The organism is Bradyrhizobium sp. th-b2 (assembly GCF_000426785.1).
Taxonomy (GTDB): domain Bacteria; phylum Pseudomonadota; class Alphaproteobacteria; order Rhizobiales; family Xanthobacteraceae; genus Bradyrhizobium; species Bradyrhizobium septentrionale.
Genome location: NZ_AUGA01000008.1, coordinates 1 through 114271, shown reverse-complemented (window position 1 = coordinate 114271; position 114271 = coordinate 1). Strand labels below are relative to the sequence as shown.

Below are 114271 nucleotides of genomic sequence, written 5' to 3'. Positions count from 1 at the left end.
AGGCTTTCCTTCGGCTTGCGCCCGACCAGCGTTCCGAAGTCATCGAGCTGGTCGAACGTTTGGCGGTTGAACCGCCGCGCGACCCTCCACTGTCCTGAGGTGTTCGCGTTTTCCCTGGATGTCAGTTGTTCATTGGTTTGGCCGGGGGCTGCGTCGCGATCACGTAGATCGCGCCGCCTTCGAGCGCTTCGGATTGATGTCGGGTGCCGGCAGGCAGCAGGATGGTGTCGCCGGCGCCGACGACCCGTTCGCCGCCATCCCAGATGTAGTTCAGCCGGCCGCTGATGATCATCAGGATTTCATCGACCGGATGGGTATGGAAGTGATGCACCTTGCCGGCCGCATCATGCTGCAGCTCGACGGAGCCCTGCGCCGGGAGCAGGTTCAGGATCTCCGGATCGATGGCAAATTCGGTCTTCGCGCCTGCGATGATCTGGGTCATGCTGCCTGTTCCTTGTTCGCGATCGGTGGCGTCTTGTTCTGTGCGAGCTTGGCGAAGGGGCAGCCGGCGCTCGCATTGTTGTCGTCGTCCAGGAAGTACTGCAGATACTCGCGGCCGTCGGACGCGCCGTAGCGGCCAAGCAGCGGCGAGGGGCTCGCGCTGTCGTAAGGGATCAAGCGCTTGCGCACTTCGGCGAACGCGGCGTTCGCCGCCTTCTCCGTCCCGAGAATCTTCTCGAACACCCAGCGCGGCTGGAAGGTGAGCATGAAGGCGCTGGACCGGCGGCTCTGGCGCATCACATGCGCGGGCGTTGTGCACACGACGAAGATCGGCTCGCCCGCAAACGAGAACTCCCACATCGGATGGTCGATCTGCTCCGGAATCTCTGATGGCCAGGGGTTCTTGTCCAGCCGCGCAAGCTGGTCGAGCGTCAGCCACATCTTGCGATAATAGGCGTCGAGCGTCTGCACCGGGCGGGGCCGCGTGAAAACGATCAATGAGGTGTTGGGGCCGAACGAGCGCGCCTCCGAGAGATATTGTCCGAGCTGTTCGCCAAGCACCGCCACATCATACGGATCAAGGAAGAGGTAGCGGAGCTGGTCCTGGCGATGTCCGGTCACCCCGAACACGCAAGGGAACGGCCTCGCCTCGCTGCTCATCTGCGCTTCAAACTCGGAAAACATCACGCTTTGCCAGCTGCTGACCGGAAAGTTTGACGCGACTTCGCCTTTTCTCAAAAACAAGCGCTCCATAACACCCCCTCGACTCCTAACGACACTAACGAGCTATCAACTTGCCTCTCATCAGCAGCGGCCCGGCAATGCCCGGCAGCGACATGAGAAGCAAAATGGCAATCAAGGCGCTGTAGCCGCCATCACCGATCACGGCCGTGTTGTGCACGGCGTCGGTCCCGGAGGCGCTGCTGGCCGCAAGCATCGCGAAGCCGATGATGGGCTGCGCGACGCCCGCGAAGATGCCGGCAGCCGTGGTATTCACGGAGGCGCCGACACCGATCAGGTCCGCCGTGTACAATTTCTTGACGCATTTCAGCACCAGCGGAACCGTGCCGCCGGCAACGAGGCCCAATGCCGTGAACACGACGGTGACGTAGGCAAGACCAAACGTTTGGGCGATCGGCGGCAGCAGCATCGCGATCAGGAGCATGCGCAGCGCGCAAATGCCGATCAGCGCGCGGTCGAGTACCGCGGCGGCACGGTCGGCGGCATGACCGAGGAAGATCGATCCGAGCGCATTGCCGATCATGAAGGCCAGCAGCGGCGTGCCGGCGGCCGTAGGCGAGATATGGAAGAAGTGCGCGACCATCGGAATGCCCCAGACGCCCGACAGCGTCGTCACGACCGCGAAGTGCGAGGCAAACGTCATTGCGCAACCCCAGTTCGCGACATGGGTCAGCGCTTGCCGTGCCGCGATGGCAACGCCCTTCAGCGTCTTGTTGCTGTGCGAGACCGGATCCGGCTTGAGCGCAAGCTTGGCGAAAGCGAGATTGGCAAGCCCGATGCAGGCGATGAACAGGAAGCAGGACCGCCAGCCAAAGCCCGAGACCGCGGCCGCAAGCGGCGTGGTCGCGATGACGCCGCCGACATAGCCGGACACCTGCGAAATGCCGGACATCATGCCGAACCTCTCGTCGGCGAAGCTTTGTGCGACGAGCTTCAGCAGTGCGGTGAAGACCAGCGCGTCGCCGCAGGCGACGATCAGCCGAGCGGCAAAGACGTCGAGCAAGTTCGGCGCGAGCGCGAATGCGGCGCTGCCGAGCGACGAGGCGATCATGCTGGCCAGGACGACGCGCTTGACGCCGAAACGGTCGACCAGAAGGCCGGCCGGAATCTGCATCAGGGTGTAGCCCCAGAAATAGCTCGAGGCGAGCATCGCAACACCGGCCGCGTCGGTGTCGAAGTCGTGCATGAAGCTGAGGCTCACCGATTGCGGCGACACGCGTTGCAGGAAAGCGATGGCATAGGCGATCGCCACCGCCGTCCAGGCCAGATAGGCGCGATCGGTGAAGCGCGACGTCGGGACGTATACCGCCTGTTGTCCGAGCATCGACATCAAACCCTCGCGTAACCGACAGAGAAAAGGGCATCCGCAGAATTCGGAATCTTGCGCGACATCGCGGCGTCGACCAGCGATGCGGTGCCATGGTAGGTCTGCCGATGGTGCTTAATGTGGCCGTAGGCGCCGCGCATGATCATGTCGGGAAGTTCGAGCGGCTTGCCCGGATAGAGCGAGGTGCACATCTCGACACACGCCGCCTGCAACGCGGGATCCTGTGCATCGTCGAGCAACGATGGAGACACTTTTTCGCAAATCTTAGCGTTCGCTGCCCACACGATTGGATTGCGGGTCCGCCAGCCGTAGAGGACGTTGCCGTCGGCTCTCGCAGCTGCACCCGAACATTTCAGGACTTCCGAAGTGAAGGAGCCGTACAAGCCGCGGCCCTGGTGCGCGGGCAGCACTTCCGTGCCGCTGCGGTAGATTCCAAGTCCGGCCGACATCTGCAGGATGCGGTAAACCGAGAAGGCCACGAGGCCCGAGCCGTCGTAGACCAGGATCAGGCTGTACTTCTTGTCGAAGGGCGAGGAGGTTGCGGTCCAGTGCGGCTCGCGGGCTTGCCAGTTGATGGCAATGATGCCGTTCATGGCGTCCATCAGCGGCTGACGGTCGCAGGCTTCGATCCGGGAGGCGTCGGGTAGACTGTAGATCGCGTAATCCGCCCGAGGCGATTTGATCGCCTCGTATCCGCTGCCCAGATTTCGCGACATGGCAGAACTCCAGAATTCCATCGCGACCTATACAGGGCAGCCTCGAATGGCTTAAAGGACAATATGCCCTCGAAAGCTGCCAAAGCGCCTCGGCCGGAGCCGCGCGACAAGAAAACCACGCGGCGGATCGCGATCGTCGCCTTTCCGGGCGTGACCTTGCTCGACATCTCCGGGCCCGCCCAGGTGTTCGCGGAGCTGGAGGCGATCGAACTGCCCGGGCCGGACTACTCGCTCTCCTACCTGTCGGCGTCCGGTGGGTTGGTGCCGACCGATGTCGGCATGATGATCGACACGGCGCCGATCGACAGTGTTGCACCCGCCGAGGTCGATACGCTGGTGATCCCTGGTGGGCCGGGCATCTGGAAGCTCCGCAACGACGCCAAGTTGATGAACTGGATTGCGGAGGCGCTGCCGAAGGCGCGCCGTATCGCATCGGTGTGCCTCGGCGCGTTTGCGCTGGCCTGGACCGGAATCCTGGACGGCAAGCGTGCTGCAACGCACTGGCGGTATTGCCCGCGCTTGCAGGACAGCTTCCCCAACATCCGCGTCGAGCCCAACGCGATTTTCGTCAAGGATGGGCGGGTCTGGTCATCGGCCGGCGTCAGCGCTGGTATCGACCTCGCGCTTGCCATGATCGAAGAGGATTTCGGCCACACCACCGCGCTCGATGTCGCACGCCGGCTTGTTGTGTTTCTCAAGAGGCCGGGCGGTCAGAGCCAGTTCTCGACTGTGCTCGCGGCCCAGGCGTCGGACGTCGAGGGACGCTTCAGCGCGCTGCACGCCTGGATCATCGAGAACATCACTGACGACCTCAAGGTCGAGACCCTCGCGGAAAAGGCCGGGATGACGCCTCGCACCTTTGCCAGGACCTATGTCAGCCGCACCGGCATGACGCCCGCAAGCGGCGTCGAGGCGCTGCGCGTGGAGACCGCGCGCCTGCTGCTCGAGAGCCGTCAGATCGGCGGCGTGGTCGAAGTCGCCAAGCGCGCGGGTTTCGGCGATGACGAACGAATGCGGCGGGCCTTCCTGCGCCACCTTGGCGTGTCACCGACCGAGTACCGAAACCGGTTTTCGGGCAGCTAGCTCGCCTCCGGCTGGCTCAGTCCGGACGCCGGGCGCCTGCTGTCGAAATTGATCTATCTCACGAGCGAATAGCTGGCCTTCGCTGGCCGGATTCGATGTTCAAGGTGTAGCTTTTCCGGTTTGTCTGCGGCTAATGTGCCGGCCAAAATCGGGAGAAGAAACACCATGAATGACGGGACCCCCATTCAACAGACGCGCAATGTCGAGCTCGGCGCCAGCGGCGAGGAATTCCAGAATCTGCACGAATTCGCGCAGAAGGCCCGCGCCAAGCTGAACCAGAACGCCTGGGATTATATCGTCGGCGCCTCGGAGACCGAGACCACGATGCGCCGCAACAGAATGGCCCTCGACGAGATCGCGTTCCGGCCGCGCGTCCTGCGCAACGTCATCGATGTCGATCCTTCCGTTGAGGTATTCGGACGCAAGCTCCGGCTTCCCGTGATGATCGCTCCGGTCGGCGCGCTCGAGATCTTCGATCCCGATGCGGGCGCAGCCGTTGCGCGCGGAGCTGGAACGTTCGGCGCGGCGCATATGCTGAGCTCGGTGTCGGAGCCAGGTCTGGAGAACACGGCCAAGGCCGCGCCTGACGCCTTGCGCATCTTCCAGCTCTATGTGCGTGGCGACGACGCCTTCGTCGAGGACACGGTCAGCCGTAGCATCGACAACGGTTATGCCGCGTTCTGCCTCACCGTGGACACCGCCCATTACAGCCGGCGCGAACGCGACATCGCCAAGCGCTACGTCCGTGAAAGCCGCATCCGCGCCACCGGCGGCGATTTCCAGAAGGGGCTGGAATGGCGGACCGTGAAGTTGATCAAGGACAAGTTCAAGATTCCGCTGATCCTCAAGGGCATCGCCACCGCCGAAGATGCAAGGATCGCCCTCGATCACGGGGTCGACTGGATCTACGTCTCAAATCACGGCGGACGCCAGCTCGACCACGGCCGCGGCTCCATGCATGTCCTGCCCGAGATCGTCCAGGCCGTCGCAGGGCGAGCCAAGATCATGGTCGACGGCTCGTTCTGCCGAGGCACCGACATCGTGAAGGCCATCATCTCGGGCGCCGACCTTGTCGGGATCGGCCGCTTGCAGTGCTGGGCGCTCGCCGCGGCCGGTGAGGCGGGCATTGTCCGGATGCTTGAATTGCTGGAGGACGAGGTGATCCGGTGCCTCGGGCTGCTCGGCGTCACCAGCTTTGCCGAACTGGACAAATCCTATCTTCACCCTGCGCTGCCGACCAATCTGCCGAGCGTGTTCAGCGCATTCCCGCTGCTCGATATCGATCCCTACCGCTACTGAACTGGTACGAAGCGATAGCGCGATCGGGGCCCACGGGCGCCTCGGTCGCGCCAAGTCGCCATCAATCTGTGGTGTCCATGAAGCCGCCGCGGCAAAGACAAAGTCTGATCCAAATGCCGCACTAGTCGAGGCGGATGGCAGATAATCCATTCGCTGAGTTTTCCCTTGAACGCGCGATCGGCTTGCGCTGGACCCTGCGGGATATCCAGGCCCGCCGGCTCGGACTGTCCCCGATCAGCGACGAGGATTTGCGCGTCCTGACGGAGCTTGGTCTGGTCGAACTGCATGACGACGAGCCCGTGCTGACGCCGGCGGGAGCTGCGGTGTTGAGCGACTGAACGGGGTAGCCGCCTAGAGCCTTCCGATGGAATCGGAACGGGGCTCTAGATGCTTATTTTGACGCGTTTTCTTCACGCGAACCGGTATCCACTTCGCGTGAAAACGCTTTATCGCGCGTTCAGAAAGCTTTCGCCGGAATTACAGGGCGTGCACTGATAGGTCAGCACGTCGTAGACTTGGTCGCGCGGCTCGATCAAGGTCAGCCGCATTTGCGTGCCGCACTTCATGCACGGCATCTCGATACTGGTCTTGAATCGGGTGCAGGTCGGTGTCGGACGAACGGCGCGCAGCATCGGATCCCCTTATTCCCCAAGAGACGCGGACGCGACCAACGAAGAAAGTCGAATCACTATGCCACAGTGCTGACATGATTGGAATCGGCTACGCTTGCGCTCCGGCCAGGCTAGGTAAATTTTCCTTTGGGCTGGAACGAGCGGGCCTGTCCTGGCTGGCGATCCGGCGCTGACGCCGTCACAAACTATGCTAACGTTGCCCCACGCTTATTTCAGGGGGCGCGATCATGATTGAGCCGAAGCTTGAAGTTCCCGCCGAGTTGCGCGATCTCGCGGAAAAGACCATCGACCAGGCCGAAAAGGCCTTCAGCCTGTTCTTTGATGCCGCGAGCAAGTCGATGACGGCGATGCCGGGCACCGGTACCGAGATTTCCAAACAGGCGCTGTCGTTCACCGAGCAGAACATGAAGGCCGCGTTCGAGCATGCGCGCAAGCTCGTGCACGCGACCGATCTGCAAGAGGCGATGCGGATCCAGTCGGAGTTCCTGCGCAGCCAGTTCACCAACGCCGGCGAACATATGCGGCAGATCAGCGGAAGCGTCATGTCCGCAACCAAGGACGCCACCAAAGGCAAGTTCTAGGACGGCTTTCGCAGCGCGTCGAGGCTGTTGCCTTGACGCGTTTTCTTCACGCGAACCGGTATCCACTTCGCTCGAAAACGCTCTAGCGCTGGCGCGCGACGGCAACGCCGAGCAGAAACGCGACGAACAGGCTGGCGAGCGGCGCTTCGCGCGTGACCGCGCTCACCGTGGCAAGGACTCCGCCTGACCGGCGCGAGCTTGCGATCGCGTCGCTGAGCCGATCTGCAGCCGCTCGCAATCCGTCCGACACCTCCGTGATGGTGCGCGAAACGTCCGTCGCGGTGTCGATCGCTCGCTCACCGAGCGTTGGCTGCGGCGGGGACTCGGGTGTCTCGGAGCTCATGTGCCGTACCGCGATCTCGCTAAAGGTCAGGTGGCCGCCACTTTTGGCTGTCCGTGCATGCGCGTGTTTTTGAACAGCGGGTCATGACCTCGGGCTATCCGCGACAGGCGCCGTTTTGAATTGCGGGTGGCGGCCGCACATCGTGCAAATGCCACAGCCGCGGATTGGTTCCACCGACATGCCGTCCTTTCACGTCAGGGAACCGGAAACTTACGCGCGGGTCGCGGCTTGTTTCCGGGGAGGAGACGATGATGACAATGCAAGCGTACGGCATAATGGACGGTGGTTCGCTCAGGCATCGCAATCGGCACGGCGGTATGCCGCTGGTGGTTGCAGCCGTGGTTGCGATCCTTGGCGTGTTGGGGATGCTGATCGTCGACCATGGTCCATGGAATAATCCGAAGGTGCAGCCGGCCGCCTCCGCCAACTACTCGACGACCGGCGAGGCGGCGCGTGCGGCCGGCGCAACGGTCATGCCGACCGAGCCGAAGGCGCCGATTGAGCCCGTTCCACCTGGCCCCAAACCAGCGCAACCGGCAAACCCAATCCCGCCGCAATAGATGCGGGTGTTCGTGGAGATGCGTCCGATGACGCGGAGCGCAGGAATTGACTCGTCGGGCAACTCAGCGGCACAAGATCACTGTCGGCAGTATCAAGCGATGATCAGCGAACGCTGACGAGCATGCCCCACGCCGCGGCGAACCCGGCACCGACGAGAACCAGCACCGGAGCGTCGCAAAAGAAGCCGCCGTACTGGCACATGGTCGTACCGAGCGAACCGATCTGATGATGGCCTGCGGCATAGAACAGGCCGGACAAGACCGCGAGCACGGCAGCAACGAAATACATCGACGCGTCCTCCCTGCAATCAACGTACGGCGCGGGCCGGTTCGACCGGCGCGAGCCGAAAACCGTAATTGATGTCGGTGCAAATATGAACCGCTTGTCCCACTTGACGCGTCGGGCAACTCAGCGGCACACTGACATCATCGCAACAAGCATACGGCCGATCGACGCCAACTCATGTTGCGATTCCAGATCATGTGTAAACTTTCGATCAAGGCGGTTTCCCACCGTCGAAGCCGACGCGTTGAATTTTACCGATCGCATTCAGCTCGTAAAAAGGTTTGACACGTCGGGCAACTCAGCTGCATAATTCAAACATTCCGAAATTGTTGGGCCCGCGCGGAGCAATCCGCGGCGGGCTTTTTGTTTGCCGTTTCACCAATCGGACGGCGGCCGCAACGTCACGACGCCACATCCTCCCCGCCCATCGCCTGAGCGTCGTCAGCGCGCCGCCGTCCGAACCATTTGGAACGAGCACGAAATTGGCCGGCGCGCGCGAACGCGCCGGTCCTGCGGCGCGGCGCAAGCCGGCGCTGCCCGCGGCCCCACTCGTCAGGGATAAGGTTCGCGCCCCAAACGGTCGCAGCATTTTGCGCGACCTGCCGCACATTCATTCCATGGTCTCGCGCTGCGCGCGGTGGACCAATTCAACGAGGTTCGTATGACCGCCTAGTTATACTTTCAAAGCGGTGATCACCGTGATCGCTACTGGTTTTCTCGGTGCCGTTTGGTTGGGCATCAAGGCCACGCTCGGAAAGTGACTGGCGTTGTAACTGAGGCTGGGCGGCTTGATGTCCACGTCAGACGTCTGGGCATCCTGGCAGACAATAGAATCTCGAGGGGTGAAAATGTACAGGATACGCGAAGTTAATCCGCAGGACGATGAGGTCGCGGACTCGCTCGCCGAGCTTCATCAGCTGATATTTTGCGATGGGACACATGTGCCTGACTTCGAGCAGGGATATTAGTGGTTTGCGTTCCGCGGAACGCGGCCGATAGCGTTCGCGGGCGTCGTTCCCTCAACCCATGTTGCCAATACCGGATATCTGTGCCGCGTCGGCGTCGCGATACCGCACCGCGGCCGCGGCCTGCAGGTGCGGCTTACTCGTGCGTTGGAAGCGCGAGCGCAGCGCGCCGGCTGGATGGCGATCGTTTCGGATACGACCGACAATTGTTTCTCTGCCAATAACTTTATCCGGCAGGGATATCGGCTCTTCGAACCTGTCTCGCCCTGGGCATGGCAGCACACGCTGTATTGGCGAAAGGGGCTCGTCTAGATCCCGCGAGGCGGTTTGGGCTGTTGCCAACAATTCGACGACCTAGAGCGCCGCCCGGTGGCCGAATGACCACCGGGCTTTTTTGCGTTTCCGCACCGTTGGTGGTGCCTTCGGTAAGCAGCGGTCGTTAGCCGGGAACTGGACCACGTCTCGAATCTTGGCGGGAAAATGCTAGAGTGGCCTGGCCCGAGCGGACGGGGCATTGCTGGAAGCGTTCCTTCAATAGGGACCCCGCCGCAGTCGTTAATCCTGGGCGTTGAATTCGCGGGACGTAGGCTTGCGCGGCTTGATCTCTGGTGATCGATCGATAAACTGAGTCGTACGGCTCGATCGCACGCGCAGATGTCTTGGAGATCGAACGAAGGAAGAGACCATGGTTGAGGTTGACCGCGGGCTCGACGCGAAGGTGCCGCCAGGCCCAGATATAGACCGCTATTCGGTCATGGTCGCACGAGCCAGGGCGCTTGTGCCGGCCTTGCGTGAGCGGGCTCAACGGACCGAAGAGCTGCGCCGATTGCCGCCGGAGACCGAACGGGATCTGCACGATCATGGGCTTTTCCGGATCCTGCAGCCCAAGCGCGTCGGGGGAAGCGAACTCGACTATGTTGCACTGGTCGATTGCGCCGATGCCCTGGGGCAGGGCGACGCCTCGGTCTCCTGGAATTTTGCCAATCTTGCCAGTCACCACTGGATGCTCGGCATGTTCGCGCCTGAGGCGCAGAACGCGGTGTGGGGCAAGGATCCGGATACGCTGATCGCGTCTTCCTTTGTTTTCCCGGCAGGCCGTGCAAGGAAGACAAGTGGCGGATATGTGCTGAATGGTCATTGGCCGTTCTCGTCCGGGGTGGAAGCGTGCGGATGGAACATGCTCGCGAGCGTGGTTGCCTCTGACGATGAAGCCGATGGCGTCGAATATCGGTTGTTCCTGCTGAACAGGCGGGACTACAGCATCGACGATACCTGGAATGCGGCTGGTTTGCGCGGAACGGGATCAAACGACGTTCGGGTAACTGACGCGTTCGTCCCCGAGCATATGACCGTTGCCGTCAGCGATCTTGCGGGTGGTGCGACGCCCGGCAGTGTTGTCAATCCGAATGCGCTCTACGCGCTTCCGGTCTTCTCGTTGTTTCCTTATGTATTGTCAGGGGTCGGCCTGGGGAATGCCCAGGCTTGCCTTGATGATTATGTCGAGATCGCGCGACACCGCGCCTCGACATACAACCGGGCCAAGATCGGAGACCTGCAGAGCACACAAATCAAGATCGCTGAGGCGTCGGCAAAGATAGATGCCGCGCGGCTGATCATGCGTACGAACTGCGTCGAGGTGTTAGCGGAAGTTCGGCGCGGCGACATCCCGAGCATTGCCGCGAAGACGAAGCTCCGACGTGACGGCGCGTTTGCGGTCAATCTTTGCACCGAAGCGGTGTCTCTTCTGTTCGCGGCGAGCGGGGCGCGCAGCCTGTTCACCTCGGGCGCGCTGCAGCGTCAATTCCGCGATGCGCATGCGGTGAACTCGCACCTCGCCTTCAATTTCGACGCGGCCGGTACCAATTACGGGCGGGTGGCCCTCGGGCTTCCGTCTGAAAACCTGACGCTTTGAGGCCGATTGGATGTCTGACTTACCCAAACATCCGCCGGATCCGGCCAGTGAGTTCGCAAGCGACAGTTCGACGATCGACCCTCGTGACTTCCGCAACGCGCTCGGCACGTTTGCGACCGGCGTGACGATCGTGACCGCGATGTCTGCCGAAGGGCGGCCGTACGGAATTACCTGCAATTCCTTCGCGTCGGTGTCGCTCAATCCGCCGCTGGTGCTGTGGAGCCTGGGCATGTTTTCGCAGGGGCTGCCGATCTTCCAGAATGCAAGCCATTTCACGGTCAACGTTCTTGATGCGTCGCAGCAGACGCTGGCGATGCAGTTTGCCAGATCGTCGGGCGACAAGTTCGCAGGTGTGGGCTGGACGCCGGGCCTCGGTCAAGCTCCTGTGCTTGCTGACGTGGTTGCAAATTTTCAATGCCGTGCCGCCAACCGCTACTACGGCGGAGATCACGTCATTTTTCTAGGGGCGGTGGAAGCCTACGCTTATAACCGGAGCAATCCGTTGTTGTTCGCGCGGGGAGGTTTTGGCCGATTCCTGCCTGACGATGGTGACAAGACATCATGAATCGAAAGACGCCCGTCAAGCGAGCTCGTACCAAGCAGAGGCGACTATCAGCTGACGACCGACGCAGCGAATTCGTCACCAAGGCGACTGAGCTTTTTGCGGAAGAGGGATTCGGCGGCGGTACACGTACCCTTGCGCGAAAGCTCGGCGTAACCCAGCCGCTGCTTTACCGCTACTTTCCGAGCAAGGATGATCTCATCAAGGAGGTCTACCGCAAGGTATATCTCGAACCCCTGGAAATCGGCTGGGAGAAGTTGCTCTCGGATCGGTCGCGTCCGCTTCGCGTGCGCCTGCAGGAGTTTTACGAAGTTTATACGGATGCGATCTTCAACCGCAAATGGCTGAGGATCTATCTTTACTCCGGCCTGAAGGGCCTCGATATCAATCGCTGGTATGTCGGCATGGTCAAGGACAAGATACTGACCCGCATTCTCAGGGAATGCCGGCACGATGCCGGCCTCGCGACGCAAAGCAGGCCCAGCGCCGCCGAACTGGAATTGGCCTGGGTGTTTCACGGCGGCATCTTCTACTATGGTGTACGGAAGTACATCTACGAAGCGCCGGTCCTAGAGGACAAGGCACAAATGATCAGCGATGCGCTGGATATCTTTCTCGCAGGATTCGAGAGGATGGCGGAGAGCGCGACCGATCGTCGACGGGCGCCGATCAAGGTTGTGGGCTGAACCGTACTACTTTGTCGCCATCTGACCTCGATACCAATCTCCGATCTCACTCGCCGTCATCAAGGCCACGCCGTCATGACCAATGACGTAATCGAGCAGGGCCTCAAGGTACTTGATTCGGTGTGGCACCCCAGTGATGTAGGGATGCACCGAGATCGCCATGATCCGTGCATTCTCTGCGCCTTCGAGATAAAGCCGATCGAACTGGTCGGTGCAGCGCGTCAGGAACTGTTCTGACGGAAGGTGCTGCAGCGCGTGGATAACGATGTCGTTGGTCTCGACGGAATAGGGAATTGTCGTCACCGTTCCGTGCGGCGTGGCGATGTCCAGCGGGAGATCGTCGATCACCCAGTCGGCCACGTATTCGATGCCGTTGAGGCGCAGGAGATCGAGCGTCTCTTCGGTCTCGGTCAGGCCTGGGCTTTCCCACGATCGCGGCGGCTTGCCGGTAAATCCAGCAATGGTGTCGACCGCGCGCTTGATTGCGTCAGCCTGGTTCTCGACCTTGTGCATCGGGCCCTGGACAAATCCGTGTCCCATGAATTCGAAGCCCGCCTCAAGCGCTGCCGACGCCACCCGCGGATAGCTGTTGCAGACGTTGGCATTCACGGCCAGCGTCACTGGGATATTTCGGTCGGTGAGGGCCTTGAATTGCCGCCAGAAGCCGTCTCGCATGCCGTATTCATGCCACGACCAGTTCGGCACGTCGGGCAGCAGGGGCTGACCCATCGGCGGGCTCAGCACGGTACGCGGCATCGCGTTCCCGATGCGCCATTCCTCGACATTGAGGATGACCCACACGGCAAGTTTCTTGCCGCCCGGCAATGTCAGCTTCGGGCGATCGACCTGGGCCTGGTACGGAATGCGATCAGTGAAGGCCATGTCGAAACTCCTTGATCACGCCGATGATCCGGCAGCGGTGGCATTGATCCGCGGCAAGACCTTCTCGGCCATCAGGATCATCGATTGCCGGCCAAGCTCGCGATCCTTCCAGTCCTTGCCGGCGTACAGCAAGGTTCCGAAGGTGCCGATCTCTTCCTGGAACGCCAGCAGTTGATCGGCCACGCTTTCGGGCGTGCCGTAGATGATGAGCTTGTCGCAGATCTCTTCCAATGTGACTTCGGCGTCAGGTTGGTCCCGCCGCGTCTTGAACAATTCGAGCCGGCCGCTGCGCTTCAGCTTCGTGAACAGCTGGTGATAGTAGTACACGTAGGGACTGTCGGGGGACGTGGCATAGGCTTTCGCGGTTGCTGCGTCCCTTGCCACGAACACGCTCTTGGCGACACGCCAATTGGCGCTGTCGACCGGCCGGTTTGCGCGCTCGCAGCCCTCGACATATTTGGGCCAATGGCTCTTCACCCAGGCTGGCATCAGGAAGTTTGCCGAGATCGGATCCCAGCCGCGTGCCGCGGCCTCCGTGACCCCTTTTGAGAACGGCGCGACCGCGGTCACCACGATCGGCGGATGAGGGGTCTGCAAGGGGCGGGCGACGGTGCCTTGGCCAATATCCTCAATCAGAGTTCGTTTGACCGAGACATTCCAATATTTGCCCTGTAGATCATAGGGCGGCTTGCCGGCCCAGATGTCGAGAACCTGATTGATCGCTTCCAGGAACATCGCATTGCGGTCGGCATCGAGATTACCGAAGACTTCCGCATCGGACAGCAACCCGCCCGGGCTGATCCCGAATATGAAGCGGCCATCAAGCATGTGGTCGAGCATGGCGACAGATGCCGCGACTGCAGCCGGATGGGTGTTCGGCATGTTGATGGTGCCGGTTCCAAGCCTGATCTGCTTGGTCGCGGCCGCGAGCCAGGCAATGAACGCGATGCTGGAAGTGATGTTCTCGGCCTTGTCGGTGACATGCTCGCCGACATAAGCCTCAGCGAACCCGAGCTCGTCCGCGAGCAGGAAGGCCTCCCGATCCTCCCGGAGCGATTGCCGCCAATCCTTGTCGAGAGGATGGATCGGCATCGTAAAGAATCCGAGCTTCATGATCCGCCTCCCTTGCGAGTAGAACTTTAGTTGGCGAGGAACCTGCGGCCTTCCTGCGACGAAGACAAGTCCCGCCGCGCAAATAATCACTCGATAAACAAGCTTGACCTTTGAAGAGGGCGGCCCTCTAATCGGGCAAACCAAAATTGGGCCCGGGAGGCCACGCCCACATGAAAGCTGCGGCTTTCGCCTATGCCCGCGCGACCAGCGTCGTGAATGCGCTGGAATTGCTCGCTGCGCATGGCGACAAGGCGAAGGTTTTGTCGGGTGGTCAAAGCCTGATGCCGGCGATGAACCTGCGGCTCCTATCTCCGGACATTGTGGTCGATATCGGCGGCCTCGCCGAGTTGCGCGGCATCGCGGTGAAGGGAGATGTGCTGGTCATTGGTGCGTTGACCCGGCATGTCGACCTGCTCCATTCGCCGGAGGTTGCTCTGCATGCGCCGTTGTTGCGCGATGCCGTTGCCCATGTTGCTCATCCCGCAATTCGCAACCGCGGAACGATTGGCGGTAGCCTCGCCCATGCCGATCCTGCGTCTGAACTGCCCGCCTGCGTCGTAGCACTTGACGCCACGATTATCGTTCGCGGCCCGGCCGGCGAGCGCCGGATTGCTGCGACCGGGTTTTTCAAGGGAATCTACGAGACGGCACTGTCTCCGGAGGAGTTGCTTGTCGCAGTCGAGGTACCTGTCGCAGGCCAAGGCTCGACGTTCTTCTTTCAGGAGTACGCCCGGCGGCATGGCGACTATGCCATCGTTGGTCTCGCCGCTCGCGCTCTCGTCGCGGGTGGCAGGTTCTCCGATCTTCGGCTCGGCTTCTTTGCGGTTGGCGACCGGCCTTTGCTCGCGACCGTCGCCGACATGCTGATCAATGCGTCGGTTACTCCCGACTTGCTCGCAGAGGCTGCGACCGCGCTGGCCAATGAACTCGATCCACATGAGGATCAGCAGGCTAGCCCAGCCATGCGCCGACATCTCGCCACTGTCTTGCTCCGGCGTTGCGTGGCCGCATTACTCGCGCGACCTGACCTGGAAACGAGAGCAACCAAGTGAGCGCTCCGGTATCGATCTCGCTTCTGGTCAACGGCGAACCTATCGATGCCTTTGTCTTGCCGCGGCTCAACCTCGCTGATTTCCTCCGGGAGAACCTGAAGCTGACCGGCACTCACGTCGGTTGTGAGCACGGCGTCTGTGGCGCCTGTACTGTCCGGGTCGATGGCGAGATCGTTCGCTCCTGCCTGATGTTGACGGTCCAGGCGCAGGGGGCGTCGGTCGAGACAATCGAGGGGCTGTCCGACGGCGGAGAAGTCGCCGATCTTCAGGCTGCGTTTCGCGAGCGCAATGCATTGCAGTGCGGCTATTGCATGCCTGGCATGCTGATGACGGCGCAGGACTTGCTGAAGCAAGTGTCCGTGCCTGATCGTCAAGCGATCCGCGAGCATCTTTCCGGCAACTATTGCCGCTGCACTGGCTATCAGGCCATCGTGGACGCCGTGGAAGCGACGGCCAAAACGCGCGCGGGGCGGCGCGCATGACGGTGACCCGCGCGGCAACAAACACGCTTTCGGTGCTCGATCGCCCGAATTCCTACATCGGCAAGTCGGTGCCGCGTCCGAATCTCGACAGGCTACTGCAAGGGCGCGGACAATATGTCAGCGATCTGGAATTGCCGCGCATGGCGCACGTGGTCTTTCTGCGGTCGCCATATGCCCACGCCAAGATCGTGGCGATCGATGCCGCCGCGGCAAGGCGCATGTCGGGCGTCATTTCCATCGTCACCGGCCGTGAGCTTAAGGCTGTGATTACGCCCTGGGTCGGTGTGCTCTCGCATCTGAAGGGATTGAAGTCGGCGCCGCAGCACGCGATCGCGGTCGACCGGGTCTGCTGGCAGGGTGAGGCGGTGGCGGCGGTTGTGGCAACCAGTCGTGCGGCCGCTGAAGATGCCATGGAGCACATTACCGTCGACTACGAGGAGCTCGACGCGGTCACGGACATGCGCGCGGCACTCGATCCGGCCACTCCCGTCATTCACGCCTCGCTCGGTGACAATCTCGCCTTCGAACGGACCCTCAACGCCGGCGATGTCGACCTCGCATTGTCGGAGTCCGAGGTGGTCGAAGCCGACTTCGTGTTCGGGCGCCACACCGGCGTGACGCTTGAACCGCGGGCCGTCGTTGCCGACTGGAACGCAGCCGAGGCGCGGCTTACGATCTATCAGGGCACGCAGGCGCCCCACATGGTGCAGAACATCGCGGCCCTCCATCTCGGGTTGAGGGAAGCGCAGGTCCGGGTGGTTTGCAAGGATGTCGGCGGCTCGTTCGGCATCAAGGTCCATATCTACGCCGACGAAATGGCGACCTATGCGCTGTCCAAGCTGCTGCGCCGGCCGGTCAAGTTCGTGGCTGACCGCGTCGAGAGCTTCAACACGGACATCCACGCCCGCGATCATCGATGCAGGGGACGGATCGGCGTCAGACCGGACGGCACGATTACGGCTTTCGAGATCGACGATCTGACGGGGATCGGCCCCTATTCGATGTATCCGCGGACCAGCGCCATCGAGGCAAATCAGGTGGTCAATCTGGTCGGTGGACCATATGTCACCCCGAACTATCGGGCGCGGGCGCGGGTCGTTTTCCAGAACAAGAATGTGATGTGCCAGTACCGGGCGGTCGGACACCCGATCGCCTGTTCGGTGACCGAAGGCCTGGTCGATCTGGCCGCGGCAAAGATCGGCATGGACCCCGTCGAAATTCGCCGACGCAATCTGATCGCCGACGACGCCTATCCCTGCGCATCACCCTCGGGCATGAAGTTCGAGCAGCTCTCGCATCACGCCTCGCTGGCCAAGCTGCTCCAGATGATGGACTACGACGCGTTGCGTGCCGAACAAGCGGCCTTGCGTACCAGAAACGTTCACCGTGGCATCGGAATCGCCAGTTTCATTGAGGTTACCAATCCCAGCGCCGCCTTCTACGGCGTCGGCGGCGCGCGGATCTCGTCGCAGGACGGCGTCGCGGTTCGGCTCGACGCCCAGGGATCGGTGATCTGCCAGACCAGCATCACGGAGCAGGGGCAAGGGTCGGAATCGCTGACTGCCCAGATCGTCGGCAGCGTGCTTGGCGTTTCGATGGAGCGGGTCCGCGTGATCCTGGGCGACACCGACAACACGCCCTATGGCGGCGGTACGTGGGCCTCGCGCGGCGCCGGCATCGGCGGCGAAGCCGCGTTGCAGGCCGCCAAGGCTCTGCGCAAGAATATTCTCGACGTTGCTGCGGCCATCCTGCAATCGACGCCGGCCGGGCTCGATATCGTCAACAACAGCATCGTCAATGCCGACGACGGTGCGCCGCGCATCGAGCTGAATGAGCTGGCGCGGATCGTCTATTTTCGACCAGACACGCTCCCGCCAGGCATCCAGCCCGAGTTGATGGCGACCCGGCATTTCGTTCCACGCCAGTACCCCTTTGCGTTCACCAACGGCGTTCAGGCCTCGTGGCTCGAGGTCGATACCGAGACCGGGTTCGTTACGCTGCTCAAGCATTGGGTTGTCGAAGATTGCGGCACCATCATCAACCCGCAACTGGTCGACGAGCAGATCCGGGGCGGCGTCGTGCAGGGGCTCGGCTCGGCACTGTTCGAGAAGTGCATCTATGATGAACGCGGTCAGCTGACCAACGCCAATATGGCGGACTACCTGGTCCCGATGTCCGGTGAGATGCCCGATATCGAGATCGGCCACGTGGTCTCTCCGACGCTGGAATCGGAGCTGGGCGCCAAGGGGGCGGGCGAGGCGGGGACAGCCGGCGCGGCAGCTTGCGTGGCCAACGCGGTCAATGACGCGCTCCGGCCGTTCGGCGCAATAATTACCGAGATTCCGCTGACGCCTCAGGTTATCCTGACGGCCCTGGGACGAATCTGAGGTGGAGACGTTTCGGGCAAAGACAATACGATAAGCAAAACACAGACAGTTCTTGGGGAGGAATGGTCATGACGAACAAGGTCACCAAAGCTGGATCGATATCGCGGCGTCGTCTGCTGACGACGGCAAGTGCCGGCGCCGCTCTCGCCGTCTCGCCCTTTCGCATCAATCTACTGCAGGCCCAGGAAGCGCCGATCAAGATCGGTTTCCCGGTTCCCTTGACCGGCCCCTATGGCGCCGAGGCCCAGGACCAGGTCCGGGCGGGTCAGTTGGCCGTCGCGCAATTCAATGATGCCGGCGGTCTCAACGGCCGCAAGGCCGAGCTCGTCGTGCGCGATGACAAGCTCAATCCCGGTGAGGCGGCGACGCGGACATTGGAGCTGGTCGAGAAGGAGAAGGTGAATTTTGTCGTCGGAAGTCTCTCGGCGGCGGTTCAGCTTGCGATCAACAACGTCACCAAGGAGCGGGGCGTCATCTTCAATTCGATCAGCCAGTCCGACGCCATCAACGAGGTGGCCGACTTCAGCAAATACACATTCCACGAAGCGCTGAACCCGCACATGACGTCAGGTGCGGTCGGCCGCTACGCCTTCACCAAATTCGGCAAGAAGGTTGCGTTTCTCACGGCGGATTATGCCTACGGTCACGAGATGGTTCGCGGCTTCCTTGAGGTCGGCAAGGAGTTCAACATCGAGAACCTCGGTGACATCCGCCATCCGCTGGGAACGACCGATTTCTCGACCTTGTTGCCCCGTCTCCAGGCGCTGAAGCCCGATATCTTGTGCATCAGCAATTTCGGTCGGGACCAGCAAATCGCACTGAAGCAGGCAACCGATTTTGGCATCAAGAAATCGATCCAGATCATCGCGCCGCTGCTCTCGCATGCCAGTCGCGTTGCGGCGGGTCCGCAGGCATTCGAAGGCGTCGTCGGTGGCTGCTCGTTCTACTGGGGCATCGATGACAAGTTCGCCTCGACCAAGGCGTTCAACGATGCGTTCCGCAAGATGTATGACGGCAAGCTGCCCACCGATTACGGTGCGCTCGGCTATGGCGGGGTTCGGACCGTGCTCGAGGCGGTCAAGGGCGCCGGCAGCGTGGAGACCGACAAGGTCGTCGCTGCATTGGAGGCTCTGAAGTACGACTACTACAAGGGGCCGCAATACTATCGCAAATGCGATCACCAATCGGTGCAGTCGGTGCTCGTGATCAAGTCGAAGTCCAAGGACATGAAGAACGAATCCGATGTGTTCGAGGTTCTGTCGACCGAAGAACCCAACGAAAAGAACCTGCGTACCTGCGAGGCGCTCGGTCACAAGAGCTGAGCTCGTGCGGTGGCGCGCGCCGCGGGACGGTGCGCGCCATATTGGGGTGATGAGATGGCCGGCCTGAGCTTTGACCTGATTGCGCTGCAACTGTTTGCCGGGCTGGCGCTCGGCGCGATCTACGTGCTGTTTGCGATCGGCCTCTCGCTGATCTTCGGGATGTTGACGGTCGTCAACTTCGCCCATGGCGCCTTCTACATGGTCGGCGCCTATGTCGGCCTTTACCTGATCTCGATCGGCGGCAATTTCTGGATCTGCCTGGTGGCGGTGCCGCTCTTGGTCGGACTGTTCGGCCTTGTGGTTGAGCGCGTGCTGATCCGGCCGCTCTACGGCCGCGGCATCGACTATCCGCTGCTGCTCACCTTCGGGCTGAGTTACGTGATGGTCGAATGCGTGCGCATTGCCTTTGGCAAGACCGGTTATCCCTTTGACACGCCCGAGATCCTGCAGGGGGCGGTCAACATCGGTGTCGGCTATTTCCCGCTCTACCGCCTGTTTGTCATCGCGGCGACGGCCGTCGTCCTGCTGGCGCTCTGGTTGTTTCTGGAGAAGACCAGCTTCGGGCTCATTATCCGCGCCGGCGCGCGCGATCCACAGATCGTCCGCGTCCTTGGGGTTGATGTTTCCAGGGTCTGGCTGATCGTGTTCGGGATAGGTACCGCGATTGCGGGCTTGGCCGGGCTGTTGGCCGCCCCGCTGCAGGGCGTCATCCCGGAGATGGGCGGCACGATTCTCGCCGAAGCCTTCGTGGTGACCGTCGTCGGCGGAATGGGATCGATCGGCGGCGCCATATTGGCAGGCCTGCTGGTCGGTGTGGTGGTCAGCATGACCTCGCTGTTTGCACCAGAGATGGCCAAGGTTTCGATCTTTGCCCTGATGGCGATCGTGCTGATCGTTCGTCCCCAGGGCTTCTTCGGCCGCGCCGGATTGATGAGCTGAGCCAGGCATGACCGACGCCACCGAATCCATCAAACAGCCCGATACCACGACGGCCGGCTGGTACGAATTTGCAACGAAGCATCGCGCCAGCATCGCGGCCGTGGTGATCCTGGTTTTTCCGCTGGTGATGCCGTTCACGGCCCTGGCCGTGAACATCCTGATCTATGGGCTGTACGCCCTCGGCTTCAACCTCGTGTTTGGCTATCTGGGTCTGCTCTCGTTCGGTCATGCTGCGCTGCTTGGGACCGGTGCCTATGTCTGTGGCATCGCCATCGTGCACTTTGGCTGGCCATGGTATGCGGCCATCGCGGCGGGGGTCGCCGGCGGCCTGTTGATGGCGCTGTTGATCGGGGTACTCGCGATCAGAACCCGCGGCATCTACTTCGCCATGGTGACGATGGCGCTGTCGCAATGCGTCTACTACCTTTTCTATCAGGCGGTTGACCTGACCGGCGGCGAAAACGGCCTGCGCGGCATCAACGTCCGTACCATCGATCTGTTCGGCCTGCGGATTGATTTCATCAACCCGATGGTCCGCTACTACGTCATTGCGGCCTTCGTGATCGCTGCATTCTTCGTGATGTCGCGCATTCTCGCGTCGCCATTTGGGGCCGTCATTGAGGCCGTGCGCGAGAATGAGATGCGTGCCCGCGCGTCGGGCTATGACGTGACCCTGACCCGGTTGCTGACCTTCGTTTTGTCCGGTGGCTTCTGCGGCCTCGCGGGTGCCTTGCAGGCCCTGCATCTGTCGATCGTGCCGATCGAGATTTTGCACTACGAGACCTCGGGCCTCGTCGTGATGATCGCTCTGCTGGGCGGTATGCGGACATTCTTCGGGCCGATGATCGGCGCCGCGGTCTTCCTGGTGCTGGAGAACATCGTCTCCGTCTGGACCGTGCACTGGCAACTGATCGTTGGTGCCATCTTCATTGCATGCGTGCTGTTCTTCCCTGCCGGCATCTGGGGCACGCTGATCGCGCGGGGCAAGCGATGACCGCGGCGGCAGATCAGGCAGGGGAGATCATTCTGCGCACCAGGGGCGTCGGCAAGACGTTCGGCAAGTTTGTCGCGCTCAACAACATCTCGGCCGAATTTGCCAGAGGGGCGATCACCTCCATCATTGGTCCGAACGGGGCCGGAAAGAGCACCTATTTCAATCTGCTGTGCGGTGCCTTTCCGCCGTCGAATGGCGGCGTTGAGTTCGAGGGCAAGGATGTCACCGGTCTGCCGCAGCACCGCTTTGCTCACATGGGGATCGCAAAGTCATTCCAGATCACCAGCGTGTTTCCGCAGCTGACGACGCGTGAGAACATCCGCGTCGGTCTGCAGGCCCTGGTGTCCAGATACGACATCTGGCGCCCGCGCGCGCGGCTGACCGAACTGGTGGAGCGGGCGGACGAACTGCTTGCCCTGGTCGGGTTGTGGGAGTCCCGCGAACGCGCCGCCAAAACGCTGGCTCATGGCGAGCAGCGGGCGTTGGAAATCGGCATGGCGCTTGCCAGTCAGCCTCGCTTGCTGCTGCTGGACGAGCCGACGGCCGGCATGAGCCCGGAAGAAACCCGGACCATGATGGATCTCATCGTGAAGCTCGCAAAGGAACGTACGGTCATCCTCGTCGAGCACAAGATGAAACTCGTGCTCGGGATCAGCGATCGCATCCTCGTGTTGCACCATGGTGAACTTCTTGCCGAGGGAACTCCGCAGGAGGTCCGGCAGAACGAGGCCGTGAAGCGTGTCTATCTCGGCCAGCGGGAGCATTGAGGTGATGCTGCAGATCAGCAAGCTTAATGCCTGGTATGGCGCAAGCCACGCATTGCAGGACATCAATCTCGAGGTGGCTGGGGGCGAAATCGTCTGTCTGATCGGCCGCAACGGAGCCGGCAAGACGACGACGCTGAAATCGATCATGGGCTTGATGGGGCGGACGCGCGGCTCGGTCACCTTCAAGGGTGAAGAGCTGCTGCGCCAGCCGGCGCATGTTCGGTTCGCGCTGGGGCTTGCCTATGTTCCCGAAGAGCGGCGGATCGTGCAGGGGCTGTCCGTGCGGGAGAATTTGCGGCTCGGGCTGGTCGCATCGAAGCAGAAGAAGCGGGAGGCCGAGCTGATCGACGAGATCGCCGTGATATTCCCACGACTGGCCGAGCGCATGGATCAAGAGGCGGTCACGATGTCCGGTGGTGAGCAGCAGATGCTGGCGATCGCGCGGGCGATGATCGCCAAGCCCGACCTGATCATGCTGGATGAGCCCTCGGAGGGCATCATGCCGGTGCTGGTCGACGAGATGTTCGAGCTGTTCCGCAGCATGAAGGCACAGGGAACGACGGTGCTGCTGGTCGAGCAGAACGTCGAGCTGGCGCTGGGTATCGCGGATCGTGCCTATGTGCTGGACCAGGGATCCGTGGTGCATCAGGCATCTGCGCAGGCACTGCTGGCCGACAATGAGATCAAGGAGCGATATTGTTCGGTGTGAGCAGGCTCCCAGGCCGGCGCAGTTGCAACCGGCGCGGTCGCCATCTTACTCCGCGGCGCTTGCGATCTTTTCGGCTCTGCGATTGGTCACGACGACCTTGATCGCGTCGTCGACGCGATCCCGCGCATATCTGAGCGCCGTCGGCAGGTCAGCCAGCGGAAACGTGTGCGTGTGGATCCTGGTCGCGTCGAACCGCTTCGCTGCCATCAGTTCCATGGCGCGGTGGGTGGCGCTGCGGCCCTCGCCGCGGATGCCGTAGGCGTAGATGTTGTTTCGCACGAGATGTGCAATGTCCAGTGTTGCGGCCTCGTGCGGGAAGGCGGCCAGACAAATCCTGCCACCACGGTTGGTCATGTGAATCGCCTGGTTGAGTGTCGCTTCGGTGCCGGCACATTCGACGACATAGTCCGCACCGATCCCCCCTGTTAGTTGCCTCACAACCTCAACGGCGTCTTCGTCGTTGATGTTGATGACCCGATCGGCCCCCAATTCCCCGCCGATCGCCAACCGCTTGTTGCGTGTTCCCGTCAGGATGACCGGGCTTGCACCAAGCGCCTTGGCCACCGCCACCGCGAGCAGTCCGATCGGCCCGGGGCCGATCACCACGACGCTCTCGCCGGCAACCAATCCCCCCAATTCCGTCAAGCCATACATCGACGTACCGGCAGTCACGACCAGCGTCGCTTCCGCGTCGCTCATCGCATCAGGTACGCGCGCCAGCGTGTTGATGTGGTTCACCGCGTATTCGGCGAATCCGCCATCGGTCGTAAAGCCGTTGGCGCGGTGACCCTTCTCGGGTTTTCCATAGTTGAGACACGACGTGTACATGCCCTGGCGGCAGCGTTTGCATTGGCCGCAACCGGCGTGAATTTCCACGCTGACCCGCTCGCCGATCCTGAATTCGTCGACATCAGGGCCGAGCGCGGCGACCGTGCCCATGTATTCGTGGCCCGGCGTAAAGTTCTTGTTGAAGGGCAGGCCGCCCTGAATGCTCGCCGGCGACCCGGCATGGATGATCTCGAGATCCGTGGCGCAGATCGCAACCGCATCGATGCGGACCAGCACCTCGGCACGCGACGGGGCAGGCGTCGGCTTCTCGCTCAGGTGGAGCTGATCGGGGTCGCCAAGGACCCAAGCTTTCATGCGGTCGGGGACGGGAAGGTCGGGCGATGTCTTGACGCCGGGCGGCTGGTACATGGTCGCCTCCTCTTTTGCCTGGCAACCTAGCGCAAAACCGCCGGCGGCCGCGAGCAGCCGATGGTTGGCGTCTCGGCTCCGCCGTTTGCTGCACAGCAGCGGGCGCGTCGCAAAACCTTCATACGCGGACTATACTTGATCGCCCGGTTGATGTTGAAATCCTCATCGCATCCCGCCACACCGGAGCCTCCCATGAAAACCGTCCGCCTTGTCCTCGCGTTGCTGGCGTTGACGCTGATCGCGCCGTGGCAATCGGCCAGGGCGGCCGACGTGATCTGCTACAATTGCCCGCCGGAATGGGCAGATTGGGCCTCGATGCTGAAGGCGATCAAGGCCGACCTCAACTACGACATCCCGCACGACAACAAGAATTCCGGCCAGGCGCTGGCTCAGATCCTGGCTGAGAAGTCCAATCCGGTCGGCGATATCGGCTATTTCGGCGTCACCTTCGGCATGAAGGCCAAGGCTCAGGACGCGCTCGAGCCCTACAAGCCGGCGCATTGGGATCAGGTCCCCGCCGGCCTCAAGGATCCGGACGGCTATTGGACCACGATCCACTCCGGCACGCTCGGCCTGTTCGTCAACAAGGACGCACTTGGCGGCAAGCCGGTGCCGGCCTGCTGGAAGGACTTGTTGAAGCCCGACTACAAGGGGATGGTCGGCTACCTCGATCCGTCGTCGGCGGCCGTCGGCTATGTCGGCGCAGTCGCCGTCAATCTGGCGCTGGGCGGCTCGCCCAGCAATTTCGATCCCGCGATCGGCTTCTTCAAGGAGCTGCGCAAGAACGATCCGATCGTGCCGAAGCAGACGTCCTATGCCCGCGTCGTCTCGGGTGAGATGCCTATTCTGTTCGACTATGACTTCAACGCCTACCGCGCGAAATATTCGGAAAAGGGCAACTTCGAGTTTGTGATTCCCTGCGAGGGCTCGGTGGTGTTTCCCTATGTCGTCGGTCTCGTGAAGAACGCGCCCGACAAGGAGAAGGCCAAGAAGGTCATGGACTATCTCCTGTCCGACAAGGGCCAGGCGATCTGGACCAATGCCTATCTGCGTCCGGCCCGCCCGATCGAGCTGCCCGCTTCCGTGAAGGGCAAATTCCTCCCCGACAGCGACTACGCGCGCGCCAAGAGCGTCGACTGGGGCGAGATGGAAAACGTGCAAAAAGCCTTCGTCGACCGCTATCTCGCCGAGGTTCGCTGAGGCAATATGGTGCCCTTCGCCAGGGCACCAATCTTCCGATGTCGCAAAAGTCCTTTGTTTGGCTCTGTCTGCTGCCGCTTGCGGTGGTGACGACGGCATTCTTCCTGTTGCCGATGGCACGGCTAGTGATCGCAGGTGCAGAAGGGCCGCACGGGCTCGCCGGATATCTCGCGATCCTAGCGGAAGGCCGCTATCGCGCGACGTTGATCAACACCCTGCTTCTCGCGGCGGCAACCACAGTCGTGACGCTGATCGTGGCGACGATTGCCGGAATGTTTCTACAGCGGCACCGCTTTCCCGGGCGGGCCGTGCTGATCGCAATGCTGACCTTTCCGCTGGCGTTTCCCGGCGTGGTCGTCGGCTTCATGATCATTCTGCTGGCCGGACGACAGGGGCTGATCGGCGATCTCTCGAACAGGATCTTCGGCGAGAAGATCGTTTTCGCCTATTCGATCTACGGGCTTTTCCTGGGTTATCTCTATTTCTCGATCCCGCGCGTGATCCTCACCATCATGGCGGCCGTACAGAAGCTCGATGTCGGCCTGGAGGAAGCCGCGCGTTCGCTCGGCGCCAGCCCATGGGCGGTGCAGCGTGACGTCGTGCTGCCTGCGCTCGCGCCGGCTTTTGTCGCTTCCGGTGCGATCGCCTTTGCCACCGCGATGGGAGCCTTCGGGACCGCTTTCACGCTGGCGACGAATATCGACGTGCTGCCGATGCTGATCTACACCGAGTTCACGCTGGCCGCCAATTTCGCGACATCCGCGGCGTTGTCGGTGGGGCTTGGCCTGATCACCTGGCTCATCCTCGCGCTTGCCCGCACGTTCAGCGGCAGTGCGATCGCGGCGGCCGGGTGAACGCATGCGCGACCGCCTGATCTTCACCGGCCAGTTCATCTTCACGCTGCTCGTTGCCGCATTCCTGGTGGTGCCCGCGGGGCTTTCCATCTCTGCCGGCGTTACCGTCAATTACTTCCGAGGCATCCAATCCGGCGTGACCCTGCAATGGGTCGCGCAGGTCTGGGAGCTCTATGCCGGCACCATTCTGCTGTCCTTCGTGATTGCCTTCGCGACACTCGTGGTCACGCTGCTCGTCGGTGTTCCCGCGGCCTACGCGCTGCACGCGCGCGGCGGCCGGCTTGCCCGCATCGTCGAGGAGATCATCACGTTGCCGCTGGCGATCCCCGGACTTGCGATCGCGCTTGCACTGCTGCTCTCCTATGGGAGCTTTGGCGGCTTTCGCCGTTCCTGGCTGTTCATCCTGGTCGGCCACGTCACCTTCACCATGCCGTTCATGGTGCGGTCGGTCATGGCGGTGTTTGCCACCGTGGACATCAAGACGCTCGATGAAGGCGCCGCCTCGCTCGGCGCATCGCCGTGGCGGCGATTTTGCGATGTCATCGTGCCGAATGCCCTGCCGGGAATTCTGGCCGGCGCATTGATGGTGGTCACGCTGTCGCTCGGCGAATTCAACCTGACCTGGATGCTGCATACGCCGTTGACGAAGACGCTGCCGATCGGGCTCGCCGACAGCTACGCCTCGATGCGGCTCGAAGTGGCGTCGGCCTACACCCTGATCTTCTTCGTGATGATCATTCCGCTCCTGGTTGCGATGCAGCTGCTGGCCGACAGGGATCACAAGCGATGAGTATGGCCGGCCATGGCGCAGCGGTGCGGATTGAAAGCTGCGGCAAGACGTTTGCCGACGGCACCCGCGCCCTCGATCCCGCGACCCTCGACATTGCGCGCGGCGAGACGCTGGTGCTGCTCGGGCCATCCGGCTGCGGCAAGACCACGATGCTGCGCATCATTGCGGGCCTCGAGTTGCCCGATGCCGGCGGCAAGGTCCTGTTCGACGGCAAGGATATGACCTCGGTCCCGATCGAGCGGCGCAATGTCGGAATGGTGTTCCAGTCCTACGCCCTGTTCCCCAACATGACGGTGGCGGACAATATCGCCTACGGCCTGAAGATCCGCGGTGTCGCCAGGAGCGAGCGGGCCGCACGCGTCGCCGAGCTGGTTACGTTGACGAACATCACGGGATTGGAGAACCGCCGCATCGACCAGCTTTCGGGCGGCCAGCGTCAGCGCGTCGCATTGGCGCGTGCGGTTGCGATCCGGCCCGGCATCTTGCTGCTCGATGAGCCCTTGACCGCGCTTGACGCCGCCTTGCGGGACCGGCTGCGCAGCGAGCTCAACCGGCTGCTGCGCGCGCTCGGAATCACGACGATCTATGTCACGCATGACCAGTCCGAAGCGATGGAACTCGGTGATCGTATCGTGGTGATGCGGAAGGGCGCGATTGCCCAGATCGGAACGCCGCGCGAGGTCTACTTCGCGCCGAAGGATCGGTTTGTGGCGGAGTTCATCGGCGCGGCGAACATTGTGGAAGCTCCGATCGAGAACGGTGTATTGCTGCTGCCCGGCGGGCGATTGCCGATCGACGGTGGAGCGACGACTGCGAACTCAATTGTCATGATCCGTCCCGAAACCATCCGCGTGACGGAGACCGGCGCGGGAGCGGGGGTGCTCTCGGGCATTGTCGATTCCGTCAGCTTCATCGGCGACCGGCAGCGGATCGTCGTGAGTGGTGCATCGGGCAAGCCGCTCAATGTCGATGCGCCGAACACGATTCAAGCCAAAGTCGGCGACCGGATCGGACTTTCGATCGCGCCCGATGCTCTTCGTGTCCTGCCCTCCGAACCCTGAGCTCCATCGATGCCGTCGAAACCGGTCCTCGTCGCCCAAATATCCGACCTCCACATCAAGCCGCCCGGCGCGCTGGCCTATGGCCGGGTCGATACCGCCAAAGCGCTTGAACGCTGCGTGGCGGCGCTCGGCGCATTCGAGCCGGCGCCGGATTTCGTCGTCATCTCCGGCGACCTTGTGGATACGCCGTCCATCGAAGAATACGACTATCTCAAGCGATTGCTCGCGCCGCTCCGCCTGCCGTTAGCCGGCATTCCCGGCAATCACGACTCGCGGGAGTGGATGCGCGCAGCATTTCCCGCCGCGCCCTATGTTCACGCAACGGGACCGCTCGACCAGAAGATCGAGGTGAACGGCCTCGATCTCCTGCTGCTTGATTCAAGCGTGGCCGGGAAGCCGCATGGCCTGCTCGAAGCGTCGACGCTGCAATGGCTGGATGCGACGCTGGCGATCGCGGTCGACCGGCCGGCGCTGCTTTTCCTGCATCACCCGCCATTCAAGGGCGGGATCTGGCACATGGACCGCCAGGACCTCTTCAATGCCGAGGAACTGGCCGCAATCGTCAGGCGCCACCCGCGTGCGCAGTTGATCGCGTGCGGGCACGTCCACCGGGCCATGCTGACCACCCTTGCCGGCATTCCCGTGACAATATGTCCTGCGCCGAACCACGCGGTCGACCTGGATCTCGGACAGCTCCGAGAGCCGTCATTCAAGGTGGAACCGCCCGCGTTCCATCTGCACGCGTGGTTTCCGGGGCAGGGCTTTGGGCAGTTGGTCACGCATCAGGTCCCAATCGGTCAGTTCGACGGGCCGCATCCGTTCTTTGGGCCTGACGGCAAGCTGCTGTGAGCCGGCCGGGGTGCCGGCCGGCACTTAGGCGTTTCGCCACGCGGGATTTGCGTTGCTGGACCGGGTTTCCGGATCGGGTGGCGCTGTCGGGTACAATTGAGCGTTGCAACTAGGTGTTTATTTATTCCAAATTGTACTTTGAATCCCCTGCACGGACCTTTGTTGCTGTAGGTCCCCGGCGGGGTTATAGTCCCCTCCGCTTTCATTGATCGATGGCTTTGTCGGCGTCCGCTCTGGCGGCCGATTAAACGCAACACAATCAGTCTGGATGACAATGACCGGTGCGTCGCCCATAGAACGAATTGCCGGTGCGCCGTCGTTTCCGAACAACAAGCTTTCGGTGCTGCGCAAGCATCCCTATTTCTCCGATCTGGAGCCAGAGGCGTTCGATCAGCTCTGCCGCTACGCCAAGCACACCACGCTGAAGCGCGGGACGACGATCTTTTCCAAGGGCGATCCCGGCACGAGTTTGATCGCGGTGATTTCGGGCACGGTGAAGATCAGCATCTCATCGCCGGATGGTCGTAACGCTATCCTGAACCTGATCGAGGCAGGAGAGATATTCGGGGAGATCGCGCTGCTCGACGGCTTGTCGCGGACGGCCGATGCGACCGCCAACAGCAATTGTGAGCTGTTCGTCATCGACCGGCGCGAGTTCATTCCCTTCGTGCGCAGCCAGCCGACGCTCGCGATGAAGTTCATCGAACTGCTTTGCGAACGATTGCGCCGGACCAGTGACCAGGTCGAGCAAGTGATCCTGCAGGACTTGCCCGGTCGCCTGGCCAGCGCGCTGCTGCGCCTGAGTGACAAGCACAAGCGCGAGCCGCAGGGGCGCACCATCTCGATCACCCAGCAGGAGATCAGCGAGATGGTCGGCATGACGCGCGAGAGCATCAACAAGCAGCTCCGGGCGTGGGCGATACGCGGCTGGGTAAGGCTTGAGCATGGCGCGATCGTCGTGCTGAAGCCCGAGACGCTTCAGGCGCTGGTCGAGGCCGGAGCTGATGACGGCGAGTAGTCGCCGCGGCGGCCGACCAGTCAGCATGTCACGAAACGGTGAATTGGGCAGGCCCTGTGAAACCAATCACATCGGCCTTCCATGCATTGCGGTAAGTGACGCTTCGGGGAGCACACTATGGAGGAATCCATGCAGGGCTCTTTCGACAAGCGACGGCAGGACCCAGCGAGCAACTACCAGAGCTTCAGCATCAAGCTGATCGCTCTGCCGGTGCTCGTCATCGTTGCCTTGATCGGGATGCTGGTCAGTCGCCCGGCGGCGGTCAAATGGATATCGGACGCGGCGCAAGCCGAGTTCGCTGGAACTGATGCCATCTACGCCGATCCGGTACCCAACATCGCACAGCAGGCGCCAACGGCCCGGCCGGGCAACGAAATACGGACAGTGAAAGCTTACTGATCGTTGCTGCCGTCGTCGCGTGCCAAAGTCGCGCGCCAAGGTTCGCGTGCCAAGGCGCGATGTCGGCAATTCAGATCGTCCAACGCTCCGCTTCCATCCTCACGCGGCAACACCGAGCAGCTTTGCTGCGGTCTGGCCGAGAATATTGGCCTTGTCGTCGTCGCTCAGCGACGCGCACGCGAAGATGTGGTCGACCGGTGCCAGTTGCCAGGGATAGGGATAGTCGCTTCCCAGCACGATCTGGCCGGCGCCCACTTGGGTGGCCAGGTGCCGGATAGCTTCCGGCGTGAAGATCAAGGAGTCGAAATAGATCTGCTTGAGATATTCCGTCGGCGCTTTCTGGAGCTTGACGTCCGGGTTGCATCCCTTGGGGCCGACCAGGCAGGGATGGTCCGAGCGGTCGGCATAGGAGGGGAGGTAGCCGCCGCCATGCGCGGCGATGACCTTCAATCCCGGGAAGCGATCGAGCGTGCCCTCGAAGATCAGGTGAGAGAGCGCGATCGTGGTCTCGAGCGGATTGCCGATCGTGTTGCCGAGCCAGCCATTTCCGGAGAGCCGCTTGTTGAGCTCGGGCACGCCCTGCGGATGGATGAACAGGGGGACGCCGAGTTCCTCAGCCTTGGCCCACACCGGATGAAACCTGGAATCGGAGAATTCGACGCCGTTGACGCCGCCGCCGATCGCCGCACCCTTCAGGCCCTGCTTCCTGACCGCCGTCTCCAGCTCCTGCACGGCGAGATCAGGCGCCTGCAGCGTCAGCGAGGCGAAGGCCGCAAACCGCTCGGGCTTCGAAGCGCAGAGTTCGGCGAGCTTTTCATTCTGGATTTTCACGATCTGCCCGGCAAGCTCGCGATCGCGGTCGTACCAGTATGGATTGATCGACAGCACCTCCATATCGACCGCTTGCGCGTCCATCGCAGCCAGGCGCTTGTCGATCTCGACGAAGGCCTCAATGGCGCCGTTGACCGGCGGCAGTTGCAGTTTCCCGGCGTCAGCGCCGAGCAGGGCTCCCGCCTCGCGGAAGTGGCAATGCGAATGAATGTCGATCGTCTTGACGCGTTTGTCGCTGACGGAGACCGGCAATTTCTGGCGCGATTGCTGCGCGTTCGCGTTGTGCACGAGCCCGCAGCCGCAGAACACGATGCCGGCCGCCGCCGTTGCTCCCACCTTCAGGAAATCCCGCCTTGTAGCCATGACGATCGCCTCCCAAGTGTTGTTTTGTTATGGGGGCAGCCTAGTGATGCGCCTTGGCGGTCGCAAGACCACACGCTGTGCGTGTCGCGCAATGTTGATCTGCTCAGACCGGCTTGATCCCGGCCTTCGCGATGATGTCGCGCCATTTCGGCACTTCGTCCGCAATTCGCTTGCGCATGCCGTCGGGGCCGTTTGCCAGCACTTCGAAACCGTCATTGCGCAGCTGTTCAGCGATCTTCGGCGTCTTCAGGATCGCGATCGATTTCGCCGACAGCAGCGCGACGATGGAGGAGGGCGTATTTGTGGGCGCAAGAAACCCCTGGAAGGTGTCGGAGACGAAATCCTTGTAGCCGAGCTCGATCATGGTCGGCACGTCCTGTAAATCGAACCATCGATGGGTTCCAGTGATGGCCAGCGCTTTTAGCGCGCCCGACTCGATGTGCGAGTGGGCAGGTGGCAGCGCTGCAAACGCGACCTGGGTCGTTCCGCTCAGGATCGCCTGGATGGCTGGACCGGCGCCCGAGAACGGCACATGAGTGATCTGGATATTGCCAATGATCTTGAACAGCTCTCCGGCGAGATGCGGCGTCGTCCCGAGGCCTGGGCTCGCATAGTTCAGTTCGTCCGGATTGGCCCTGGCACGCGCGACCAGGTCGGCGACTGAATTGATCCCGAGCTTCGGATTGACCAGGATCACGTTGGGCGAGGTACCAAGCTCGGCAATTGGTGCAAAGTCTTTCGCCGGATCGTACGGGATCTTGGCGTAGAGGCCGGGATTGACGACATAGGCACTCGACGTGATCAGCAGCGTGTAGCCGTCTGCGTCGGCATGTGCCGCTATACCGATCCCGATATTGCCTCCGCCGCCCGGCCGGTTCTCGACCACGATGGTGCCGCCGAGCGCTTCGCCGAGGTGAGTACCGAGGATGCGGGCCATGATGTCGGTCGGCCCGCCCGGCGCGAACGGCACGATGACCTTGATCGGGCGTTCCGGATAGCCGGCCGCCCTGGCTTCGCCGGCGAGAGCCGCAACCGCGAGCACGCCACCGGCCTTCAAGACGGCACGACGCGAGGGCGAGGCTGGCCTGCTGCCCGTCATCGGATATGCCTCACCCGCCTCACGGCTCCTGCAGGCCGAACACCGCCACCGCGCGGATCGGCGATGCCGTCCCGTCGCGCCATTTCATCGGCAGGCCGATAAAGGTGAACTGCCCCTGGCCAAGCAGGGCCTCGAGATTGCACAGGCTTTCGATGTGGGTGATGTCGAGGTCGAGGCAGGCTTTGTGAACCAGCAGGTTCTCGTCGCTATCGGGACCCGGGCGCATCGAATCGATGCCGAAATGCACGATGCCTTGCTGCGCGAGCCACTCGGTGGCGGTGACATTCACGCCGGAATTGTCGGTCGAGTATTCCTTGCGCGGAAAGGTTCGCGCATGATGGCCGGTGCAGAGCAGGACGGTGCCGCCTTTCGGGATCGGCCGTCCGGCCGCCTTCACGGCGGCGTCGAGGTCGGATGGGGTGATCTCGGCACGCGGCGCAATATGGCGCAGGTCGAGACAGATGCCCGGCACGATGCATTTTTCCAGCGGATATTCGTTGATCGGGATGCCGCTCGGGCCGAAATGCCGGGGCGCATCGATATGGGTTCCGCCATGGTCCGGCATCGAGATGAACATCGATGCCAGCCCATAAACATTTCGCGAATCCGCAAGGGCTTCCGCGTGGTTCTTCCACATCCCGTGGATGATTGGCGGATGGCCGGGGTAGCTCGGCGTGCGGTGATAGAGCTCTCGGCTCAGGTCGACGATCCTCACGACGGGTGCACTTTCTTGACGGAGCTGGCGCAGGCGCGCTTCTACCCACAATGCTGACGCGTTTGCCGCGCTTGTGCAAGGTGTCGCTTGCCCTCAGTGCCGGACCTGAAGCAAATCGGGGAAGTGTTACATTTCCGGCATGCGTTGCCGAAGGGAGGGGTCATATGAAGGACTATCGCAAGCTGTTTGATCTCACCGGCAAGACCGCCGTGGTGTTGGGTGCGGCCTCGGGCATCGGCAAATCCTCGGCTGAGGCGCTGGCGTCGCTTGGTGCACGCGTGCTGTGTGCCGATCGGACGGTGGAAGGTGCGGAGGCAACCGCCGCGGCGATCCGGCAACAGGGCGGATCGGCGACGGCCAGCAGTTGCGATGCCGCTGATCGTGCTGATGTCGAGGCGCTGGCGGCGAAGGCGCTCGCGGAATTTCAGCGCATCGATATCGCGGTGACGACGCCGGGCCTGAATATCCGCAAGACCATCCTCGACTACACTGAGGAGGACCTCGACCGTGTCATCAACCTCAACATCAAGGGCACGGTCTGGTTCTTCCAGGCGTTCGGCCGCATCATGGTCAAGCAGCAAGGCGGCAGCCTGATTGCCTGTTCTTCGGTGCGCGCGGTGACCATCGAGCCGGGGCTTGCGGTCTATGGATCGACCAAGGCGGCGATCGGGCTGCTGGTCAAGGGCTTCGCGTCCGAGGTCGGCCGATCCGGCGTCCGGGTCAACGCGATCGCGCCGAGCATCGCGGAGACCGCGCTGACCGGCCCGTTCAAGCAGCGGCCCGACATCTACAATCTCTACGCCGGCCACACCGTGTTCAATCGCTGGAGCAGTGCCGATGAGGTCGCGACCGCCGTCGCTTACCTTGCATCGGATGCGGCGAGTTACGTCAGTGGCAGCACGCTGTTCGTCGACGGTGGCTGGACCGCAGTCGACGGGCCGCCGACCGGCCTCACGCAGTTGGCGCGCTAAAGCGTTTTCGAGCGAAGTGGATACCGGTCGCGTGCAGAAAACGCGTCAAAACTAGAATCTAGGCCCCGTTCCGATTCAATCGGAACGGGAAAGGCTCTAGGAGACGAAGCCCGCTTTGCTGCGCAGCTCCGATGCATCCGACGACGTCAGCAACGCGATCAGGCGTAGCCCCTGCGATGCAGAGGCTGCCTGCGTCGGAACGGCGGCCGTATACATGGTCGCAAGGTCGCATCCCGGCGGCAAGGTGCCCGACAGCACGACACCCTGGGTGCTGATGATTTCGGTCGATTGCGTGCAACCGAGCGGCCGCCGGTCATTGGTGGCAGCCAGATGCCGCATCGCGGTCGCGCCGTTGGGAAAGATCCTCAGCCGATCGGCAATATCGTCTGCAATGCCGAGCTCTGCGAGGACCTTGGCAACGTGAATTCCGGCCGTCGAGGCCTTGGTATCGGGCACGAAGATCGCGTCCGCAGCGAGCAGCGCCGCGCGCAGGCTCGCCGCATCCTTTGCGCTCACCGGCTGATCGCCCGCCCGGACCGCAAGCGCCGTTTCAACCCGGCCGATGTCGGCAATCGAACTGCGCAGGACCAGCCCTTCGTCGGCAAGCTTCGCGATCAGCGTGGCGGTGAGGATCACGATGTCGGTTGGAGCGCCGGCGCGCAATTTGTCGGCCATGGCGCCGACCGCGCCAAAATCGCCGGCAATACTGAGACCGGTTTCGGCTTCGAATGCCGGCGCGAGGCTGCGCACCAGGCCCTGCGCTGCGCCGCCGCTCAAGATGTTCAACGTCTTCATTCGCACTGTTCCTTCGCCGCAGTCTTTCCGCCGCGTGCCTATTGGTTCTTGTCCAGCCTTTTGACGACGTCTGCCCACTTCACGACATCGGCGCGCAGGAATCTGTCGAACTCGTCCGGCGTCATCGGCATCGGTACCGCGCCCTGCGCGGCCCAGAGCTTCTCGACCTCCGGCCGTCTGATCGCGGCGTTCACGGCCGTGTTGAGCTTGTCGATGATCGGCTTCGGCGTACCCGCTGGCGCCATCAAGCCGAGCCAGATCGTTGCCTCATAGCCGGGGACACCGGCCTCGATCACCGTTGGAACGTTGCGCAGCACCGCCGAACGAACCTTGCCGGTTGTCGCGAGCGCGCGTACCTGGTTTTCGGCAGCATTCGCCGCCATCGCCGGCACGGCGTCGATCATCATCTGGACCTGGCCGCCGATGACGCCGCTACGGGCTTCGCCGCTGTTGCGGTAGGGCACATGCACGACGTCGATCCCGGCCATGGCTTTGAACAACTCGCCGGCCATGTGATAGGGCGTGCCTTGACCCGACGAGGCGTAGTTCAGTTTTCCGGGCTGGGCTTTTGCGAGTGCAATGAACTCCTGCAGCGTCTTCGCTTGCACGGAAGGGTGGACCACGATCACGAGGTCGGAAGTGTTCAGGGACGCGATCGGCACGAGGTCGCGCATCAGCTCATATTTGCGCTGCGGCACCAGCGATTCATTCGCGGTCTGGGTGTTCGACATCATCAGCAGGGTGTAGCCGTCGGCTGGCGCCTTGGCGACCTCGAGCGTGCCGATCACGCCGCCGGCGCCGGTGCGGTTCTCCACCACGAAGGGCTGGCCGAGGTTTTCTTGCAAGATGCTGCCGATCTGTCGCGCGACGACGTCGGCCGGGCCGCCGGGACCGAAGGGAACGATGATCCTGACCGGCCGGGCAGGGTAGTCTTCGGCGTCAGCACGTGAGCCTGCCATCGACACGGTCAGCAGCGCCGCGACAAGCACCAAGGCGTACCGTAAGCCCGCCATTGATCCTCTCCCCCAACTTTAGTCTTGTTTCTTGGTTAGAAGTCTAGCTGCAACCTGAAGCATCTGTCGACGACAGACTCCGTCCTTGCGTATCGGAATATGAGCGGCTGGACGGTGTATCAACTTCGCCATCGTGTGCGGGGAATCATATGAGGAAACATCCTGGGCTATCGCGCCGCGCCATGCTGAAGGGCTCGGGCGCTGTGCTGGCAGGGGCCGCTTTTTCAACGCGCGTGATGGCCGCTGCGCCACCCGCCGAACCGGTCACGCCGACGCTGATCGAGGCGGCGAGGAAAGAGGGCCAGGTCGTCTACTACACCTCGACCGATCTGCCGGTCGCCGAGAAGCTGGCAAGGGCGTTCGAAGCGAAATATCCAGGGATCACCGTGCGTGTCGAGCGCACCGGCGCGGAGCGTGTGTTCCAGCGGGTCGGCCAGGAATATTCCAGCAACATTCATGCGGTCGACGTCGTCAACTCCTCCGACGCGGCACATTTCATCGTGTGGAAGCGCGACGGCATTCTGACGCCCTATGTTCCGGAGGAGGTCGCAAGATACTATCCGGACGAGCATCGCGATCCCGACGGCCAGTTCGCAAGCTTCCGGGTCTGGCTGTCGATCATTGCCTACAACACCAATCTGGTGAAGGCCGAGGAGGCGCCGAAGAGCTTTGCCGATCTGCTCGACCCGAAATGGAAGGGCAAGATCGTCAAGGCGCATCCCGGCTATAGCGGCACCATCATGACTGCGACCTATCAGATGCAGCGCGACCTCGGCTGGAGCTTTTTCGAGCAACTCGCAAAGCAGAACATCATGCAGGTGCAGTCCTCCACCGATCCGCCGAAGAAGCTCGATCTCGGCGAGCGCGCCGTGATGGCTGACGGCAACGAGTACAACATCTTTCAGATGAAGGAGGCCAGCCGCCCGGTCGAGCCGGTCTACGCCACCGAAGGGTCGCCGCTCATTGTCGGCCCGAACGGGATCTTCAAGGATTGCCCGCATCCGAACGCCGCAAGGCTGTTTCAATCGTTCGCGCTCGGGCGCGAGGGGCAGCAACTCAACATCGAGATCGGCGGCTTGCGCTCGGTCCACGCGCAGGCCCAGGAGAAGGCGGGCCGCAAGCCGCTGAAGGACATCAAGACGATGAAGGACGATCCCGCGGCGGTGGAGCGCGAAGGGGAATCGATCAAATCGCGCTACATCCGCATCTTCCGCGTTTGACGGACGGCGTGGGCTCGATAGCCGAGCATTTGGGCGGCTGTCGCATGCCATATGCGCGGTTTTCGCCGAGACTGGGTCAATAATGCCCCTCGGCGGAGGGGACATTTGATGTTACCAATTTGGCCATGAACCAGCATGCCAAGGTCGACATCCGCCATTCCACCTGTCCGCACGACTGCCCCTCGGCATGTGCGCTCGACGTCGAGGTGATCGACGGACGTTCGATCGGCAGGGTACGCGGCTCCAAGCAGCAGACCTACACCGCCGGCGTGGTCTGCGCCAAGGTCGCGCGCTATGCCGAGCGGATTCATCATGCCGAACGGTTGACGTATCCGCTGCGCCGGACCGGGCCGAAGGGCTCCGGGCAGTTCACGCGGATCTCCTGGGATGAGGCGCTGGACGAGATCGCCGCGCGTTTCGATGCCGCCGAGCGGGAGTTCGGGGCCCAGTCGGTCTGGCCCTACTATTACGCCGGCACCATGGGGCTGGTGATGCGCGACGGCCTCAACCGGCTGTCGCATGTGAAGAAGTATTCGCGCTTCTACGGCACGATCTGCGCAACCATCGCGCGCATCGGCTTTGCGGCCGGGACCGGCAAGATCGCCGGCGTCGATCCCCGCGAGATGGGCGTCTCCGACCTCGTCGTGATCTGGGGCACTAATCCGGTCAACACCCAGGTCAACGTGATGACGCATGCATCGCGGGCGCGGAAGGAGCGTGGCGCGAAGATTGCGGCGGTCGACGTTTACAACAACGAGACCATGAAGCAGGCCGACATCAAGATCCTGCTGCGGCCGGGAACCGATGGCGCCTTCGCCTGCGCCGTGATGCACGTGCTGTTCCGCGAAGGGTTTGCCGATCGCGATTATCTCGCGCGCTATACCGATTGCCCCGACGAACTGGAAGCGCATCTGAAGACCAAGACGCCGGAATGGGCGTCGGAAATCTCGGGCGTGCCGGTCGAGGAGATCGAGGCATTCGCGCGGCTGGTCGGGACCACCAAGCGCTCCTTCTTCCGTCTTGGCTACGGCTTTACCCGCAGCCGCAACGGCGCCGCGCAGATGCACGCCGCGACGTGCATTCCCGCGGTCACCGGCGCCTGGCAGTATGAGGGCGGCGGCGCCTTCTTCAACAATGCCGGCATCTGGCGCTTCGACGAGTCGATCATCGAAGGCCACGACGCGATCGATCCCTCTACGCGCGTGCTCGATCAGTCGAAGATCGGCCGCATCCTCACCGGCGATGCTGAGGCGCTGCGCGGCGGCGGGCCGGTCAAGGCGATGCTGATCCAGAACACCAATCCGATGACGGTCGCGCCCGAGCAGGCGCTGGTGCGCCAGGGCTTTGCCCGCGAGGATCTATTCGTCGCGGTGCACGAGCAGTTCATGACCGAGACCGCCCAGATGGCCGATATCGTGCTGCCGGCGACGATGTTCATGGAGCACGATGATCTCTATTACGGTGGCGGCCATCAGCACATTTCGGTCGGTCCCAAGCTGATCGACCCGCCCGGCGAATGCCGCTCCAACCACGAGGTGATGCAGGGGCTCGGCCGTCGGCTCAATGCCGTGCATCCCGGTTTCGACATGACGCCGCGCCAGCTGATAGACGCAACTTTGAAGAAGAGCGGGCACGGCGATATCGAGGCGCTGGAAGCCGATTTGTGGCGCGATCTGCAGCCGGATTTCCGCACCTCGCATTATCTCGATGGATTCGCCCATGCCGACAAGAAGTTCCACTTCAAGGTCGATTGGGGCAAAGTCCCGGTCGGTACCGGTGGACTGATGGGGGCATGGGACAAGATGCCCTCGCTGCCCGACCACTGGAGGATCATCGAGGAGGCGGACGCGCAGCACCCGTTCCGTCTCGCGACATCACCGTCGCGCAGCTTCCTCAACACCAGCTTCAACGAAACGCCGTCGTCGCAGGCCCGCGAGGGCGCGCCGACCGTGATGATTCACCCCGACGATGCGGCTGCGCTGTCGATCGCCGACGGGGAGGCCGTCACGCTCGGCAACATGCGCGGCGAGACCACGCTGACCGCGAAGCTGTTCGATGGCGTTCGCCGCGGCGTGCTGATCGCCGAATCGATCCACCCGAACAAGTCCCACATCGGTGGCCGCGGCATCAACATGCTGACCGGGGCCGAGGCCGTCGCACCGCTTGGTGGCGCCGCGTTCCACGACAACAAGGTCTGGATCAGGAAGGCGTCGGCCGCCGGCTAAATCCTGCTTGCAGTCGGCGCCGATCCTGCCGCAAATGTCGGCTGACAACAGCGCACAGGCAAGAAACCGGGCAAGAAAACAGGCGGGAAACATGACCGACAACAGCGTTCTTCTCGAGAAGCGCGGGCAGGCGTTCTGGATCACCATCAACCGCCCGGACAAGCGAAATGCGCTCAATGCCGGTGTGATCGCCGGCATCGCCAAGGGCTACCGCGATGCGCATGACGACAAGGACGTGCGCGTCATCGTGCTGACGGGCGCCGGCGACAAGGCGTTCTGCGCCGGCGCCGATTTGCAGAACAGCGGCGCGGCGTTCTCGATGGATTTTTCGCGTCCCAATGTCGACTACGCCGACCTGTTGCGGCTGTCGCAGAGCGCGACCAAGCCCGCGATCGCGCGGGTCGGCGGCGTCTGCATGGCCGGCGGCATGGGGCTGTTGTGCATGACCGACATGGCGGTCGCCGCCGAAGGCGTAATCTTCGGCCTGCCCGAGGTGAAGGTCGGCGTGTTTCCGATGCAGGTGCTGAGCCTGCTGCAGTCGATCGCCCCGCCGCGCCTCGTCAACGAATGGGCGCTGACCGGCGAGCCGTTCGACGCCAGGACCGCGCAGGCGGCTGGCCTTCTCAACTATGTCGTGCCCGCAGCCGAGCTCGACGCCAAGGTCGATTGGCTGATCGGCCGCATCGTCGACAAGTCGCCGACCGCGATCCGGCGCGGCAAATACGCCATGCGCGCGATCGCCTCGATGTCGTTCGACGAAAGCATCGCCTACACCGAAAGCCAGATCGCGCTGCTCGCGATGACCGAAGACGCCAAGGAAGGCCTCAAGGCCTTCGGCGAGAAGCGCAAGCCGACATGGACCGGGCGCTAGGTAGAGCGGCGCGACGACCACGCACCGCGCGACTGGGTCGCGCGGCGGTGCGCAAAAATTAGCCCGCGTTGGCCTTCAGGCCGGCGGCTTCGATGCCGGCCACGGCGCAGATCTCGTCATTGTCTGACGTGTCGCCGCTGACGCCGACGGCGCCGAGCAGGGGCGAGCCGTCCATGATCAGCACGCCGCCGGGGACCGGCACCATCCGGCCCTGCGCCAGCGTGTTCACCGCGTCGACGAAAAAGGCCTGCTCCTGCGCACGCTGAAACAGGGCGCGCGATCCCATTCCCAACGCCAGCGCGCCATAGGCCTTGCCATGGGCGATCTCGGCCCGCATCAGGCTGGTGCCGTCCTGCGCGGCTGTCACCTTCACGGCGCCGCGGGCGTCGAGGATGGTGACGACGAGCGGCTTGAATTTCTTCTCGACCCCCTTGGCCAGCGCGGCATCCAGAATCTTGCGGGCAATGTCGAGCGTGAGATCAGCCATGGGCCTCTTCCTTTATCGATTGATCTGAACTGGATTTCGCACACTTCAGGCTCATCGCCAATACGCAGGCGACATGGAGCGGCGTGCGGCCGCTGCCGTCCATAATCTGGTGCCGGCATGAGGTGCCGTCGGCCACGATCAGCGTGTCCGGATCGGCGCTCCTGATCGCCGGCAGCAGCGACAGCTCGGCCATCTCGATCGAGGCCTGATAGGTCTCCGCGCCATAGCCGAACGCACCGGCCATGCCGCAGCAGCTCGACTCGATGATCTTGACCTCGAGGCCCGGCACCAGGCGCAGCACCTTCTCCACCGGCTTGAGCGCACCGAAGGATTTCTGATGGCAATGACCGTGCACGACGGCCTTGCCGGCGACCGCGCCGAGCGGCAGGGCGAGCCGCCCGGCCTCGGCCTCGCGCACCAGGAATTCTTCGAATAGCAACGCGTGCGCGCTCACCGCCTTTGTGGCGTCATCCGAACGCAGCGACAGCAGCTCGTCGCGCAGGGTCAGCAGGCAGCTCGGCTCCAGACCAATGATCGGCACGCCGCGGGCGGCGAACGGCACGTAGGTCGCAACCAGCCGGTCGAGTTCGGCGCGGGCCTGTTCGACCAGTCCGGCCGACAGGAACGTCCGCCCGCAGCACGGCGGCCTCCCGCCGTCCGATGGCCGGGGAAGGTGGACGCGATAGCCGCCGGCGAGCAGCACCTCGATCGCCGCGTCGAGATTTTCCCGCTCGTAACCGCGGTTGAACGTATCGGCGAACAGCACCACCTCGCGGCCGTCAGGCGGACCCAGCACCTCGGCGTCAGGCCGGAAGGTGTCGCGGCGAAACGCCGGCAGCGCGCGCTTGGCGCTGATCCCGGCGAGTTTCTCGAACAGCGCGCGCAACAGCGGGCTGCGGTTGCGCCAGTTCGCGAGCGGAGCAAAGCGCGAGGCGAGATCGACATAGCGGGGCAGATAGCCGACCAGCCGGTCGCGCAGCGACAGACCGTGCGTCGCGGCGCGCGCGGCCAGCACCTCGATCTTCATCTTGGCCATGTCGACGCCGGTCGGGCATTCGTGACGGCACGCCTTGCAGGAGACGCAAAGCTTGAGCGTGTCCATCATCTCGTCGGAGGCGAGCGCGTCCGGACCCAATTGGCCCGAGATCGCCAGCCGCAGCGTGTTGGCGCGGCCGCGGGTGACATCCTTCTCGTTGCGGGTCGTGCGATAGGACGGACACATCACGCCGCCCTCGAGCTTGCGGCAGGCGCCGTTGTTGTTGCACATCTCGACGGCGCCCTGGAAACCGCCGCCGGCGCCGGGATAGGCCGACCAGTCGAGCGCCGTCTGCAATTCGCCGACGCGATACTCCTGCGAGAAGCGGAACAGCGAGCGGTCGTCCATCCTGGGCGGATCGACGATCTTGCCCGGATTGAGCGTGTTGTCCGGATCGAAGCGCTGCTTGACCTCGCGGAAATCGGCAACGATGCGCGCGCCAAACATCGTCTCGTGGAATTCCGAGCGCACCAGGCCGTCGCCGTGCTCGCCGGAATGCGAGCCCTTGTATTCGCGTACCATCTCGAAGGCTTCCTCGGCAATGGCGCGCATTGCCTTGACGTCCTTCTCGAGCTTGAGGTTGAGCACCGGGCGCACATGCAGGCAGCCTTCGGAGGCGTGCGCATACATCGTGCCGCGAGTGCCGTGCCTGGCGAAGACGGCGTTGAGCCGCTCGGTGTAGTCGGCGAGATGCGGCAGCGGCACCGCGCAATCCTCGACGAAGGAGACCGGCTTGCCCTCCTGCTTCATCGACATCATGACGTTGAGGCCGGCGGCGCGGAAGTCGGCGATGCCGGCTTGCAGCGCGGGCTCGATGATCTCGACCACGCCGCCCCATTTGCGCTGCGGCCTGTCCCAGCCGAAGCCGAGGTCGGCCATCAGCTCGCCGAGCTGTTTCAGGCGGGCGAGATTGTCGGCCTGGTCTTCTTCGGCGAACTCGACCACCAGGATGGCATCCGGATCGCCGCGCACGGCCGCTGCGATGATCGGCTGGAACATCGCGATCTCGCGGCCGAGCGCGATCATGGTGCGATCGACCAGCTCGACGGCGATCGGCCGCAGCTTGACCAAATGCTGGGCCGCGTCCATCGCCTCGTAGAAGCTGCCGAAATGGCAGACGCCGAGCGCCTTGTTGCGGATCACCGGCCACAGCTTCAGCTCGACCTGGGTCGTGAAGGCAAGCGTCCCCTCCGACCCGACCAAAAGATGCGCCATGTTGTTCGGCGCGTTGCGCGGCACCAGCGCGTCGAGATTATAGCCGCCGACGCGACGCTGCACTTTCGGGAATTTGTCCGCGATCTCGGCCGCCTCGCGCTCGCCGAGATCGAGCATGTCGCGGAACAGGCTCGATCCGCTGTCGGGAGAATTGATCCGCGTCAGATCGCGCGGCACCTCGCCGAAATGCAGCAGCGTGCCGTCCGCAAGCGCGGCATCCATCGACAGCGTGTTGTCGCGCATCGTGCCATAGCGCAACGAGCGGCCGCCGCAGGAATTGTTGCCGGCCATTCCGCCGATCGTGGCGCGCGACGCGGTCGAGACATCGACCGGAAACCACAGCCCGTGCTGCTTCAGCTGGCGGTTGAGGTCGTCGAGCACGATGCCGGGCTCGACCACACAAGTCCGGTTGTCGACGTCGAGCGAGAGGATCCGGTTCAGGTGCTTGGAGAGATCGACCACGATGCCGTCATTGACGGTCTGGCCGCATTGCGAGGTGCCGCCGCCGCGCGGGGTGACGATCCGCCCGTCGTCGCGCGCGATCGCGAGCGCCCGCAGCGCTTCGTCGACGGTGCGGGGCACCACCACGCCAGCCGGCATGATCTGGTAGAACGAGGCGTCGGTCGCGTAGCGGCCGCGGTTGAAGGCATCGAAAAAGATGTCGCCGGTCAGTTCGGACCGCAGGCGCTGTTCGAGCGATGAGGCGTTCTTCATCCCAGATCCGGTGTGATCCACGACGCAACCGATATTGCCCATGGATTATTCATTCTATTGCATTCAGAATTACATTATGAATTCATAATGAGCAAGACTTGCGGCCTCAAGGGCTAATCGCCCTGAGGCGTCGCCTCGTCGGCGCTGTCCTGTCCCGCGGCGAGGTGCTCGATGGCGGCGGTCCGCTTGTTGCGCAGGTGTGCGAACAGGATGTCGCTGAGCTCACTGCCGGCGCGGCGGCGCAGTGCATCGAGGATCGCTTCGTGCTCCCGCATCGCCTCGGCCCAGCGTTGCCGCTTGCGGGCGAAATTGGCGGAGTAGCGCACCCGGCGGATCCGGCCCGCGAAATTGGCGTAGGCGGTCTTCAGGGTCTCGTTGCGCGCCGCGGCAACGATGCTCTCGTGAATGCGCTGGTTGATCTGGAAGTAGCCGTGCATGTCGCGATGCAGATAGTGGCCGTACATCTCGTAATGCAGCCGCTCGATCGCGGCGATTTCCTCATCGGTGATGGCTTCGCAGGCCAGCCGACCGGCCAGGCTCTCGAGCCCGGCCATGACGTCGAACAGTTCCTCGAGGTCGCGCGGGCTGAGCCGGCGCACCCGCGCGCCGCGATTGGGCAGGAGCTCGATCAGGCCTTCGGCGGCCAGCACCTTGAGCGCTTCGCGCAGCGGCGTCCTTGATATCCCCAGCATGTTGCAGAGCTGCCGCTCCGGAACGCGCCCGCCTTCGGGGATGTTGCCCTCCACCACATAGTCGCGAAGCCGCAGCAGGATCTCCCCGTGCAGCGAGGCTTCCTGGCGGTCGCCGCCATTGCTGGCGGCCGGTGGGGTGATCGGAACCCCGATTTCGGGAATCGCAGATTTCATATCCGGGACAATAATTTACCCACAGGGTCGCGTCGACGTCTCCAATCGAATACCAAATATGCGTTGAAAATACAAAAAATGAATGCAAAATAGCCAATCAGCAGACCGAAGCACGGCGATTGGGAGGTTCTCATGCATCAAGGGCGCCATTTTCTCCAGATCCCGGGACCGAGCCCGGTCCCCGACCGCGTTCTTCGCGCGATGGACATGCCGGTCATCGACCACCGCAGCGCCGAATTCGGCGAGCTTGGCCGCACCGTGCTCGAGGGCAGCCAGAAGGTGTTTCAGACTGCAGGACCGGTGGTCATCTTCCCGTCGTCCGGGACCGGCGCCTGGGAGGCCGCGATCGTCAACACGCTGTCGCCGGGCGACAAGGTCCTGATGGTCGAGACCGGCCACTTCGCCACGCTGTGGCGCCAGATGGCCGGCCGCTTCGGCATCGAGGTCGACTTCATGCCCGGTGACTGGCGCCGCGGCGCCGACCCCGCCGAGATCGAGGCGAGACTCGCCGGCGACACGGCGCACAGCATCAAGGCGGTGATGGTCGTCCACAACGAGACCTCGACCGGCGCCACCAGCCGCATCGCGGAGATCCGCGCCGCGATCGACCGCACCTCGCATCCGGCGCTGCTGATGGTCGATACCATTTCCTCGCTGGGCTCGGTCGACTTCCGGCACGACGAGTGGAAGGTCGACGTCAGCGTCAGCTGCTCGCAGAAGGGCTTTATGCTGCCGCCCGGCCTCGGCTTCAACGCGATCTCGGATAAGGCGCGCGCCGCGTCGCGCAGCAACAAGATGCCGCGCTCCTATTTCGATTGGGAGGAGATGCTGAAGCCCAACGCCAAGGGCTTCTTCCCCTACACGCCGGCGACGAACCTGCTCTACGGGCTGCGCGAAGCGATCGCGATGCTGCTGGAGGAGGGGCTCGACAGCGTGTTCGCCCGGCATCGGCGGCTCGCCGCCGCGACACGTGCGGCCGTCAATCATTGGGGGCTCGAGAATCTCTGCCAGGAACCGTCGGAATTCTCGCCGGTGCTGACCGCGGTGATGATGCCGCCCGGCCACGATGCCGATCAGTTCCGCAAGGTCGTGCTCGACAATTTCAACATGTCGCTCGGTGCCGGCCTGTCGAAGGTCGCCGGCAAGGTGTTCCGCATCGGCCATCTCGGTGAGTGCAACGAGCTGACGCTGCTTGGCGCGCTCACCGGCGTGGAGATGGGACTGTCGGTCGCCGGTGTCCCGCATCGCCCGGGCGGCGTCGAGGCCGCGATGCGGCTTCTCGAGCAGCGCGATCAGCGCAACGCACCGGCGCATCTGAAAGTGGTCGGCACCTAATCAGCAGTCCACGGCATCCCGCAAGCCAACGAACTCAGAAAAATCGCGGATCAGGGAAGGGGAGGAGATGAGGCTTCGGTTCAAGGCCACCCATGTCGTGTTGGCCATGCTCTGCGTGATGTACTTCATCACCTATGTCGACCGGGTGAACATCGGCACCGCGGCCAGCGATATCCAGAAGGAGCTCGGCCTGTCCAACACCGAGCTCGGCCTGGTGTTCTCGGCCTTTGCCTATCCGTATCTGCTGTTCCAGGTGATCGGCGGCTGGGTGGGCGATCGCTTCGGGCCGCGCCAGACCTTGTTCTGGTGCGGCATGATCTGGGCTGCGGCGACCATCATGACCGGCTTTGTCCATGGTCTCACGGCGCTGTTCGTTGCCCGCTTCGCGCTCGGGTTCGGCGAAGGCGCGACCTTCCCCACCGCGACGCGCGCGATGCAGTACTGGACGCCGGCCAAGCGGCGCGGCTTCGCGCAAGGGCTGACGCATTCGTTCGCGCGGCTCGGCAATGCCGTCACCCCGCCGGTGGTCGCGCTCTTGATCCTGTGGCTGACCTGGCGCGGCGCATTCATCGCGCTCGGTATTGTCAGTCTGATCTGGGGCGTCGCGTGGGTCTGGTACTTCCGCAATGAGCCGAGCGACCACGGCTCGATCACCGCAGCCGAGCTTGCGACCCTGCCGCCGCGTCCGCAAGGCGAGCGGCCTAAGGTGCCGTGGGGGCCGCTGCTGCAGCGCATGTGGCCGGTGACCTTGACCTATTTCTGCTACGGCTGGTCCCTGTGGCTCTACCTCAACTGGCTGCCGCTGTTCTTCAAGAACAACTACAGCCTCGATCTGAAGAACTCGGCGCTGTTCGCATCCGGCGTCTTCTTCGCCGGCGTCGTCGGCGACAGCATCGGCGGCGTCATCTCCGACCGCATCCTCGAGCGCACCGGCAATGTGCGTCTGGCGCGGCTCAGCGTGACGATCGTGGGATTCGCCGGCGCGCTGCTGTCGCTGATGCCGATCCTGTTCGTTCACGACATCACGGTGGTCGCGCTCAGCCTGTCGGCCGGGTTCTTCTGTGCCGAGCTCGTGATCGGCCCGATGTGGTCGATCCCGATGGACATCGCATCGAAATATTCCGGCACCGCGGCGGGGATCATGAACTCCGGCTCGGCGTTTGCGGCCATCGTCTCGCCGCTGGTCGCCGGCTTCGTCATCGACGCGACCGGCAATTGGTACCTGCCGTTCCTGATGTCGATGGGGCTCTTGCTGGTCGGTGGTTTCTCGGCATTGCTGATGCACCCGGAGCGGCCGTTCGCGGAGGCGAGCGAACCGGTGGCACCGGGAAGGATGGTGGCCGCCGAATGAGGGGCCGTCGGCGGTGGTGGAGCGCCGTCAGATATGCATGACGGCCCCTCGCCGGGCCTAGGACAAACCCGGCGAATAGTGATATGCGAGCGGCTCACCACGACCAAGACAAGACCGGGAAGACGCTCATGACCGTGCATACTGGAAGGCATTTTCTGCAGATTCCGGGACCGACCAACGTGCCGGACCGGGTGCTGCGGGCCATGGATATGCCGACCATGGACCATCGCGGTGCCGAATTCGCCGAGATCGGTTTTGCCGTGCTTTCGGCGATGCAGCGTGTGTTCCGCACCAAGCAGCCCGTGATCATCTACCCCTCGTCGGGGACCGGCGCCTGGGAGGCTGCGATCGTCAACACGCTGCAACCCGGCGACAAGGTTCTGATGTGCGAGACCGGGCAATTCGCCGTGCTGTGGCACGGCATCGCCGACAAGTTCAAGCTCGACGTCGATTTCATTGCGGGCGACTGGCGCCATGGCGCCGACCTCGAGCAGATCGAGGCGCGGCTTGCCGCCGACAAGGCGCACAAGATCAAGGCGGTCTGCGTGGTCCATAACGAGACCTCGACCGCCTGCGTGACCTATCCGCGCGACGTCCGCAAGATCCTCGACACTTTGAAGCATCCGGCGCTGCTGATGGTCGACACCATCTCGGGCCTCGGTTCGCTTGAATATGAGCACGATGCCTGGGGGATCGACGTGTCGATCGCCGGCTCCCAGAAGGGACTGATGCTGCCGCCCGGCCTCGGCTTCAACGCCGTGTCGGAGAAGGCGCTGGCAGTGGCCAAGGCCAATCCCGCGATGCGCTCCTATTGGGACTGGCAGGAGGTCATCAACATCAACAAGGCCGGCACCTGGCCGTACACGCCCGCGACCAACCTGCTGTTCGGCCTGAGGGAGGCCGTGAAGATGCTGGAGGAGGAGGGGCTCGACAACGTCTTCGCCCGCCACAAGCGCCACAGCGAGGCGACGCGCGCCGCGATCAAGGTCTGGGGCCTGGAGACGCAGTGCCAGGAGCAGGGCGCGCACTCGCCGGCGCTGACCGCGGTGCGGGTGCCTGATGGCCATGACGCCGATCATTTCCGGAAGGTCGTGCTTGATAATTTCGACATGTCGCTCGGCACCGGCCTCAACAAGGTCAAGGGCAAGGTATTCCGGATCGGGCATATCGGTCACTTCAACGACCTGATGCTGATGGGCACGCTGTCGGGCGTCGAGATGGGCCTTGATCTCGCCAAGGTGCCGCATCGCAGCGGCGGCGTGCTGGCGGCGATGGAAGTCCTGAAGGGACGCGACCCGTCGCAGGCGTCCAAGGCTGTTGCTTGAAGAGGCTGTTGCTTGAAAAGGCCGTCGCCTGAAATCGAATCTCAGAGAACAGAAAGAGCGAGACATGAACGCGCCCGTCGCTTCGACCGAAGACCTGATCTACTCCGTCGAGGACGGGATCGCGCGCATCACGTTCAACAGGCCGCAGGCGCGCAATGCGCTGACCTTTGCGATGTATGAGCAGATGGCTTCGATCTGCGAGAGCATCAATCAGGATCACTCCATCAAGGCGCTGATCATGACCGGTGCCGGCGACAAGGCGTTCGCCTCGGGCACCGACATCTCGCAGTTCCGCGCCTTCAAGACCGCCCAGGATGCGCTGGACTATGAGGCGCGGATCGACCGCGTGCTGGGAACGCTCGAACAGTGCCGCGTGCCTGTCATCGCAGCGATTGCCGGCGCGTGCACCGGCGGCGGCGCCGGCATTGCCGCATGCTGCGACATCCGCATCGGCACCGAGGCGACACGGATCGGCTTCCCGATCGCGCGCACGCTCGGCAACTGCCTCTCGATGTCCAACATCTCGCGGCTGGTTTCGCTGATCGGCCCGGCGCGGACCAAGGATCTGATCTTCAAGGCGCGCCTGGTCGAGGCGCCGGAAGCGCTGGCGCTCGGGCTGCTGACCGAAGTCGTCCCCGATGTCGAGACGCTGCAGCGCCGCGCCAACGAGACCGCCAAGCTTGTCGCTGGCCATGCGCCGATCACGTTAGAGGTGACCAAGGAAGCGGTGCGCCGCATCCGCCGCACGCTGTCGCGCGAGGAAGGCGAAGACCTGATCCTGCGCGCCTACATGAGCGAGGATTTCCGCGAAGGCATGGACGCCTTCCTCAACAAGCGCGCGCCGAACTTCAAGGGCAAGTAACGGCGGTTTCACGCTTTGCTCCAGGTCGCGCCAACGCGCGCCATATAGCCCAAACTGGTCAGACGAAAAGGAATGACCGGATTGCGCAGCAAAACCGGATCATGGTTGCTGCGTATTTGTGGGGTCGGCTATCGCACCTGTTGAATGGCAGGGGGCAATTGGAAGTGGTCGGCAGGGGTCGTCCGATTGCAATTGTACGGGCGACCCCACCCTTCGGTTTCAAATTTCCATCGGCGCGACCTGGAGAGGGTGAATATGCGCGTAAAATCTAATTTCACCCGACAAATCAATGCGACACACCCTGTCCAGCCCTTCCGCGAGAATATTTCGGTTTATCGTAAGGGCAACTCAGTGTTATGACTCCGCCGTCTCACCCGATCGAGGGGCGCTTCGCGGTCGTCACGAACGCGGTGTGGGATGCGGTGGACGCCGAGCGTGGCGCTGACGAGAGCACGCGAAGCGGACGGTGAAGTCGTGTGGGCTATATTTTGAAGGTCGGTGAAAGACGCTGAAAGCAACAAAACCCTTTAAATAAAGGGTTTTTCTTCTACCCTCATTCGAGGGCTTTCAGCGCATTTCGCCAAATCTAGGTCCCGGCCCTAAGCCTCTCGCGACCCTCCAAGGACTGAGAGGCCCAAGACCGAGACCATGGTCCCAAACCCTTCAGGAGCCTGAAACCACCATGGATACTACCACAACCACCGAACCTGCCAGCAAGCGTGCGCGCAACAGCAGCGTCATCCTGACCGACCGCATGTGCGAGAAGCGCGTCACCAGCCGGGTCAAAATCTACGACCGCAAATGCCCCGGCCTTTACGTCAGCATCACCACGGCTGGCGTGGCGACCTTCTCGTTCAAGTTCACCGATCCGGCGACCGGCAAGCAGCGCACCGGCTGGCTCGGCCGTCTACAATCCCGAGACCTTCGCCATCGAGGATGCCCGCAGCAGGGTCTACAGCCTGCGGGGCACAGGCGCTGCGGCGCTCGCCGAGACCTTCCGCGACCGCAAGGTGCATCAGGCGAAGCGGGGCAAGACCGTCGATGAAATCATCGAGGAGCGAATCGAGTGGATCAAGACCCCGGTGCGCAAGGCAGATGGCGAAATGCGGCCCCGGATCGAAAGCTGGGAGAACGTCGCCAGCCATTTGCGGCGCTTCCTCAGCCCCCGGCTCGGCAAGAAGATCGCGAGCGAAGTGACCAAGCACGACATCGCAACGCTGTCCGACGCCATCGTCAACGGCGAGCTGGGCAAGCCGTCGACCAGCAATGCCCGCCACATGCGCCGCGCCGCCTCGGGCCTGTTCCGATGGGCCGCGCAAGCGGGCCGCGACTATGTCAGCGCCAGCCCCTGCATCGACCTGCCGCCGCTGGACGAGGAGCATCCGCGCGACCGCGTGCTGACGGAGGACGAGATCAGAACGCTGTGGCACGGCCTCGACCGCGAGGACATGCCGTGGGACCGCAAGACGCGGCACGCGATCAGGTTCGCGCTGGTCTCGATGCTGCGTTCGGGCGAGTTGTTGCCGATCCACCGCGACGAGCTGAACCCGGACAATGACACCCCGAGCGTCGATATTCCGGCGCGGCGGGTCAAGAAGCGGTGCGTGATCAACCAGCCGCTTTCCGATCTGGCGCTGGAGATTATCAAGGAGGCGATGGGCAATTACGAATATGCGTTCACGGGCCGCTTCGGCGATGCGCCGCTGTCGCGCTCGTCGATGCACAACGCCTTGCGCGGCACCAAGAAGCTGGCGAAGGGCGTCAAGGTCACGCACACACCGGGCATCTGCGAGCTGCTCGATATCGCGCCGTTCACGCCGCACGACTTGCGGCGCACGGCGGCGACGATGTGCGGAGAGCTGGGTCTGTCGGAGGCCGGTATCTCGCTCTGCCTCGACCATCAGGCGAACAAGGACGAGAACGGCAAGCCACTGCCAGCGATCACCCGCAAGGTCTACAACCTCGCTACGCGCGCCCGTGTGGCGAAGAAACGCGCGGTGCTCGACGCGTGGGCGATCGAGCTGCGGCGGATCATCGGCGAACCAGTGAAGGCCATCGAGTGCGATCAGCGGCGGCTCGCCGCCTGATCAACGCGGAAATCCAACATCGTGTTGGATTGAACAGGCCCGGTCAGCACATCGCTGGCCGGGCTTTTTCTTTTTGAAATCCGGTGAAACCCGCCATTTGGCCGCTTGTGCATCGGCGTTCTGCCCGGCGTCTGGGTAGCGTCGGCCCCGGAATAACGCACCAGCGATGCGCACCGCCCGATGGGTGCTTCAGGATTTCGGTCGGGTGGGATGGTGCCGCCGCCCGCGACCGCGTCCATCGACTTCGGTTTGCCACGCGGCCACTTCATCGGCCCACCAGATTTTTTTGTTCGGGGAAATAAAGGTGCCGCGCGGAAAGCGGCCATCCCGCTCCATTCGCCAGAGCGTCACCGCACTGACCGGCACAATCTCCAGAACCTGCTTTTCGTTGAGCATGCGCCGAAGTCCGGATTTCTCGGGTGCGCCGTCTTCGGGCCGGTCCATTTGGCGTCACTCCGCAGCAGCGGAGGCGGCAACGCCACGCAGCTTGGCCTTGGCCAGCGACGCGGCGGCCTTCTCGCGCTCCATGCGCTCGCGGACACAGCGAATGACCTCGCTGTTATGGCTGGCGCAGTTTCGTTCCGCTTCCTCCACGACCCACGCCTTCAACGGTGGAGGAAGCCGGACCAGCATCTTGGCCCAGTGATGCTTCTTCTTGTTCATTATAATATCACCTTGCCTACGTGGCGACGGATCGGATACTAGTAAGGTTACTAGCATCGGTCAAGCGCGCGGCGGCATCGAGGAATGTGATGGCAAAGAAGCGAGCAGGATCGAAGAATGCGGCATCTCGCCGCCTCAAGCAAAACCTCGCAGAGATAGAGCGGACAATTGCGTCAGCGAGAGTGGTCGATCCACCGGCCAAGCCGCCAAGCAAGACAGCGCCGCAATTCGTTTTGAGATACACGCCCGAGCTGCGCGACCAGATCGCGCGGCTGGCGACAGCACGCGGCTTGTCGATCAACTCAATGCTGATTGAGTTGCTCGAAAAGGGCCTGAGCCACGGCGATGCCGTCGAACAGCTACAAACCTCGACCGGCGAATTGTTCGACCGCATGGAAGCACTGGAAAGTCTGGTCCGCGAGCATGAGGCCCGGCTCAGCGGTCGCGACCCGTACAACGTCGAGAAATAGGATGTGGCCGCCGATGAGCACGGAGCTGAAGCTCTCACGCAAGGCCATCACGAAGAGACCGCGCGGAGCACCGCGAAAAACCTTCGTCCACGATCCCGAACGGTTCGCGATCAACCGCGCAGATGCGTTCATAGCGCTTGGCGCAAGCGAAGCCGACGCCTTCGACACGGTGGCGGCTCAGATGCTCGGTCAGGCGGTCGCCTGTGAAGATGTCGGCCCTCGCCGCAAGCGCGGACGCGGCCTGATTGGCGCTGGCACGCTCGTCACCTATCAGCGCAGGGCAGGCAGCGGATCAACCGCGACCTTCGCAGGCAAGGCGTCGACCTTACGCCGGAAGGCCAAGGCAGCGGAGCGAGACCCGCAGGCGGTCGCGTGGCGCAAGGCGATGGGCCGCGCCTATGTGCTCGCGCTCACCGGCAACGATCATGACCGCTGCGCCGCGATCATTGCGGAGCTGGCCGCGCAGGTCGGCGAGGATGCTCACGCCCGCGATGTGCTGCTGCCGCTGCTCGCCGCCCGAAGTTTTTGGGCGGCCCGATTTATCCCCGCGAGTTAGGCCGCGCCGGAAGGCGTAGGCTTCCACAACCGAAGATTTTGCTGAAGCGCGAAGTCCTCGCGCTCACCCGCCTGCAGAACGACACGATCTGGCGGCTTGAGGCCAAGAACCTGTTCCCGAAGCGGATCAAGCTCGGCGAGAAAAAAGTCGGCTGGATCGAGGCCGAGGTCAGCGCTTGGCTGGCCGACCGGATGGCCGAGCGCTTCGAGGCGCGCCCAGTCGCATAAACGACAACGCCCGCCGGGGTCGGCGGGCGCTCTCTATTCGATGGGATGCATCGTCTCTGCCTTGGAACAGCAGCGACGATGTACCCCGAAATCCGGGACACGTCCATGCCGATCACCAGCATCAACAAGCCGCAGGCGATTTCTGGGCACAGGGGCCGCGACCGATGGCTTCGCGCGATCCTCAACCAGCACGACGTGCTGACGCTGTTCGAACTCCGGGTCGCAGTCCTGCTCGGCATCCACTTCAACTGCACAGATGGTCGGTGCGACCCCGGCTACAGGACGCTGGCGGCAGAACTTTGCATTTCTCCTCGCTCGGCGCGGCGGTGTGTCGCCGCGCTGGTGGCTCACGGCTTCGTCGGTCGCAATGAAGGCGCTGGCGGACACCACGATCAGAAGCAAAACTTTTCTCTGTTCATGCCGCCTGAACGAGGGACCGACATGGGAGGACCGACATAGCGTCCCCCGTGGAGACTGACAAAGCGGCAGCGCACGGGGGACCAAAGCAGGGGGTAACGGGGACCAAAACAGGGGGGACGGGCGACAATAGGCACGGTCGCTAAAGAACCTGGATCATCCTTGGAGAGCGTCCCATCAAGCCACGGGCAGTGATCACCTTCTTGGCAAATAAGATCGGCGGAAGCCACTTGGATGCGGATAGATCATCGGAGTTCGAATACTTGATGAACAAGTGGCACACAATCGACGGAGAGGGAGCGATCTACTATTTTTTCGAGGGCTGTGCCCACGACATCTGCCGTTCGTTGTTGCCGCTCCGAAACGAGGTCGCGGCTGCACACGGTCAAGCCGTGAGGTTGCCGGTATAGCGGTTGATGACGCGGAACAGCGCCGCTATGGCGGCTTGGTTCGTCGTGATCGAATACAGGTTGCACATCATCGCGCTCCGTCATCATGCTTGAAGCCCTTCGGCAGGCGCGGCGGTTCGTCCCGGCTCGACGGATTGCACTTCGGGCACGGCATGCCAGCGCCGCCGCAGCGGCAAGCGTGAGGACCGGCAAAGGGCTGGTCCGGATGGTTCTCGCAGACCCAGCCTTCGTCCTCGCAGACTAAGCACTTTGCGCCAGACTTCACCTGTGACTCTCGTCTAACACCTGTGCGATCAAGCGTAACCTCTCGACCAAATGTCACAGGGACGATCCGCTTTGGACGCGTCTAGTTGGCATTCGCGCGTGGCGCGCAATATCCACGTGCCGTAGAACTGTAAGTGAGGTGCGACTGGCCTTGGGGCGCGAAGACCTCTCAGGTCGCATCCCCCGCTTCGGCTGATCCATCGGCGGGCAAGCAATTGCCGCGGTGGGGTGTCCGAAAACGCCGCATCGTCAAAACCAAGTTTCGACCATGGCCCGCGCAGTGATCGTTCTCCGAGCCTATCGATTGACTGATCGAATTCTTGCCAACGCGGGAAAGGCAACAACAAGGACACGAGCCCGCCGACAAGCAACTGATTGAAAGCTTCGCCTTCATTTTCCGAGCTGTAGTAGTGTGCACGATAGCCTGTCGGCCCGTTAAACAGCCAATCGTATGTCGGTGCCGTGCACGGAATGGTGACCTTGACCCGGAAGCAACCCACCATGGATTTGCCCGCTTGCCAGCAAAAGCTGGCGTGCTGAATGTTCGCCTGCATCTCTGCGACGGCGAGGGCGCGAAGTTCTTTGCCATCGGGGGCAGCATTCAAATGGTCAACCCGATCCGTGTCGAGATTGTATTGCCACTCAGTCAGCGCGATCCGGACCTTCATCGTTCGCCCGGCCACCACGTTGACGCCGGATCGCTCGCGCTGAACTTGGTCCGCCGCAGCGCCACCAGATGGCTCCGCTTGTACGGATAGCCGCGCACCTGCGAGCAGTCCTTGCACCGCATGTAGCGCTCCAGTTCATGGACCGGCGTGCACTTCGGTCGTCGCACGATGTCGAGCGCGACGGTCTGATTGGTATTGCAACCAAGGCATTTGACTTCGAGATAGCCGTATCCGGCATTGAGGGCATCTCCGAGCGCGGGCGACGGCTGCGCCGGTCCCTGAAAGCCGAGCATGCGCTTGTTCCACGCCTCACACGCCAGACGGTCGGCGGTCTTGCGCGCTTCGGTCGCTCGCTCTGCCGCCGCCGGAATCGATGCGCCGTAGATGCTCTCACGCGATTTGGTGCCCATGCGAGCGAGGATCGCCCGGCCACGATGAGCGGGCAAGCCGCTACAGCTTGCGGTGGATAGCGTGCCGGGCCCAACGGGAGGGCCGGAGCGCAATGTCCGCTTGCCCCCGAGCAGCGGCACAAAAGCAGACATGCCGGGAGGTCCGAGGAGGCCAGAAGCCCATCGGACCGCGCGCTCTGGCTTCCCAAGGAACGTTGACATGGATCAAGCATTCGCAGGGTTGGTTCAGACACAGTTGGTTTCCTACTAGGGAAAGGAAGCCGTTATGAGACACATCGGCCTGAAACGAGCTTTGTTAGTTGCCGCCGTTGTCGTGTGTGGAGTTTCCGGTTCGGTTGGATGGTCAAAAAATGACGGCCTCTTACTGTCCGTTGATAGCGCGCAAGCCCGTGTGGGGCGACCGTTGACCCCCGTGAGTGTCGCGGGCGTTGCACGTCGAACGACACGGCGAGCGGTAGTGGGAGGAGCAGTAGTAGGGGGAGCGGTGGTCGCTAGGCCGCGCTGCGGGTACTACCCCTATGGACCGTGCTACTAGCACTTCACGTCGCATGCTTTGTCAGCCCTATTCCCTAAATAGGCGGCTCACCGCACTTGTCGGCAATCTGCTGGCAGACGTTGGGTGCGTACCTCGAACACGACCCGCTCGATGCTGCGCCGGATCGCAAGATCGCCTCGCGGCGCGCACCGCGCGGGCGTCGCCGTAGGATAGCTCACTTCCGCTTTTCGGCGGCATAGCGGACCATGCCCGAACTTGCCGCTGGCCGACCCGCGAGCGACCCATCTTCGAGCGGTCTGCACATTCACCGACAAACCAGTACGGGGGTTTTCGCGTAGGTCAGCACCTTGTTTGTCACGCTGCCGATTAGAAGCATGGAAACTCCGCTGAGCCCATGCGATGACATAACAATGAGATCGCAGCCGTTGTCCTCGGCGGCTGCGATGATGGCTTCATGGGGTGGCATGTTCTCCACCTGAATTGTCTCGCAGGAAACACCAGCTTTCTTGGCCGCGCTTGCCGCGTGATCCAACACGCTCGCAAAGTCGCCTGTCACTGCAAGCAGCGGGTCCACAACGTAGATTGCAGATACCTTGGCTCCAACGGATTTCGCCAACGCCAACCCATGCGCCACCCCACGCTCCGCTAGCTTCGACCCATCTGTCGGAATGAGAATATGCCGGTACATGCTTCACCTCCCGATTATCTGGACGTATCGCTGCCTTCCGAATGTGAAGCTGGGCCCGCGTTTCGGATACGGACTTGAGATGGATCAATCTATCGGCCCATTGTCGATGGCCCCTGCCGCCGAATTTGTTTTCACCAGCGCCGCAGGTCGTCAATGATCAGGCGCGCAGCGCGTGGCGGGGACCTCGAAGACCCGCCCACCGCCCTGCTTCGATTTTTGGGTCCCTCTGGGCATGTCATGATACGCGGGGACCGCGCGACGGCGCCCCTTCAGCATATTTACGTTTTTCGTTTTTCGATGTTTGTTTGCCCGATCCGCTTTTCAAAGGGCTCGCGAGATGCGGCGCATCGATCTGTTTGAGGCCACGATGCAGGGCTGGGCGCGGCTCGATCCGGCGCAGCGCGAGCGGTTTTTCAAGGCGGGTCTGAAGGCGGCGTTGAGGCTCGACCGGATGGAGTTTCGTGCTTGGCTCCTGCGGCGGGTCAGGCACCCGCCGCTCGCCGCTCCGGTCGATCCGGCCCGATTTGCGATTTCGGATCGCGACATCGCCTTGCTGCTGAAGACATCTCTGAGGGCGGACAATGCCGGTAGAGGCCGCTGACGGTCCATCCCCGTAGTTCTACGGCTTGGCACAAACTGCACTGGAATTGCCGAATTTCCCCGACGTAGGCTCCGATAGCAATCATGGGCGTTTGCGTTTTTCGCAAACTGAGGGCTGGTCGGCCCGTCCGCACCAAACGGGCCGCTAGATGGCCTCAGCAACCAGCCTCCCTTCCCACAGGCCCCCAAAGGTTGCTGAGGCCAATCTAGCATCAGGCGATGGAGCTTCCATGAGCCGAGATCGAGACGGCCGTCTTTTCGAGACTGGCGTGCTCATTGCAACCTTAGCCGGGCTGGGCATGCTGGCCTACTGGGCCATCAAGTAAGGCCGCCTCAGTTGGCGGCCTCTTTCGTTGACGCGAGGCCATGTCGCCTATTGGCCCTTCCCGGACATGACTGGTCTAGCTGATAATGTCCGCTCACGGCGCTGAAGCGGGCAGCATCCCAACGCGTGGGGTTGCGGATCGTAACAGTGTGCCGGGCGCAAGCGCGTCGCCTTCATCGCTGGTGATGCAGACGACGGCTACGCAACCCGGAAAAATAAAAGTGCAAATACGATCGTACCGCAGCGTCGCGCGGTCCCCGCATTTTCCGCGCACCCCAGAGGACCCTGACGACCGTGCGGAGGGCGCCGGAAGGTTAACGACTAAGCTCTAGGCCCGCTGAGTAGAAGGATACAGCGTGCCACGTCTCGATCATTTCTTCCCTTCATGCACGCAATCTGCTGCTGGCGCTGCACCGGGACGATGAGCGGAGATGACGACCTATCGACCCACTACGCTCTAGCCAAGCTACTTAGCTGTCCCCGTCGTAACTCCCGGCGCCGTCGTAACTCCGCGCCGCACTTGGCGCGCTTCACGGCGACCCTCGCGGCGCACTTGGCGCGCGTCACGGCGATCCTCGCGGCGTTCGCGTCGCCCCTCACGTCGATCTTGACGCCTTTCCATACCAGCGGTCTGCGCCTCCGCGTCAGGGACCATCAGCACGGTCGGGAACGCGGCTATTGCAGTCGCCAAGCCCAAAGAAGAAAGAAGCTTCCGTCGAGAGAGCATGACTGCCTCCCTTGCTGGACTGCCCCAAGATTTAAAAGTTTACTCGCTCTGCCCGTACCTGTCTTGATCTATGTCATTAGACGGTTGCACTCACATCCGCCATCCTTCGACGGTCGCGCTGTCGCGCGCGCATCACCTCGACCTCGACCGCGTCGCCGTGTCGGCCAACATCAAACCGCGTCCATGCATCATCAGTCCCCACCTTCTGGTGGACAGTGTGTTGCGTTAGCGAGAAGCCGTCACCGTATGACCCCCGGGACGGCTTCTTTCGTTGAGATGCGCGGCACGGCACGCATCGAACCCGGAGCCAGCACGGGCAGCGGCTCGCACCCGTCACCGCGTCACCGTCACGACGCGCGTCAGGACGGCAGCAGCCACAGCATCACTGACCGGCAAAGTAGGACCGAGAAACCGGACACAAAAAGAAAGGCCGCTTGCGTTGCCACAAGCGGCCCAAGTCTAGGGAGGAAACGCCCATAGAAGGGCACGGCCGGGGTGGCCGATGAGGCACATTTAGTCGATGCTGACAAAGAGCGATTGTGCGGTCCTATTCAATTTTGGACGTCCATGCAGTCACGGGCGCGCGCCCAATCACGCTTTCGTTAATTGAGGGGGCAAGAATGCCGCAACAGTTGCGATCAGAGGCCGAAGGAAGGCCCTACAGCGCGCCAGAGCGCAGGGCTACAGGAACACCGGGCAGGCCGCGCCAGCGCATAGGGTGTGAAACTAGGGCCTATTGGGGCCCAGCGGGTTTGTGTGGGCCTTTTGTTCTTTCAGCAGAAATCGAAAAAAGCCTGTATTTTCCGGCACTTTTGCCGTTTTCAACAGGCCGAAAAGCGGCTGGACTTCAAGTCGTGTGGTCCTGACGCCCCAGCGGTAGGTGTCCCCTCGCAAAATGCGCAAGCGTTTTTGCGAGGGCGGTGACAACAAAGCCCGGTCTCGCCGGGGAGAGCACGAAGTAAGCCGTAAGCCATCGCGCAGGGAAAGCCGGGGTTCCCGGTGACACCTGTGGTCCTACCTCGCGTGCTTCCTGTTGCACGGGACCCATGGGTGCGATCGGCATCCGGCTTTCCCTGCGCCCTCTGATTGATTGAGGGCGGAACGAAGAGCAAAGCTCGGACGATTCATGTCGCGAGAAGGCGGACTCGCATCCTCAGCTTTACCCCCGTCATCCTGAGGAGCCGCGAAGCGGCGTCTCGAAGGATCGACGGCCCGGTTGGTGGCCGTGCATCCTTCGAGACGCCCTACGCGCTCCTCAGGATGACGGGACTGCTAATGTCAGTGCGAACCGACACCCCCACCTCATTCCAAAGTCATAGGTGCTGCGGCAGTTCGCAGCTTGAACTCACCCGCATTCTCAGCACAATGACGGCGCCCGCCAATTCGCAGGTTTTCGCCAAGCCGAACAAATAGATAGGGAAGAAACACGTGGGACAGATTGTGAAAACCACGGCTGCAATCGCGGCCCTGCTGCTGAGCACGCCGGCCTTTGCCGGCTGGGAGCCGAGCAAGCCGGTCGAGATCGTGGTTGCGGCGGGTGCCGGTGGCGCCTCTGACCAGATGGCGCGGATGATGCAGGCGGCGATCCAGAAGAACAATCTGATGAAGCAGCCGATGGTGGTGTCGCTGAAGGGCGGCGCGTCGGGTGCGGAAGCGCTGATGTACATGAAGTCGAGCGAAGGCGATCCCAACAAAGTGCTGATCGCCTATTCGCTGATCTACATGCTGCCGCTGTCGGCGAAAATTCCCTTCAACTGGCGCGACCTCACGCCGGTGTCGGTGATTGCGCTCGACCAGTTCGTGTTGTGGGACAATGCAACGGGTCCCAAGACCGTGAAGGAGTTTATCGAGGCCGCCAAGGCGGCAAGCGCACCGTTCAAGATGGGCGGGACGGGCTCCAAGCGCGAAGATCATGTGCTGACCGTGTTCATGGAGCAGAAGACCGGCGCCAAGTTCTCTTATCTGCCTTACAAGTCCGGCGGCGAAGCCGCGACCCAGCTGGTCGGCGGCCACACCGAATCCAACGTCAACAATCCCAGCGAGAATCTCGAAGTCTGGCGTGCCGGACAGGTTCGCGCGCTCTGCGTGTTCGACAAGGAGCGCATCTCCTACAAGACCAAGGTCACCGAGACGCAGTCCTGGAACGACATCCCGACCTGCAAGGAGGAAGGGCTGGACGTGCAGTATCTGATGCTGCGCGCGATGTTCCTGCCGGGCAAGGTCACACAGGAGCAGCAAGCGTTCTATGCCGACCTGTTCCAGAAGGTGACGCAGACGGCGGAATACAAGGACTACATGGAGAAGCAGGCGCTGAAGCCGATCTTCCTCACCGGCAAGGACATGATCGAGTTCCTCGAGGATGACGACAAGGTCAATGCCTCGCTGATGAATGCGGCGGGCTTCGTCGCAAAATAGCGGTCGTGGTTTGCTTTACCTTCAGGCCGGAATTGGCTTGCAAGCGGTGGCGGCGCAGTGATTATTGCGCCGCAGTGTGGCCGAACGTCCGGCGAGCCCGATCGGGCTGGGTCAACCCTCCGTCGCCGTTGCGGGACCGTGAGGAGCGATCATGACCAAAGCCGTGACCAAAGCCGTTCTCGGCATCATCGGCGGATCCGGCATCTACGACCTGCCGGGCCTGGAAAATGTCCGCGAGGAAGCGATCACGAGCCCGTGGGGCGAGCCGTCGGCGCCACTGCGCCGCGGCGAGATGGCGGGACTGCCGATCGTGTTCCTGCCGCGGCACGGCCAGGGACACGCGCTGTCGCCGTCCGACATCAACTATCGCGCCAATATCGACGTGCTGAAGCGGGTAGGGGTTACCGACCTCGTCGCATTGTCCGCTTGCGGCTCGTTCAAGGAAGAGCTGCCGCCGGGCACTTTTGTGCTGGTCGACCAGTTCGTCGATCGCACCCACAAGCGCGAGAGCTCGTTCTTCGGCAAGGGCTGCGTCGCGCATGTCTCGATGGCGCATCCGGTGTCGCCGTTGCTGGTCAAGCATCTCGCTGCCGCGGCCGAGGCCGAGCGCATCGCGTTTGCGCGCGGCGGCACCTATCTCTGCATGGAAGGGCCGCAATTCTCCTCGCTCGCCGAAAGCCTGACCTACAAGGCGCAGGGTTATTCGGTGATCGGCATGACCAACATGCCGGAAGCCAAGCTCGCCCGAGAGGCCGAGATCTGCTACGCCAGCGTGGCGATGGTCACCGATTTCGATTGCTGGCATCCGGCCCATGATGCCGTGACGGTGCAGGATATCATCCGCGTGCTGAATTCGAACGCCGAGAAGGCAAAGGCACTGGTCGCGCGTCTGGCGCGGGATTTTCCGCGCGAGCATGAGCCGTGTCCTATCGGCTCAGATCGTGGCCTGGACACCGCGCTGATCACGGCGCCCACAGCGCGCGATCCGCAGTTGCTTGCCAAGCTCGATGCCGTCGCCGGACGGGTGTTGCACACATGAAGGTCGATGGACGGCATTTTCGCAGCATCTGGCTCGAGCCCGACGGCTGGTCTGTCGGCGCGATCGATCAGCGCCAGCTGCCGCATGAATTCATCGTCACTAAACTCACGACGGCGGACGAGGCCGGCGAGGCGATCAGCTCGATGCTGGTGCGCGGCGCGCCACTGATCGGCGCCACCGCAGCCTACGGCATGGCGCTCGCGATGCGCGCCGATGCGTCCGACGCGGCGCTGGCGCGCGCCGGCCAGATGTTGATGGCGACCCGGCCGACCGCGATCAATCTGAAGTGGGCGATCGACGAGATGCAACGCGCGCTCGCGCCGCTCGCAGCTTCAGCCCGGGCGGATGCGGCCTATGCCCGCGCCCGCGAGATCGCCGACGAGGATGTCGAGATCAACCGCGATATCGGCCGCCACGGTCTCGGCCTGATCGAGCAAATCGCCGCGACGAAACGGCCGGGCGAGCCGGTGAATGTGCTGACGCATTGCAATGCCGGCTGGCTTGCAACCGTGGATTGGGGAACGGCGACATCGCCGATCTACCAGGCGCATGATCGCGGCATTCCGGTCCATGTCTGGGTCGACGAGACGCGGCCGCGCAATCAGGGCGCCTCGCTGACCGCCTGGGAACTCGGGCATCACGGCGTCCCGCACACCGTGATCCCCGACAACACCGGCGGCCATCTGATGCAGCATCGCATGGTCGACCTCGCGATCGTCGGAACCGACCGCGTCGCCGCCAATGGCGACGTCTGCAACAAGATCGGGACTTATCTGAAAGCGCTCGCTGCGCACGACAACGGCGTGCCGTTCTACGTTGCACTGCCGTCCCCGACCATCGACTTTCGTATCGATGACGGCATCAAGCAGATTCCGATCGAGCAGCGCGCGGCCAGCGAGGTGACGCACCTCACCGGGCGCACGGCGGATGGACGGATCGAGACCGTGCGCGTGGTGCCGGAAGGCTCTTCCGTCGCCAATTTCGGCTTCGATGTGACGCCGGCCAGGCTGGTGACGGGATTGATCACCGAGCGTGGCGTCCTCAACGCTAGCCGTGCTGCACTTGCGAGCGCGTTTCCCGAACGTTCCGGCGTTAGCTGAAGGCTGCATTGACGGTGATTGCGTCAGCGCGCTATCCCAATCGTTGCCCTCGCAACCGAGACCGTCTCGTCCATGTCCAATACCGAACTTGAGATCGTCGTCGACGATCCGACCGCGCCTGAAGAGAACTCGCCTGCGGTCGTCAGCACCGGCGTGGTCGACGTCGTCGTCTCGCTGCTGTTGCTTGTGCTCGCTTTGGTGCTCGGCTGGGACAATTGGCGCACCGGCGCCTCGTGGGACTCGACCGGGCCGCAGCCGGGCTATTTTCCGTTCTATCTCGCGGTCATCCTCGGCGGCGCCAGCCTCTACGGCCTGGGCGCCGCCTTCGTCTCGCGCCGGGAAGCCGCCGAGACCTTCGTCACCCGCGCCCAGCTGCGCCGGGTGATGGCGGTGTTCGTGCCGACATTGCTGTTCTGCCTCGCCACCCAGTATCTCGGCCTCTATGTCGCGAGCTTTCTCTTGATCGCGGCGTTCATGCGCCTGGTCGGCAAGATCGCGCTGTGGAAGTCGCTGTTGACCGCCTTCGTCTTCACCGCCGTGATGTTCGTGACGTTCGACGTCGCGTTCGACGTCATCATGCCGAAAGGGCCGCTTGAGTCGGCTCTCGGCCGCTAGCCAACCGACAGGATTTCGGGACATGGAAGCCTTCGGTCTGTTGCTGCACGGCTTTGCCGTTCTGCTGACGTGGAAGACGCTGCTGCTGATGATGGTCGGCCTCGTGCTCGGCATCTTCGTCGGTGTCTTGCCCGGGCTTGGTGGCCCCAACGGCGTCGCGATCCTGCTGCCGCTGACCTTCACGATGGATCCGACCTCCGCCATCGTGATGCTGTCCTGCATCTACTGGGGCGCGCTGTTCGGTGGCGCCATCACGTCGATCCTGTTCAATATCCCCGGCGAGGCCTGGTCGGTCGCGACCACCTTCGACGGCTATCCGATGGCGCAGCAGGGCAGGGCGGCCGAAGCGCTCACCGCGGCGTTCACCTCGTCTTTCATCGGCTCGCTGGTCGCGGTGCTCCTGATCACCTTCCTGGCGCCGATGATCTCGTCGTTCGCGTTGAAGTTCGGCCCGCCGGAGTTCTTCGCCGTCTACCTGCTGACGTTCTGCTCGTTCGTCGGCCTCGGCCGCGAGGCCAAGCACAAGACAGTGATCTCGATGTCGCTCGGGCTGCTGCTTGCCGGCGTCGGCATGGATACGGTGTCCGGGCAGTTGCGCATGACGTTCGGCTCGGCGGAGCTGCTGCGCGGCATCAACTTCCTCGTCGCGGTGATCGGCCTGTTCGGCATCAGCGAGATCCTGCTCACGATGGAGGAGCGCCTGGCGCTGCGCGGGCATGCCGCCGGCATCAGCCTGCGGGTCGTGCTGTCGGTGTGGAAGGACCTGCCGAAATACTGGGTGACGCTGCTGCGCTCGTCGGTGATCGGCTGCTGGCTCGGGATCACGCCGGGCGGCGCGATCGCGGCGTCCTTCATGGGCTACAACCTCGCCAAGCGCTTCGCCAAGGATCCGGAAAGTTTCGGCAAGGGCCGCATCGAGGGCGTGTTCGCGCCGGAGACCGCCGCCCACGCCTCGGGCACCTCGGCGCTGTTGCCGATGCTCGCGCTCGGCATTCCCGGTTCGGGGACTGCTGCGATCCTGCTTGGCGGCCTGATGGTGTGGGGCCTCAACCCGGGCCCGTTGCTGTTCGTCGAGCACAAGGACTTCGTCTGGGGCCTGATCGCCTCGATGTATCTCGGCAACGTCGTTGGCCTCGTGCTGGTGCTGACCACCGTGCCGATCTTCGCCTCGATCCTCCGGGTACCGTTCGCAGCGGTCGCGCCGATGATCGTGGTGTCCTGCGCGATCGGCGCCTATGCGATCCAGAATGCGATGTTCGATATCTGGCTGATGCTGGGCTTCGGTGTCGTCGGCTACGTCTTCAAGAAGATCGGCATTCCGCTTGCGCCATTCACCCTCGCGCTGGTGCTCGGCAGCCGCGCCGAGGATGCGTTCCGTCTCTCGATGATCGGTTCTGGCGGTGACATGAAGGTGTTCTGGTCGAACGGCCTCGTCGGCACCATCACGACCTTGGCGATCGTGCTGCTGTTCTGGCCGGTGATCGATCGGGCCTTTGCCGGCGTCGCGCGTCTGGTGCGGCCGGCAAAGGCGTAAGGTTTCAGAGCGTTTTCGAGCGAAGTGGACACCGGTTCGCGTGAAGAAAACGCGTCAGACAAGAATCTAGAGCTCCGTTCCGATTCTATCGGAACGCAGCTCTAGACGACCTTGCGCTGCCGGAGCTCGGCGATCTCGTCCTTGTCGAAGCCGAATTCGGCCAGCAGCTCCTCGGTCTGCTCGCCGAATTCCGGCGGACGGGCCGCCATTTTGCTGGGGGTCCGCGACAGCGTCACCGGCTGGCTGACCAGCTGGATCTGCCGGTTCTCGTCATTGGGCACGTGCTGGGCCATGCCGAGATGCTTGACCTGGGCATCCTCGAACATCTGGTCGATCGCGTAGATCGGCCCGCACGGCACGCCGGCGGCGTTCAGCTCCTGCACCCAGGCTTCGGTCGACTTCTTCTGGGTCAGCGCGTCGATCCGCGCGTTGAGCGCGTCGCGGTTCTTCGAGCGCGCCGGTGCGGTCGCATAGTCGGGGTCGGTGACCAGATCGGGCGCGCCGATCGCCTGCGCGCAGCGCTCCCAGATCCGGCCCCCGGTGGTGGCGATGTTGATGTAGCCGTCGGAGGTCTTGAACACGCCGGTCGGGATCGAGGTCGGATGGTTGTTGCCGGCCTGCTTGGCCACTTCCTTTTCCATCAGCCAGCGCGCCGCCTGGAAATCCAGCATGAAGATCTGCGCCTGCAGCAGCGAGGTCTGCACCCATTGGCCTTCGCCGGAAACATCGCGCTCCAGCAGCGCGGTCAGGATGCCGAGCGCACAGAACAGGCCCGCGGTCAGGTCAGCAACGGGAATGCCGACCCGCATCGGCCCCTCGCCGGGCGCGCCGGTCACCGACATCAGGCCGCCCATGCCCTGCGCGATCTGATCGAACCCCGGGCGCTTGTGATAGGGGCCGTCCTGGCCGAAGCCGGAGATGCTGCCATAGACGATCCGCGGATTGATCTTGCGGATGCTCTCATAGTCGATACCGAGCTTGGCCTTGACGTCCGGCCGGAAGTTTTCGACCACGACATCGGCCTGTTCGGCCAGCCGCTTGAACACCTCGAGCCCTTTGGGGTCTTTCAGGTTCAGCGTCATGGCGCGCTTGTTGCGATGCAGGTTCTGGAAGTCGGACCCGCCGCGGGGGCCGCCCGGCTGCTCGCCGCCACTGTCCTCCAGCAGCGCATCGATCTTGATGACGTTGGCACCCCAGTCGGCGAGCTGGCGCACGCAGGTCGGCCCCGACCGGACCCGGGTCAAATCCAGCACGGTGAAACGGGACAGGGCTTGGGATGCGCGGGGAAAGGGCATTGAGACACCTCTTGTTTGGCGGGCCGCTCTGGGGGCTACAGCCTATCTGCCTTAGACAATTTGGCTGACCTTTCCAACTGTTACCCGGACGACAGACCGGGCTGGAAACAAACAGCCATGGTTCCGTGGAGATCGGTTCGTCCCTTGGCGGTGATTTGGGCCTGAGCCGGGCCTGCTCGCCGGCACTACCATCTGCCAACCCTCGACAATCACCCCGGCGGCTGCTAGCCCGTCGCCGAGCCGAGCGGGTTTTGCCCTTATGGAATAGGCACTTGAAGCGTATCGAAGCGATGGACCGAAAACGGGCATGGCGGTGAAGCAAGGTCCATCCCATCTGCTCGGCAACTCGGCATGGAACGCGACTGCCTTCGCGGTCGCAGTGCTGCTCAATCTTGCGATCCTGCCATTCGTGATTTTCCGCCTCGGCCTCGCCGCGTTCGGCGTTGCCGGCCTGGTGACGGCGTGCGTCGCGCCCGCGCTGATGTTCAGCAACGCGCTCGGCCTCTCCACGACGCGTGAGCTCGCGCAACGATTGGAACCGTCCGACCGTGAACAGGCGCGGCGATTTTTTGCGACCACCCTTGCGCTCGCCCTCGTCGTGGGCGGCCTGATCGCGGTAGTGCTCAGCCTTGTGGGCGCGCCGCTCGCACGGTTGGGATTTCACCTGGGGGGCCCGGCTGGCGACGATTTGGGGCTTGCCTTTGCATTGGCCGGCGCCGGTTGGCTGTGCCAGTGCCTGTTCGCGGTCTTCCTCTCGCTGTTCATGGCGCGCCAGGATTATCGGCGGATCGCGTCGATCAGCATCACGGGCACGGTGGTGACGACGATGTCGATGCTGCTGCTGATCCCGCATGCGCCGCGCGCCTCGACGTTCCTCGGCTGTCAGGCATTGGGCGTCGCAACGAATTTCCTGATGGCCGTCGCCTGGTCGCGGCACGCGATGGGTGACTGGCTGGCGCGGCCGGCGCTCGATCGCAACGCGCTGCGTGCACTGGTCAGGCTTGGCGGCTGGCAGGTCGCCGCGCAAAGCGGTGCGCTGTTCGCTGGCCAGGCGGACCGCTATCTGCTCGGCGCGCTGCTGCAGCCGCAATTCGTCGGCTTCTACAGTGTCGCGCAACGGCTGGAGGAGGCGGTCTATATCGGTGTGCTGAAGGTCGGCGAGATCCTGTTCCCGTTCTTCAGCACGCTGCAAAAGGAGGATGACGATCGCAAGGTCGACCTGCTGCTTCGCTCGTCCTGGATTCTCAATGTGCTTGCCGCGAGCGCGCTCGGTGGTCTGATCCCGGTCGCAGGCGCATTGCTGCATCGATGGACCGGTGCCGAGGTGGCGGCCGAGGCGCAACTGGTGCTGGTGGTGCTCGCGATCAGCGGGATATTGGGGTCCTGCGCCAACGTGTTTGCGTTCTATCTGCTGTCGCAGGGGCGCTCCAGTTCCAACGCGCTGATCTCGCTCGTCACCGGTGTCTTCACGCTGGCGACCAGCGCCGTCGCATTGCCGTATTTCGGCTGGCAGGCGGCCGGTTGGAGCACGTGCGTCGGGATGGTAGCGCAGATGGTCACCACGGTGCTGCTGTTGCGGCGGACCTTCAGGCTTTCAGCCATGTGGTCGCGGATGCTGCATTTCGTCCTCGTCCCGCTCGGCACCGGGATCGCCGTTGCGCTGGCGCTGCGCTCCCAGCTTGGCCACACCTCATTCGACCACGCGCCGTCATGGTGGTATGTGATCTCGTTCTACGGCATGTCGGCGGCGGCAATCTTCGTCGCCGCCGTCGCCGTGTCGCAGCTTGGTCCCTATCGTGCCGTCTGCTCGCGGGACCTCCGCATCATCATCACCCGCTTCTTGCCATTCAAGGCCGCCTAGACATGTGTGGTATCGCAGGCATCGTCAATCTGCGCGGCTCCGCCGTGGAGCCGGCCGAGATCTCGCGGCTCACCAGTCTGATCGCGCATCGCGGTCCGTTCGGCGAGGGCATCTGGTTCAACGCCAAGCGAAACGTCGCCTTCGGCCATCGCCGGCTCGCCATCATCGATCCCGGTGAGGGTGGCTATCAGCCGATGGTCTCAGGCGATGGCCGCCATGTGATCGTCTACAATGGCGAGATCTATAACTTCCTCGAATTGTGCCGCGAGCTCGAGGCGAAGGGCGCGGTGTTCCGCAGCCAGTCCGATACCGAAGTGATCCTTGCCGCCTGGCAGGCGTGGGGCGAGGACATGCTGCTGCGCTTCAACGGCATGTGGGCGCTGGCGATCTACGACACCGCCACGGATGATCTGTTCCTTGCGCGCGATCGTTTCGGCATCAAGCCGATGCTCTATGCGCTGTCGTCCGAGCGATTCGTGTTCGCGTCCGAGCAGCGGGCACTGGCGCGGAGCGGGCTGGTTGAGACATCGCTCGACATCGACGTGGCGCGGCGGCTGTTGCTTGACCCATTCGGGATCGAAGGCAGCGAGCGGACCCTGTTCGCGCAACTGCGCCGCCTGCAGGGCGGCCACTGCATGTGGCTGCGCCAGGGGCGCGCGCAGGTGCGCCGCTGGTGGCGAACCGTGGACCACCTGCCTGATGTCCCGGCCGGCGAGGCCGAACGCGTGGCGCGCTTTCGTGAGCTGTTTCAGGATTCCGTGGCCTTGCGCATGCGCAGCGACGTACCGATCGGCACCTGCCTGTCCGGCGGCTTCGACTCGTCCGCGGTGATCTGCACCATGGCGGCGCATGAGAAGGCCGGCATGGGACCGCGCGACAGCACCGCCTGGCGGCACGCCTTCGTCGCGACCTTTCCCGGCGACAGCAATGACGAGCGGCCGATGGCGGAGGAAGCGGCCGCATGGGCCGAGGTGGTGCCGAGCTTTCTCGAGATCGGCCGCTCTGATGCGCTGACCGACCTTGACCGGATCCTCGACGACAATGACGACGTCTATATCGGGCTGCCGAGCGCGCCGTGGCTGATCTATCGCGAACTCCGGCGCCAGAACGTCACCGTGTCTCTTGACGGTCACGGCGCGGATGAATTGATGGGCGCTTACCTGCAGGAGGGGCAGTCGACCGCATTCCGGATCCGGAATGCGGCGGCCGCGCTCACGTCACGATCGAAGCTGGCGCAGCGGGGCATCGACTTCTTGCGGGCGCAGATGATCAGGCGGCAGGGGTATTACTTCCTGCGTGGCGGCGCGGCGGCGATGCCCGCACCGTTGCCGCTGGTCGCCGAGGATGACGAAATGCCGAGCGCGTGGGGCGCGCTGAACCGGCGTCTCTACCGCATGTTCCATTCGACCACGCTGCCCACCATCCTGCGCAATTTCGACCGGCTCTCGATGGCGCATGGGATCGAGGTCAGGATGCCATTCATGGACTGGCGGCTGGTCACCTACACGATGGCGCTGCCGGAAACGAGCAAGTCGGCCGACGGCATCACCAAGGTGGTGGCGCGGCAGGCGATGGCCAACCTGATGCCCGAGAGCATCCGCACCGCGCGCCGCAAGGTCGGATTCAACTCGCCGATGCCGGAATGGCTGAACGGGCCGTTGGCGGGCTGGACCGCGGAGCTGCTCGATCGGAAGGTCCCAGCATTTGCCGAGTTCGTCGACGAGGTGCCGCTTCGAAAGGCGGTCGGCCGCTTGACGGCATCGCAAAGCTGGGGTTGGGAATCCGTCGGCCGGATCTGGCCGTATCTGAACATGAAATGGATGTTGGCGAGGTCCGCGTAAGCAATGCGTCTGTTCCAGAACAGCGGTCTCTATCCGTCTTATCTGCCGCGGCTGAACCAGCTTGCGGCAAAGGCGACGACCTTCGCCGCGCGGCGCGACGTGTTCCTGCATGATCGCTTTGGCGCGGCACATTTCCTCAAGCCGGTGCTCGACCGCGCACCCGAAGCCTTCTTCACCAACGGCGACGACGAAGTGCTGCAGCGCCGATGGGCGCATGAGCAGGGCATCAAGGGGACGCCGACGCTCGAGGCAATCCTGCTTGCGCAGATCGAGCATCACGGAACCGAGGTGTTCTACAATCTCGATCCAGTGCGCTATCCGAGCGCGTTCGTCGCAAAGCTTCCCGGCTGCGTGAAGAAGACATTGTGCTGGCGCGCGGCACCCTCCGGAAATGCCGATTTGACCGCCTATGGCGCGGTGCTTGGAAACTTCCCTTCGATCCTCGAGGCCTGGCGCAGCAAGGGGTGCCGGGCGGAGCTGTTCTTCCCCGCGGTCGATCCGGTGATGGAGCAATACGGCCACGGCGAACGACCGGTCGACGTGGCGTTTGTCGGTGGATATTCGCGGCATCACAGCGCGCGGGGCCGGACCCTCGAGCAGGTCGCCGCGCTGGCGGCTGATCGCAACATCGTGTTCTGCCTCGATGCGTCACGACTGACACGGCTCGCCGAAAGCGCGGTCGGGCGATTGCTGCCGCTGGGCAAGCACCGGCGTCCCGAAGCCATCGCGCGGATCGCGAGGTTGCCGCTGTTCGGCAGGGACCTCTACGAGCTGTTCGGATCGGCGAAGATCGTGCTCAACGGCGCAATCGACATGGCCGGCAACGATCGCGGCAACATGCGCTGCTTCGAGGCGATGGGTTGCGGGTCGCTGCTCGTGTCGGACGCCGGCAATTATCCGGAGGGGATGGATCCTGGGCAGACGATTGCGGTCTACGAGTCGGGCAATGATTGCCTCACCCAGATCGCGAATTGCTTGCGGGCCTGGGATGAAATGAAGGCGAAAGCCGAGCGGGGGCGGCGAGTGGTCGGAGATTTGTATAGCAAAGGGCGCCAGTGGGCCCTATTTGAAGACCTCTTGGAGCGCGTCTAGGAGCAGGCATGCACGTTGACGGTCTGGTTTTCAGAATCAAGGAGTTGGCTGACGCGGCTGCATTGCCTGTCTACTTTGCTAGAGGGCGTCGACCCTGGTCGGTTGGTTACTTTACGCGCAAGAAGGACTGCATTCAGACCGCGGTCGACACGGCCGCCGTTCGATCGGGGCGCCCGCTGCCTGACGCATTTGGCATCGCCATCGATGAGAGGGTAGTCGAATATCCATGGCTGTTCGACCGGTTGCGCCGCGATGGTGTCCGACTGGGACGAATGCTTGATGCGGGCTCGACGCTGAATCACGACTACATTCTGGGCCGCGATCCACTGCGCAACGCGGACCTGACGATCATGACGTTGGCACCGGAAAAGCGGTGTTACTGGTATGAGGGCTATTCCTACGTCTTTGGGGATTTTCGCAAGACGAGGTTCGAGGATGGCGCCTTCGACACCATTGTCAGCATTTCTACCCTGGAGCATGTCGGACTGGACAACACAATGCTCTACACCAATGATCCGGCTAAATCAGAAACCAACAAGCATGGCTTTGCCGACGCGATGCGCGAGTTTCGACGGATCATTGCTCCCGGCGGACGTTGCCTGATTACGGTGCCATATGGGCGATATGAGAACTTCGACTGGTTTCAGGTCTTCGACCGGGGGATGATCCAGGTCCTGATCGACGCTTTTGCGCCTTCGTCCTTCGAGCTCGAGTTCTTCGGCTATGAGAAGACGGGCTGGCGTCGGGCAACGGAGGCCGAGGTTGCGAATGCGACTGCATTTGACCCGCATAGCGGACGCGGCCGGCTCGACGACAGGGCTGGCTGCGCGCGCGCTATTGCCTGCATCGAGTTGATCAGATGAACCTCGATTACTGGCTGCAGCGGATGCTGGGGCGCGCGACCTGTCGCCTTGGGTCGCACGCCAGGCTGATGCCGACTGCACGCATCCGCAATATTCGCGGTGACAGTGACTGCATCGTCATTGGTGCGAACAGCATTATCCGAGGCGAGCTTTTGACGTTCGCCCATGGCGGGCGCATCGAAATCGGATCGTGGTGTTATGTCGGGGAGAATTCGCGGATATGGTCCGCTGGATCCGTGCGAATCGGAGACCGGGTGCTGATTGCGCACGATGTGAATGTCTTCGACAATCTCACTCATCCTGTGGACCACGTGGCGCGCCACCGGCAGATTCAGGAGATGTTTACCAAAGGTCATCCGCGTCAGCTAGATCTCGATGAGCGTCCTGTCATGATCAACGACGATGCCTGGATCGGAGCTGGCGTTTTCCTGACGCGAGGCGTTCGGATCGGCGCCCGCGCGATAGTGGCGGCTGGTTCGGTAGTCACTGGGGACGTCGCCGAAGACACAGTCGTCGCCGGAAACCCGGCACGTCTTGTAAGGTCAGTCCTTGAAACTTAGTTTGGCTGGGTCAATCGCATGATCGTGTGGGTCACAGGCGCGAACGGGTTCATCGGCCGCCATCTCGTGCGGGAGTTGGCCGCGGCGGGCCATGCGGTGCATGGGGTCGGGCACGGAGCCGTCGATGCGGCGGAAGCCCGGCGCCTCGGTTTGCAGAGCTGGATCAACGGTGAGATCGACGCGGCCAATCTCAACACGCTTGCGGCTGTCCACGGGTTGCCGGCGCAGGTCTTTCACCTCGCCGGCGGATCGTCCGTCGGCGTCTCGATTGAGCGGCCATTTGAGGATTTCACACGGACTGTCGCCAGCACGGCGCGGCTGCTCGAATGGTTGCGTGGATCCGCGCCAGATTGCGCAGTGATCGCGGTGTCGAGTGCCGCCGTCTATGGTGCCGACCATACAGGCCCGATCGCCGAAAGCGCCGTCGCAGCTCCGATGTCGCCCTATGGGCAACACAAGTTCATGATGGAGCAATTGTGCCGGAGCTACGCGCAGTCGTTCGGCATCCGCTGTACTGTCGTGCGGCTGTTCTCGGTCTACGGTCCCAACCTGCGCAAACAATTGCTCTGGGACATCTGCTCGCGGCTCGAGGCCAGGGAGCCGTTGCTCACACTCGGCGGGACAGGCAACGAAATCCGCGACTGGACCGACGTTCGCGACGTCGCGAGGCTTCTTGCAATTGTCGCGGAACTGTCGCCGAAGGAGACGTTCCGGGTCATCAATGGCGGATCGGGCCGTGGGACGAGCGTTGCCGACATTGCAGCCGGCCTTATCCGGGAGTGGGGAAGCAACACCGCAGTGCGACACTCAGGAGTAAGCCGGCCTGGCGATCCCGTGAGCCTGCTGGCGGACGATGCGATGTTGCGCCAAATCGGGTTCGATTGGCGCATTCCTCTTGCTCAGGGCCTTGCCGACTACGTGACGTGGTTCAAGGGGCAGGCTTCGTGACGTCGCTCCCGTTGCGGATCGCGTTCAGTCACATTTCGCGTCGGCTTTGGGCTGGCGGATACAATTATCAGCGCAATCTGTTCGCGGCGCTTGCCTGGTCTCTGCCTGGCGAATTCGTTCCGGTCATCTTTGCCGGGAACACAGCCGATGAGAATGAACTCGCGGAGCTTGCCGCAACACCGGGTGTTGAGGTGGTCCGGTCGGCAGCATTCGATGGACAGCCAGGTTTAGCCGCGGCGCTGGGGCTTGGGCTGGACCCCGGAGCCGCCGCGGCGTTTCGCTCCGCGCGCGTCGATGTTGTTGTTGAAGCGGCACACTTCTTCGGCTGGCGGCTCGCTATCCCAGTAGTGGCGTGGATTCCGGACCTGCAACACCGATCTCTGCCTCAGCTCTTTCCGAGGATGGCACGCTGGCGCCGCGAAATCGGCTTTCGCGTCCAGATGGCGTCGGGCCGGACCATCATGCTGAGCAGCGAGAGTGCGCATCGCGATTTCAGGACCTACTATCCGCGCGCCGGGAACGATGTCTGCGTGGTTCGCTTCGCAACCCAGCCGCCGGCCGCTCTCCTGAACACGGATCCGTCCGAGGTGATCGCGAACTACGGCCTGCCGGAAAACTATTTCTACCTGCCCAATCAGTTCTACCGTCACAAGAACCACCAGCTCGTGGTCGACGCGCTGACGATCCTGAAGGAGCGGGGCGCCAACGTGGTGGTCTGTGCTTCCGGCAGCACCGAGGACCGCCGCGAGCCGGGCTATTACGAACTGGTCAACGCGCAGGTTCGCGAGCGCGGCCTCGATGCGCAATTCCGCCATGTTGGGACTGTCCCCTTGTCACATGTCTACGCGCTGCTGCGGGCTTCAATCGCACTGATCAATCCATCGCGTTTCGAGGGATGGAGCACGACGGTCGAGGAGGCGAAGTCGTTCGGCGTTCCGATGATCCTGTCCGATCTCGACGTGCACAAGGAGCAGACCGGCGGGGCTGCGCGCTATTTCGGCGTCAATGATCCGGTCGCGCTCGCGGACCACCTGATGCAGGTTTCACGGCAGGCACGCGGGCTCGTCGTTCGGAACGTCGTCCCGCATCAGGACGACAGCGTCCGTGCCTTTGCGGCGAGTTTTGCGGCCACCATGCGACGGGCTGCCGGTCAGGAGATCAGTGAGCCAGTCGCAAGATAGAAGCTGAGGTCGCGCAGCAGATCGCGCGGGCGCTGCTTCACCCGGTGAGGTTGACGTTCATCGCGTGAACGGGGTAGAGGAGGGCTCAGGCGCTGGGTCGGATGTCATGCCGCGGCGGCCAGACTGCGCGTCCCGTCGAATTGTCCACGAAACCCAGACGAACAGGTTAGTCCCACGTGTGCGGCATATTCGGCCTCATCGCCAAGAACGGGCTCGTTGATGCTGATCAAGTCGATCGACTGACCGATCTGGTCGCGCACCGCGGACCGGATGGGCGCGGGGTGAGGGTCAATGGCAATGTCGGGTTGGGACACCGGCGCCTCGCCATCATCGATCTGACCGAAGACGGCGCGCAGCCGATGCGCGACAGGCTGCTTCCGATCTGGATCACTTACAACGGTGAAATCTACAACTACCTCGAGCTCCGCGCGGAACTCGAGGCGCTCGGACATGTCTTCCACACCGCTTCGGACACCGAGGTCCTGCTGGCCGGCTATGTCCACTGGGGCGAAAACTGCCTCGATCGCTTAAACGGCATGTGGTCGTTTGCAATCCATGACGAGCGCGACAATACGCTGTTCTGCGCGCGTGATCGCTTCGGTGTGAAGCCATTCTACTATGCCGACACGGCGACGCAGTTCGCGTTCGGTTCTGAGATTCGCCAGTTGCTGCCGTTGATCGGGCGCTCCGTGGCCGACGACGATCTTGTCAGGGATTTTCTCGTCTGCGGCCTCAGCGACCATACCAACCGCACCTTCTTCAAGGGCATCGAGAAGCTCGCCCCCGGACACAAGATGCGCGTCGATGTCGCAACCGGCCGGATCAGGACCGAGCGCTATTATTCGCTGGCGCCTCGCCCGGACGTGGCTGACGGGCAGGATGCAGCCAGATTGCTGCGAGAGCTGCTCGACGACGCAACGCGTCTGCGCTTGCGGTCGGACGTTCGCGTCGGAACCTGCCTGTCGGGAGGCTTGGACAGTTCGAGCGTCGCGACGCTGGCGGCACGGCGCTATGCGACGACCTCCAACGATCGCTTCTTTGCCATCACCGCAGTCAGCGAGCAGGCCGCCAACAACGAGGAAGCCTACGCGGCCGAAATCGTGGCAAGTGCCGAGCTGAACTGGCTGCGCACCAAGCCGGGCTACGAGGATTTCGCGTCGACGGCGGAAACCCTGCTCGAGGTTCAGGAGGAGCCATTCGGAGGTCCCTCGATCATGATGCAGTATGAGGTGATGAAGACGGCGCGCGCGAACGGCGTGATTGTGCTTCTCGATGGTCAGGGCGGCGATGAAACGCTGCTCGGATATCATCGCTATTATGCGGCCTGGCTCCGCGACCACTTTCATCGCTCGGGCGTGCGCGGATTTTTCTCCGCCTTCGGCGCGGCCAGGAAGGCGGGCGTTTCAGCCAGCCGCCTGTTGATGTACTTGTTCGGCGCCAGCCTGGCGGGATTGCGAGCCGGCGTCTACCGTTGGCGATACGCGTTCCTGAAGAGTCCAGCCCTGCCGGAGTCGCTTCGCCGTTTTGCGCGAAACACCAACGATGCACGGGAGATGCAGGTTCTGGAGATCACGGAAACCAACCTGCCGATGCTGCTGCGCTTCGAGGACAAGAATTCGATGCGGTTCGGCATCGAAACACGGTTGCCATTCCTCGACTACCGCTTTGTCGAATTTTCACTGGGCTTGCCGACCAGGACCAAGATCAATCACGGCTGGACAAAATGGCCGCTCCGCGCAGCCATGCAGGATGTTCTTCCGGCCAACATCTGCTGGCGCAAGGACAAGATCGGCTTTGCGGCTCCCGATCAGCTCTGGCTCAACCGACACTCGCCGGTGATGTATGACAAGGTGATCAGCAGCACGCTGCTGGCCCGCTACGTCGACATGGCTGCAGTGAAGAGGAAATTCCACCGGCTCGACCTCGGAATGCGCTGGCGGCTCTATTGCGTGGCGCTCTGGGGCGAACGCTTCCGGGTTGGAGCCCCATGAAGATCTGTATGCTGTCGAGTGTCCATTCGGCCAACGACATTCGAATTGTTGAGAAGGAAGCGCGAAGCCTGTCCGAGGCAGGTCACGAGGTGACCGTCGTGGCGCGGCCGCCGCGCCCAGGCGACATCGGACGCATCGCGTTCAAACTGATCGAGCAGCCCTCGGTCGCGCGCTGGAAGCGTCCGTGGGTCGCGGGGAGGGCGGCAATTGCACTTGCCCGCGTATCCGGCGCCGATGTCGTGCAATTCCACGATCCGGAACTGATCCCGTTCGCGCTCCTGCTCAAGAGCCGGCGCTGCAAGGTGGTCTATGACGTTCACGAGGACGTGCCGTCGGACATCCATTCCAAGCGATGGATTTGGCCCTGGATGCGGCCTCTCGTGGCGCGCGCGATGGAACTGGTGGAGCGGAGCGCCGCGCGGCGCTTTGATGCGATCGTGGCTGCGACACCGGCGATAGCGGATCGCTTTCACAGCTATGGCGCTGATGTCACGCTGGTCAGGAACACGGTGCGGCTCGACGAATTCATCGAGCCGACGCCGACCACAAAACGGCAGCGCCAGGCCGTTTATGTCGGCCGCATGAGTTTCGATCGCGGGCTGGTCGAAATGGTGGAAGCATGTGCCGCGGTGCGTCTGCCGCTCGTGCTCGCGGGAACCATCGGCCGCGAAGAACAAGCCTGGCTTGAGCAATCATCCGCCGACGTGTCATACAGGGGCAGGCTGGGACGTGGTGAGATCGCGACGCTGCTGAACGAAAGTCTCATCGGACTCAACCTGCTATTGCCCGAACCGAATTATTTGCTCTCACTTCCAACCAAGCTTTTTGAATATATGGCCGCTGGGCTACCTGTCATTTCGAGTGATTTGCCGAAATCCAAGGAGATCGTCGAGGCGGCGGGCTGCGGCATCGTCGTGTCGCTCAGGGATCGCGCGGCGCTGCTCGACAGCCTGTCCAGGCTCGCGGACGACCCTCAAATGGCGATCGGATTGGGGCTGGCGGGACGGGCGGCGGTTGCCGGGAATTTCAATTGGCAGCACGACGCGGCGGAACTCAACGACCTCTACCGGCGATTCGCTTCGCCCGGGGCGGCGTCATGAACATCTGGCTGGTGCATCCCTTTGCCGGCGGACCCAGCCTGGGGCGCCACTATCGTCCGTTCTGGCTGGCAGACGCCTGGGGGAAGATGGGGCACCGGGTGGTGGTGGTCAGCGCCGCTTTCCATCATCTGCACAGGCAGCCGCGCGTTCCGGGGCCGCAGCGGATCAACGACATCGACTTCTGGTTTCTCGATACGCCGCGCTATGGCAGCGGCAGCCTCGGGCGGCTCCGCAACAATTTGAGCTTTGGACGGGCCTTCGGCTCGGCCGCGTCTGCAATTGCCGCACAGTTCGGCAAACCGGATCTGATGATCGCGTCGAGCCCGCATCTGTTCTTCATCTCAGCGGCGCATCAGGTCGCGCGGTGTTTCGATGCCAGGTTCTGGCTGGAGGTCCGCGACCTCTGGCCGGAGAGCATCATCGCGCTCGGAATGACCCCGGCATGGCATCCGCTGATGAAGGTGCTCGGCTGGAAGGAGCGCTCGGCGTATCGCGCGGCAGATCGCGTGATCTGTCTGCTGGCCGGAGCGGAACCCCATATGCGGGCACGTGGCTTGCCGGCCGGCAGGTTCCTGTGGATCCCGAACGGGGTCTCCGACGGCGAGATCCAGAGCGCGCTGACGATCGACAATCTTCGCCACCCCCTGACCGATCGTATCAATCTGCTGAAGCAGCAGGGCAGGCGCGTGGTGCTTTACGCCGGCGGCATGGGTCCTCCGAATGCCGTGGAGGCCATTCTCGATGTGGCTGCCATCCTCGGCAAATCGAACTCCGAGATTCGTTTCGTGATGATCGGTTCAGGGACCTCGCGAGCCGCGCTCGAGCAGCGGGCGGCCGCGCTTGGCAATGTGGAGTTTCACGATGAAGTCGACCGGTCGGTCGTTCACGGCATGCTGCACGCTTCCGATTGCGCGGTCGTCGCCTTCCACAAGAACGCGCTCTATCACCATGGCATCAGTCCCAACAAGCTGTTCGACTACTGCCTGTTCGCGCCGCGCAGCGTCATTGCCTGCGAAGAGCGGGCGCTGGCCGGGCTCGAGGATCTGGTGACCGCGCGATGCGCACCTGAAGATGCTGATGCGCTTGCGGCATCGCTGCGTGCCGCCCTCGACGATCCGGCGCGTCCGCGCGGCGATCGTGTCGCTGCCGCGCAGCGATACAGCTATTCGACGCTCGCGGCGCAGTATCTGGCCGAGCCTCGTGATCCGGCCTGACGTGTGGCCATTGCGACACAGGCTCGCGAGATAAATTCTTTTATAATCAGATAGTTGCGATGTTCATGGCGTGAACGAATTCGCTTGACGTTCATCGTGTGAACGCGCTATCAGCCTCTCCAGTGGGGATAGGCGTGATGGCAGGCACTCTACCGACGGATGAGAATGACAGCGACCGGCTCGTGCTCGGGCTGCTCACCTCTCTTGAGGCGGATGGCGCGCAATCGCAGCGGCACATTGCAGCCGAACTGGGCGTCGCGCTTGGCCTGGTCAACGCTTACCTGAAGCGGGCGATCAAGAAGGGCTTCGTCAAGGTCGGGTCGGCGCCCGCGCGGCGATATGCCTACTATCTCACGCCGCAGGGCTTCTCCGAGAAATCGCGGCTGACCGTTCAATTCCTGTCCGACTCCTTTTCGCTCTTCCGCAAGGCGAAGGATGAATATGGCAAGCTGTTTGAACGCGCGCAGGCGCGGGGCTTCAGGCGCGTTGTGCTTGCCGGACAATCGGACCTTTGCGAAATCGCGATCCTGTGCGCGGTCGACGGGCCGATCTCGGTCCTTGCGATCGTTGACCCCGATGCAACCGCGTCCCGGTTCATCGGAGTCAAGGTGGTTTCCTCTTATGCGTTGGTGGATGAGCCGTTTGATGCGGTCGTCGTGACCCACTTGACCGGCGCGCGACATGTATTCGACCAGGCGGTCAGCAAGTTCGGGGTGGAGAAAGTGCTCGCTCCGGACCTGCTGGGCTTGCGTCCAAAGCAGCCGGAGGGGGCGTGATGGCGATGCAGCCCGATTCGCGCTGGTACGTCGTGCAGACACAGGTCAATGCCGAAGCCAAGGCGGCGGCGGGCCTCGTGCGGCAGGGATTCTCCACCTACCTTCCCCGCTATCAGAGGCGCCGCAGCCATGCGCGGAAGGTGGAGCTGGTGCCGCGGCCGCTATTCCCGCGCTATCTCTTTGTCGCAATCGATGTTGCGGCCCAGCGCTGGCGCGCCATTCAATCGACGCTCGGTGTTTCGCATCTCGTGTGCGTGGGCGACCGGCCGGCCGCGGTGGAAAGTGGCGTCATCGACACGCTGAAATCGCGCGAGGACGAAGCCGGATTTATCCAACTCGTACGCAGGCCGGCTTTCTCGCCCGGTGACACCGTGCGAATTGTCCAGGGTGCATTCGTCGATAGTCTTGCGCTCGTCGAAGATGCCAGCGATCACCATCGCGTGGCTGTTCTTTTGAACCTGCTGGGCCGTAAGGTTCGCGTTCTTGTCGGGGCGGATCTGATCGCCGCGGCTTGAGTGCGTCCGCTGCCTGGCGGACGTGATGGATATATTTTGGCTTGGGTGTGACGCTCGATTCACCCCGAGTGCGGTAGCTTGCCTGAAGCAAACAGCTTGCCTAAACAGAGCAGAAAGTTCGAAGAGAGGAATTTCATGACGATCTACGCGCTGATCGGTGCTGCCGGCTACATCGCGCCACGGCACATGCGGGCGATGGCCGATACCGGCGGGAAGCTCGCGGTGGCCTACGATCCCAACGACTCCGTGGGAATCATGGACAGCCATTTTCCGGATGCCGAGTTCTTTACGGAATTTGAGCTGTTTGATCGCCACGTCGGTACGTTGCAGCGCGACGGCAAGAAGCTCGACTACATGACGATCTGCTCGCCGAACTACCTTCACGACGCGCACTGCCGATTTGCGCTTCGCTCCGGGGTGGATGCCATCTGCGAAAAGCCGCTGGTGCTCAATCCCGGCGACATCGACGGACTGGCGGCCATTGAGCGCGATACCGGCCGGCGCATCTCCACTATTCTGCAATTGCGCCTGCATCCGGCGATTATCGCGCTTCGCGATCGCTTCGCCAATTCGAAGAAGCGCCACAAGGTGGAGCTTACCTACATCACATCGCGCGGGCGCTGGTATCACACCTCCTGGAAGGGCGCCGAGGAAAGGTCCGGCGGCGTGGCCACCAATATCGGGGTGCATTTCTTCGACATGCTGAGCTTCGTGTTCGGCCCCGCCAGCCGCAACGAGGCGCACCTGCGCGAGCCGGAGAGGGCTGCAGGCTCGCTGGAGTGCGAGCGCGCTGACGTGAGCTGGTTCCTGTCGCTGGACCGCAACGACCTGCCGGAGAGCGTGAAGGGCAAGAAGACGACCTTTCGCTCCATCACCGTCGACGGTGAAGAGGTCGAGTTCTCCGAAGGATTCACCGATCTCCATACCAGGAGCTACGAGGAGATCGTCGCCGGCCGCGGCTTCCGTCTGGACGAGGTCCGCCCCTCGATCGATATCGTTTCCACGTTCCGCGCGGCGCCGCTCGTTCGAAGTAATGGCGTTCATGCCTTTGCCCAGAAGGCGATGCACAAATGAGCGAGATGCGCGAGGATCCGCGCTTCCCCGGCGTGTTGATCCATCAATCGAGCTACGTCGACGACGGTGCCGTGCTTGGACGCGGCACCAAGGTCTGGCACTTCTGCCATATTCTGTCGCGCACGGTGATCGGCGAGAATTGCTCGATCGGCCAGAACGTGATGATCGGCCCAAACGTGAGGATCGGAAACGGCTGCAAGATCCAGAACAACGTCTCGATCTATGACGGCGTCGAGCTTGCGGACGACGTGTTTTGCGGTCCGAGCTGCGTCTTCACGAACGTCAACAATCCGCGCGCCGACGTTTCCAGGAAGGATGAGTTTCGCAAGACGCCGATCGGACGCGGGGTGAGCATCGGTGCCAATGCGACCATCGTCTGCGGGCATTCGTTGGGCGAATACTGCTTCATCGGGGCCGGTTCGGTGATCACGAAGGATGTCCCTGCGTTTGCATTGATGGCAGGAAATCCCGCAAGAAGGATCGGCTGGATGAGCAGGGCTGGCGAGCGGCTCGATAACGATCTGAAGTGTCCGCGGTCCGGCGAAGCTTACGTTGAAATTGATGGTCGATGCCTTCTCAAAGAGAAGCACTAGGCTGGCGTTTTTTTCCAAACCAACTTCAGTTAACCCAGATGATCCCAGTCACCCATCCGGTTTCTCCGCTCACCGCGGTCGACGCGCCCAATCTTCGGCGTCTTGAGTTTCTGCTGCTTTGCGATTTCATGCCAGGCAGCGCCTCCACGATCATTGACCACGTCATGGGTCTGAAGGAGTTCTCCAGGCACTCGATCCAGATCTTCAACTCACGGGGCGACGTCTCCAATCTGCTCGAGCTCGACCGATTTGACGGTGTCATCATCCACTATTCTCTCGTCGCCTGCATGGACACCTATATCGGCCCGAATCTGCGGGCCGCCATTTGCAGGTTCAAGGGGCTGAAGGCCGCCTTCATCCAGGACGAGTATCGCTGGATCAACGACACGATGGCCGCGTTCCGGCAACTCGGCGTCCATATCCTGTTCAGCGTCGTCCCGCAGGAGATCATGGACGACTACTATCCGCAGGATCGGCTGCCGAATGTCGTCCGGGAAACCGTGCTCACCGGCTACGTTCCGGGCGAATTGCTCGACCGGACGGTGCCGCGTCTCGAGGATCGATCCATCGATGTCGGTTACCGTGCGAGAAAGGTTCCCGACTGGTTGGGAAGCTTTGCCCAGGAGAAGTGGCTGATTTCCGGTCGGTTTGAGGCGGATGCCGCCCAGTACGGACTGACCTGCGACATGTCCACACGCGAGGAAGACCGCATCTACGGCGAGAACTGGATCAAGTTCCTTGCCAACTGCAAGGCCGTCCTTGGCACCGAAAGTGGCGCCAGCGTTTGCGACTTCACCGGCGAGATTCAGCGCAACGTGGATCAACATCTGGCCCGCGATCCGTCGGCGAGCTTTGAAACGCTGCGTGATCTGTATTTCAAGGATGAGGACAATCGAGTCGTTCTCGCCGTCATCTCGCCGAGATGCTTCGAGGCGGCCGCGCTGCAAACATTGATGATCCTGTACGAGGGCACCTATTCCGGAAGGCTTGAGCCCTGGCGGCACTATGTGCCGCTGAAAAAGGATCATTCCAACATGGCCGAGGTCATGGAGGTGCTGCGCGATCCCGTGCGGGCGCAGGAGATTGTCGATCGGGCCTATCGTGAGGTTGCGCTCAATCCCGACAACAGCTTCGAGGCAATGGTCCGGCAGGTCGATCGCGCTATCGACCGTCGATATCACCCTGAAATGGCGGCAACGAAACGGTGCTATGCCGAAGGCGAGCTTGTCGCATTGGTCGCGCGCGAAAAGCGCCGTACGCGGCGACGGGAGCTGATGCAGAAAGTGATGCGGAAGGCGAAGCAGACGGTGCGCCACCGTCTGGTCGTCATCGCGAAGGTGGTTGCAGCGAATGGGGTCATCCATGTGGCGCGTTTGACGCCGGGTCCACTCCGTCGTTGGGCGAAACGGATCGTTTTGAGGCACACGAGAATTCGTCGGCTGATCGGGATTGATGCGTGACAGTTGCAGTCTCACGCTGCCGGATGCAGGGTTAATCTTCGATCGTGCGCATCCTTATCCTGCACGAACTTGACGATCTTGGCTCGGCGCGGCGTACGTCGATCAATCACGCGTTCGCACTCGTCAAATATGCTCCTGAGCACGAATACACACTGCATAGCGCACGCCAGCCCGTCACCGCCCGTCTTCGCGAACAGGCCTTCGACGCGATCATTCTCGACACCACGTTTCTGTGCTGGAGATGGGCGAGGCCGAAATCGCTGTGGCTGGATCGGCTCCTCGATGGCTACGATTTCATCGCGAAGTCGGATGCCGTCAAGGTGGCGCTGCCCCAGGACGAGTACGACCACGCCGAAATACTCGACAACTGGCTTTCGGACTGGAAGGTCGATCTCATCTATTCCGTCTGCTACGACCATCATGCGGAGTTCTATCCTCGCGCGGGGAAGCATGCCCGGGTGCTCGAGGCGCTGACGGGATATGTTGACGACGCCGACATCGGCCTGATGCAGCGCTTTGCCGTCCCGTTCAAGGACAGGGAGATCGACGTCGGTTACAGGGCCAGGGCGCTGCCCGCCTATTTCGGAAGAATTGGCCAGGTGAAGACCGAATTGGGCGATCGCTTCCGCTCCAGCATGGCGGATCGCCGGCTGAAGCTGGATATCTCGACGCAGGCGCGCGACGCCCTCGTTGGCGACGCCTGGCTCCAGTTTCTGGGCAACAGCAAGTTCACCCTGGGCTGCGAGAGCGGAAGTTCGCTGCTGGACGCCAGGGGGGAGATCAGGGAGTGCGTCGAGCGGCAGCTGCAGCGCAGCCCAGCGGCCAGCTTTGAGGAATTGGAGCAGACCTGCTTTCCAGGTCAGGATATGAAGAACGTCTATACCGCCGCTGGTCCGCGTCTGTTCGAGGCGGCGATTGCGCGGTCCTGTCAGATACTGACGCCCGGCAATTACGCCGGTGCCCTGAAGGCGGGTGAGCACTACATCGCGCTCGCGCCGGATTGCTCGAATGTCGAAGACGTCTATGAGCAGATGCAGGACGAGGACGCCAATATGGCGCGGATCGAGGCCTGTTACCGTGCCTTGGTCGAGGATCCGAAGTTCCGCTATAGGAATTTCGTGGCAGGTCTGCTAGCGGAAGTTCGTGATGCGGCGGTCAGGAAGGGCCGACGACTCCCTGATTGCGGTACCTCAACCGGTACGGTAACAGACGAGCTTGCCTTACGGGAATCGTTTACCCGCGCCGTTCTTCGCGCGCATCAGCATCACATCGAGGATGTGAAGGAAATCAGGTTGCTACCCAATTTCCTTCACGCAGTTGTCGTTACGCTTGTCCGCCAGATGCTGTCACTCGCGCGTAGAATTCGCGGATAGCTTTAGTGTCTTTGCAGCGATCTTGAATATCGAGGTTCTCTGAATTCATGTGTGGCATTGCAGGATTTGCATCTCTGTCCGGTCATCCCGTCGCAAGGCGCGTCGCGTCGCTCAACGCGATGAGCAGCTTGATTGCGCATCGCGGGCCCGATGGTTCAGGGCAATGGAGCGACGACGCCGGAAGCGTCGGGCTGGTCCACCGTCGGCTTGCGATCATTGATTTGACGCCTGCCGGCGCCCAGCCCATGAAGGGGGCGAACGGCACCGTGATTTCCTACAACGGGGAAATCTACAACTTCGTCGAACTTCGCGAACAGCTTTCGGACGGCTGGACGTTCCAGTCCCATTCGGACACGGAGGTGATCCTCGCCGCCTACGCCAAATGGGGCGAGCGCTGCGTCGATCATCTGCGCGGGATGTTCGCCTTTGCGATCTGGGACGAGAGAAACAAGAAGCTGTTTGCTGCTCGCGATCGGTTCGGGATCAAGCCGTTCTACTATACGGTGCAACAGGGGGTCTTCTACTTCGCATCCGAAGCCAAGGCCCTGCTGCCGTTCTTGAGCGACATCGAAACCGACGCCGATGCGCTGAGCGAGTATCTCACGTTTCAGTACACGATCGGCAAGAAGACCCTGTTCAAGGGGATATCAGCCCTGCTGCCCGGCCATCTGCTTCGGCTCGCGGGCGGCGACGTCATGACGTCCCGGTACTGGGACGTGCAGTACGATGTCGATTTCGATCGCAGTCCCGCCTATTTCGAGCGGCGCTTCACCGAACTGCTGTCGGACTCGATGCAGGTGCATCTGCGCTCCGACGTTCCGGTCGGCGGCTACGTGTCGGGCGGTCTCGACTCCAGCCTCGTTGCGCTGATGGCTTCCAAACTGGACCACCGCAGCCGGGACGCATTCCACGGCCGCTTTCTCGAATTTCCAGGCTATGACGAGAGCGGCTACGCCAAGACGGTGACCGATCTGGCTGATATGTCGCTCCACATGGTCGACATCACGGCCGCCGACTTCCGCAACAGCATCGGCGACGTGATCTACCATCTGGACTTCCCGGTCGCCGGACCGGGGTCGTTTCCGCAATACATGGTGTCCGCGCTCGCGGCGAAGAACGTCAAGGTCGTGCTCGGCGGGCAGGGCGGCGACGAGCTGCTCGGCGGCTATGCGCGGTATCTGGTCGCCTATTTCGAGCAATGCATCAAGGCGGCGATCGACGGCACCTACCAGAGTGGTCACTACGTGGTCACGATCGAGTCGATCGTGCCCAATCTCGGTCTGCTGCGCGAATACAAGCCGATGATCAAGGAGTTCTGGCGCGATGGCCTGTTCGCGGATCTTGATCGCCGGTACTTCCGCCTGGTCGATCGTTCGACCGACATGGTCGGTGAGGTCGATTGGGGCGCGCTGAACAAGGAGGGGGTGTTCGAGTCCTTCCGCGCGATCTTCAACAACCAGGACAATGTGCGGAAGGAAGCCTATTTCGACAAGATGACCCACTTCGACTTCAAGTGCCTGTTGCCGGCGCTGCTTCACGTCGAGGACCGCATGAGCATGGCGCACGGCCTGGAGAGCCGCGTGCCGTTGCTGGATCATCCCCTTGTGGAGTTTCTCGCTACCGTGCCGGCCGACGTGAAGTTCATGGGCGGGCAGATGAAGCAGCTCATGAAGACGGCTTATCGCGACACCCTGCCGAAGGCACTGCTGCAGCGGCGCGACAAGATGGGTTTCCCGGTGCCGCTGAAGGAATGGTTCGACGGCGAGCTCAAGGACTTTGTCCTTGATATCTTTGGTGAACAGCGTTCGAAGCATCGCCCGTTCTTCAACAGCGATGTCGTGCTCTCCAGCTTTGGCGAGCAATCCCGCTTCTCCCGAAAGACGTGGGGTCTTCTCAGTCTGGAACTCTGGCACCAACGGTTTCATGACCGGGCGGCCGAGTTCCGCGCGATGGTCAGTGCTTAAACTTCTCAATCTGGATGGTGGCTATGAAGATATTTGTAACCGGCGGAGCCGGGCAAGTCGGATCAACGGTTATCGATATGCTGCTGTCGCGCGGTGATACGGTGGTTGCGATCGACAATTATGCGACCGGCAGAGCCGACAACCTCACCGAGCACGCCAATCTGACCCTGGTCGAGGACACGATTGCGAATGCTGCGGTGGTCGATCAGCTGTTCTCCGACTTCCGGCCTGAGGTCGTGATCCATACCGCGGCGTCCTACAAGGATCCGGAGGACTGGAGCAGCGATGCATTGGTGAACGCGGTCGGCACCGCCAACATCGCGAAGGCCTGCAAGACCTTCGGCGTATCCCGTCTGATCTACTTCCAGACGGCTCTCTGCTACGGCACCAAGCCGCTGCAGTCGCCGATCCCGCTTGACCATCCCATCAACCCGGTCAATTCCAGCTACGCCATCTCGAAGACGGCCGGCGAGCACTACGTGCAGTTCTCCGGGGTCGAATGGGTGACGTTCCGCCTTGCCAACGTGATCGGGCCGCGAAACGTGTCCGGGCCGCTGCCGATCTTCTACGGGCGGCTGGCCAAGGGACAGAAGTGCTTCGTCACCCCGGCGCGCCGCGACTTCTGCTACGCGGGTGATCTTGCGCGCGTCGTCGTCAAGGCCTCCGATGGTGTTGGCCGCGGCACCTATCACTTCTCTTCGGGCAAGGATGTCGCCATCAAGGAGCTCTACGATTCCGTGGTGCGGGCGATGAAGATCAATGATTACCCGGAGCCGGAAGTGAAGCCGCTCGGCCCGGACGATGCGCCTTCGATCCTCCTCGACCCGTCACGGACGTTCCAGGACTTCGGCGCCGTCGAGTTCACCTCGCTCGACGAGATTGCCCGTCTGTCCGTTGAACGCTGGGAGAGGGAAGGCGTCGTCGGCGGCTACACGCACCTGAAGGAAGCGCGTGCGGAAATCCGCACCTGATCGGAACCACGAGATGCGCATCATCATCACCGGCGGCGCGGGCTGCCTCGGCTCGAACCTGATCGAGCATTGGTTGCCGCAAGGCCACGAGATTCTCGTCATCGACAATTTCGCCACTGGCAAGCGCGAGGTTGTTCCGGCGCTTCCCGGCCTGACCTTGATTGAAGGTTCGATCGCCGATCGGGATCTCGTTGCTTCGGCATTCGAGAAGTTTCGACCGACGCATGTCGTGCATTCGGCGGCTTCCTACAAGGATCCGGCGAACTGGCGCGAAGACATCGCAACCAACGTCGATGGCACCGCGAACGTGATCGACGCGGCGCGGGCCGCCGGCGCGGGCCGCATCCTGAACTTCCAGACCGTGCTGTGTTACGGCCGGCCGGAAAGCACGCCAATCCCGGTCGAGCATCCGCTGCGGCCGTTCACCAGCTATGGCATCTCGAAGGTTGCCGGCGAGCAGTACCTGGCGATGAGCGGTCTACCTTACGTGTCGCTGCGGCTAGCCAACGTGACCGGGCCGCGTCTGGCGATCGGTCCGATCCCGACCTTCTACAAGCGCTTGAAGGCCGGGCAGGGTTGCTTCTGCAGCGACGCGCAGCGCGATTTCCTCGACATGTCCGACTTCCTGGCCGCGGTGGATCTCGCGATGGCCGAGCAGGCGCCGACCGGCGTCTTCAACGTGTCGAGCGGGATCGGTCACTCGATCAAGGAAATCTACGACCTCGTGCGGTCCCACCTCGGACTGCCGGCCGATCCTGATGTGAAGGTGGTGCCGGTCGGTGATGACGACGTGCCGTCCGTCGTTCCCGATCCGAGCAGGACCCGTGCGGTTCTCGGGTGGCAAGCCAAGGTGCCGTTCGATGAGGCCATCCGGCGCCTGCTTGCGTGGTACGACGCCTATGGCGTGAGCGATGTCTATAGTCACCTGGCGGCACCAAAGAGCTGATCATGAAGTCATTTAACGGATCGACCATTCTCGTCGTCGGCGGAGCCGGGTTCGTCGGCTCAAATCTCGTGCGGCTGCTGCTCGAGCAGTCGCCGGCCAAGGTCATTGTCGTCGACAATTTGCTGTCGGCCGATGCCTCGAACGTGCCGCCTGATCCCCGGATCCAGTTCGTGCCGCGTCCGATCACCGAAGACGCCGTGCTGGCCGCGTTGCCGGAAGATCTCGACGTTGCCTTCCATCTTGCGTGCTTCCACGGCAACCAGTCATCGATCGCCGACCCACTGGCGGATCATGACAACAACACGCTGACCAGCCTGAAGCTGTTCGAAAGGCTCAAGGACATCCGCTCGCTGCAAAAGGTGGTGTACGCCGCGGCTGGCTGTGCAGTGGCCGAGAAGACCTTTGACGGCGCCTCGGCGACGACAGAGGACGCTCCGGTCTCGCTGTTTCACGACAGTCCCTATTCGATCTCCAAGCTGATTGGGGAGATGTACGGCAACTACTACTTCACCCGGTACAAGCTGCCCTTCGTGAAGGCGCGGTTCCAGAACGTCTACGGGCCAGGCGAAATACTGGGGGCCGGCCGCTGGCGCGGCACCGTTCACACGGTTTGGCGCAATGTCACCCCGACCTTCATCTGGAAGGCGCTGCATGGCGAAGCTCTTCCGGTCGAGAATGGCGGGATCGCGTCGCGCGACTTCATCTTCGTGGAAGACATGGCGCGGGGACTGATGGCGTGCGCCCTCGGCGGTGAGCCCGGCGAAATCTACAATCTGGCGTCGGGTGTCGAGACCAGCATCCTTGATCTGGCGAAGCGGGTGAATGCGATCGCCGGCAACCAGACCCCGATTGCGCTCACGCCGGCGCGTGATTGGGACCGGTCGGGTCAGCGCTTCGGCGATCCGGGGAAGGCGCGCGAAAAGCTCGGCTTCGTCGCGAGCGTCGCGCATGAGGATGGCCTCAAGCGGACCATCGCGTGGACCCGGGAAAACCGTGACCGCATCCTTGGCTGCATGCGCAATCACGTTGCACATGTGGCCGACGTCGCGAAGTATTCCTGATGTCGATCAAGATCCTCACTGTGGTCGGTGCGCGGCCGCAGTTCATCAAGGCCGCAGCGGTCAGCCGAGCCATTCGCGAAACGGATGGACTGACGGAGGTGATGATTCACACCGGTCAGCATTTCGATGCGAACATGTCCGATCTGTTCTTCGAGGAATTGGCGATCCCGAAGCCGAAACATCATCTGGACATCAATGGCGGCGGTCACGGCGACATGACCGGGCGGATGCTGATGGAAATCGAGCCGATCCTGCTTGCCGAAAAGCCGGACTGGGTCGTCGTCTACGGCGACACCAATTCGACGCTGGCCGGCTCGCTGGCGGCGGCCAAGATTCACATTCCGGTCGCCCATGTCGAAGCCGGGCTGCGTTCCTTCAACCGGCGCATGCCCGAAGAGCTGAACCGGATTGTGACGGATCATCTCTCGACGCTTCACCTCTGTCCTACCGCAACCGCAATCGCGAACCTTGCGGCTGAGGGCGTGGTCAAGGGCGTGCACCACGTCGGCGATGTGATGTACGACGCCACGCTGTTCGCTCTGGAGAAGGCCGAGGTCAGCTCCACGATCCTGAACGAACTGGGGCTGCAACCCGGGCAATACGCGCTTGCCACCGTGCACCGCGCTGAGAACACCGACGATCCGGCGCGGCTCCGCGATGTCGTTCAATTCCTGCTGGAGCAGTCGCGCGGGCGCACCGTGGTCCTGCCGTTGCATCCGCGCACCCGGGGCGCCGCCTCGCGGCTGGGCGTGAGCCTGGAAGGGCTGCGCATCATTGACCCGGTCGGTTATCTCGACATGGCGAAGCTGCTGCACCACGCGACCGAAGTGTACACGGACTCCGGCGGCCTGCAGAAGGAAGCCTACTTTCATCGCGTGCCGTGCGTGACGTTGCGCGACGAAACGGAGTGGACCGAGACGGTCGCAAACGGCTGGAACCGGCTCTGGAAGGGACCGGCACATCTGGCGCGGAACGACATCACCGACTACGGCCAGGGACGGGCAGCTTTCGAGATCGCGGAACTGCTGCGGGACCAGGCCCCATTGCGGGCAGCAAGTTGAGGTCCTTGCCGACGGGCTTGGTGCCCGTGGGCCAGCTGGCGGTTGTCCAGCGTCTCCAACAATCATCCTGACCTTGCCGCGCGCGCGGTCCTGTCCGCTCGCAGTGAAGCGTCAACTCCAGTCGAGCTTGCCAGCGGGCGCACGTAATGTGACGGCACGACGTCGACATTTCGATGCATCGTGCCGCTACGCTGGCCGCGATTGCGGCCGAGGATCTCAATGTGCTGGGGCGGCGTCAGCGGCCGTCGAGGGGTTGAAGAGCCATGGCGGCCCACCGCTTTTGGGCTTGTCGGACTGGTACGGGGCGTCTATGCAACCATCTCGCCAAAGGCTCCCTACCTTGCGGATTTTATTCAGCACGCTGATTTGAACACAACCACACCTACGAGCGTTAGACATGAATTCCGAACTGATCGAAAAGCTGGACCGCAAGACTGCCAGGATTGGTATCGTGGGCCTCGGTTACGTCGGCCTGCCGCTCATGCTTCGCTACAGCGAGGTGGGCTACAAGGTCATTGGCTTTGATATCGACCAGACCAAGGTCGATGCGCTTCGCGACGGCCAGTCCTATATCGAACATATCTCGAGCGCGAGCATCAAGCGGGCGACGGAGCTCGGCTTCGAGCCGACCACGGATTTCTCGCGGGCGCGAGAGGTCGACGCGCTCATCCTCTGCGTTCCGACCCCGCTCAACAAATATCGCGAACCCGATCTCAGCTTCGTGCTGAACACCACGGAATCGCTGCTGCCATATCTCCACAAGGGGATGGTGCTGTCGCTCGAAAGCACGACCTATCCCGGCACGACCGAGGAGGAACTGAAGCCGCGCATCGAAAAGTGCGGCTTCAGCGTCGGCACCGATATTTTCCTGGTGTTCTCGCCGGAACGCGAAGATCCCGGCAACCAGAACTTCTCGACCCGGTCGATCCCGAAGGTCTGCGGTGGCTGCACGCCCGCGTGCCTCGAGGCCGGCATCGCCCTCTATCGTCAGGTGATCGACAAGGTCGTTCCGGTGAGCTCGACACAGGCTGCCGAGCTGACCAAGCTGCTGGAGAACATCCATCGTTCGGTGAACATCGGCCTCGTCAACGAAATGAAGATGGTCGCCGACAAGATGGGGATCGACATTCACGAGGTGATCCGCGCGGCAGCAACCAAGCCGTTCGGATTTGTGCCGTACTATCCCGGTCCCGGCATCGGCGGGCACTGCATTCCGATCGACCCGTTCTACCTGACCTGGAAGGCGCGGGAATACGGCATGCATACACGTTTCATCGAGCTCGCTGGCGAGATCAATTCCTCGATGCCCGATTACGTGGTGTCGAAGATCTCGCTGGCGCTCAATCAGAGGCACAAGTCGATCAGCGGCAGCTCGATCCTGGTCCTCGGCATTGCCTACAAGAAGAACGTCGACGACGTTCGCGAGTCGCCTTCCGTGCTGCTGATGGAGAAGCTTCGCGATCTCGGCGCCAAGGTCGCCTACAGCGATCCGCACGTTCCCGCGTTCCCGAAGATGCGGGCGCATTCGTTCGACCTGGCGAGTGTCGCGCTCACCGAGGCCAATCTGCGGCGCTTCGATTGCGTCCTGCTAGCGACCGACCACGACAAGTTCGACTACCAGCTGCTCGGCGCGCACGCGCCGCTGCTTGTCGACTGTCGCGGCAAGTTCCCTGAGCCGGCAGACAATATCATTCGCGCGTAGACGATATCATTCGCGCACAGGCGATCTCGTCGCGGCGCCGGCTATCTCGCCCACCCCGTGCCCTTTCGGGTGAGACGGGTTCGAAAGCGGCGCGCTAGCCGGCGCTTGCGCCTTGTAACTGTCCGCCCGGCGCGGTCGTTGACGCTGCCGTCTGCTCGAAGGCCGACCGCGGCGTAACGTACCAGAGCAGAAAAAGCAGGCCGGTGCCGTTGGTCAGCAAGGCCGTCGAAAGCGGTACATTGAGCAGAACGTGCGGCAGGACCCCGGCGGATAGCAGCACAAGTCGCGGGGGCAGGCCTGCCGACAGGCGATTGCCAAGCGCGATGATCAGGCCGCAACCGAGCGCGGACAGCGGCGCGAGCACGAGGCCGACCGACGCGATTCCCTCGGTGGCGAACAGCGAGGCATTGAAGGCGCCGAGATCGTAGGCCTTGGCCATGACGGCCCATATCGGTTCGTCGTAGGCGCATGCAGCCACGAGCTTCACGACGTTGATCTGGCAGAAATGGGTCAGCGGATGGGCTGAGAAGTAGTTGTTGTAGACCTCGAGGGCGAGCGACGGGATTGCGATCATCCTGTTGTTGACGGTGCCGAAATAGACCATCCCGGGTCTGAACGGAATCACGCCGGTCTTGACCAGAAAGACCACGGCAACGCCGACGAAGACAGGCAGGAATAGCGAGAGGATCGTCGTAAGTCGCACCTCGGCCAGTTTGCAGATGAGCGCGAGAAGCAGCAGCCAGAACGGAGCGAACAGCGCCATCTTGGTCAGCATGATCGGGTAGAACAGAACCATCAGGACCAGAGTGATCGCTGCCTGCCAGTTCCGCTTGCTGACGACGAAGCACGCGAAGGCGAAAGGCAACAGGGCGTTCGAGGCGATCGAGGTTGCGTATCGAAGGAAGCCGGGAAACTCGATCTCCGCGCGATATTTGTACATCTCGGAGAGATCCACCAGCTTGAGGTGGTACAGAGCGCCGATGCCGACGATTGCGGCCGAGGCGATCAGGATGACGGAAGGCATCATGTGAAAGGCGCGTGCCGGCATGACGATCGCCTGCCGCACAGGCGCGGTGATGAACAATGCAGGGGCAAGGAATGCAAATCCTGAAAGCACGATCGAGACAAGTGCCAGGCGGTGATCGTAATCAAGTAGCGAAAATTCGATCAGCCAGAGATATCCCAGGATCATCATGTAGAAGTAGAAGCCGACGAGATAGCCAAAGCTGAAGCGTACGATCGCGAACAGGATGACGACGGGGCTGAGCGCCAGCACATTCAGGATGGCAGCTGTGACGTGCGTCTGGTCGATACCGGTGACACCCGGAAACGTATCGACGGCCGTGATGAAGTAGAGCGAAACGCAACACACCACGATGTGGGCATAGGCGAGCAGGGCAAGTTTGGCCTGGAGCCAACCAAGCTCTAGCTGAGTGATCCGATCGTTCATTCTCGCTCACCGCCGTATCGGGCTGTACGTTTGGACTGTTCCATTTGCTGGTCATCGCGCCAGGCCGACTGGGCCCCCACGATCGCCAGACGATGGCACCGTCCTGGGCCTAGTGACTTGGGCCTAGGGACATGACACGGCGCCGATAAGACGACAAGAATATGCTTGTATTTTATTCCATTGTTCCTGCCCAATGGCGTGAATGCCGCCCGCTGGAATCGTGCCGCGCGTTTGCCGAACCGACGGCCTCTGGTACACTGTCTGGATAATTGCACAGGCGGGATTGGATGAAGGGTATCATTCTTGCTGGTGGCACCGGGTCTCGGCTTTACCCGGTGACGATTGTCGTGTCGAAGCAGCTCTTGCCGATTTTCGACAAGCCCATGATCTATTACCCGCTCTCGACCTTGATGCTGAGTGGCATCAGGGAGATTCTGATTATCTCCACACCCCAGGATCAGCCGTTGTTTCGCCGGTTGCTGGGTGACGGCTCGGACTTCGGTCTCAAGCTGGAATACGCAGGCCAGGACCAACCTCGGGGGCTGGCCGATGCCTTCATTGTCGGGCGTGATTTCGTTGGCAAGGACAACGTCGCCCTGGTCCTCGGCGACAATTTGTTCTTCGGTCATGGGTTGCCGGAGATATTGAACCGCGCCAGCGCGCGAGCTTCGGGAGCGACTATCTTTGGTTATGTCACCAAGCGTCCCCAGGACTACGGTGTGGTCCAACTCGATGGGGATGGACGGGCGATTTCGATCGAGGAAAAGCCGCGTCTGCCGAAATCCAATCTCGCCGTGACGGGCCTATACTTCTACGACAATGACGTGCTCGAGATTGCGTCCTCCATCAAGCCCTCGACGAGAGGCGAACTCGAGATCACCGACGTCAATCGCGCCTACATGGAGCGCGGTGAACTGCATGTCGAGATTTTGGGGCGCGGCTTCGCGTGGCTGGACACCGGGACCCATGCCTCCCTGGTCGAGGCCAGTCATTTCGTGCAGGTCCTCGAGCAGCGCCAGGGCCTGCGGATCGCGTGTCCGGAAGAGATCGCGCTGAGGCTCGGCTACATCTCCCTTGACGCCTTTCGCAGCGTTGCGGAGCGGAATGCGAAGAGCAGCTATGGCGAGTATCTTTTGTCGATCTATGATAGCTTTGCCAATTCGAAGCGGTCGCACTGAGGTCGGCGCCAGTGGTGCCTAACAAAGCAACGATCTTTGTCACCGGAGGAGCCGGCTTCATTGGCTCTGCCGTTGTTCGGCGGTTGCTGAATTGCACTGACGCCTCGATCATCAATGTCGACAAGATGACGTACGCGTCCAGCCTTCACTCGATTCCGTCGGAGTTAAGCAGCGAACGCTATGCTCTCTCGAGAACGGATATCTGCGACAGTCCGGGCTTGCGCAGTCTGTTCGATCTCTACCGGCCTCGGGCCGTGATGCATCTTGCTGCGGAAAGCCATGTCGATCGCTCGATCGACGCGCCCAGCGATTTCATCCAGACCAATGTTGTCGGCACCTTCACGCTGCTGCAGGAGTCCCTGCGTTACTGGCGGGCCTTGGAGCCCGCGGAGCGCGACGCGTTCCGGCTCGTTCATGTCTCGACGGACGAGGTGTTTGGCACGCTGGGTGCGGATGGCCATTTCGTGGAAACAAGCCCGTATGCGCCAAACTCACCTTATTCTGCCAGCAAGGCCGCTTCCGATCATCTCGTGCGTGCGTGGTACGAGACCTACGAACTGCCGACCGTGGTGACAAATTGTTCCAACAACTACGGACCCTATCAATTTCCTGAGAAGCTGATCCCTCACATGATCATCAGGGGATTGGCCGATGAGGCGCTACCTGTCTACGGTGATGGTCAGCACATCCGTGACTGGCTGTATGTCGAGGACCATGCGGAGGCGCTGATCCGTATTCTTCACCACGGGAACGTGGGGGAGACCTACAATATCGGCGGCAGGAGCGAACGCACCAATCTCGAGGTCGTGGAACTGCTCTGTACGCTGCTCGATGAGGCCAAGGGGGCCGAGACCGGCGCGCACAAGCGCCTGATCTCGTTCGTGAGGGACCGCCCCGGTCACGATCGCCGCTACGCCATCGACCCGTCCAAGATCGAACGAGAACTCGGCTGGAGCCCGCAGGAGAGCTTTGAGGCTGGCATCAGGAAGACGGTATATTGGTACCTTGATAACAAGCCCTGGTGGGAAGAGATTCTTCGGCGAGGATACCAGGCCCAGCGGTTGGGATAGCCGACGCCCTTCCAGGCCCGCGGGGCTTTGGTTGATGCTTGGCGGCTCCTGAAGCGCCTCAGACGTTCCCTGGCGAGAGCGGAGACCGAGGTCGTCGCGCCGGTTGTTCCGGCTGAATTGCGACTGTCGCTGCGCTGACGGGATTGGCCCGCTCGCGGCACGCAGTCGGTCTGCCGACAGCGAAATTGAAGCAGAAATCGGGGCCGAATCAGATGTTGGCAGGACGAGCAATACCGGATATTCGGCGTCGGATGCGTCGAAACACACTATTTGGCTGAAGCAGGTAAGGGCCGCTATGACTGACACTCAACAGGCGATCGACGCCGCCAATGCGGCGTTCTGGGACGAACTGTGCGGCTCAGCGGCAGCCCGCGCGTGGGGCATCACCGATTCCTCGATGGAGTCGTTGCGGCGCTACGACGAGAATTATTTCCACTTCTATCCGTATCTCGAGAAATACATCGACTGGAAGGCGATGCGCGGCAAGCGCGTGCTCGAGATCGGGCTCGGTTACGGCAGCGTCTCGCAGAAGATCGCGGAGAGTGGCGCCGACTTCACTGGCCTCGATATCGCGGCGAATCCGGTCACGATGGTCAATCACCGGATCAAGCAGAGCGGGCTGAACGGCAGGGCCGTTCAAGGCAGCATTCTCAGCAACTCGCTTCCCGACAATTCGTTCGACGCGGTTGTCGCGATTGGTTGTCTGCATCATACCGGCAACCTCGCCGCTGCAATTGCGGCCTGCCGCCGGCTTCTGGTGCCAGGCGGACGCCTCGTCGGCATGGTCTACTATGCCTACTCCTACCGGCAGTTCGTGCTCGAGCCGAAACGCGCGCTTCGCTATATGCTGCGTGAACTCGGCGGCTATCGCGGAACCTTCCGCGACGGTGAAACCGCCGCCTACGATAAAACGCAGGACGGTTCGCTGGCGCCGGCGACCGAATTCATCTCGGCCAGGTCGTTGCGGAAGATCTGCGCGGGATACTCGAATTTTCAGGCGGTCCCGGAGAACGCCGATCAGGAACGGCCATTTAAGCTCTGGAAGCGTCCCCAACTCCTTGCCTCGCCGATCCCGCGGTATTGCGGACTGGACATTTATTGGAGCTGCAACAAGTCGGGCGCGTGAGATCGCTACTTGCTGTTTTTGGCCCGCACATTTCGCGGCCTATCGGTTATGGCAGGCTCGAAGCATGACGCCGCGGGCCGTGCCGCTGGATCGGCCCATACGCCTTGCCTAATCCCAAGTTTTCTGGGTAATGGACGTTACCGTGCGGCTTGCAAGGCCGCTTGTTCCCTCGGCTGTTCGGCTGGCTGCAACGGTCGGCCGCGAGACAAGACAGGGCCTGTTGCATGATCAGATTTGGCCTGCTCGGGTGCGGGCGTATCGCCAAGCGTCATTCCGATCTCCTGGGTGGCAATCACATCGAGGGAGCAAGCCTGGTTGCAGTCTGCGATCCGGTTCGTGCCCGCGCCGATGCGGTTGCCGCGAAGTTCGGGGTTGCGGCCCATGACGACATGGACGAATTCTTGGGCCGCAAGGATATCGACGCTGTCGCTGTGCTGACGCCGAGCGGGCTGCATCCCGCGCATGTCATCGCCTGTGCCAGGGCCGGCAAGCATGTTGTGGTCGAGAAGCCGATGGCGCTGCGGCTGCAGGACGCCGACGACATGATCCGGGCCTGCGATCAGGCTGGTGTCAAGATGTTCATCGTCAAGCAGAACCGCTTCAACGTGCCGGTGGTCAAGGCGCGCGAGGCGCTCGATGCCGGCCGCTTCGGCAAGCTCATCCTGGGGACGGTCCGGGTGCGCTGGTGCCGTGACCAGGCCTATTACGATCAGGACCAATGGCGCGGCACCTGGGCCTATGACGGCGGCGTGCTGACCAACCAGGCGAGCCACCATGTCGATATGCTGGAGTGGTTCTTCGGCGATGTGGTGAGCGTGCATGCCCGCGCGGCGACGGCGCTGGCCAAGATCGAAACCGAGGACACGGCTGTCGCAACGCTGAAGTTCCGCAACGGCGCGCTCGGGATCATCGAGGCGACCACGGCGGCGCGTCCGACCGATCTCGAGGGGTCGCTGTCGATCCTGGGCGAGAAGGGCACCGTCGAGATTTCCGGTTTCGCGGTCAACCAGATCCGGCACTGGCGCTTTGTCGATGAGCTGCCGTCGGACAAGGACGTCGTGGAGAAGTTCTCGGTCAACCCGCCGAACGTGTACGGCTTCGGCCATCAGGCCTACTATCACCATGTGGTCGATTGCCTGGAAAACCAGCGCGCCGCGCTGGTCGACGGGCTCGAGGGCCGCAAGAGCCTGGAGCTGATCTCGGCGCTCTATGAGTCGATCGAGACCGGCGAGGAAGTGGCGCTGCGCTTCACGCCGCGCTTGAGCCGGTTGGGTGTCGTTTCGTGAACCGGCCGGAAGTGCATCAGGCCAGCGTGCGCGATGTCGCGTTCGGCGAACGCGTCAAGATCGTCGAGCCCTGCAACCTTTATGGCTGCACGCTCGGTGACGACTGCTTCGTCGGTCCCTTCACCGAAATCCAGAAGGGTGTGGTGGTCGGAGCGCGCACCCGCGTGCAATCGCATGCCTTCGTCTGCGAACTCGTCACGATCGGCGAGGACTGCTTCGTCGGGCACGGTGTGATGTTCGTCAACGACACGTTCGCAACCGGCGGCCCTGCGCGCGGACGCAAAGAGCTGTGGCGCGAGACGGTGATCGGCAACCGGGTGTCGATCGGCTCCAATGCCACGATCATGCCGGTCCGGATCGCCGATGACGTCGTCATCGGCGCAGGATCGGTGGTGACCAAGGACATCACGACGCCCGGCACCTATGCCGGCAATCCGGCGCGCCGGCTGCTGGCGAGCCAATAGGGGATATCCGATGCCGGTGCCGTATGCCGATCTGCAACTGCAATACCAGTCCATTAAGGACGAGATCGATGCGGCGATCGCCGACGTCATCCGCGACAACGCCTTTATACGCGGCAACTATGTCGACCGCTTCGAGCGTGAGTTTGCCGCGGCTGCCGAGGTCGCCCATTGCGTATCCTGCGCCAACGGCACCGATGCGCTTTACCTCGCGATCCGCGCGCTAACGGTAAAGCCCGGCGACGAGGTGATCACGACGGCGCATTCGTGGATATCGACCGCGGCGATGATAACCCATTCCGGCGCAACGGTCGTGTTCTGCGACACCGATGACGCGACGTTCACGATCGATCCGGCCGCGATCGAGGCCGCGATCACGCCGCGCACCGTCGGCATCATCCCGGTGCATCTGTACGGTCAGCCGGCGGATATGGACGCCATCATGGCGATCGCGCAGAAGCACAAGCTCTGGGTGATCGAGGACTGCGCCCAGGCCCATCTCGCGCGCTACAAGGGCCGCATGGTCGGAACGTTCGGCGAGGCCGCGACCTATTCGTTCTATCCCGGCAAGAATCTCGGCGCAATGGGCGATGCGGGCGCGGTCGTCACCAACGATGCGGCGCTCGCGGAGCAGATGGCGATGCTCGCGCGTCATGGCGGACTGGTGAAGCACCAGCACCATGTCGAGGGTATCAACAGCCGGCTCGACGGCATGCAGGCCGCGATTCTTTCGGCCAAGCTGCCGCATCTCGAGGCGTGGACCGAGGCCCGTCAGGCCGCTGCCGAGGTCTACGATGCCGGCCTCAACCAGATCGAGGACGTCGTGGTGCCCGAGGTCGCGCCGGCGCGCAGCCATGTCTACCACCTCTACACGATCAGGCATCCGCGCCGCGACGCGCTTGCCGCCCATCTCAACGCCAATGGCGTGCAGACCGCGATCAACTATCCCACCGCGCTGCCATTCCTGCCGGCCTATGCGCGGTTCAATCACCGGCCGGAGCAATTCCCGAATGCCCATCGCGACCAGGGCCAGATCCTCTCGCTGCCGATCTTCGCCGAGATCACGCGCCAGCAGCAGGACGAGGTGATCAATCTCGTTCGCCGATTGTAGCGGCGCAGCCTTGACTTTTTCGCGAGCGCCGCGCGATAGCGAGTTAGCGAGCTAGATCGTTCCCGCATCTCTGCAACCACCACAGACCCCACGGCGCTCCTGTCGGATTAGCGCCGACGAATATCGTCACGTAGCCAAGTCCCTGGGGGCTACCGTCTCTCAAATGTCCCGAACGCGGACACAAGGGAACTAGCAACGGGATATGTTGAGGTTTCTAGCTCATGTCTGAACCAGCGATCGCCGCCCCCCCCACCATGTTTCCCGCATGGTGCGACGCTGTCGTGATGTTGACCTGGTCGGATTGGCATCTTGAGCCGCGCTCGAACCGCTTCCATTATGCGACCCGCTTCGCTCGGCATCTGCCCGTCTATTTCGTGCAAGCCGACAGCTTTGTTCAGGAAATCTCCAGCGAGAAAGTTTCGGGCCACAACATCGAAGTGGTGCATGTGGCCTCGCAGGACAGCGATTCCCGCGCCAAGGCCATTCAGGCCTTCCTGCGCACGCGCGGCGTCCGCAATCCACTGATGTGGATCTACAATCCCAATTTCGAGCGCCTCGTCGCGCTCTCCGGTGCACCAATGCGCATCTTCCATGCAACGGAGGACTATCTCGGGCAGAACGGGCCGCTGGCCAAATCGTTACGCGGTGTCGAACTGATTGAAGCAATCCGCAGAATAATCGCACAGTGCGACCTTGTCGTCGCCGTTTCCGACGGTGTCGCAGACAATTTTCGTGTGAATGGTCAATATAGCGGAGACATGATTGTCCTGCGTAATGGCTGCGATTTCAGCTTCTGGCAAGCAAGCGGTGCGGCTTTCGACGCCCCCAGCGAGGACGCTCCGAATATCGCGATCTTCCAGGGAAATCTCAATGGCCGGATTGACTATGATCTCTTGATTGAGCTCACGGAACGCATGCCGGATTGGACGTTCGAATTCTGCGGCCAGATCGCTCATGCTCCGCCGGGGTGGCAGACTCTCAGCGGCAGGCCCAATGTCCGTTATCTTGGTGTGCTTGAACCGCAAGCGATTGCCGACGCTGCCCGCGGCGCGCGTGTCGGCCTGATCCCCTTTGAACGGGCTGATTACATATGGCGGTCGTTGCCTCTCAAGGCCTATGAATATTTGGCTTGCGGCCTTCCAGTTGTCAGCGTGCCCATAGAAGAATTGCAGAAGCACCCGGAAATGTTTGCAATTGCCGGTGGTTCTGCCGCCTTTGAGGCTGCCATGCGCGAGCGGGCTGCCTCGCGCGCCGATCCGGAAATGATCAACAAGCGACTCGCGCATGCGAGGCGCGTTTCCTATGACGAGTGTTTTGAGCAGCTACTGTCGCGCATGGAAACAACCATGCGCACGATGGAAGGGCGGCGGCCGCGGCTCAATATCCTTGTCTTTTATGATGAGAGATCCGCTCACCTATCTAGTGTGCGATCCAGTCTCGACGCCTTCTCTTTGCATTCGTCCTGCCGAATGCATTTCATGAGTGGCACGGCGACTTGGGGGCCGACATTTGAACCGATCGACCTGCGGATGTTCGATGCAGTGATCATCCATGACAGCATCGACCTTTCGGCTCCACAGCATTTGGGGCATGATATTGCCGCGTCCATTGAGATCTATGATGGTCCAAAACTCCTCCTTTCGGGCAAAGAGCTCAAAAATACGGAACGGCTGCGCCGCTCGATCGAGCGCATGAGCATTGACTGCGTTTTTACTCGCGTTCCCGAGCCAAGCATCGCACGCGTCTATCCGCCGGACCGCTTCGGGATCGTCGATTTTCTACCGATGCGAGACGCTCCTGCGACCGAATCGAGCGCGGGCCACTATGTGCGCCGGACTGCCGAACGTGGGATTTCGCTGTGCAGCCGGTGGAGCAACCCGCCTTTGCTGGCCGGCAGGTCGGGATACGAAGCAAAATGGGCTGCACAGGAAACTGAAAGGTTAGCCGTCGAGTGCGGCCTAATCGTGGATTTCGCTGAGTATGGCTCCGGCACTCCGGCCAGTGAGTGGTATCAACTTCTTGGCTCCAGCCGGGCTATTTTCGTGGCCCCCCCCATATCGTTGCCGTTAGATGACAGCGGTGCCTTGGAGGACCTTGCCAGCCAACATCAAGCGATGTCACATACCGAATTCGCTCAGCGCTTCCTGTTACAACAGGATGAGCCGATCCGCTTGAATGAGGTCCCATCCGAGATTTTTGATGCCATTTCGACACGCACAGCGCTGGTGTTATTCGAAGGCAAATATGGGGACGTTTTGACGCCGGGTCGTCACTATCTTGCTCTCAAGAGCGATCTCTCGAATGCCGAGGACATATTCGAAAAGATCAAGGATGATGCTGTTATCTCTACAATGACCCAACAGGCCTATGAAGACATCATTGCTTCGGGGCGCCATAGCCTTAGGAGAGTCGTCGACGACGTTGACGATTACCTTCAAAAGCGCGCTCGAGGGCGCAAGCGGGCGACGCTTGTCACGCTTCCGATTTTTGCGGTGGCCGCGGGCCAGCAGATGCAGATTGCCCAACGCAAGGGCAGCCTGCGCGCGATCCTCGATCAAGTAATCCCGCCAGATGTTTTCACCCAGGACCAGATCTACAATCATCTGCTGCCGGCGGGCGCGCAGCTATTTCCGACGCCGCCTCCCGCGACGGAGGCGCAGATCGAGAAGGTGATGACGGCTCTTGAGGCCGTGGCTGCCGATTTGAAGGGTATGGGCGCGGCGGTTCAGCAGATCGTCGAGAGCCCGCGGCAGCCGTTCTGGTATCGCGGGGCTCAGGCCATGTGGCAAGCAGTACCTGCGTCCGTGCGATTGCGGCTGATCGAACGGATGCGCGCTCTGCGCGGCCAGTAGTAACCACGCTCGGCCCTTGCCCGTCGGCCTCCAAGGCAGGTTCTTCACATGTGCGGCATATTTGCTTCAATCGGCTTCGAGCCGCAACGCAGGGCTATCGACATTGTCGCCCATCGCGGGCCTGACGGATCCGGCTGGGAAACCTATGAGAGCTCGCGCGGCCCTGTGGCGCTCGGCCATCGCCGGCTGGCAATCATCGATCTGTCCGATCATGCACTCCAGCCCATGGCGGATGCGACCGGACGCTGGCATCTCACCTTCAATGGCGAAATTTATAATTATCGCGAATTGCGCGAGGAGTTGCGCTCGGCAGGCGCGCATTTCTCGACGGAGAGCGACAGTGAGGTGCTGCTTCAGGCGCTAATTGTCTGGGGCGAGGCAACGGCTCTTCCCAAGTTGCGCGGCATGTTCGCCTTCGTTCTCTGGGACAATGTCGAAAAACGCCTCATCGCCGCGCGCGACCGGTTCGGCATCAAGCCACTCTACTGGGTGGAGACGGCGCAGGGCGTCGCCTTCGCGTCCGAGATCAAGCAATTGCTGGAGCTGCGCCACATTGCCCGGAGCGTCAATTTTGCCCGCGTGCATGATTTTCTCTTGACGGGCATGGCCGATCATACATCCGAGACCATGTTCGCCGGCATCCGCCAGTTGCGCGGCGGCGAATGCGCGATGCTTGACGCATCAACCGCATCAATCCGCCGCAGCCCCGTTATCCGGGCCTGGTATGCCTATTCGACCGCGACGATTTCTATTGACGAGGGTGAAGCGGCGAAGCGTTTCAAGGCGCTGCTAACTGATGCGGTTTCGACCCATCTACGCTCGGATGTGCCGCTCGGCTCTTGCCTGTCGGGAGGACTCGATTCTTCCTCCATCGTTTGTCTGATGAGCGACATGCTCGGCTCGCGCAAGGGTGGACCCAAGGTTGAGACGGTCTCGGCTTGCTACGGCGAAAAGTCTGTCGATGAAAAGCCTTTCATGGATGAGGTGGTGCGCCATGCGGCCACCCAACCGCATTTCATCTACCCGCGCGTTGAAGAGGTTTTTGCCCGCGCCTCGGACATTGCATGGCATCAGGACGAGCCCTTTGGCTCGACATCGATCTTCGCCCAATGGTGCGTCTTCGAGGAGGCCAAGCGCGCCGGACTAAAGGTGATGCTCGACGGGCAAGGTGCGGACGAGCAGCTCGCGGGCTATCACGGCTGTTATTACTATTACCTCGACCGGCTGTCGAAGGATCGCCAGATTGGGGAATTGCTGGCCGTGATCTGGGATCGTCGTCGTAAGCATCGCACCCCGCTGCGCCAGCAGTTCGACCAGTTCGTGCGCCCACTCCTGTCCGAACGACTGCGTCGGCGCATTCCCGCCGCCCCACCAACAGGGCCAGTGGCGCGCCATTATGGCTGGTTGGACACCGATATTGTGGCCTCGGCCGGCAATCCTACCAGCGCCATGGCCACTGCGGTGGCCCCGTTCGGATTGGAAGTCCCGCATGACATCAAGAGCTTTTGCTTTGCAACAGCCTATGCATCCAATCTCCAGTTGCTGCTGCACTGGGAGGATCGCAATTCCATGGCCCATTCCATCGAGGCGCGGGTGCCTTTCGTCGATCATCCCCTGATCGAATTCTCCCTGTCGCTGGGGGACCAGCATAAGATGGTCCGCGGCACTACCAAGAAGGTCCTTCGGCGAGCGATGCGCCGCATTCTGCCCGACAAAATTACTGACCGGCACGACAAGTTGGGCTTTGCGACGCCTGAGGAAATCTGGTTCAAGGGCATCCTGCGAGAGCCGGTGATCGACGGCGTCGAGGCTACGCTGCGGCGCTTTCCAGGTCTGATGGATCCCGATGAGACCCGTGCCCTGGTGCGTGACTCTCTGGACGGCCGACGGCCTTTCGATTTCGCACCCTGGCGCATCGTGAGCCTTGGCCAGTGGGGCGAGCGCTTCGCGGTAAGCCTCTGAACCGCTGACAATGCCGGGGGCCTGTGCTAGGCATACCCCGCTCTGCGACCAATGAAAGTCGGGCGGCCAGGGTGCTGCGACGTGTCTATCGGGAGCGGTGGCAATGTGGGACATGGCAAGTAGCGCGGCGCTGGAGCGTCGGATGGTTGGGGGGCTTTGAGCACCCGCTCAAGGCATGAGCGTAGCGACGAAACAACAGAACTTGCAGAGGACTATACGTGGCGGGTTTTCATCACGGAACAATGCGATTCGAGCGTCCTTACCTGAAGATCGAAAATGACATTCCGGTCTTTGAGGAGAACGACGCCTATATCGAGAACTATGACCGGATCGCGTCCGATCACCTGGAAGGCTTGCGCCGAACCGGCTCGAATCCCTTCATGAGCGAGAAGCAGATTCAGGAGACTATCCAGTCTGTCCAAGATCTTGTCAGGGCTCATGTTGCGCCAGGCTCGCGCCTTCTTGACGTTGGCATCGGGCTTGGCGGCCTGATGGCTACGCTCACAGAATATGAGCGTTACGGCTTGGATATCGCCATGCCTTACTTGCAGGAGTGCAAGAAGCTGGTTCCCAACCTGTGTTTGTCACGGATTGAAAATGCACCCTTCGAGTCGTCATTCTTCGATGCGATCGTGACGGTGGACGTATTGGAACACGTGTTGCAGCTTGATAGGGCCATGCAGCAGATTGACCGGATGCTGAAGCCAGGCGGTTACATCATCGTGGATGTACCAAACGAGGAGCGCCTGGACTCCTATCTGCCTTCCGAGTCGGTCTACGATTATGTTCACGTTCGCGGGTTCAGCCTAAGTGGGTTGCGGCTGCTGTTTCAAAGAATCTGGGGCTATGAATATATCGCGCACCGGTTTAGCGGTTGGCTGCTGAACAGCTTCGACAACTTAAAACTATGTATCCCGGAAGGGACCGGACCTGTTCAGGACATACTGAACAGCGAAGAAGCGCAAGTGCCAGAGCTGGATGGCCTGCGGAGCTTGAGGCACTACGACCAGGATCGGCTATCGCGGGATCTTGTCTTTCTGCGCGACCGCCATCCCGATCTGGCCCGGAAGTTATTTCACCATATCTTGCGACCCGTCGAACTGACTTCCGTTTTCCGCAAGCCGCTGAGCGCGCGGTGACAGACGATGCCCTTTGCTTCGTATGGGGAAGTATCCCCCGAGCGTGTTTTGACATTCGTTCTCGCGAGTCAATGCTTGCTGCCAGAAGTGCGAACGCCTAAGACGGCGTCGCCGAAGCGAGTGCTTGGACCTTGCCGTTGCGCAAGAGGACGTCGCTCTCCGTAAAGCGGACGATTGAAAATGATGCGCTGGTTTGAAATTTATGGGCCGCGGCTGTTCCATGCCGTTCGGCACGACGTGCGTCAACGCTATGCGGGTTCGGCCTTGGGTTCTGCTTGGGCGGTCCTGTATCCGGCTGCCATGCTGGCTTTTTATGCCACGATCTATGTCCTCATATTCCAGGTACGCGCGCCAAACATAACACCAGCAACATATACGGTTCTGGTGATGAGCGGCCTTGCGCCAATCTTGATGTTCTCGGAAAGCTTGTCATCGGGGCTGGGGATTATCATCGCGCACCGTACATTGCTCATGAATACGGTGTTTCCCGCGGTGTTGCTGCCGCCTCGTTCTGTCCTGGCAAGCCAAATTCCATCCCTTGCGGCACTGGCAATCACAAGTGTGGCCGCGATCCTGCTGTCATCGGCTTCGCCGATCGCGCTGCTTGTCGTGCCCGTTACTTGGATACTACTGATCATGTTCGTGATGGGATTGGTTTGGATTTTTTCGCTCGTTGCGCTGGTTGCGCGCGACATCCAACAGGGGATCGGAATCGTAAATATGGCGCTCATGGTTCTCAGTCCCATGGCCTACACCCCGGAAATGGTTCCGGCGCAATTGAAGTTCATCATTTGGTTCAATCCGTTGAGCTATTTCGTCCTGTGTCTGCAGGCGCCTCTGGCGCTCGGAACCTGGCCGACGGCCTTCGCGATGACAGGTGCCGCTGTGCTGGGACTAGGTACTTTTTTTGCTGGTCTGGCGTTCTTCCGTCGAGCCCGCTTTGCCTTTGTTGACTTTGCTTGACATGTCCAAATCCCAACTACCCGCCATTCGCTTCGATCATGTCACGAAGGTTTATCGCCTGGGGGCCGGACCGAAGGATCAACTGCTCGAGGCCCTTGGTCTTTCAAGATTCGCCGAGCGCAAGCAGACTATCACCGAATTCCGAGCCTTGGACGATGTGTCCTTCACTCTCGGCCGTGGACGACGGATGGGCATTATTGGTCGCAATGGCGCGGGCAAGACGACACTGCTTCGCCTGATCTCCAGCAATTTTCGTCCCACCACCGGCACTATGGAAGTCAATGGCTCGATCCAGGCCCTGATGACCATGGGGCAAGGCTTTCATCCCGATTATACAGGGCGGGAGAACATTCAAGCTTCATTGCAATACAATGGGCTGTCCAATGCCGACACCCAGGCGGCGTTCGATGACGTTGTTGATTTTTGTGAGCTGGGCGCCTTCCTGGATCAACCGTTCAAGACTTATTCAAGCGGCATGCAGTCGCGTCTGATGTTTGCGACAGCGACAGCAATCCGGCCAGATATTCTGATTGTCGATGAAGTGTTGGGAGCGGGTGATGCCTATTTCCTCGCCAAGTCAAAACAACGTGTCGATCAGATAATCAAAAGTGGTTGCACGCTCCTGCTCGTCTCGCATGCGATGGGACAGATCTTGGAGCTGTGTGACGAAGCTATCTGGCTCGAGGGTGGCCGGATTGCGAAGGTCGGGAGTGCTCTGGAAGTCGTGAAGGCCTATGAAGAGGCCGTGTATGGTGCGATGCCTGGTAGTGGCGACCCGTCTGCAACCCGACGCAAAGTCATGGCGGACGGCGGGCTGAAGGAATCTACGGCAGCGCTCCGGGCAACCGAACCTTCGCCACCCTTCGCCGACGGTCTCACCGATCCTGCCAGCGCCCTGCTTGCCCCACAGTACAGGCAGATTCCGTATTTTACGCCTCATATGCAGCAGGTGAGCTTGCCGGTGGTACCCGCCGAGATGGCAAGGAAGCTATCTTTCGCTGCACCTGGCGGGATCTCGCGATGGGAATCCGAGGGAGGCTTGAAAATTGTTGGGTTCAACGTGAGCGGCCCAAGGGGGCAGACAGATCGTATTACTTCGCTGCAGCCGGCGAAGTTCACAGTCTTCCTTGAGGTCGAGGAGGCCGGCGAATTCGACTGCACGTATGGGCTCGCAATTCATGATCTTCAAGGCCGCGCCATGTCCCGCCTCTTCGCGCCGCCCGATCGATTCGATGCAAAGCCGGGGGACGGCCGCCGAATAGAAATGATCCTTAACCCCAATCAGCTTGGGCCAGGCATTTACACGGTTGGCATCTCGATACTTGGAAAGACAACGATCGAGGCCGCCGGACATGCAAAGCGCTACGACCTCTTAAGTCGAAGTTTTACAATCACAGTGGAGCTTCCCGACAGCTACGCCAATGCGAGCGCGGAATTCTTTCACACGAGCGAATGGCATTTTTCGGCGGTAGAACTGCCTGCTCCGGACAATAGCCCATCGAGTGACGAACAGGCCTGAACGCGCACGCCACACGCATTTGTTCTTTATTCATCAGAGCAATTGCTTAGAATGAATGCCTGGCGCCGCAGGATCCAACGGAATAGGAGATGCACGTGGGGCCGGAATTTCCAAGGCCTCGCCTGGGCCGGCGCGCGATTGCCAAGGCCGGGCGGGTACTGTTCATTGCATATTTTGAACCGCACGGCACAGGCGCGATTATCGAGAACATCGCATTCTGGCAGCAGCACAGTCGCTACGATCTTGAAGTCGTGAATCTTTGGCCGACGCGCGGCCCCTATTTCACACTGCCGCAGAGCGTCAACCTGGATGATTATGATGCGGTGCTGATCCACTGCACTGTGTCCTACAATCCGGACAACGCATTTAGCCTTGATTCAGAGCTGGCCCGCGGCTTCTCTGAATATGACGGTGTCAAAGTCCTGATGAAACAGGATGAGCAAGTTCGCACCGGACGGTTCCCCGAATTTTTGCGAGCCAAATCGTTCGACGCTATCATAAGTTGTGTGCCGCCTGGTGAGGTTGATCGGGTCTACCCGCGTGCAGTGATCGGGGGCGTGACTGTTCTTCATGCTTTGACCGGATACGTATCTTCGGCGATGCTTCAATGGAAGCGCCCGCCACTTTCGGCAAGAACCTTCGATGCCACCTATCGCGGCTCGCTTCAGCCGCTTGAATTCGGGCAGCTGGGTTTTGACAAGCGCAAGATTGCTTATGACCTAAGTCGACTGTTCGACAAAGAGCCCGACATTCACTCCAGCATTTCTTGCCGTTGGGAAGACAGGCTGTCCGGCAATGATTGGGTATCCTTCCTGCAAGAGTCGCGAATTGTGATCGGCACGGAATCCGGCGCCAATCTTTTCGATTTCGACGGCAACGTGGCGGCGTGGTGCCGCAATTTCGAAGAGACCAGTGCGAACGGCGACCGGTGGTCAGAAGCGTTTTACTACGAGGCGCATGCTGCGTTCTTGCATAAGTATGAAGGCAATGTGCACTATGCCCAGGTGTCGCCCCGTCATTTCGAGGCGGCGGCTGCCGGCGCCGCACAGATCCTCTATCGGGGTGATTATTCTGACCTTTTCCATGCGGGAATACATTACTTCCCTCTCGAGCGCGACCTTAGCAATGCGCAGGCGATGTTCGAATTTATCAAGGACGAGCGAGCTCAGGCTCAAATGGCCGAGCGCGCGTATGAGGACATCATTGCCAACCCTCGCAACACATATCTGCATTTTGTGGATCGCTTCGACAATATGTTGGAAACCTGCTTGACCTCGAAGGGTCTGAAGAAGCGGGCGGCGAGAAAGGCTGAAGCAGTCCAGGCGAGAACGCCAGATGTCTGCAGGCCGAAGGCGGTGCTACTCGTGCCCCATCGGGTAACGCTCGATCCGCGAGTGCAGTGGCTGTCGGCATCGTTGCAGGCGAAGTTCGATGTCTGCGAGTTAGCCGCCTACGCGATGGAAGGTGCTTCACCTTTGATCGAGAGGGTCGATGGTAGATTGCTGCGCGTGAGCGTGGACGATCGACGCCATGACTGGACGTGGTTGCAAGGAGAAATCTTGAGTGCGCGCCGGTCTCCGGGAATTGACGCGCTCCGGAGCATATATCTTGCCGCGACCTTGCCAGCATCAATACTCGGAACCGCATTCGGCGCAATTGATGCGTCTGCGGCAGATTTGAATCGGTTCCGTCACATCTGCCAGCATTTCTTGAGGGTGAATGGCGCTTTGATTCAAGCTGGAAGAGCGCTCGGGCCCGGAGATGTTGTCATAGCCTGCGATCTTGACACGCTTCCAGCCGCCACTGTTCTGGCTGAAGAAAGTGGGGCGCGGCTCGTGTACGACGCGCATGAATACTGGCCTTATGCGATTCAGGCTTTCCGACATTGGGAATGTGAGTTCTGGGCATCGATCGACAGGGGCTTGGCTGCAAGTGCTGACCTTCGCAGCACTGTGTCCCCACATCTGGCCACCCTCATGTCTGATACATATGGCACGAACTTCGTTTCAGTGCCGAATTGTGTCCCATTGAGTCAGGCGTTGCCGGAAAAGACGACCAAATTCAATGATGAGATCATTGAATACCTGTACCAAGGTATCTTTGCGCCGGGGCGAGGACTCGAAGAACTCACAGATGCATTTGCGCGGACGACTGGGAAAATTAGGCTAAAGTTGCGTGGCCCGGACGGCAGTTACAAAGACGAGTTGAGGGTCCGAGTTGCGTCGCGGGGAGCCAACACGGATCGTATTCAATTTGCGCCCAGCCTGGCTGAGGATGAGCTGATCCCTGCCGCATCCCAGTCGCATGTGGGGATTATTCCCTACCTTCCCAGCAACATAAATAACAAGTTCTGCTCTCCGAACAAACTCTCACAATATCTGGCTGCCGGCTTACCCATCGTCTGCAACGACCTTGAATTTGTGAAGCAGGTGGTGGTGGGCAATGGCTTAGGGCTCAGCATCGATTTTACGAAACCCGATGTTCTGGCAACCGCCTTGGACAAGTTGGCTGAGGATCGTCCGACTCTGGAAGCCATGTCCGTGCGAGCGCTGGACTACTTCCGGCGGCAATTTAACTGGGAGGCCCAGAGTGGGCAGCTGGTGAATACCATTTTGCAATGGGCAGACAGGAGTGAGCGGCAAGCCTCCGCCTTCGACGTAGAAGCTCTTCGTCGGGCTGGCGCGATGACGCGCAACTCATCGCAACTGGGCAGTGTTTTGCCGTTGTTTCCAACGGATCTCCAGCCCTTGCAATTGGAGATCGATCGCCTGAACCAAGTTTATCCGGACGAGATCAAGCGCATAGCGGACGTCTACACCGGCCAGATACAGGATTTGCAGCGCACCATCGACGATCTGAGAACTCAGGTAGGACATTGGGAGGCTGAACGATGGGATCCCCCCCGAAATGACCTTGCCCGAAGGCTAGCGCGGAAACTGCTGCCACTATCCGCTCGCCGTTTCGTTGGGCGGCTCTTGAGTCATAAGTGAGAGGTAAGCCCAGCTAGTATGGTGGCGTGTTGATTTGCCGGTCACTCCGGCATGGCTTGACCTAGGCTACCCGTGAAGGGACCCAATCCGGATCCCGGGCCATGGCCAACTCGCTTGTTGTACGCAAAGGCGCGAGTTTGGCGGAGAACCATGCTGCCGTGATCGCGACATGTGCGCACGCCCACAACCCGACACTTGTCGAGACCTATCGCTATGAAGGTGAGAGCGGTCTCCAGTTGAGGAACGGACCGGTTTTATCAAGCTCATAGAACCTGCAGATAGGGAAAGCCGATTTCGGTCACATCTTAGTCTACGACGTGAGCCGATGAGGGCGCTTTCAGGATACCCACGAAAGCGCACACGACGAGCTCGTTTGCAAGCAGGCCGGCGTCAAGATCGCGTATTGTGCCGAGCGGTTCGACAACGACGGTAGCGTGCTCTCAAGTGTCGTAAAGAACGTCAAGAGGGTGATGGCGGTCGAGTATAGCCGCGAACTCTCCACAAAGATTCACACCGGACAGTGTCGCTTTGCGCGTCCCGCTTACAAGCATGGAGGCAGGTTTCGGGTTGGCGCGAGAAACTAGTGATCCCCGTCCGACTGGAGGAGGTGAGCTTTCTCGTATTGCAGCGTGGCGCATTGTGCGATTGAATGCAGAGGGAAGCCGCCTTCAATCGAACAAATGCCCCAAGCCCGATGAACAGCTCTCTTGTTAGCCGGCCAAGAAGACCCGCGATCTTCTTCGATCGGGATGGCGTCCTCAACAGGGACATCGGCTATCTGTTCGAGAGCAGCAAGCTAGTTTGGATCGACGGCGCTCGCGAAGCGGTCAAGGCTGTCAATGATCTGGGCTATTTTGCGTTTGTCATTACCAACCAATCAGGCGTCGCGAGAGGTCTTTACGAGGAGGCGCATGTCCAGAAACTCCACGGCTGGATGGCGGGCGAGCTTGCCAAGATCGACGCATATATCGACGCCTTCGAGTACTGCCCGTTTCATCCAGAAGGGACTGTGGAGCAATACCGACACGTCAGTGATCGCCGCAAACCCGGACCGGGCATGATCAATGACCTCCTGGAACGCTTTCCGGTGGATGTCGAACGGAGTTTCCTCGTCGGAGATCAGCCCAGCGACCTCCAGGCGGCCAGCGCCGCAGGTTTGAAGGCCTATTTGTTTTCAGGCCCTAATCTGGAGCTGTTCTTGAAGCCTCTGCTCAAGGCGAGATCGGCGCCGAAGGCCTGATAGGCCTCGACGCTGCGCGATTTCATATCCTCCTGCAGCGATTTCGGAAATGCCGCGCCGGTGGGTAATCGCGGTGGCGCGTCCATTTCTAAGATGTCAACAGCGTTCACCGGTAGTAAACAAAAGCTAAAACTATCAAACGTTGAATGGTGGCCAGGCGCATTGGTTAAGGAATCAATGCTTGCTTGTAGGAGAGCGTCGAGCGCTACCTTGGACTTGCGTTTAGCTGCAGGTCGCTTGACGAAGACGGATCGACTTCGCTCTCATTGCGCCCGACTTGGTGGGCGTTCTGGTTCTGCGATAGCCTATCGACTGTTCCGACCGCGATCGATGTCCTTGAGCAAGAGCGTTCGGCGCTTCTGGGCCGCAATCAGCAGCCCCTCGAACATCAAGAAGATTTCGCTGGTTTGGATGAAGACCTCGAGATTCAACGCTTGCTGATCAAATCCGTAAGTCGCCAGGCGAGCCTCGATGTCGTGCGCGGCGGTGCGATCCGACCGCCAGCTGAGGGCGTTTTGACGGAGGTGGGACGTGGCGTGGTCGGTGAACTCCGGTGCAATGCCCGCGAGGTCGATACGGCGCAGCGCGGCCTCAATCGCGTGTTGGCGGTGATCCTCCAGCAGCGCGTGGCGCAGCAGTCGGTAGCGGCGGATCTCCCATGAGAGCTCCGCAATATCGATGGCGAGCAGCCATTCGAGGGCGGATCGCGGCGCGATGTCAGCGAAGACGGCCTGCTGCAGCACATGATAGGCCTCGAGGCTCTCGCCGGGCAGTAACAGCGGCGCGGGCATTAGGGCCTCAAGCTCCAGCGGCAGCGCTGCGACCGCCAGCTGCCGGGCGGCGGGGACAGGCCCGTTCATGACGCGGCGGCCTCCCGGCCGACGGGGCGGGCACCGTTGTCAAGCGGCGCGGTGCGGATTTCCTGGATGGGGCTCGCCTGCCAAAGCTCTTTGGCCAGTGGCAGCGGCGCAATCTGCATGTCGGCCCACCAGGCCTTTTCGTTGCCATGGCGGTGCAGATCTTGGGTACGCATACGACGGAGGCCGCCTGATTGACGCATGCGCGCGGGCACGGCGAGGTCTATGATGGCATTGGGTGAAGGGTGAAGGTCAGGCGGCCTGCTGATTGGCTGGCTTGTCGGCCTGGCGCAGGAGCTTCCATTCCCAGGGCAAGAGCTCGTGCAGACGCGATGCGGGATGATCGGCGATACGGGCCAGGACGTCGGCGAGCCAGGCCTTGGGATCGACGTCGTTGAGGCGACAGGTCGTGATCATCGTCAGCATGATGGCGGCACGGTCGGCGCCGCGCTGGCTGCCGGCGAAGGTCCA

General features: G+C 62.0%; 108 protein-coding genes and 2 pseudogenes (1 of these 110 cut by a window edge). 80 read left to right on the top strand and 30 right to left on the bottom strand.

Annotated elements, in window-relative coordinates:
* A protein-coding gene (locus K359_RS58800; protein WP_084518393.1) for a hypothetical protein crosses the window boundary here: on the top strand, nucleotides 1-98 show its 3' portion. Its footprint begins 85 nt before the window's first position; only the last 98 of its 183 coding nucleotides appear in the window; its start codon lies off the left edge, out of view; it ends in the stop codon at nucleotides 96-98.
* 23 nt (nucleotides 99-121) lie between these two features.
* Here the strand turns inward: K359_RS58800 and K359_RS51945 are convergent, their stop codons facing one another.
* From K359_RS51945 to K359_RS0114490, 4 genes are all read right to left on the bottom strand, one after another.
* Nucleotides 122-442, bottom strand: coding sequence for a cupin domain-containing protein (locus K359_RS51945; RefSeq protein WP_029080004.1), 321 nt, complete (start codon nucleotides 440-442; stop codon nucleotides 122-124).
* Nucleotides 439-1125 carry a YqcI/YcgG family protein gene (locus tag K359_RS0114500; RefSeq protein ID WP_245284604.1) on the bottom strand — a complete coding sequence of 229 codons (687 nt, stop codon included), beginning with the start codon at nucleotides 1123-1125 and terminating at the stop codon, nucleotides 439-441. Before K359_RS0114500 ends, K359_RS51945 begins: the two co-directional genes overlap by 4 nt.
* A gap of 94 nt (nucleotides 1126-1219) precedes the next feature.
* Nucleotides 1220-2512, bottom strand: a complete 1293-nt coding sequence (locus K359_RS0114495) for an MFS transporter (protein WP_029080002.1) — start codon at nucleotides 2510-2512, stop codon at nucleotides 1220-1222.
* Nucleotides 2512-3225, bottom strand: coding sequence for a hypothetical protein (locus K359_RS0114490; RefSeq protein WP_029080001.1), 714 nt, complete (start codon nucleotides 3223-3225; stop codon nucleotides 2512-2514). Before K359_RS0114490 ends, K359_RS0114495 begins: the two co-directional genes overlap by 1 nt.
* Nucleotides 3226-3288: 63 nt before the next feature.
* On the opposite strand from K359_RS0114490, the gene K359_RS0114485 reads away from it, so the two are divergent.
* The 3 genes from K359_RS0114485 (at nucleotide 3289) to K359_RS0114475 (ending at nucleotide 5945) form a co-directional block, all read left to right on the top strand.
* Entirely contained in the window at nucleotides 3289-4308 is a 1020-nt protein-coding gene (locus K359_RS0114485) for a GlxA family transcriptional regulator (protein WP_029080000.1), read from the top strand.
* A 165-nt stretch (nucleotides 4309-4473) separates the two neighbouring features.
* Nucleotides 4474-5607: an alpha-hydroxy acid oxidase gene (locus K359_RS0114480; protein WP_029079999.1), complete on the top strand. Its 1134-nt coding sequence runs from the start codon at nucleotides 4474-4476 to the stop codon at nucleotides 5605-5607.
* A gap of 134 nt (nucleotides 5608-5741) precedes the next feature.
* Nucleotides 5742-5945: a hypothetical protein gene (locus K359_RS0114475; protein WP_029079998.1), complete on the top strand. Its 204-nt coding sequence runs from the start codon at nucleotides 5742-5744 to the stop codon at nucleotides 5943-5945.
* A 108-nt stretch (nucleotides 5946-6053) separates the two neighbouring features.
* Here K359_RS0114475 and K359_RS0114470 read toward each other — a convergent pair whose 3' ends face one another.
* Complete coding sequence (locus K359_RS0114470; protein ID WP_029079997.1) at nucleotides 6054-6239, bottom strand: hypothetical protein; 186 nt, start codon at nucleotides 6237-6239, stop codon at nucleotides 6054-6056.
* A 227-nt stretch (nucleotides 6240-6466) separates the two neighbouring features.
* On the opposite strand from K359_RS0114470, the gene K359_RS0114465 reads away from it, so the two are divergent.
* Nucleotides 6467-6820 carry a phasin gene (locus tag K359_RS0114465; protein ID WP_029079996.1) on the top strand — a complete coding sequence of 118 codons (354 nt, stop codon included), beginning with the start codon at nucleotides 6467-6469 and terminating at the stop codon, nucleotides 6818-6820.
* Between the two features lie 82 nt (nucleotides 6821-6902).
* Here the strand turns inward: K359_RS0114465 and K359_RS0114460 are convergent, their stop codons facing one another.
* The gene (locus tag K359_RS0114460) at nucleotides 6903-7163 is read right to left on the bottom strand and encodes a hypothetical protein (RefSeq protein WP_029079995.1); all 261 of its coding nucleotides are present in this window, start codon (nucleotides 7161-7163) and stop codon (nucleotides 6903-6905) included.
* A 257-nt stretch (nucleotides 7164-7420) separates the two neighbouring features.
* On the opposite strand from K359_RS0114460, the gene K359_RS0114455 reads away from it, so the two are divergent.
* Nucleotides 7421-7723 carry a hypothetical protein gene (locus tag K359_RS0114455; protein ID WP_156928499.1) on the top strand — a complete coding sequence of 101 codons (303 nt, stop codon included), beginning with the start codon at nucleotides 7421-7423 and terminating at the stop codon, nucleotides 7721-7723.
* A 103-nt stretch (nucleotides 7724-7826) separates the two neighbouring features.
* Here K359_RS0114455 and K359_RS0114450 read toward each other — a convergent pair whose 3' ends face one another.
* On the bottom strand, nucleotides 7827-8012 hold the full coding sequence (locus K359_RS0114450; RefSeq protein ID WP_029079993.1) for a hypothetical protein: 186 nt from the start codon (nucleotides 8010-8012) through the stop codon (nucleotides 7827-7829).
* A 977-nt stretch (nucleotides 8013-8989) separates the two neighbouring features.
* Between K359_RS0114450 and K359_RS51940 the strand changes: the two are divergent.
* From K359_RS51940 to K359_RS0114425, 4 genes and pseudogenes are all read left to right on the top strand, one after another.
* Nucleotides 8990-9286 (top strand): annotated as a pseudogene (locus tag K359_RS51940) (GNAT family N-acetyltransferase); the annotation flags it as partial.
* Nucleotides 9287-9728: 442 nt separating this feature from the next.
* Complete coding sequence (locus K359_RS0114435) at nucleotides 9729-10886, top strand: acyl-CoA dehydrogenase family protein (RefSeq protein ID WP_371261157.1); 1158 nt, start codon at nucleotides 9729-9731, stop codon at nucleotides 10884-10886.
* A 10-nt stretch (nucleotides 10887-10896) separates the two neighbouring features.
* Complete coding sequence (locus K359_RS0114430) at nucleotides 10897-11451, top strand: flavin reductase family protein (RefSeq protein ID WP_029079990.1); 555 nt, start codon at nucleotides 10897-10899, stop codon at nucleotides 11449-11451.
* Entirely contained in the window at nucleotides 11448-12134 is a 687-nt protein-coding gene (locus tag K359_RS0114425; protein ID WP_029079989.1) for a TetR/AcrR family transcriptional regulator, read from the top strand. The genes K359_RS0114430 and K359_RS0114425 overlap by 4 nt, the downstream gene beginning before the upstream one ends.
* Nucleotides 12135-12140: 6 nt before the next feature.
* Here K359_RS0114425 and K359_RS0114420 read toward each other — a convergent pair whose 3' ends face one another.
* Nucleotides 12141-13016: a polysaccharide deacetylase family protein gene (locus tag K359_RS0114420; RefSeq protein ID WP_029079988.1), complete on the bottom strand. Its 876-nt coding sequence runs from the start codon at nucleotides 13014-13016 to the stop codon at nucleotides 12141-12143.
* Between the two features lie 15 nt (nucleotides 13017-13031).
* Nucleotides 13032-14129, bottom strand: a complete 1098-nt coding sequence (locus K359_RS0114415; RefSeq protein ID WP_029079987.1) for an LLM class flavin-dependent oxidoreductase — start codon at nucleotides 14127-14129, stop codon at nucleotides 13032-13034.
* Nucleotides 14130-14299: 170 nt separating this feature from the next.
* Between K359_RS0114415 and K359_RS0114410 the strand changes: the two genes are divergently transcribed.
* From K359_RS0114410 to K359_RS0114375, 8 genes are all read left to right on the top strand, one after another.
* Nucleotides 14300-15181 (top strand): xanthine dehydrogenase family protein subunit M, encoded by an 882-nt coding sequence (locus K359_RS0114410; RefSeq protein ID WP_029079986.1) that lies wholly within the window; start codon nucleotides 14300-14302, stop codon nucleotides 15179-15181.
* The gene (locus K359_RS0114405; protein WP_029079985.1) at nucleotides 15178-15663 is read left to right on the top strand and encodes a (2Fe-2S)-binding protein; all 486 of its coding nucleotides are present in this window, start codon (nucleotides 15178-15180) and stop codon (nucleotides 15661-15663) included. The genes K359_RS0114410 and K359_RS0114405 overlap by 4 nt, the downstream gene beginning before the upstream one ends.
* Nucleotides 15660-18050: a xanthine dehydrogenase family protein molybdopterin-binding subunit gene (locus K359_RS0114400; protein ID WP_029079984.1), complete on the top strand. Its 2391-nt coding sequence runs from the start codon at nucleotides 15660-15662 to the stop codon at nucleotides 18048-18050. The genes K359_RS0114405 and K359_RS0114400 overlap by 4 nt, the downstream gene beginning before the upstream one ends.
* A gap of 68 nt (nucleotides 18051-18118) precedes the next feature.
* Nucleotides 18119-19372 carry an ABC transporter substrate-binding protein gene (locus K359_RS0114395; RefSeq protein WP_029079983.1) on the top strand — a complete coding sequence of 418 codons (1254 nt, stop codon included), beginning with the start codon at nucleotides 18119-18121 and terminating at the stop codon, nucleotides 19370-19372.
* A 54-nt stretch (nucleotides 19373-19426) separates the two neighbouring features.
* A complete protein-coding gene (locus K359_RS0114390) occupies nucleotides 19427-20311 on the top strand; it encodes a branched-chain amino acid ABC transporter permease (RefSeq protein ID WP_035976572.1) in 885 nt (294 codons plus the stop codon).
* 7 nt (nucleotides 20312-20318) lie between these two features.
* Nucleotides 20319-21305 carry a branched-chain amino acid ABC transporter permease gene (locus K359_RS0114385; RefSeq protein WP_029079981.1) on the top strand — a complete coding sequence of 329 codons (987 nt, stop codon included), beginning with the start codon at nucleotides 20319-20321 and terminating at the stop codon, nucleotides 21303-21305.
* Nucleotides 21302-22072, top strand: a complete 771-nt coding sequence (locus tag K359_RS0114380; RefSeq protein ID WP_029079980.1) for an ABC transporter ATP-binding protein — start codon at nucleotides 21302-21304, stop codon at nucleotides 22070-22072. Before K359_RS0114385 ends, K359_RS0114380 begins: the two co-directional genes overlap by 4 nt.
* Before the next feature lie 4 nt (nucleotides 22073-22076).
* The gene (locus K359_RS0114375) at nucleotides 22077-22781 is read left to right on the top strand and encodes an ABC transporter ATP-binding protein (RefSeq protein WP_029079979.1); all 705 of its coding nucleotides are present in this window, start codon (nucleotides 22077-22079) and stop codon (nucleotides 22779-22781) included.
* A 45-nt stretch (nucleotides 22782-22826) separates the two neighbouring features.
* Here K359_RS0114375 and K359_RS0114370 read toward each other — a convergent pair whose 3' ends face one another.
* A complete protein-coding gene (locus tag K359_RS0114370; protein WP_029079978.1) occupies nucleotides 22827-23978 on the bottom strand; it encodes a zinc-binding dehydrogenase in 1152 nt (383 codons plus the stop codon).
* 192 nt (nucleotides 23979-24170) lie between these two features.
* On the opposite strand from K359_RS0114370, the gene K359_RS0114365 reads away from it, so the two are divergent.
* The 7 genes from K359_RS0114365 (at nucleotide 24171) to K359_RS0114335 (ending at nucleotide 30149) form a co-directional block, all read left to right on the top strand.
* A complete protein-coding gene (locus K359_RS0114365) occupies nucleotides 24171-25178 on the top strand; it encodes an ABC transporter substrate-binding protein (RefSeq protein ID WP_029079977.1) in 1008 nt (335 codons plus the stop codon).
* A 38-nt stretch (nucleotides 25179-25216) separates the two neighbouring features.
* Nucleotides 25217-26032: an ABC transporter permease gene (locus K359_RS0114360; protein WP_029079976.1), complete on the top strand. Its 816-nt coding sequence runs from the start codon at nucleotides 25217-25219 to the stop codon at nucleotides 26030-26032.
* A 4-nt stretch (nucleotides 26033-26036) separates the two neighbouring features.
* A complete protein-coding gene (locus K359_RS0114355; protein ID WP_029079975.1) occupies nucleotides 26037-26822 on the top strand; it encodes an ABC transporter permease in 786 nt (261 codons plus the stop codon).
* Complete coding sequence (locus tag K359_RS0114350; protein WP_029079974.1) at nucleotides 26819-27883, top strand: ABC transporter ATP-binding protein; 1065 nt, start codon at nucleotides 26819-26821, stop codon at nucleotides 27881-27883. The genes K359_RS0114355 and K359_RS0114350 overlap by 4 nt, the downstream gene beginning before the upstream one ends.
* A gap of 9 nt (nucleotides 27884-27892) precedes the next feature.
* The gene (locus K359_RS0114345) at nucleotides 27893-28732 is read left to right on the top strand and encodes a phosphodiesterase (RefSeq protein ID WP_029079973.1); all 840 of its coding nucleotides are present in this window, start codon (nucleotides 27893-27895) and stop codon (nucleotides 28730-28732) included.
* Between the two features lie 274 nt (nucleotides 28733-29006).
* Complete coding sequence (locus tag K359_RS0114340) at nucleotides 29007-29750, top strand: Crp/Fnr family transcriptional regulator (protein ID WP_051346129.1); 744 nt, start codon at nucleotides 29007-29009, stop codon at nucleotides 29748-29750.
* Nucleotides 29751-29879: 129 nt separating this feature from the next.
* The gene (locus tag K359_RS0114335) at nucleotides 29880-30149 is read left to right on the top strand and encodes a hypothetical protein (RefSeq protein WP_245284603.1); all 270 of its coding nucleotides are present in this window, start codon (nucleotides 29880-29882) and stop codon (nucleotides 30147-30149) included.
* A 99-nt stretch (nucleotides 30150-30248) separates the two neighbouring features.
* On the opposite strand, the gene K359_RS0114330 is transcribed toward K359_RS0114335, so the two are convergent.
* The 3 genes from K359_RS0114330 to K359_RS0114320 form a co-directional block, all read right to left on the bottom strand.
* The gene (locus tag K359_RS0114330) at nucleotides 30249-31343 is read right to left on the bottom strand and encodes an amidohydrolase family protein (RefSeq protein WP_029079970.1); all 1095 of its coding nucleotides are present in this window, start codon (nucleotides 31341-31343) and stop codon (nucleotides 30249-30251) included.
* Between the two features lie 103 nt (nucleotides 31344-31446).
* Nucleotides 31447-32442: a tripartite tricarboxylate transporter substrate binding protein gene (locus K359_RS0114325; RefSeq protein ID WP_035976569.1), complete on the bottom strand. Its 996-nt coding sequence runs from the start codon at nucleotides 32440-32442 to the stop codon at nucleotides 31447-31449.
* 19 nt (nucleotides 32443-32461) lie between these two features.
* A complete protein-coding gene (locus K359_RS0114320) occupies nucleotides 32462-33157 on the bottom strand; it encodes a cyclase family protein (protein ID WP_029079968.1) in 696 nt (231 codons plus the stop codon).
* Nucleotides 33158-33321: 164 nt separating this feature from the next.
* Between K359_RS0114320 and K359_RS0114315 the strand changes: the two genes are divergently transcribed.
* Nucleotides 33322-34128 (top strand): SDR family NAD(P)-dependent oxidoreductase, encoded by an 807-nt coding sequence (locus tag K359_RS0114315; protein WP_029079967.1) that lies wholly within the window; start codon nucleotides 33322-33324, stop codon nucleotides 34126-34128.
* A 96-nt stretch (nucleotides 34129-34224) separates the two neighbouring features.
* Here the strand turns inward: K359_RS0114315 and K359_RS0114310 are convergent, their stop codons facing one another.
* On the bottom strand, nucleotides 34225-34923 hold the full coding sequence (locus K359_RS0114310) for a substrate-binding domain-containing protein (RefSeq protein WP_029079966.1): 699 nt from the start codon (nucleotides 34921-34923) through the stop codon (nucleotides 34225-34227).
* Between the two features lie 38 nt (nucleotides 34924-34961).
* Complete coding sequence (locus K359_RS0114305; RefSeq protein WP_029079965.1) at nucleotides 34962-35936, bottom strand: tripartite tricarboxylate transporter substrate binding protein; 975 nt, start codon at nucleotides 35934-35936, stop codon at nucleotides 34962-34964.
* A 149-nt stretch (nucleotides 35937-36085) separates the two neighbouring features.
* On the opposite strand from K359_RS0114305, the gene K359_RS0114300 reads away from it, so the two are divergent.
* The 3 genes from K359_RS0114300 to K359_RS0114290 all read left to right on the top strand — a co-directional run bounded on the left by K359_RS0114300 (nucleotide 36086) and on the right by K359_RS0114290 (nucleotide 40252).
* On the top strand, nucleotides 36086-37156 hold the full coding sequence (locus K359_RS0114300) for an ABC transporter substrate-binding protein (protein ID WP_029079964.1): 1071 nt from the start codon (nucleotides 36086-36088) through the stop codon (nucleotides 37154-37156).
* A 125-nt stretch (nucleotides 37157-37281) separates the two neighbouring features.
* Entirely contained in the window at nucleotides 37282-39381 is a 2100-nt protein-coding gene (locus K359_RS0114295; RefSeq protein WP_029079963.1) for a molybdopterin oxidoreductase family protein, read from the top strand.
* 91 nt (nucleotides 39382-39472) lie between these two features.
* Nucleotides 39473-40252 carry an enoyl-CoA hydratase/isomerase family protein gene (locus K359_RS0114290; RefSeq protein WP_029079962.1) on the top strand — a complete coding sequence of 260 codons (780 nt, stop codon included), beginning with the start codon at nucleotides 39473-39475 and terminating at the stop codon, nucleotides 40250-40252.
* A 58-nt stretch (nucleotides 40253-40310) separates the two neighbouring features.
* Here the strand turns inward: K359_RS0114290 and K359_RS0114285 are convergent, their stop codons facing one another.
* The 3 genes from K359_RS0114285 to K359_RS0114275 all read right to left on the bottom strand — a co-directional run bounded on the left by K359_RS0114285 (nucleotide 40311) and on the right by K359_RS0114275 (nucleotide 44570).
* The gene (locus K359_RS0114285) at nucleotides 40311-40739 is read right to left on the bottom strand and encodes a heme-binding protein (protein WP_029079961.1); all 429 of its coding nucleotides are present in this window, start codon (nucleotides 40737-40739) and stop codon (nucleotides 40311-40313) included.
* A complete protein-coding gene (locus tag K359_RS0114280) occupies nucleotides 40732-43704 on the bottom strand; it encodes an FAD-binding and (Fe-S)-binding domain-containing protein (RefSeq protein ID WP_029079960.1) in 2973 nt (990 codons plus the stop codon). Before K359_RS0114280 ends, K359_RS0114285 begins: the two co-directional genes overlap by 8 nt.
* Nucleotides 43705-43817: 113 nt before the next feature.
* Nucleotides 43818-44570 carry a GntR family transcriptional regulator gene (locus K359_RS0114275; protein WP_029079959.1) on the bottom strand — a complete coding sequence of 251 codons (753 nt, stop codon included), beginning with the start codon at nucleotides 44568-44570 and terminating at the stop codon, nucleotides 43818-43820.
* Between the two features lie 132 nt (nucleotides 44571-44702).
* On the opposite strand from K359_RS0114275, the gene K359_RS0114270 reads away from it, so the two are divergent.
* From K359_RS0114270 to K359_RS51935, 6 genes are all read left to right on the top strand, one after another.
* Nucleotides 44703-45905, top strand: a complete 1203-nt coding sequence (locus K359_RS0114270; protein WP_029079958.1) for an alanine--glyoxylate aminotransferase family protein — start codon at nucleotides 44703-44705, stop codon at nucleotides 45903-45905.
* Nucleotides 45906-45972: 67 nt separating this feature from the next.
* Nucleotides 45973-47256, top strand: a complete 1284-nt coding sequence (locus tag K359_RS0114265) for an MFS transporter (protein ID WP_029079957.1) — start codon at nucleotides 45973-45975, stop codon at nucleotides 47254-47256.
* A gap of 128 nt (nucleotides 47257-47384) precedes the next feature.
* A complete protein-coding gene (locus tag K359_RS0114260; RefSeq protein WP_029079956.1) occupies nucleotides 47385-48581 on the top strand; it encodes an alanine--glyoxylate aminotransferase family protein in 1197 nt (398 codons plus the stop codon).
* A 64-nt stretch (nucleotides 48582-48645) separates the two neighbouring features.
* Nucleotides 48646-49443, top strand: a complete 798-nt coding sequence (locus K359_RS0114255; protein WP_029079955.1) for an enoyl-CoA hydratase/isomerase family protein — start codon at nucleotides 48646-48648, stop codon at nucleotides 49441-49443.
* Nucleotides 49444-50125: 682 nt separating this feature from the next.
* Nucleotides 50126-50488, top strand: coding sequence for a hypothetical protein (locus K359_RS64370; protein WP_245284602.1), 363 nt, complete (start codon nucleotides 50126-50128; stop codon nucleotides 50486-50488).
* Nucleotides 50454-51530 (top strand): tyrosine-type recombinase/integrase, encoded by a 1077-nt coding sequence (locus K359_RS51935; protein ID WP_245284601.1) that lies wholly within the window; start codon nucleotides 50454-50456, stop codon nucleotides 51528-51530. The genes K359_RS64370 and K359_RS51935 overlap by 35 nt, the downstream gene beginning before the upstream one ends.
* On the opposite strand, the gene K359_RS61235 is transcribed toward K359_RS51935, so the two are convergent.
* The 3 genes from K359_RS61235 to K359_RS51925 are packed head-to-tail and all read right to left on the bottom strand — an operon-like array spanning nucleotide 51509 to nucleotide 52193.
* Entirely contained in the window at nucleotides 51509-51769 is a 261-nt protein-coding gene (locus K359_RS61235; protein ID WP_156928495.1) for a hypothetical protein, read from the bottom strand. The two genes, K359_RS51935 and K359_RS61235, sit on opposite strands and share 22 nt — an antisense overlap.
* The gene (locus K359_RS51930; protein ID WP_084518389.1) at nucleotides 51720-51974 is read right to left on the bottom strand and encodes an AlpA family transcriptional regulator; all 255 of its coding nucleotides are present in this window, start codon (nucleotides 51972-51974) and stop codon (nucleotides 51720-51722) included. Before K359_RS51930 ends, K359_RS61235 begins: the two co-directional genes overlap by 50 nt.
* Before the next feature lie 6 nt (nucleotides 51975-51980).
* Nucleotides 51981-52193 carry a hypothetical protein gene (locus tag K359_RS51925; RefSeq protein ID WP_035976566.1) on the bottom strand — a complete coding sequence of 71 codons (213 nt, stop codon included), beginning with the start codon at nucleotides 52191-52193 and terminating at the stop codon, nucleotides 51981-51983.
* An 89-nt stretch (nucleotides 52194-52282) separates the two neighbouring features.
* Here K359_RS51925 and K359_RS0114235 point away from each other — a divergent pair, with 89 nt between their 5' ends.
* From K359_RS0114235 to K359_RS0114220, 4 genes are all read left to right on the top strand, one after another.
* Complete coding sequence (locus K359_RS0114235) at nucleotides 52283-52663, top strand: Arc family DNA-binding protein (RefSeq protein WP_084518388.1); 381 nt, start codon at nucleotides 52283-52285, stop codon at nucleotides 52661-52663.
* Nucleotide 52664: 1 nt separating this feature from the next.
* Nucleotides 52665-53219 (top strand): hypothetical protein, encoded by a 555-nt coding sequence (locus K359_RS63275; protein WP_029079953.1) that lies wholly within the window; start codon nucleotides 52665-52667, stop codon nucleotides 53217-53219.
* A 38-nt stretch (nucleotides 53220-53257) separates the two neighbouring features.
* Nucleotides 53258-53446 (top strand): AlpA family transcriptional regulator, encoded by a 189-nt coding sequence (locus K359_RS63270; protein ID WP_051346127.1) that lies wholly within the window; start codon nucleotides 53258-53260, stop codon nucleotides 53444-53446.
* Between the two features lie 105 nt (nucleotides 53447-53551).
* Nucleotides 53552-53905 carry a hypothetical protein gene (locus K359_RS0114220; RefSeq protein ID WP_156928494.1) on the top strand — a complete coding sequence of 118 codons (354 nt, stop codon included), beginning with the start codon at nucleotides 53552-53554 and terminating at the stop codon, nucleotides 53903-53905.
* Between the two features lie 352 nt (nucleotides 53906-54257).
* Here K359_RS0114220 and K359_RS61230 read toward each other — a convergent pair.
* The 4 genes and pseudogenes from K359_RS61230 to K359_RS0114200 form a co-directional block, all read right to left on the bottom strand.
* Nucleotides 54258-54341: pseudogene (locus K359_RS61230) on the bottom strand (SOS response-associated peptidase); the annotation flags it as partial.
* A gap of 225 nt (nucleotides 54342-54566) precedes the next feature.
* Nucleotides 54567-55205, bottom strand: coding sequence for a hypothetical protein (locus K359_RS0114210; RefSeq protein WP_029079949.1), 639 nt, complete (start codon nucleotides 55203-55205; stop codon nucleotides 54567-54569).
* A complete protein-coding gene (locus tag K359_RS0114205) occupies nucleotides 55202-55615 on the bottom strand; it encodes a hypothetical protein (protein WP_029079948.1) in 414 nt (137 codons plus the stop codon). Before K359_RS0114205 ends, K359_RS0114210 begins: the two co-directional genes overlap by 4 nt.
* Nucleotides 55616-56415: 800 nt before the next feature.
* Nucleotides 56416-56799, bottom strand: a complete 384-nt coding sequence (locus K359_RS0114200; protein ID WP_029079947.1) for a universal stress protein — start codon at nucleotides 56797-56799, stop codon at nucleotides 56416-56418.
* Between the two features lie 337 nt (nucleotides 56800-57136).
* Between K359_RS0114200 and K359_RS0114195 the strand changes: the two genes are divergently transcribed.
* From K359_RS0114195 to K359_RS0114160, 6 genes are all read left to right on the top strand, one after another.
* Entirely contained in the window at nucleotides 57137-57400 is a 264-nt protein-coding gene (locus K359_RS0114195; protein ID WP_029079946.1) for a hypothetical protein, read from the top strand.
* Between the two features lie 2488 nt (nucleotides 57401-59888).
* Nucleotides 59889-60866 carry a Bug family tripartite tricarboxylate transporter substrate binding protein gene (locus K359_RS0114180; RefSeq protein ID WP_371261156.1) on the top strand — a complete coding sequence of 326 codons (978 nt, stop codon included), beginning with the start codon at nucleotides 59889-59891 and terminating at the stop codon, nucleotides 60864-60866.
* A gap of 163 nt (nucleotides 60867-61029) precedes the next feature.
* Complete coding sequence (locus tag K359_RS0114175; RefSeq protein ID WP_029079943.1) at nucleotides 61030-61905, top strand: S-methyl-5'-thioadenosine phosphorylase; 876 nt, start codon at nucleotides 61030-61032, stop codon at nucleotides 61903-61905.
* Nucleotides 61902-63005, top strand: coding sequence for an S-methyl-5-thioribose-1-phosphate isomerase (gene mtnA, locus K359_RS0114170; RefSeq protein ID WP_029079942.1), 1104 nt, complete (start codon nucleotides 61902-61904; stop codon nucleotides 63003-63005). Before K359_RS0114175 ends, mtnA begins: the two co-directional genes overlap by 4 nt.
* Nucleotides 63006-63077: 72 nt before the next feature.
* Nucleotides 63078-63620: a tripartite tricarboxylate transporter TctB family protein gene (locus tag K359_RS0114165; RefSeq protein ID WP_029079941.1), complete on the top strand. Its 543-nt coding sequence runs from the start codon at nucleotides 63078-63080 to the stop codon at nucleotides 63618-63620.
* 22 nt (nucleotides 63621-63642) lie between these two features.
* On the top strand, nucleotides 63643-65154 hold the full coding sequence (locus K359_RS0114160; protein ID WP_029079940.1) for a tripartite tricarboxylate transporter permease: 1512 nt from the start codon (nucleotides 63643-63645) through the stop codon (nucleotides 65152-65154).
* Between the two features lie 101 nt (nucleotides 65155-65255).
* Here K359_RS0114160 and K359_RS0114155 read toward each other — a convergent pair whose 3' ends face one another.
* On the bottom strand, nucleotides 65256-66449 hold the full coding sequence (locus K359_RS0114155; protein WP_029079939.1) for a CaiB/BaiF CoA-transferase family protein: 1194 nt from the start codon (nucleotides 66447-66449) through the stop codon (nucleotides 65256-65258).
* A gap of 307 nt (nucleotides 66450-66756) precedes the next feature.
* Between K359_RS0114155 and K359_RS0114150 the strand changes: the two genes are divergently transcribed.
* The 22 genes from K359_RS0114150 (at nucleotide 66757) to K359_RS0114045 (ending at nucleotide 92596) form a co-directional block, all read left to right on the top strand.
* Complete coding sequence (locus K359_RS0114150; protein ID WP_029079938.1) at nucleotides 66757-68310, top strand: lipopolysaccharide biosynthesis protein; 1554 nt, start codon at nucleotides 66757-66759, stop codon at nucleotides 68308-68310.
* Between the two features lie 2 nt (nucleotides 68311-68312).
* Complete coding sequence (gene asnB, locus K359_RS0114145) at nucleotides 68313-70151, top strand: asparagine synthase (glutamine-hydrolyzing) (protein WP_029079937.1); 1839 nt, start codon at nucleotides 68313-68315, stop codon at nucleotides 70149-70151.
* 3 nt (nucleotides 70152-70154) lie between these two features.
* Complete coding sequence (locus K359_RS0114140; protein ID WP_029079936.1) at nucleotides 70155-71243, top strand: glycosyltransferase; 1089 nt, start codon at nucleotides 70155-70157, stop codon at nucleotides 71241-71243.
* A gap of 8 nt (nucleotides 71244-71251) precedes the next feature.
* Nucleotides 71252-72106: a methyltransferase domain-containing protein gene (locus K359_RS51920; protein WP_051346126.1), complete on the top strand. Its 855-nt coding sequence runs from the start codon at nucleotides 71252-71254 to the stop codon at nucleotides 72104-72106.
* Nucleotides 72103-72666 carry a DapH/DapD/GlmU-related protein gene (locus K359_RS0114130; protein ID WP_029079935.1) on the top strand — a complete coding sequence of 188 codons (564 nt, stop codon included), beginning with the start codon at nucleotides 72103-72105 and terminating at the stop codon, nucleotides 72664-72666. Before K359_RS51920 ends, K359_RS0114130 begins: the two co-directional genes overlap by 4 nt.
* 18 nt (nucleotides 72667-72684) lie before the next feature.
* Nucleotides 72685-73614 carry an NAD(P)-dependent oxidoreductase gene (locus K359_RS0114125; RefSeq protein WP_029079934.1) on the top strand — a complete coding sequence of 310 codons (930 nt, stop codon included), beginning with the start codon at nucleotides 72685-72687 and terminating at the stop codon, nucleotides 73612-73614.
* Between the two features lie 401 nt (nucleotides 73615-74015).
* Nucleotides 74016-74795 carry a glycosyltransferase gene (locus K359_RS0114120; RefSeq protein WP_245284600.1) on the top strand — a complete coding sequence of 260 codons (780 nt, stop codon included), beginning with the start codon at nucleotides 74016-74018 and terminating at the stop codon, nucleotides 74793-74795.
* Between the two features lie 176 nt (nucleotides 74796-74971).
* Nucleotides 74972-76786, top strand: coding sequence for an asparagine synthase (glutamine-hydrolyzing) (gene asnB, locus K359_RS51915; protein ID WP_051346125.1), 1815 nt, complete (start codon nucleotides 74972-74974; stop codon nucleotides 76784-76786).
* A complete protein-coding gene (locus K359_RS0114110; protein WP_029079932.1) occupies nucleotides 76783-77886 on the top strand; it encodes a glycosyltransferase family 4 protein in 1104 nt (367 codons plus the stop codon). The genes asnB (K359_RS51915) and K359_RS0114110 overlap by 4 nt, the downstream gene beginning before the upstream one ends.
* On the top strand, nucleotides 77883-79100 hold the full coding sequence (locus K359_RS0114105; RefSeq protein WP_029079931.1) for a glycosyltransferase family 4 protein: 1218 nt from the start codon (nucleotides 77883-77885) through the stop codon (nucleotides 79098-79100). Before K359_RS0114110 ends, K359_RS0114105 begins: the two co-directional genes overlap by 4 nt.
* Nucleotides 79101-79237: 137 nt before the next feature.
* Nucleotides 79238-79876 (top strand): winged helix-turn-helix transcriptional regulator, encoded by a 639-nt coding sequence (locus tag K359_RS0114100; RefSeq protein WP_029079930.1) that lies wholly within the window; start codon nucleotides 79238-79240, stop codon nucleotides 79874-79876.
* A complete protein-coding gene (locus K359_RS0114095) occupies nucleotides 79876-80391 on the top strand; it encodes a transcription termination/antitermination protein NusG (protein WP_029079929.1) in 516 nt (171 codons plus the stop codon). Before K359_RS0114100 ends, K359_RS0114095 begins: the two co-directional genes overlap by 1 nt.
* Before the next feature lie 135 nt (nucleotides 80392-80526).
* Entirely contained in the window at nucleotides 80527-81465 is a 939-nt protein-coding gene (locus K359_RS0114090) for a Gfo/Idh/MocA family oxidoreductase (protein ID WP_029079928.1), read from the top strand.
* Nucleotides 81462-82058, top strand: a complete 597-nt coding sequence (locus K359_RS0114085; RefSeq protein ID WP_084518385.1) for an acyltransferase — start codon at nucleotides 81462-81464, stop codon at nucleotides 82056-82058. The genes K359_RS0114090 and K359_RS0114085 overlap by 4 nt, the downstream gene beginning before the upstream one ends.
* Complete coding sequence (locus tag K359_RS51910) at nucleotides 82034-83518, top strand: hypothetical protein (protein ID WP_156928493.1); 1485 nt, start codon at nucleotides 82034-82036, stop codon at nucleotides 83516-83518. Before K359_RS0114085 ends, K359_RS51910 begins: the two co-directional genes overlap by 25 nt.
* A 44-nt stretch (nucleotides 83519-83562) precedes the next feature.
* Nucleotides 83563-84891: a hypothetical protein gene (locus K359_RS0114075; RefSeq protein ID WP_029079926.1), complete on the top strand. Its 1329-nt coding sequence runs from the start codon at nucleotides 83563-83565 to the stop codon at nucleotides 84889-84891.
* A 47-nt stretch (nucleotides 84892-84938) separates the two neighbouring features.
* Nucleotides 84939-86855: an asparagine synthase (glutamine-hydrolyzing) gene (gene asnB, locus K359_RS0114070; RefSeq protein WP_029079925.1), complete on the top strand. Its 1917-nt coding sequence runs from the start codon at nucleotides 84939-84941 to the stop codon at nucleotides 86853-86855.
* Nucleotides 86856-86878: 23 nt separating this feature from the next.
* Nucleotides 86879-87826, top strand: a complete 948-nt coding sequence (locus tag K359_RS0114065) for an NAD-dependent epimerase/dehydratase family protein (RefSeq protein WP_029079924.1) — start codon at nucleotides 86879-86881, stop codon at nucleotides 87824-87826.
* Nucleotides 87827-87839: 13 nt separating this feature from the next.
* Nucleotides 87840-88772 (top strand): NAD-dependent epimerase/dehydratase family protein, encoded by a 933-nt coding sequence (locus K359_RS0114060; protein WP_029079923.1) that lies wholly within the window; start codon nucleotides 87840-87842, stop codon nucleotides 88770-88772.
* 2 nt (nucleotides 88773-88774) lie between these two features.
* Nucleotides 88775-89833: an NAD-dependent epimerase/dehydratase family protein gene (locus K359_RS0114055; RefSeq protein ID WP_035976565.1), complete on the top strand. Its 1059-nt coding sequence runs from the start codon at nucleotides 88775-88777 to the stop codon at nucleotides 89831-89833.
* Nucleotides 89833-90894, top strand: coding sequence for a non-hydrolyzing UDP-N-acetylglucosamine 2-epimerase (wecB, locus tag K359_RS0114050; protein WP_029079921.1), 1062 nt, complete (start codon nucleotides 89833-89835; stop codon nucleotides 90892-90894). The genes K359_RS0114055 and wecB overlap by 1 nt, the downstream gene beginning before the upstream one ends.
* A 397-nt stretch (nucleotides 90895-91291) precedes the next feature.
* Nucleotides 91292-92596, top strand: coding sequence for a nucleotide sugar dehydrogenase (locus K359_RS0114045; RefSeq protein WP_029079920.1), 1305 nt, complete (start codon nucleotides 91292-91294; stop codon nucleotides 92594-92596).
* 94 nt (nucleotides 92597-92690) lie between these two features.
* Here the strand turns inward: K359_RS0114045 and K359_RS51905 are convergent, their stop codons facing one another.
* Nucleotides 92691-94046 carry a hypothetical protein gene (locus K359_RS51905; RefSeq protein WP_051346123.1) on the bottom strand — a complete coding sequence of 452 codons (1356 nt, stop codon included), beginning with the start codon at nucleotides 94044-94046 and terminating at the stop codon, nucleotides 92691-92693.
* A gap of 287 nt (nucleotides 94047-94333) precedes the next feature.
* Here K359_RS51905 and rfbA point away from each other — a divergent pair, with 287 nt between their 5' ends.
* The 13 genes from rfbA to K359_RS51885 all read left to right on the top strand — a co-directional run bounded on the left by rfbA (nucleotide 94334) and on the right by K359_RS51885 (nucleotide 112943).
* Entirely contained in the window at nucleotides 94334-95224 is an 891-nt protein-coding gene (gene rfbA, locus K359_RS0114035) for a glucose-1-phosphate thymidylyltransferase RfbA (RefSeq protein ID WP_029079919.1), read from the top strand.
* 14 nt (nucleotides 95225-95238) lie between these two features.
* Nucleotides 95239-96294, top strand: coding sequence for a dTDP-glucose 4,6-dehydratase (gene rfbB / locus K359_RS0114030; protein ID WP_029079918.1), 1056 nt, complete (start codon nucleotides 95239-95241; stop codon nucleotides 96292-96294).
* Between the two features lie 295 nt (nucleotides 96295-96589).
* On the top strand, nucleotides 96590-97420 hold the full coding sequence (locus K359_RS0114025) for a class I SAM-dependent methyltransferase (protein ID WP_029079917.1): 831 nt from the start codon (nucleotides 96590-96592) through the stop codon (nucleotides 97418-97420).
* A 224-nt stretch (nucleotides 97421-97644) separates the two neighbouring features.
* A complete protein-coding gene (locus K359_RS0114020; RefSeq protein ID WP_029079916.1) occupies nucleotides 97645-98706 on the top strand; it encodes a Gfo/Idh/MocA family protein in 1062 nt (353 codons plus the stop codon).
* Nucleotides 98703-99170 carry an acyltransferase gene (locus K359_RS0114015; protein WP_029079915.1) on the top strand — a complete coding sequence of 156 codons (468 nt, stop codon included), beginning with the start codon at nucleotides 98703-98705 and terminating at the stop codon, nucleotides 99168-99170. The genes K359_RS0114020 and K359_RS0114015 overlap by 4 nt, the downstream gene beginning before the upstream one ends.
* A 10-nt stretch (nucleotides 99171-99180) precedes the next feature.
* Nucleotides 99181-100278, top strand: a complete 1098-nt coding sequence (locus tag K359_RS0114010) for a DegT/DnrJ/EryC1/StrS aminotransferase family protein (RefSeq protein WP_029079914.1) — start codon at nucleotides 99181-99183, stop codon at nucleotides 100276-100278.
* Nucleotides 100279-100499: 221 nt separating this feature from the next.
* On the top strand, nucleotides 100500-103130 hold the full coding sequence (locus tag K359_RS0114005) for a glycosyltransferase (protein ID WP_084518384.1): 2631 nt from the start codon (nucleotides 100500-100502) through the stop codon (nucleotides 103128-103130).
* Nucleotides 103131-103178: 48 nt separating this feature from the next.
* Nucleotides 103179-105092 (top strand): asparagine synthase (glutamine-hydrolyzing), encoded by a 1914-nt coding sequence (asnB, locus tag K359_RS51900; protein ID WP_051346121.1) that lies wholly within the window; start codon nucleotides 103179-103181, stop codon nucleotides 105090-105092.
* Between the two features lie 218 nt (nucleotides 105093-105310).
* Complete coding sequence (locus tag K359_RS57240) at nucleotides 105311-106231, top strand: class I SAM-dependent methyltransferase (protein ID WP_156928492.1); 921 nt, start codon at nucleotides 105311-105313, stop codon at nucleotides 106229-106231.
* Nucleotides 106232-106411: 180 nt separating this feature from the next.
* Nucleotides 106412-107194, top strand: a complete 783-nt coding sequence (locus K359_RS0113990; protein WP_029079911.1) for an ABC transporter permease — start codon at nucleotides 106412-106414, stop codon at nucleotides 107192-107194.
* The gene (locus tag K359_RS57235; protein ID WP_198031147.1) at nucleotides 107139-108713 is read left to right on the top strand and encodes an ABC transporter ATP-binding protein; all 1575 of its coding nucleotides are present in this window, start codon (nucleotides 107139-107141) and stop codon (nucleotides 108711-108713) included. The genes K359_RS0113990 and K359_RS57235 overlap by 56 nt, the downstream gene beginning before the upstream one ends.
* Nucleotides 108714-108808: 95 nt before the next feature.
* Nucleotides 108809-111703, top strand: coding sequence for a glycosyltransferase family 4 protein (locus K359_RS0113980; protein ID WP_198031146.1), 2895 nt, complete (start codon nucleotides 108809-108811; stop codon nucleotides 111701-111703).
* A 649-nt stretch (nucleotides 111704-112352) separates the two neighbouring features.
* The gene (locus tag K359_RS51885) at nucleotides 112353-112943 is read left to right on the top strand and encodes an HAD family hydrolase (RefSeq protein WP_371261154.1); all 591 of its coding nucleotides are present in this window, start codon (nucleotides 112353-112355) and stop codon (nucleotides 112941-112943) included.
* Nucleotides 112944-113248: 305 nt separating this feature from the next.
* Here K359_RS51885 and K359_RS0113970 read toward each other — a convergent pair whose 3' ends face one another.
* The 3 genes from K359_RS0113970 to K359_RS51880 all read right to left on the bottom strand — a co-directional run.
* The gene (locus K359_RS0113970; protein WP_029079909.1) at nucleotides 113249-113803 is read right to left on the bottom strand and encodes a hypothetical protein; all 555 of its coding nucleotides are present in this window, start codon (nucleotides 113801-113803) and stop codon (nucleotides 113249-113251) included.
* A complete protein-coding gene (locus K359_RS64360; RefSeq protein WP_245284598.1) occupies nucleotides 113800-113976 on the bottom strand; it encodes a hypothetical protein in 177 nt (58 codons plus the stop codon). Before K359_RS64360 ends, K359_RS0113970 begins: the two co-directional genes overlap by 4 nt.
* Before the next feature lie 76 nt (nucleotides 113977-114052).
* On the bottom strand, nucleotides 114053-114271 hold a 219-nt coding region (locus tag K359_RS51880), incomplete at its 5' end, for a transposase domain-containing protein (protein WP_029082166.1).

Bases quoted from the DNA above. Each gene is read 5' to 3' on its own strand.
- K359_RS51945 (WP_029080004.1), bottom strand. From the start codon at position 442: ATGACCCAGATCATCGCAGGCGCGAAGACCGAATTTGCCATCGATCCG.
- K359_RS0114500 (WP_245284604.1), bottom strand. From the start codon at position 1,125: ATGTTTTCCGAGTTTGAAGCGCAGATGAGCAGCGAGGCGAGGCCGTTC.
- K359_RS0114495 (WP_029080002.1), bottom strand. From the start codon at position 2,512: ATGTCGATGCTCGGACAACAGGCGGTATACGTCCCGACGTCGCGCTTC.
- K359_RS0114490 (WP_029080001.1), bottom strand. From the start codon at position 3,225: ATGTCGCGAAATCTGGGCAGCGGATACGAGGCGATCAAATCGCCTCGG.
- K359_RS0114485 (WP_029080000.1), top strand. From the start codon at position 3,289: ATGCCCTCGAAAGCTGCCAAAGCGCCTCGGCCGGAGCCGCGCGACAAG.
- K359_RS0114480 (WP_029079999.1), top strand. From the start codon at position 4,474: ATGAATGACGGGACCCCCATTCAACAGACGCGCAATGTCGAGCTCGGC.
- K359_RS0114475 (WP_029079998.1), top strand. From the start codon at position 5,742: ATGGCAGATAATCCATTCGCTGAGTTTTCCCTTGAACGCGCGATCGGC.
- K359_RS0114470 (WP_029079997.1), bottom strand. From the start codon at position 6,239: ATGCTGCGCGCCGTTCGTCCGACACCGACCTGCACCCGATTCAAGACC.
- K359_RS0114465 (WP_029079996.1), top strand. From the start codon at position 6,467: ATGATTGAGCCGAAGCTTGAAGTTCCCGCCGAGTTGCGCGATCTCGCG.
- K359_RS0114460 (WP_029079995.1), bottom strand. From the start codon at position 7,163: ATGAGCTCCGAGACACCCGAGTCCCCGCCGCAGCCAACGCTCGGTGAG.
- K359_RS0114455 (WP_156928499.1), top strand. From the start codon at position 7,421: ATGCAAGCGTACGGCATAATGGACGGTGGTTCGCTCAGGCATCGCAAT.
- K359_RS0114450 (WP_029079993.1), bottom strand. From the start codon at position 8,012: ATGTATTTCGTTGCTGCCGTGCTCGCGGTCTTGTCCGGCCTGTTCTAT.
- K359_RS0114435 (WP_371261157.1), top strand. From the start codon at position 9,729: ATGGTCGCACGAGCCAGGGCGCTTGTGCCGGCCTTGCGTGAGCGGGCT.
- K359_RS0114430 (WP_029079990.1), top strand. From the start codon at position 10,897: ATGTCTGACTTACCCAAACATCCGCCGGATCCGGCCAGTGAGTTCGCA.
- K359_RS0114425 (WP_029079989.1), top strand. From the start codon at position 11,448: ATGAATCGAAAGACGCCCGTCAAGCGAGCTCGTACCAAGCAGAGGCGA.
- K359_RS0114420 (WP_029079988.1), bottom strand. From the start codon at position 13,016: ATGGCCTTCACTGATCGCATTCCGTACCAGGCCCAGGTCGATCGCCCG.
- K359_RS0114415 (WP_029079987.1), bottom strand. From the start codon at position 14,129: ATGAAGCTCGGATTCTTTACGATGCCGATCCATCCTCTCGACAAGGAT.
- K359_RS0114410 (WP_029079986.1), top strand. From the start codon at position 14,300: ATGAAAGCTGCGGCTTTCGCCTATGCCCGCGCGACCAGCGTCGTGAAT.
- K359_RS0114400 (WP_029079984.1), top strand. From the start codon at position 15,660: ATGACGGTGACCCGCGCGGCAACAAACACGCTTTCGGTGCTCGATCGC.
- K359_RS0114395 (WP_029079983.1), top strand. From the start codon at position 18,119: ATGACGAACAAGGTCACCAAAGCTGGATCGATATCGCGGCGTCGTCTG.
- K359_RS0114390 (WP_035976572.1), top strand. From the start codon at position 19,427: ATGGCCGGCCTGAGCTTTGACCTGATTGCGCTGCAACTGTTTGCCGGG.
- K359_RS0114385 (WP_029079981.1), top strand. From the start codon at position 20,319: ATGACCGACGCCACCGAATCCATCAAACAGCCCGATACCACGACGGCC.
- K359_RS0114380 (WP_029079980.1), top strand. From the start codon at position 21,302: ATGACCGCGGCGGCAGATCAGGCAGGGGAGATCATTCTGCGCACCAGG.
- K359_RS0114375 (WP_029079979.1), top strand. From the start codon at position 22,077: ATGCTGCAGATCAGCAAGCTTAATGCCTGGTATGGCGCAAGCCACGCA.
- K359_RS0114370 (WP_029079978.1), bottom strand. From the start codon at position 23,978: ATGTACCAGCCGCCCGGCGTCAAGACATCGCCCGACCTTCCCGTCCCC.
- K359_RS0114365 (WP_029079977.1), top strand. From the start codon at position 24,171: ATGAAAACCGTCCGCCTTGTCCTCGCGTTGCTGGCGTTGACGCTGATC.
- K359_RS0114360 (WP_029079976.1), top strand. From the start codon at position 25,217: ATGTCGCAAAAGTCCTTTGTTTGGCTCTGTCTGCTGCCGCTTGCGGTG.
- K359_RS0114355 (WP_029079975.1), top strand. From the start codon at position 26,037: ATGCGCGACCGCCTGATCTTCACCGGCCAGTTCATCTTCACGCTGCTC.
- K359_RS0114350 (WP_029079974.1), top strand. From the start codon at position 26,819: ATGAGTATGGCCGGCCATGGCGCAGCGGTGCGGATTGAAAGCTGCGGC.
- K359_RS0114345 (WP_029079973.1), top strand. From the start codon at position 27,893: ATGCCGTCGAAACCGGTCCTCGTCGCCCAAATATCCGACCTCCACATC.
- K359_RS0114340 (WP_051346129.1), top strand. From the start codon at position 29,007: ATGACCGGTGCGTCGCCCATAGAACGAATTGCCGGTGCGCCGTCGTTT.
- K359_RS0114335 (WP_245284603.1), top strand. From the start codon at position 29,880: ATGCAGGGCTCTTTCGACAAGCGACGGCAGGACCCAGCGAGCAACTAC.
- K359_RS0114330 (WP_029079970.1), bottom strand. From the start codon at position 31,343: ATGGCTACAAGGCGGGATTTCCTGAAGGTGGGAGCAACGGCGGCGGCC.
- K359_RS0114325 (WP_035976569.1), bottom strand. From the start codon at position 32,442: ATGACGGGCAGCAGGCCAGCCTCGCCCTCGCGTCGTGCCGTCTTGAAG.
- K359_RS0114315 (WP_029079967.1), top strand. From the start codon at position 33,322: ATGAAGGACTATCGCAAGCTGTTTGATCTCACCGGCAAGACCGCCGTG.
- K359_RS0114310 (WP_029079966.1), bottom strand. From the start codon at position 34,923: ATGAAGACGTTGAACATCTTGAGCGGCGGCGCAGCGCAGGGCCTGGTG.
- K359_RS0114305 (WP_029079965.1), bottom strand. From the start codon at position 35,936: ATGGCGGGCTTACGGTACGCCTTGGTGCTTGTCGCGGCGCTGCTGACC.
- K359_RS0114300 (WP_029079964.1), top strand. From the start codon at position 36,086: ATGAGGAAACATCCTGGGCTATCGCGCCGCGCCATGCTGAAGGGCTCG.
- K359_RS0114295 (WP_029079963.1), top strand. From the start codon at position 37,282: ATGAACCAGCATGCCAAGGTCGACATCCGCCATTCCACCTGTCCGCAC.
- K359_RS0114290 (WP_029079962.1), top strand. From the start codon at position 39,473: ATGACCGACAACAGCGTTCTTCTCGAGAAGCGCGGGCAGGCGTTCTGG.
- K359_RS0114285 (WP_029079961.1), bottom strand. From the start codon at position 40,739: ATGGCTGATCTCACGCTCGACATTGCCCGCAAGATTCTGGATGCCGCG.
- K359_RS0114280 (WP_029079960.1), bottom strand. From the start codon at position 43,704: ATGAAGAACGCCTCATCGCTCGAACAGCGCCTGCGGTCCGAACTGACC.
- K359_RS0114275 (WP_029079959.1), bottom strand. From the start codon at position 44,570: ATGAAATCTGCGATTCCCGAAATCGGGGTTCCGATCACCCCACCGGCC.
- K359_RS0114270 (WP_029079958.1), top strand. From the start codon at position 44,703: ATGCATCAAGGGCGCCATTTTCTCCAGATCCCGGGACCGAGCCCGGTC.
- K359_RS0114265 (WP_029079957.1), top strand. From the start codon at position 45,973: ATGAGGCTTCGGTTCAAGGCCACCCATGTCGTGTTGGCCATGCTCTGC.
- K359_RS0114260 (WP_029079956.1), top strand. From the start codon at position 47,385: ATGACCGTGCATACTGGAAGGCATTTTCTGCAGATTCCGGGACCGACC.
- K359_RS0114255 (WP_029079955.1), top strand. From the start codon at position 48,646: ATGAACGCGCCCGTCGCTTCGACCGAAGACCTGATCTACTCCGTCGAG.
- K359_RS64370 (WP_245284602.1), top strand. From the start codon at position 50,126: ATGGATACTACCACAACCACCGAACCTGCCAGCAAGCGTGCGCGCAAC.
- K359_RS61235 (WP_156928495.1), bottom strand. From the start codon at position 51,769: ATGGACGCGGTCGCGGGCGGCGGCACCATCCCACCCGACCGAAATCCT.
- K359_RS51930 (WP_084518389.1), bottom strand. From the start codon at position 51,974: ATGGACCGGCCCGAAGACGGCGCACCCGAGAAATCCGGACTTCGGCGC.
- K359_RS51925 (WP_035976566.1), bottom strand. From the start codon at position 52,193: ATGAACAAGAAGAAGCATCACTGGGCCAAGATGCTGGTCCGGCTTCCT.
- K359_RS0114235 (WP_084518388.1), top strand. From the start codon at position 52,283: ATGGCAAAGAAGCGAGCAGGATCGAAGAATGCGGCATCTCGCCGCCTC.
- K359_RS63275 (WP_029079953.1), top strand. From the start codon at position 52,665: ATGTGGCCGCCGATGAGCACGGAGCTGAAGCTCTCACGCAAGGCCATC.
- K359_RS0114220 (WP_156928494.1), top strand. From the start codon at position 53,552: ATGCCGATCACCAGCATCAACAAGCCGCAGGCGATTTCTGGGCACAGG.
- K359_RS0114210 (WP_029079949.1), bottom strand. From the start codon at position 55,205: ATGAAGGTCCGGATCGCGCTGACTGAGTGGCAATACAATCTCGACACG.
- K359_RS0114205 (WP_029079948.1), bottom strand. From the start codon at position 55,615: ATGGGCACCAAATCGCGTGAGAGCATCTACGGCGCATCGATTCCGGCG.
- K359_RS0114200 (WP_029079947.1), bottom strand. From the start codon at position 56,799: ATGTACCGGCATATTCTCATTCCGACAGATGGGTCGAAGCTAGCGGAG.
- K359_RS0114195 (WP_029079946.1), top strand. From the start codon at position 57,137: ATGCGGCGCATCGATCTGTTTGAGGCCACGATGCAGGGCTGGGCGCGG.
- mtnA (WP_029079942.1), top strand. From the start codon at position 61,902: ATGAAGGTCGATGGACGGCATTTTCGCAGCATCTGGCTCGAGCCCGAC.
- K359_RS0114165 (WP_029079941.1), top strand. From the start codon at position 63,078: ATGTCCAATACCGAACTTGAGATCGTCGTCGACGATCCGACCGCGCCT.
- K359_RS0114160 (WP_029079940.1), top strand. From the start codon at position 63,643: ATGGAAGCCTTCGGTCTGTTGCTGCACGGCTTTGCCGTTCTGCTGACG.
- K359_RS0114155 (WP_029079939.1), bottom strand. From the start codon at position 66,449: ATGCCCTTTCCCCGCGCATCCCAAGCCCTGTCCCGTTTCACCGTGCTG.
- K359_RS0114150 (WP_029079938.1), top strand. From the start codon at position 66,757: ATGGCGGTGAAGCAAGGTCCATCCCATCTGCTCGGCAACTCGGCATGG.
- asnB (WP_029079937.1), top strand. From the start codon at position 68,313: ATGTGTGGTATCGCAGGCATCGTCAATCTGCGCGGCTCCGCCGTGGAG.
- K359_RS0114140 (WP_029079936.1), top strand. From the start codon at position 70,155: ATGCGTCTGTTCCAGAACAGCGGTCTCTATCCGTCTTATCTGCCGCGG.
- K359_RS51920 (WP_051346126.1), top strand. From the start codon at position 71,252: ATGCACGTTGACGGTCTGGTTTTCAGAATCAAGGAGTTGGCTGACGCG.
- K359_RS0114130 (WP_029079935.1), top strand. From the start codon at position 72,103: ATGAACCTCGATTACTGGCTGCAGCGGATGCTGGGGCGCGCGACCTGT.
- K359_RS0114125 (WP_029079934.1), top strand. From the start codon at position 72,685: ATGATCGTGTGGGTCACAGGCGCGAACGGGTTCATCGGCCGCCATCTC.
- K359_RS0114120 (WP_245284600.1), top strand. From the start codon at position 74,016: ATGGCACGCTGGCGCCGCGAAATCGGCTTTCGCGTCCAGATGGCGTCG.
- K359_RS0114110 (WP_029079932.1), top strand. From the start codon at position 76,783: ATGAAGATCTGTATGCTGTCGAGTGTCCATTCGGCCAACGACATTCGA.
- K359_RS0114105 (WP_029079931.1), top strand. From the start codon at position 77,883: ATGAACATCTGGCTGGTGCATCCCTTTGCCGGCGGACCCAGCCTGGGG.
- K359_RS0114100 (WP_029079930.1), top strand. From the start codon at position 79,238: ATGGCAGGCACTCTACCGACGGATGAGAATGACAGCGACCGGCTCGTG.
- K359_RS0114095 (WP_029079929.1), top strand. From the start codon at position 79,876: ATGGCGATGCAGCCCGATTCGCGCTGGTACGTCGTGCAGACACAGGTC.
- K359_RS0114090 (WP_029079928.1), top strand. From the start codon at position 80,527: ATGACGATCTACGCGCTGATCGGTGCTGCCGGCTACATCGCGCCACGG.
- K359_RS0114085 (WP_084518385.1), top strand. From the start codon at position 81,462: ATGAGCGAGATGCGCGAGGATCCGCGCTTCCCCGGCGTGTTGATCCAT.
- K359_RS51910 (WP_156928493.1), top strand. From the start codon at position 82,034: ATGCCTTCTCAAAGAGAAGCACTAGGCTGGCGTTTTTTTCCAAACCAA.
- asnB (WP_029079925.1), top strand. From the start codon at position 84,939: ATGTGTGGCATTGCAGGATTTGCATCTCTGTCCGGTCATCCCGTCGCA.
- K359_RS0114065 (WP_029079924.1), top strand. From the start codon at position 86,879: ATGAAGATATTTGTAACCGGCGGAGCCGGGCAAGTCGGATCAACGGTT.
- K359_RS0114060 (WP_029079923.1), top strand. From the start codon at position 87,840: ATGCGCATCATCATCACCGGCGGCGCGGGCTGCCTCGGCTCGAACCTG.
- K359_RS0114055 (WP_035976565.1), top strand. From the start codon at position 88,775: ATGAAGTCATTTAACGGATCGACCATTCTCGTCGTCGGCGGAGCCGGG.
- wecB (WP_029079921.1), top strand. From the start codon at position 89,833: ATGTCGATCAAGATCCTCACTGTGGTCGGTGCGCGGCCGCAGTTCATC.
- K359_RS0114045 (WP_029079920.1), top strand. From the start codon at position 91,292: ATGAATTCCGAACTGATCGAAAAGCTGGACCGCAAGACTGCCAGGATT.
- K359_RS51905 (WP_051346123.1), bottom strand. From the start codon at position 94,046: ATGAACGATCGGATCACTCAGCTAGAGCTTGGTTGGCTCCAGGCCAAA.
- rfbA (WP_029079919.1), top strand. From the start codon at position 94,334: ATGAAGGGTATCATTCTTGCTGGTGGCACCGGGTCTCGGCTTTACCCG.
- K359_RS0114025 (WP_029079917.1), top strand. From the start codon at position 96,590: ATGACTGACACTCAACAGGCGATCGACGCCGCCAATGCGGCGTTCTGG.
- K359_RS0114020 (WP_029079916.1), top strand. From the start codon at position 97,645: ATGATCAGATTTGGCCTGCTCGGGTGCGGGCGTATCGCCAAGCGTCAT.
- K359_RS0114010 (WP_029079914.1), top strand. From the start codon at position 99,181: ATGCCGGTGCCGTATGCCGATCTGCAACTGCAATACCAGTCCATTAAG.
- K359_RS0114005 (WP_084518384.1), top strand. From the start codon at position 100,500: ATGTCTGAACCAGCGATCGCCGCCCCCCCCACCATGTTTCCCGCATGG.
- asnB (WP_051346121.1), top strand. From the start codon at position 103,179: ATGTGCGGCATATTTGCTTCAATCGGCTTCGAGCCGCAACGCAGGGCT.
- K359_RS0113990 (WP_029079911.1), top strand. From the start codon at position 106,412: ATGATGCGCTGGTTTGAAATTTATGGGCCGCGGCTGTTCCATGCCGTT.
- K359_RS51885 (WP_371261154.1), top strand. From the start codon at position 112,353: ATGCAGAGGGAAGCCGCCTTCAATCGAACAAATGCCCCAAGCCCGATG.
- K359_RS0113970 (WP_029079909.1), bottom strand. From the start codon at position 113,803: ATGAACGGGCCTGTCCCCGCCGCCCGGCAGCTGGCGGTCGCAGCGCTG.
- K359_RS64360 (WP_245284598.1), bottom strand. From the start codon at position 113,976: ATGCGTACCCAAGATCTGCACCGCCATGGCAACGAAAAGGCCTGGTGG.